Here is a 110,572-nt window from a genome sequence, read left to right as displayed (position 1 = left end):
CGCAGTTGGGGTTCTTGCGACTGTAGGCATCGGCGGCGTCGAAGCCACCGGCGATAGTGGCGACGGCCTGGGCGTCGGCCACGGTCAGCGCAAACACCGAAATGCAGTCGAGCGTGCGGCACGCCGGCACAAGCCCGGTGTTGGGCAGCCAGCCCTTGGTCGGCTTGAGTCCGACGATGTTGTTGAAACCGGCCGGCACGCGCCCGGAGCCCGCCGTGTCGGTGCCCAGCGAAAACGCCACCAGCCCGCGCGCCACCGTGCTGGCCGAGCCGGAGCTGGAGCCGCCGCTGACGTAGTCCGGATTGAAACTGTTGGGCACCGCACCGTAGGGTGAGCGGGTGCCGACCAGGCCGGTCGCGAACTGGTCGAGGTTGGTCTTGCCGATCAGGATCGCACCGGCCGCCCGCAGGCGGGTGACGACGGTCGCGTCGGCCTCGGCGACATAGGCGAATTCGGGGCACGCGGCGGTGGTGGTCCAGCCCGCGGCGTTGATGTTGTCCTTGATGGCGAAGGGCACGCCATATAACGGCAATGCGTCGAGATTGCCGTTTGCGTTGTCGACAAGGATTTGAAGGTGTGCGAGTTGTGCGTCGAGTTGCTCAGGCGTGGCGAGGCTGATCCAGGCCGGATCATCGCTACTCAAACTGTCCAATACCGCGTGCAGCAGCTCCTGCGGTTTCGCGTTGTCGCGATAGGCGTGTTTCCAGTCATCCAGGGTGAAGGCCGACGGTGTCTCGAACATGCTGTGCATCCCATCTTGTATCCAAGTTGGAAAGATGGATCGCAAGATGAATGCCAGCTTGTTAAATATCTTTTAAAACAAAAGGTTGCGTTGTTTTTGTCAAGTGCATGCCGGGTTTTTCAACCAGATCCCTGCACTGTTTGCGTTCGCCGTGTCTGGTTGTGGTGCGTGCGCCCAGGCCCATCGAGCCGCCGTCGGTCACCTGTTGCCGTGCTTTTCGCCCCGGGGTCCAAACTTTACCTGCGACTCTACACAGGAGGCGTACGTAATGAGCACGACCTTAATGAGCGCCCTGAGCGCATTGCTGCTGACCGCAGCCTGCCTGACAGCGCTTGCAGACCCACCTAAAAAGCCAAACAGGATCAGCACCGAGGCCGAACCCAGCGTTTTGCAAGTCTCGACAACCCCGGCTCCAGCCACGCCAGCCAGCAGCGCGGCAGACGATGGATTCATCCGGGCGAGCGGTAGAACCAGTTCACATTCGATGCATCCCAACGCGCCTGCGGCAATCGAGCAATTCGCTGACGATGACGTCAACGCGCCACAGCCCGCTGAAAATCAATAGCCGTATGCTTCTCGGCCTATCCGAGACCACCGTATGAGTGCTTGAAGTCCGCAGCCGTCAACGGCCATTGCTGGTTTGACCATCACCCAGCATGGCACCCAACCTCCGGCCTTGGCGGGCTTCGATCACTCGCAGTCGAACTTGTTTGAAGTAGACGCACAATCCCAGCGTTGTCGGTGATCAGGCGCACCGCTTGAGAAGCACCTTGATCGGGTTGCGCACTCGACGTTTGGACACTTCCTTGGCCTTGATCCAGCGACAGGCGTCAATCTCGTTGCACGGACGAGGTTTGGACGTCGTCGTTGTCGCTTCGAACAGGTAATGGATGACCTTGTCCTCACGAAACTCGGTGATGTAGCGCAGTTCATCGCACGACAGGCCGGTTTCCTCGGCCATTTCCCGGCGAGCCGCCTGCAAGGGTGTCTCGTTGCGCTCTACCGTGCCGCCGGGGAGGTTCCACTTGGCGTTGCGCTTTCGCACGAACAGAACCTCGCCATCCTTACGGTAAATCACCGTGGCGCGTAGTTTGATTCCCTTTCTCTTTGCCGTAGCAGTGTCCATTGCCTTCATGCGCATTCCCGGATCGGTTGGCTGGACGGAGCTTCCCTGTGACGGCTCCTGACGCAAGCGTAGGGATTGAATATGTCGATTGGATGACCGTGGCGCGCCGTTAATCGCCTCATTGCTTGTCCGAAAAATCGCACATCAGGCCGTTTGCCATGCCTTTGTCATAAACCTTTAACAATTAACGTTCAGAGTGCCGTAGCCCCGTAAAACACATGGAGTTCCTTTGATGAAGAGTTTGTTTAAGTCTGCTGCGCTGGCCGTTACGGTTTCTCTGTGCGCCACCTCAGTGTCTTTCGCTGCGGAAAGCGTACGCCTGACTGGTTCCGGTGCCAGCTTCCCGGCTCCGATCTACCTGACCTGGTTCAAGGACTTCAGCAAGAAAACCGAAGGCGTCACCGTGGACTACCAGTCCAAGGGGAGCGGGGCAGGTGTACAGGACTTCCTGAACAAGACGGTCGATTTCGCCGCCAGTGATTCGGCCATGAAGGACGAAGACATCGCCAAGGTTGCCGAGGGCGCTCAATTGCTGCCAATGACAGCAGGCGAGATCGTGCTGGCGTACAACCTGCCAGGCAGCCCTAAAGGCGTGAAGCTGCCGCGCGAGGTTTACTCGAACATCTTCCTGGGCAAGATCAGAAACTGGAACGACAAGCAGATCGCTGCTGCCAACCCGGACCTGAAACTGCCTGACATGCCGATCACCGTTGTCGTGCGCGCAGACTCCAGCGGCACTACTGCTGTGTTCACCAAGCACTTGGCTGCCATCAACCCTACGTTCAACAAGGACCTGGGTGAAGGCAACACCGTCAACTGGCCAGCCAGTGACAAATTCATCAAATCGCCGAAAAACGATGGCGTGACCGCCACCGTACGCCAGACCCCGGGCGCCATCGGCTACATCGAGTACGGCTTTGCCAAACTGGCCAAGGTCGACTTCGCCGTACTGCAGAACAAGGCCGGCCAATACGTCGTGCCAAACGCCGAAAGCGGTGCCGAAGCACTGGCGGCAGTGAAGATGCCGGAATCCCTGGTGGCCTGGTTGCCTGATCCGGATGGCGCCAAGTCCTACCCGATCACTTCCTACACCTGGATGATCTTCCGCAAGAAAAACGAAAGCCCTGAAAAAGCCAAGGCCATGCGTGAGATGGTCGAGTACGGCCTGACCGAAGGTCAGAAAATCGCCGACTCGATGGGCTACATCCCGCTGCCGCCATCGGTTGTCGATCAGGTTCGCAAGGCTTCCGCCAACATCCAGTAACACCTGCGTGGCTTCTTCCGGCGTGGGCTGTCAGCCCCGTCGGAGGAGTTTCCCTCACTGTTCCGGAATCACTCCATGAACAAGCCTTTTGTCGTACCGGTCAATTCGGACTCTGCCTGCAAACCGCCTTCCGCGAAGGATTTTCTGGTTGACCGGACCTTCCGTGCGCTCGCGCGTATCGGCGTGGTGTTGATCCTGGCCGTGGTGTTTGCTCTGGTCTATGAAGTCGGCGTCAAGGCGCTTCCTGGTATGGAAAAGCACGGACTGGATGTCCTGTTTGGCAGTGTCTGGGACGTTAACCAAGGCAAGTACGGCATTCTGCCGGCCATTTGGGGCACGCTCTACAGCGCCCTGATTGCGCTGGTCATTGCAGGCTTTTTCGGCGTTAGCATGGCGATTTTCCTGACTCAGGATTTCCTGCCCGCCCAGCTTGCAGCCGTTTTTCGCACCATCGTCGAATTGCTCGCAGCCATCCCCAGCGTCGTCTACGGTCTTTGGGGAATTTACGTGGTCATCCCGGCTATTCGGCCGTTGACGACGTGGTTGCACACTGAGCTTGGCTGGATCCCCTTTTTCGGCACGTCCCTGAGCGGTCCGGGTTTGTTACCCGCCGCCCTGGTACTGGCCATCATGATTCTGCCGACGATCGCGGCGGTATCGCAGGACGCGCTGACGGCCGTCCCGATGAAAACCAAACAGGCCGCCTACGGCATGGGTACGACCCACTGGGAAGCGATTCTCAAGGTAATGGTGCCATCCGCCGCCACCGGCATCTTCGGTTCCCTGGTGCTGGGCCTTGGCCGCGCACTGGGTGAAACCATGGCGCTGGCGATGCTGGTGGGTAACGCCAACAACATTTCCCTGTCGCTGTTCGCCCCGGCCAATACCCTGGCGGCCTTGCTGGCGCTGAACTTCCCGGAAGCGGGGCCGAACGAGATCGAGGTGTTGATGTACGCCGCACTGGTGCTGATGTTCATCACCCTGGTGGTCAACGTCATCGGCTCCATGATCATGATGTACGCCCAGCGGGGTAGTAAATGATGACCAGCCTGACCACTCCTCTTGAAGCGCTGCCCAGCCTGCAACGCAAATTTGAAGGCCGTGCGCTGCGCAGTCTGGTCCTGACGACACTCGTATGGTTTGGCGCGCTGCTGGCCAGCGTACCACTGCTGTCAGTGCTGTACATGCTGATCACCAAGGGTGGGGCTCGCCTGAGCCTGGAAGTCTTCACCGAACTGCCGCCCACCGGTTTCGAGACCGGTGGTGGTTTCGGTAACGCCATGGCCGGTACCTTCGTCATGGTCGGCATCGCCGCCGCCATCGCGGTGCCGGTTGGCATCATGGCCGCCGTGTTCCTGGCCGAGCTGGGCCCGGAAAGCAAGCTGGCCAACGCCGCGCGTTTCGCCGCCAAGATGCTCACCGGCCTGCCGTCGATCCTGGCGGGTGTGTTCGCCTACGCCATCGTGGTGATGACGACCGGTACCTACTCGGCGCCTGCCGGTGGGATAGCGCTGGCGGTGCTGATGTTGCCCATCGTCGTGCTGACCGCTGAAGAGTCGATGAAGATGGTGCCCAAGATCATGAAGGACGCTGCCTACGGCATGGGCTGCACCCGCTCACAAGTGATCTGGAAAATCATCCTTCCGACCGGTATGCCGGCGATCCTCACCGGTGTGATGCTGGCCGTGGCACGTGCCGCTGGCGAGACCGCACCGCTGTTGTTCACCGCGCTGTTCAGCAACTACTGGATCATTCATGACGGCAGCCTTGCGGTGATGAACCCGACCGCATCGCTGGCCGTGCTGATTTACAACTTCTCCGGCATGCCGTTTGACAACCAGCTCGAACTCGCCTGGGCGGCTTCGCTGGTGCTGGTAATGATCGTTCTGGTCGTGAACGTCGTCAGCCGTATCTTCGGCAAGCCAAAGTATTGAGAATCGGAGCAACTGAATTATGACCGTATTATCCGCGCCAAAAGCTGCTCCGTTCGAAACCCAGGCCCCCGTGGTCATGGACTGCAAGCTCGACAAGATTTTCTACGGTAACTTCATGGCCGTGCGCGACAGCCATGTGCCGATCGAAAAAAACAAGATCACCGGTTTCATCGGTCCTTCGGGCTGTGGCAAAAGTACCGTGCTGCGCAGCCTCAACCGCATGAACGACCTGGTGCGAGGCTTCCGTTTCGAAGGCCACGTGCATTTCCTCGGCCAGGACGTCTACGGCAAGGGCGTTGACCCGGTGGTCGTGCGCCGTTACATCGGCATGGTATTCCAACAACCGAACCCGTTCTCGATGAGCATCTTCGACAACGTCGCCTTTGGCCTGCGCCTGAACCGCTACAAGGGCGACATCGGTGACCGCGTCAAGCACGCCCTGCAAGGCGCCGCGTTGTGGGATGAGGTTAAGGACAAGCTCAAGGTCAGCGGCCTGTCGCTGTCCGGCGGTCAGCAGCAACGTCTGTGCATCGCCCGCGCCATCGCCACCGAGCCGGAAGTGCTGTTGCTCGACGAGCCCTGCTCGGCACTCGACCCGATCGCTACCCGTCGCGTCGAAGAGCTGATGGTGGAGCTGAAGAAGGATTACACCATCGCCCTGGTGACCCACAACATGCAGCAGGCCATCCGTGTCGCCGACACCACGGCCTTCTTCTCGGTGGACATTTCCCAGGGCACGCGTACCGGTTATCTGGTGGAAATGGGCCCGACCACACAGATCTTCGACAACCCGCGCGAGCAAATGACCAGCGACTACATCAGCGGTAAATTCAGCTGATGTTTGCCAAACGTCGTCTTGATTTGCCCGCGATCGAGGCGGCCCTGCGTGAAGTGCAGGGCCGTTTTTCCGAGCTCAGCATGCAGTTTACCGAGCCGCGTGACCCGTTCACCGACGAAGTGCTGAACAACGTGCTGGCGGGTTATGCGTTGATCGACGACTACGTTGCCAATGATGTCGACCTGTTCCACCTGCAAAACCTGAACCTGATGCTGGAAATCAACGCGACCGTGCTGTGCGGCAAAGACCCGGATCGCCGGATCGAGTTTGCGCAGCACCTGGCGGCGACCGAGGCGCACTTCTTCAATAACGTCGAAGGCGGCATCAAGGACCTCTTCAACTGGTACTGCGCGTACCGCAGCGAATCGGTGTGGAAGCGAGCGGCCGGGGTGTACGTGCGGGTCCTGAGCAAGCCGCAACTGTTCATCGAAGGCAATCACCGCAGTGGCTCGCTGATCGTCAGTTACCTGTTGATGCGGGCGGGCCAGCCGCCGTTCGTACTCACGCTGGACAACGCCAAGGGTTATTTCAACCCGTCATCCGTCATCCGCAACTCAGCCAAACATGGCGTGAAATCCCTGTATGAGTTGCCCAAGATCAAGAAAAAATATGCCGCTTTCCTGGAAGATCAATCACCGGATCCACAGAAATTTTTCGTGTACGAGCGAAAACTGCCTGCCTACCAGGGGGGCGCGTGATGAATAGCGTTTCGACATTCGAGAAATGCCGGTTTGCCGTGAATCAGGCGTGGCAGATCACCCGCAGTTACGTGCCGATGGTCGAGTGCCGTCGTGTGCGCATTTCCTTCGATATCGACGACACCCTGGCGTGCCTGCCGCACCACAGCGAGGCGGAGCCGAACCTGTTGCCCCAATCCATTCACCGCTGGCTGGGCGAACCGTTGCGCCAGGGCACCCGCGAACTGATCCGTGAACTGCGTCGCCAGGATTGCAGTGTCTGGGTGTACACCTCGTCCGGGCGCACGCCGAGCTACATCCGCCGTTGGCTGATGCTCTACGGTATTCATGTCGACGGCGTGGTCAACAGCGTTCGCCACGACGAGGCGCTCAAATCCCACGGGCTTTCGATCACTCCATCGAAACTGCCGCGACTGTTCGATATCGATTTACACGTCGATGATTCCGAAGGCGTGAAGGTCGAAGGCCAGGACCACGGCTTCCGCGTGGTCGTGGTGCAACCCGATGACCCCCGTTGGGCGCAGCGCGTGCTGGACGCCGTTGCGGATGTGCAGGCGCAACTGGCCTGGCAGCAGCCGCATCGATTCAAGGCGCCGGTTGGGCAGGGCGCAGGCGTTTACTCCTCCTGACTTGTGGGCGCGAGCCTGCTCGCAATGCTGTCCCGGCCACTGCGGGGCATCAGATCTCCCGCGTCATCGTTGACCTCCATCGCGAATGAATTCGCTCCTACAGGGACGGCGCTGCCTCTGTAGGAGCGAGCACGCTCGCGATGGTCTCCCAAGCCCCACGGGGCATCAGGCTTCCCGCGTCATCGTTAACGCCCATCGCAAATGAATTTGCTCCTACAGGTTGGGTGATAACGCTGTGGGAGCGGGCTTGCCTTCGATGGTCTCCCGAACACCGCGTGACATCAGGCCTTACACATTCCTAATGATTCCAGTCTTCAATTTGATTGACATGAATCAATATCCGTTCGAGTATATCAATTAAGTGATATGCATAAATCGCACAGCGATACGGAGTGTAAATTGTACGATCCTCTTGTCAGTGCTACCCCAGGCGTCGGAATGCCGCATTCACCCTCTTATTGGGTTGATACAGCGGGTGCCGCTCCGGACGACGATGGCCCGCTTTCGGGGGCCGTCGATGTCGAGGTGGCCATCATCGGAGCTGGCTACACCGGCCTCAGTTGCGCGCTGCATCTGGCTCGAGAGCATGGGATCAGCGCGTTGGTGCTGGAGGCGAATCAGGTGGCCTGGGGTTGCAGCGGTCGCAACGGCAGCTTCGCGCGTATTTCCGGTGGGCGTGTGCCGCTGTCGCAACTGATCAAGCGCTACGGCGCGATCACGGCCAAGGCCTATTTCGATGAAATGTCCGCCGGGCTCAACACTGTTCGGGGGTTGATCCGCGATGGGGAGATCGACTGCGATCCGCAACCGGATGGCGTTTACAAGGTGGCAAGTAACGCGGCGCACGTCGATGCTCTCAGGCACGAGGTCAGCCTGTACAACGACGTGCTGAACTACCGCGCCAAGTTCGTCAGCGACAGCCAGGTGCAGGCCGTGCACAGCGGGGCCGAATCATTCGGCGCGTTGTACATGCCAGATGGCTTTTCCATGCATCCGCTCAAGCTGGCGTGGGGTCTGCACCGCATGGCCCGCAAAGCGGGGGCAAGGGTTCACACGTCTTCTCCAGTGGTGGAGTGGCACAGCGAGAACGGCGTTCATCGCCTGGTGACCCCCAATGGCGTAGTCACCGCTCGCAAGGTCGTGGTGGCCACCAATGGTTACACCTCGCCAGCGTTGAACAAGGCCACCGCCGGGCGCGTGTTGCCGGTGCATTCGCAGATCATCGTGACCCGGCCCCTGACTCTGGAAGAGAAACGGAGCAGCCTGCCGGGCAGCGAATGCATGTTCGATACCCGCAACCTGCTCTCGTATTACCGTCGCTTGCCGGATGATCGCATTCTGTTTGGCGGTCGCAGCGCCATCACCGGGCGTGAGGCCGAAAATCCACGTCACCGACAAAATCTGCATGACGCCCTGTGCCGCAAGTTCCCGGTGCTGGAAGGCATTCAAGTTGATTACAACTGGGGTGGCTGGGTCGCGGTCAGCGAGAACTCGCTGCCCTTCATTTGCAGGGTACCGGGGCTGGATAACGTGTATGCCGGTGGCGGTTACGCCGGCAGCGGCGTGTCGTTTTCGGTGCAGGCCGGCAAACGTCTGGCGCAAATGCTGACAGGTGCCAGGCAGCCCACCGAGATTGACTTCCTGCACCAGGTTCCCAAGCGTTTTCCGTTCCAGCCGTTTCTGCGGGTGGGGCAGCGTATGACCTACGCATGGTATCGCTTCAAGGATTCCAAATAAGTCATTGGCATCGAGTTGTAAAGCAGTGTTGCGGTAGAGGCTGGAACAAGAGGGGCAGCGTGGTGCCTCCGTGATTATAAGAAGAGTGGTTCGGGCGAAGTCGCCCCGCGTTCGATTCAACTGTCTAATTAAAATAAACTCAGGAGTTGAAAATGCATTCAATCAAAAAGCGCACGGCCGGCGTCGCGCTGGCTCTCTCTCTGTGCACTGTGGCCCATGTGCAAGCCGCAGGTACCGTTACGTTCGCCGGCTGGGGAGGGGCGCTACAAGACGCCGAACGCAAGGCCTACCTCAAGCCCGCTGAAGCCGCCCTGGGTATCAAGATCCAGGAAGACAACATGGACGGCCTGGCAGCAGTGCGTGCCCAGGTGATGTCGGGTAAGCCGAAGTGGGATGTGGTCGAACTGGCTTCCAATGACTGCGTACTTGCCCAGGAGCAGGGCCTGACCGAGCCCCTTGATTATTCGGTGATCAGCACCGAGGGAGTGGCCGCAAATTTCTATGGCAAGAACTGGATCGCCAGCAATGCCTACTCCACCGTGCTGGCCTGGGCCAATGACGCCGGCAACAATACGCCGAAGACCTGGAAAGCATTTTTCGACCCCGAGGTAAAAGCGTCCCGCGCCATGTACCGCCAGCCTTACACAACGCTGGAACTGGCGCTTATCGCCGACGGCGTGTCGCCCAAAGCCCTTTACCCACTTGATATCGACCGCGCTTTCAAAGTGCTGGAGCGCATCAAACCACAGGTGGTCAATTGGTGGCGCAGCGGCACGGATTCCGCGCAATTGTTGCGTAGTCGAGAGGTGGACGCCCTGGCCATCTGGGCTTCGCGTGTTGATGAGCTGAAAAAATCCGGTGAAGCCGTCGACTACACCTACGACCATGCACTGCTCGACTATGACTGCGTGGTTGTGCCCAAGGGCGCGCCCAACAAGGAACTGGCGATGAAGCTGGTGGCGCACATCATGAAACCGGAAAGCCAAGCGACCCTGGTGACCCTGATTCCAAACCCGCCGATCAACGTCAAGGCTTACGACACCAACATCATTCCGGCCGCCATGGCCGCCACCTTGCCCACCGCACCGGCCAACATCGACAAAGTGGTGTTCTTTGATCCTGTCTGGTGGCTGGCACACCAGGCCGAAGTTCAACGTCGCTTTGACTTGTTCATCCAGAATTGACGGAGGCGATGGGTATGTTCGGTTTCAACAAGAAATTGCTCAACACGGCGGTCGTTGCATCACTGGCTATGGTGGGAAGCTGTGCGGCGCTGGCCGATAGCCTGACATTTTCGGGCTGGGGTGGGGCATTGCAGGACGCAGAGCGCAAGGCTTACCTTGAACCCGCCGCCAAGGCACTGGGCGTGACGATCAAGGAAGACAACATGGATGGCCTGGCGGCGGTGCGTGCCCAGGTCATGTCGGGCCGGCCGAAGTGGGATGTGGTGGAACTGGGCAGCACCGAGTGCGCCCAGGCCCAGCAGGAAGGCCTGGTGGAACCGCTGGATTACTCCGTCATCGATGCAACGCATGTCGACAAGAGTGTGGTCAGCAGTCACTGGATCGCCAGTCACGCCTACGCCACCGTCGTGGCGTGGGCCGATGACACGGGTGCACCGGTGGCGAAGAACTGGCAGCAGTTTTTCGATCCTCAGGTGAAGGGTGCCCGAGCGTTGTACCGTCAGCCCTGGCTGACCATGGAAGCGGCGTTGCTCGGGGACGGCGTTGCACCGAAAGACCTGTATCCATTGGATGTGGAACGTGCGATCAAGGTGCTTGATCGCATCAAGCCTCAAGTGGTCAATTGGTGGGGGGCAGGGGCGGATTCGGCGCAGTTGTTGCGAAGCCGTGAGGTCGATTTTCTGGCGATCTGGAATGGCCGGGTCAACGATGTAAAAAACAGTGGCGAAAAAGTCGATTACAGTTTTGATGGTGCGTTGTTGAGCCACGACTGCCTGATCGTTCCCAAGGGCGCCGCGAACAAGGATCTGGCAATGAAGCTGATAGCCCAGATCATGAAGCCCGAGAGCCAAGCGATGCTGGCGACGTTGATTCCTTATTCTCCGGTCAATGCCAAGGCGTACGAACAGGCCGCGATCACTGCGGAACTGGCGGCGCGTTTGCCCACCTCACCGCAGAACATCAACAAGGTGGTGTCGGTGTCACCCGAGTGGTGGGTGAAGAACCAGGAAGCGGTGCGTCAGCGGTTCGCGCTGTTTCTGGCCCACTGACCGTTGCTGCCAACCGAACAGTGAGGAGGGGCGCCCCGGGCGCTTCTCCCTCTATAAAAAGGGCTCGAGTCGCCCGTTTGTGCCGAGTGTGAGTATGTCCGAAGACCTTAAACTTTCGATGTCCATCGACATCGAGAACCTGACCAAGACCTACGACAGTTTTGCTGCGTTGGATGATGTATCGCTCTCGATCAAGAGTGGCGAGTTCCTGTCTCTGCTCGGCTCCTCGGGTTCGGGCAAGACCACGCTGTTGATGGCGCTCGCCGGTTTCGTTCGTCCTGATGCCGGCAGCATCCGCTTTGGTGGTCGGGAAATGATCTTCGAGCCGCCGCACAAGCGCGATGTCGGCATGATGTTCCAGAGTTACGCGCTGTTTCCCCATATGAACGTCTTTCAGAACGTCGCATACCCGTTGAAGCTGCGGGGTTACGGGCGGGCTGAAATCCGCCAGCGAGTGGAACAGGCGCTGGCCACGGTGGAACTCGATCACCTGATTGAGCGCAATATCAACGAAATGTCGGGCGGTCAGCGCCAGCGTATTGCCCTGGCCCGGGCCATTGTGTTCGAGCCTAAGATTCTGTTGATGGACGAGCCCCTCTCGGCCCTCGACAAACGCCTGCGCGAAACCATGCAACTGGAATTGCGCCGCCTGCATGAGCGCCTGGGTATGACAGTGGTCTACGTGACACACGACCAGCGCGAAGCCTTGACCATGTCCGACCGCATCGCGGTGATGAGTAAGGGCAAGATTCGTCAGATCGATACGCCGGTGAACCTTTATGAGCGTCCTGCCAACCGGTTCATCGCCGAGTTCGTCGGTGAGTCGTCCTGCCTGCCGGTGACACAGCACGCGGGGCTGCTCCAGTTCCAGGGGCGCACACTCAAAACCGGCAGCGCGGTGGAGGGGCTGAAAAATCCGAGCCTGGTGGTCCGTCCGGAAAAACTGCAATTCGTCGCGGCCGAGGCTGGTGAGTACAATCACTTGCACGGCCACGTTACCGATGTGATTTTCCAGGGCGAAAGCCAGTTGGTGCAGATTGACCTGGGCGAAGGCATGGCCGTTGCCATTCGCCGCCCGACCCGCAGCTCCGAAAGCAATCGCCTGCCAGCTCGTGGCGAGGCCGTGGTGCTTGGCCTGCACCCGCACGACACCCTGGTGGTGGGGAACGAGCCATGAGTGTCGTCGAACTGCACGCATTGAATGCCCGTGAGCTGCAACGCGCAGAGCGGCGTCATCGCTGGTATCTGTTCGGCTCAGGGTTGCCTGCGTTGTTACTGGTGCTGCTGACGTTCGTGTTGCCGATCGGCTGGTTGTTCTGGTTGTCGTTGTTCGACGCCAACGGTCAGTTGACGATCGAGAACTACACGCGCCTGCTCGAGCCGATCTACGTGCTGACGTTCGTGCAGACCTTCAAGATCAGCATCATCGTCACCATCGCCTGTGTGCTGATCGGTTACCCCTATGCCTATTTCATGATCAAGGGCGCGCGCTGGCTCGCCAACCTGGCCATGGGGCTGCTTTTGGTGTCGCTGTGGACATCACTGCTGGTGCGTACCTACGCGTGGCTGATCATCCTGCAGCGTCGCGGTATCGCCAACGACTTGCTGATGAGCCTGGGCCTGACCGACGCGCCGCTGGCCCTGGTGCATAACCTGACCGGCACGGTGATCGGCATGGTGCACATCATGTTGCCGTTCATGATCCTGCCGTTGTACGCCGCCATGAAAAGCATCGATCCGATCTACAACCAGGCGGCTGCCGCCTTCGGTGCGTCGCCGTCCCGAGCCTTTCGCGACGTGTTCCTGCCGTTGTCGCTGCCGGGGCTGGCGGCCGGCGCCACGCTGGTGTTCGTGATCACCCTGGGCTTCTACGTCACGCCTGCGTTGTTGGGCGGTGGCAAGGTGCAGATGATCTCCATGCGGATCGAGAGCGACGTGTCCATGTACGCCAACTGGGGTGCCGCTTCTTCGTTGGGCGTGGTGCTGTTGCTGACCACCTTGCTTATGTTGTTCATCGTCAAGAAGGGCGCGGGCCTCGGCCGGCGCAGCGAGTGAAATCATGATCCGACTCAAACAATCCCTGATGGATGCCGTGCGCGCATCCTGGCTGTACGTCCTGGTGTTGGCGACCATGCTGTTTTTGGTGCTGCCGACGCTGATCGTGATTCCCATGTCGCTGTCCGATGCGCGCTACCTGAGCTTTCCGCCCAAGTCGCTGAGCTTCGAGCCGTTCTTCAGCTACTTCGCCTCCCTGGAGTGGCGCAGCGCGACGGCGGTGTCGCTGATCACCGCAACCCTGACCATGGTGCTGGCCACCACACTGGGCACGGCAGCGGCGTATTCGTTGCACGTCACCCAGTCGCGGTTGTCCGGCGTCCTGCGCGGCCTGTTGATGGCACCGATGATCGTGCCCACGATCTTCATCGCCATCGGCCTGTTTTTTGTCTATGCCCGCATGGACATGAACAACACCATCCCGGGGCTGGTGCTGGCGCACACGCTGCTGGCGCTACCCTATGTCGTGATCAACGTCAGCGCCGGCCTGCGCAGCTATGACATGACCCAGGAACAAGCCGCATGCATTCTCGGCGCGACCCGGCTGCGGGCCTTCTTTGACGTGACGCTGCCGCAGATCCGCTTCTCGGTGATCGCCGCCGCCATGTTCGCCTTTGCCATTTCCCTGGATGAGGCCGTGATCTCGCTGTTCATCAGTGGTGGCGACAGCTCCACCCTGACCAAACGGATGTTCAGCTCGCTGCGCTCGGAAATCGATCCGCTCATCGCAGTGGTGGCGACGTTGATGACGCTGCTGTCGATTACCATGCTGTGCATCAGCATCATGGCCCAGCGCAAAGCGAAGAGGGCGGCGGCATGAGTCGCATCAACCTGCGGCTCGGGCATGCCAGCAGCGAAGTGATCGAGTTCTTCTGGAACGGTCGCCCGGTGCAAGGGCGTCAAGGCGAAAGCCTGGCTACGGCGTTGCTGGCCAACGGCATCAAGGTGTTGGCCTGGACGCGAAAATCCCACCGTCCGTTGGGCTACTCGGGCAATTACGTGAGCGGGGTGCTTGCGCGGGTGGACGGGGTGCCTAACGTACGCCTGGATCTGTTCCCGGTGGCGGCCGGGGTGCGGGTCGAGATGCAGAACTGCTGGCCGAGTCCGGCGTTCGATGTGTTGCGCCTGTCGCGGTTGATTCCGTCGAGCTGGATTCAGGGCGGTTTCGAACACACCAACCTGGTGCCCAGCGGCACGGCGTTGTTTCAGCGCTGGGAAGCGATACTGGCGTTTCTTGCAGGGTCGGCCAAGCCGGCCACCTCTACCGGGGAGGTGGCGGTACCGCCAGCGCGCCGTTTGAGTGCCGACCGCCTGGTGATCGGTGGCGGGCCTGCCGGGTGTGCGGCGGCCAACGAGGCGGCAGCGCAAGGGCTGGATGTGGTGCTGGTCACCCGTGGCCATGGCCTGGCGCGTTACACCCACGCAGCCGGCCAGGCACGGCCAGCCTTGGATGAGCGGGTGACGCTGGTCACGGGCGTCGAGGTGTTTGGTGCCTACCGCGAAGGCGAATTGCTGTTAGGCGCGCCCCACGACCCGCGCCAGGGTGCCTTGGCGCTGGAGGCCGAGACAATTGTCCTGGCCACCGGACGCCGTCCATGCCCGCTGGTGATCCCCGGTATGTGGCTGCCGGGGGTGATAGAGGCGCGCACCGCGCTGATCATGGCCAGCGAGCAGGCGGTGGCACCGGGCGAGCGGGTGGTCGTGGTCGGCAATGGCGACCAGGAGGCATTGGCCAGCCGCCTGCGCCAGTTGGGCGTGAATGTGGTCGCGGCGCGGCCGGTAGGCGATTTGCGCCGGGTGGCGGGGCGCAGCCGGGTCAACGCGGCGTACTTCGCCGAGCGTATTGCCTGCGACGCGCTGGTGCATTCCGGGCCGTGGCTGGCAGAAGCCAGCCTGACCTTCCAGAGCCGCGCCGAAGGCTTGCTGCAGTTACGCGAACAACGCCCTTGCCGTTGGCAGGTGGTGGGGTCTGCCAGCGAGCACGATCAGCCCTTGCCGGTGGCGACGCCCTCGTCTCATCACGCCTTGTTGTGCCCCTGCTTCGACGTGTCCAGCCATGAAGTGCAGGCGTTGATCGAGCAGGGCATCACCGACCTGGAAGTGATCAAACGCCTGACCTCCTGCGGCATGGGCCCTTGTCAGGGGCAACCCTGCTGGGATTCACTGCGCGCACTGGTCAGTGCCCGAAGCGGCATCGCCCTGGAGCTGTTAGCCAGGCCGACGCTGCGCCCGCCACGCCGAGCCCTGAGCGTTGCTCAGGCCGCCGGCCTGGCCGATGTCGTTGAGCCTTTGCAATGAATGCACTTAAACCTTTGCCTGCCAAGGCATCGATCATTATTGTCGGCGCGGGGATTCAGGGCCTGTCGCTGGCGTTCAATCTGTCGGAGCTGGGTATGCGCGACATTCTCGTGCTAGACGCCGGTTACTGGCAGGGCGGTGCCTCGGGGCGCAACGGCACGCTGATTCGTGGCGCGTTCAGCTCGCCTGAATGGACGCGTTTCTTCGCTCATTCCTGCGAATTGTGGCAGGGCTTGTCCAAACGCCTGGGCCAAAACGTCATGTATTCGCGCCGGGGCTACACCATGGTGGGCGAGCGCAGCGCCACGGCCGAACTGCTCGACCGCACGCTGGCCGTGCACAAGGAATGCGGTATCCACTCCAGCCTGCTGACACCCGGTCAGTTGCGCGAGGTGCTGCCGGCCCTGGCTCATGGGCGGGTGAGCGCGGCGCTGCACCTGCCCGACAGTGGCGTGGCGCCGCACCACGCGGCCATGCATGCCTATCGCCAGGCGTGCGAGGCGAGGGGGGTGAGCATTCACTACCGCACGCCCGTCACCGCCATTGATCAGAGCGCCGGGCGCATTGGCGGGGTACGCGTCGGCGACCAGCGCATTGCCAGCGACACCCTGGTGCTGGCCGGGGGCGCCGAGAGCAATGCCCTGGCGCAGATGGCCGGGGTGCCGCTGGATGGCTATCCGATGCGCCTGGAAGCCATGGCGCTGGAACCCACGCGGCCCTTGATCGGACCCGCCGTGGCGTTGCTGGATCGGCTTTGCTACATGCACCAGACTGCTCGTGGAGAAGTGGTGGGTGGCGCCGAAGTGGCTGAGCGCCCGCAACACACCCTCAATGCCGACGTGCCGGTGATGGCTGCCACCGCTCGGGCGTACCTGGAGATGTTCCCGCAGTTGGGGCATGCGCGGATCTTGCGTCAGTGGGCGGGTTTGGTGCATATCTCCAAGGATTTCGGGCCGCTGTTGGGGGCCCATCATGCGTTGCCGGGTTTGTTCGTCAGTGCGGGCTGGTGTTATGGCCACGCGGGCGCCCCGGCTGCCGGCGAACTGTTGGCCAAGGCCATTGTCAGCGGGCAGGTGGACGAGCGTATGCGCCCGTTCGCCGTGGACCGATTCGAGCGAAACCAGCCAGTCGTAGAGCCTGGCATCGTGTTGAGTCATTTCGAATGACTTGCAAAAAAACGGGTACCATACGGACCCTTGAACCAGCACAACCCCAAACGCACCGTGATGCGTATGCCGATGCGGCAGAATAAGGAAAAATCCATGAGCTCCCTGGAAGACTCACCACTTTTCATCACTGCTTTGTCGAAGGGGCTCGCCATCCTGACGGCGTTCCGAGCCGGGCGGCCGAGCATGAGCCTGGTCGAGCTGGCCGAGCACACGGGGCTGAACAAAAGCACTGTGCAGCGTTCTGCCTTCACCCTTGAGGCGCTGGGCTATCTCTACAAGGAGCCGGTGACCAAGCGTTTTCGCCTGGCGCCCAAGTCGCTGGATCTGGGCACCGGTTATCTGCAGACCAGCGAGCTGATCGAGCGCGCAAATCCGTACCTGCATGAACTCAACCGCAATGTCGAGGAAAGCTGCAACCTGCTTGAGCCCTGCGGACTGGACATGCTCTATGTGGCTCGCTTTCCCAGCCACAAACAGATCGCCATTCACATGCCGCTGGGCCGGCATCTGCCGATGTACTGCACCTCGGCCGGGCGTGCGTACCTGGCCGCGCTGCCCGAAGCCGAGTCGGACGCGATCCTGGTGGCCTCCGAGCGCCAGGGCTACACCGCCAGCACCGTCACCGAGCTGGACCAACTGCGCGCGCTGGTCGCCGAAGCCCGCAACGCCGGTTACGCCTACGCCCAGGAAGAATACTTTGCGGGTGACATCAGTGTTGCCGCTGCCGTGGTCAATGCCGATGGCTACCCACTGGGTGCCGTGAACATTTCCGTACCGTTCAGCCGCTGGAGCCTTGAAGAGGCGCGCAGCCAACTGGCGCCCAAAGTGATCAACACCGCACGGACCATTTCCAGCGCAACGCGCAGTTTACGCCCCGTGGGCTAAAACCCCGGGGTAACCCTTTAACCCGCACACCCTGCTGCCGGCCCTGGCCTGCGGTATAGGTGCGCGATTGCCCGAAATCCGGGCGCACGTTTAAGGAGAGAGTGATGAGTGAGACCATGAAAGCTGCTGTCCTGCACGCGGTAGGTGAACCGCTGCGGATCGAGCAGGTGCCGATCCCGCAGCCGGGGCCCGGTGAAATCCTGATTCGTATCGCGGCCTGTGGCGTGTGCCACAGCGACCTGCATGCCGTTGACGGCGACTGGTCTGCATTGCCCACTTTGCCTCTAATTCCCGGCCATGAAATCACCGGGCATGTGGTTGCCCACGGCCAGGACGTCAGTGAACCGCCACTCGGCGCGGCCGTTGGCATGCCGTGGATGTACAGCGCGTGTGGCACCTGCGAGTTCTGCCTGGGTGGCATGGAAACCATCTGCGCGCGCCGCGAATCCACGGGTTACAGCAAGCAGGGCGGGTATGCCGAATACATGGTCGCGCCGGCCGCCTTTGTCGCCACCCTCGAACCGGGCGTCGATCTGTACGCCCTGGCGCCGATCCTGTGCGCCGGCGTCACCACGTACCGAGGCCTGACGCGCTCCCGTGCCCGACCAGGGCAGTGGGTGGCGGTCATGGGTATCGGCGGTCTGGGCCATGTGGCGGTGCAGTACGCCATCGCCATGGGGCTGCGGGTGGCGGCCATCGATGTGTCCGCCGACAAGCTGGAACTGGCGCGCAGCTATGGCGCCGAGTGCTTGGTGAACGCCCTCGACAATCCGGTGGAAACCCTCAAGCAGCAGATCCTGGGTGGCGTCCATGCCGTGCTGGTCACGGCCACTGCCAATGCGGCCTTCGAACAGTCAGTGAAGATGCTGCGCCCCGGCGGCACGGCGGTCTTCATCGGCTTGCCCGGTGGCGATGCCGATACCGTGCGCGCCTCGATTTCCAGCATCAGCGGCTGGGAGCTGTCGATCACCGGTTCCAACATCGGCACGCGCCAGGACCTGAACGACGCGGTGGCCTTCGCCGCCCGTGGCCAGGTCAAGGCGCAGGTCAACCTCGAGCGCCTGGAAGACATCAACGACATCTTTGCACGCATGCGCCAGGGCCAGTTGGTCGGCCGCACCGTGCTGAAAATTGCCTGACCCCTTCACTTTCCCAATAGGAATTACGTATGACCATCACTCGCCTTCAACCCAACCCAGGTCTGCTCAGCCACGCGCTGGTGCACAACGGTATCGTCTACATCACCGGCCAGGTGCCCGCTGACCGTACCCAGGATATCGCCGGGCAGACTGCCCAGGTGCTGGCGCGGATCGATGCGCTGCTGGCCGAGGCAGGCTCCGACAAATCGCACATCCTGTTCACGCAGATCTGGCTCAAGCATGCCGTGCAGGATTTTGCCGCCATGAACGCCGTATGGCGTGAGTGGATCCCGCAGGACGCATTGCCAGCCCGGGCTACCGTTGAAGCCAACATGGCGGCGGACAACATCCTCGTGGAAATCGCCCTGCAGGCAGCGGTCAAGGCCTGATCGGCCGGTTGAACAGCCGACTTTCGGCATCGGAGAATATGTATGAGCAGTATCGTTCCTCATCTCATCAACGGCGTGCGGGTCCAGGGCACCGGGCGCACCGCGGATGTCTACAACCCGTCCACGGGCGCGGTGATCAAGCAAGTAGCGCTGGCCGATGCGGCCACTTTGCAGCAAGCCATCGATGCCGCGAAAGCCGCGTTCCCGGCGTGGCGCAACACGCCGCCGGCCAAACGCGCGCAGGTCATGTACCGCTTCAAGCAATTGCTGGAGCAAAACGAAGCTGTCATTGCCGCGATGATCAGCGAAGAGCACGGCAAGACCCTGGAAGACGCGGCCGGCGAACTCAAGCGCGGCATCGAAAACGTGGAGTTCGCCTGTGGCGCACCGGAGCTGCTCAAGGGTGACTACAGCCGCAATGTCGGCCCGCACATCGACGCCTGGACCGACCTGCAACCGGTGGGGGTGGTAGCCGGCATCACGCCGTTCAACTTCCCCGCCATGGTGCCGCTGTGGATGTATCCGCTGGCCATCGTCTGCGGCAACTGTTTCATCCTCAAGCCTTCCGAGCGCGACCCCAGTTCCACCCTGCGCATCGCTGAACTGCTGATCGAAGCCGGCCTGCCGGCCGGGGTCATGAGCGTGGTGCATGGCGACAAGGAAGCGGTCGATGGCCTGATTGAATCGCCGCACGTCAAGGCACTGAGCTTTGTCGGCTCCACACCCATCGCCGAATACATCTACAGTGAAGGCACCAAGCGCGGCAAGCGCGTGCAGGCCCTCGGCGGGGCGAAAAACCACGCGGTGCTGATGCCCGACGCCGACCTCGATAATGCCGTCGGTGCGCTGATGGGGGCGGCCTATGGCTCGTGCGGTGAGCGCTGCATGGCGTTGTCCGTGGCGGTCTGCGTAGGCGATGCGATTGCCGATGCCTTGGTGGCAAAACTGGTGCCGCAGGTGAGGGGCTTGAAGATCGGGGCGGGCACATCGTGCGGCCTGGACATGGGACCGCTGGTGACCGGCGCTGCGCGGGACAAGGTCAAGGGCTACATCGACGCCGGTGTGGCCCAGGGCGCCACGCTGCTGGTGGACGGTCGCGACCTGGTGGTTACCGGCCATGAAAACGGCTTTTTCGTCGGGGGCACGCTGTTCGACCGGGTGACCGCGCAGATGAGCATCTACACCGACGAGATTTTCGGCCCGGTGTTGTGCATCGTCCGCGTGCCGAGCCTGGAAGCGGCGATGAAGTTGATCAACGACCACGAATACGGCAACGGCACCTGCATCTTCACCCGCGACGGTGAGGCGGCGCGCTTGTTCTGCGACGAGATTGAAGTGGGCATGGTCGGCGTCAACGTACCGTTGCCGGTGCCGGTCAGCTACCACAGCTTTGGTGGCTGGAAGCGTTCGCTGTTCGGGGACCTGCATGCCTACGGCCCCGACGGCGTGCGTTTTTATACCCGCAAGAAAGCCATTACCCAGCGCTGGCCACGCCGTGCCAGCCATGAAGCCGCGCAGTTCGCCTTCCCCAGCAACGCTTAAGTGGCGCCTGCCGCGTGGGGCTCTCACGCGGCTTTCGACTTATCGTGGAGACAAACATGAACAATGCACTGAAGTTTTACATCGACGGCCAGTGGGTAGCTGCCGAGTCCGGCAATACCCTGGATGTGATCGATCCTTCCACCGAACAGGCCTTTATCAAAATCGCCGTGGGTGATAGCCGGGATGTCGACAAGGCGGTAGTGGCTGCCGCCCGGGCCTTCCCGGCGTTCTCGGGTAAATCGGTTGCCGAACGCCTGGCCTTGCTCAAGGAAATCCTGCGGGTGTACAACCTGCGCTACGAGGATCTGGTCAAGGCCGTCAGCCAGGAAATGGGCGCACCGCTGCATTTCGCCCGTGATGCGCAGATCTGGAGTGGCCGCGCGCACCTCGAGTCAACCATTAGCGCCCTGGAAAACTTCCCGTTCAGCGAACAGCACGGCACCACCCATGTCGTGCGCGAAGCCATTGGCGTGTGCGCCCTGATCACGCCGTGGAACTGGCCGCTGAACCAGATCGTCTGCAAGGTGGCCCCGGCCATTGCCGCCGGCTGCACCGTGGTGCTAAAACCCAGCGAAATCGCGCCGCTGACCGGCATCATCTTTGCCGAGATCCTCCATGAAGCAGGCGTGCCGGCAGGCGTATTCAACCTGCTCAACGGCACCGGACCCGATGTGGGCCAGCACATGGCGAGCCACCCGAACGTGGACATGGTGTCTTTCACCGGCTCGACCCGCGCCGGCATCATCGTCGCCAAGACTGCGGCGGATACCGTCAAGCGCGTGGCCCAGGAGCTGGGCGGCAAGTCAGCCAACATCCTGCTTGAGGACGCCGACCTCGACGTGGCGGTGGCCAAGGGCGTGCAGGGCTGTTTCTCCAACTCGGGGCAATCCTGCGACGCACCGACCCGCATGCTGGTACCGGCCGCGCTGCATGCCCGCGCGCTGGAGATCGCCAAAGAGACCGCCGAGCAACTGGTCACCGGCAGCCCGCTGGACGAAAAAACCAACCTGGGTCCGGTGATCAGCGAAGCACAGTTCAACAAGATCCAGGGGCTGATCGCCACCGGGATCGAAGAGGGCGCCACGCTGGTGGCCGGCGGCCTGGAACGACCTGCGGGGTTGGACAAGGGCTACTACGTGCGGCCGACCGTGTTTGGCCACGTCACGCCGCAGATGACCATCGCTCGCGAAGAAATCTTCGGCCCCGTGCTGTCGATCATGCCCTATGAAACGCTGGAACAGGCCATCGAAATCGCCAACGACACGGTCTACGGCCTGGCGGCCTACGTGCAGTCCCGGGACCTCGAAAAAGCCCGCGCCGTTGCCGGGCGCATGCGGGCGGGTTCGGTGTACCTGAACTATCCGAGCTGGGACACCTTTGCCCCGTTTGGTGGTTATAAGCAGTCGGGTAATGGCCGTGAGTATGCGGGCTGGGGGATCCACGACTTCCTGGAAATCAAGGGCGTAGTGGGTTGGGGGAATTGATTGGGCGGGGGTGACAGGCTTCCCGTGTGATCGTTGACCCCCATCGCGAATGAATTCGCTCCTACAGGCCTGGTGGTGTCCCTGCTCGCGATGGTCTCCCGGCCATCGCGCGGCATCAGACGGCCCGCGTCATCGTTGACCTCCATCGCGAATAAATTCGCTCCTACAGGTCCTGTGGTGCCCCTGTAGGAGCGAGCATGCTCGCGATGGATTCACAACCACTGCGGGGTATCAGGCAGCCCGGCCGATAATTGTCGGATTTCCTGACATGCGCGAATAAATGACGTGGGGGAAGGGCCATGGTGTGAGTCGTACTGATGGAAGGGGTATTACGGTATCGTATGACGACGACCTTGGGTTCTCTGACCAGCCATTTAATCGCCACCGACAGGACGTCACCATGCGCAAGGATTACCTGGCATTTTTTACTTCACTGTTCCTGTCGAGGCTGGCCGACCAGATCCTGCTGTTCATCGTGCCGCTGGTGGTGTTCCAGACCACGCAAAGCGCGTCCTGGGCAGGGCTGGCGTTTTTTGCCGAGTCGCTTCCGCGCTTTCTTGCGTTCCCGGTCTGCGGGGCATTGTGCGACAAATTCGCGCCCACCCGGATTCTGTACATCAGCCAGGTCTATCGCGCTTTGCTGTGTGCGGTGGCAGTGGTCTTGTACCTGGTATTTGGCGGCATCGCCTGGCTGGTGGTCCTGTCGGCACTGTGCGGGGTACTGACGACCCAGGGCATCATGGCCCGTGAAGTGTTGATGCCGCATATCTTCCAGCACTACAGCTACACCAAGACCTTGTCCTACTCACAGATCGCCGACCAGACCGGGCTGGTGCTCGGGCCGCTGCTGGCGGCGCTGTTGCTGGAACTCTGGGCGTGGCACTGGGTGGTGGCGTGGGTCGCCGTGTTGTTCCTGTTGGCCGACCTGGGCATGCGGGTTTGGCAACGATTCAGCGGTATCACGCTGGAGGTGTTCGAGCAGCATCAGGACATCTGGGTGCAACCGCTGCGTATCGCCTTTGGGCATATTGGCGAGCGCAAGGAACTGAAAAAGATCATTACCCTGGCCGTCGGCGTCAACCTGATCATCGGGGGCACCCTGGCCACCTCGGCCGCCATGGTGATCGGCCAGTTCAGCGCGGGCAAGGACGGCTACGCCGGACTCCAGGCGGCCGGCGCCGGGGTGACCATCGTCATTCTGTTCTTTCTCGCCCGAGTGGCGCTGCCCCTGAGGCTCATGGGCAGCGTCGGGTACTTGATGATCGCCGCAGGCGGCTTGATCTGTGCGCTGAGTCCGAGCCTTGGCTTATATATGGCGGGCTTCCTGCTGATCGTTGGCTTCGACAAGATGTTCAACGTCTATATGCGCACGATTCGTCAGCGCGTGATTCCTACACAGGATTTCGGCAAGACGGTTGGGGTGATTACGTTGCTCAATAACCTTTCGCAGCCGTTGGCCGGTTTGCTGGTGGCGTTGTTGGCGACGACGCTGGGGGTGCAGGGGGTGGTGTTGTTTCTGACGCTGCTGGCGGTGGTGTTGGGGGGGGCGGTGCTGGTTTGGGCGACGAGGGTTGGCGGTGAGAGGGAGACGGCGCAGTGTCTGGTTTCCAGTGTTATCGTTGACGACCATCGCGAATAAATTCGCTCCTACAGATGTCCGCATTCCCCTGTAGGAGCGAGCACGCTCGCGATGGACTGAAGAACACCGCGGGGTGTCAGGCTTCCCGCGTTATCGTTGACGACCATCGCGAATAAATTCGCTCCTACAGATGTCCGCATTCCCCTGTAGGAGCGAGCACGCTCGCGATGGACTGAAGAACACCGCGGGGTGTCAGGTTTCCCGCGTTATCGTTGACGACCATCGCGAATAGATTCGCTCCTACAGATGTCCGCATACACCTGCAGGGGTAGGTGATGGAGTTTTATTCCACCGCCTCGACCACCCCCTGATCCTCACCCAGGAATCCGCCGCTCTGGTGCTGCCACAGGCGTGCATAGGTGCCGTTTTTCGCCAGCAGTTCAGCGTGGGTGCCTTGTTCGATGATGCGCCCGTCGTCCATGACAATCAGCCGATCCATGGCCGCGATGGTCGAGAGCCGGTGGGCGATGGCGATCACGGTCTTGCCTTGCATCATCTCGTCGAGGCTTTCCTGGATGGCCACTTCGACTTCCGAGTCCAGGGCACTGGTGGCTTCGTCCAGTAGCAGGATCGGCGCATTCTTGAGCATCACCCGGGCGATCGCCACGCGCTGACGCTGGCCGCCCGACAACTTGATGCCGCGCTCGCCCACCAGGGTGTCATAGCCGCTGTGGCCCTGTGGGTCCGTCAACTGGTTGATGAACCCGTCGGCCTGGGCGTTGATGGCGGCACGGCGGATCTGTTCGTCGGTGGCGTCGGGTCGACCATAGGCGATGTTGTCACGAATGGAGCGGTGCAGCAGGGACGTGTCCTGCGTGACCATGCCGATGGTGCTGCGCAGGCTGTCTTGCGTTACGTGGGCGATGTCCTGTCCATCAATGCTGATCTTGCCTTCGTCCACGTCGTAAAAACGCAGCAGCAGGTTGATCAGCGTGGATTTACCGGCACCGGAGCGGCCCACCAAACCGATTTTCTCGCCCGGGCGGATGTGCAGGCTCAAACCATCGAGCACCTGGCGTTCGCCGTTGTAGTTGAAGCTCACATTGTCGAAGCTTACCGCGCCGCCAGAGGGCACCAGCGCCTTGGCGTCCGGTGCATCCTGCACCTTGGGACCCTGGGTCAAGGTGGCCATGCCGTCCTGTACGGTGCCGATACTTTCGAACAGCGAGGTCATCTGCCACATGATCCAGTGAGACATGCCATTGATCCGCAGTGCCATGGCCGTGATCGCCGCCACGGCCCCCGCGCCGACTTCGCCTTGGTGCCACAGCCACAGGGCATAGCCGCCAGCACCGAGGATCAGGCCCACTACCAGCGCCTGGTTAACAATTTCGAACTGGCTGACCAGGCGCATCTGGCGAAAACCGGTCTGCTTGAAATCTTCCATCGCCGCACGCGCAAAATGCGCTTCGCGCCTGGAGTGCGAGAACAGTTTCACGGTGGTGATGTTGGTGTAGGCGTCCGAGATGCGCCCGGTCATAGAAGACCGGGCGTTGGCCTGCTCCTGGCCGACCTGGCCCAGGCGCGGTACGAAATACAACATCGCCAGTGAGAACAGCGCGATCCAGCCAATGAACGGCAACATCAGTTTCAGGGCGAAGCCGCCCGCCAGGGCGATGATCGCGATGAAATAGACACCGATGCCCGGCAGGATCTCGATGAGGGTGAACAGCACTTCGCGAACGGCCAGCGCGGTCTGCATCACCTTGGTGGTGACCCGACCCGAAAACTCATCGGAAAAAAATGAAAGGCTTTGCCGCAGCATCAGGCGGTGGAAGTCCCAGCGCAGGCGCAGTGGCAGGTTGATCGCCAGAATCTGGTGCTGGACCATGGTGCGCAGCGCCACCAGCCCGATGCTGGTGACCAGCACGATCCCGATGCCCCACAACACGCGGCTTTCCTGCATGTTGACTTCGCCGCCTGCCTTCCAGCTCGATAAGAGGTCCACGACCTGTCCGAGGAAGGAAAACAGCCAGGCTTCGTAAATCGAGACGGCCGCGCTCAGCAGCGCAAACGCGAGGACGTAGCCGCGAGCACCTCGGGTACAGGCCCATAAAAAACGAGCCAGGCCGACCGGTGGCGGTGGAAGCTCGTCGGGTGGGAAAGGGTCGAGTCTTCGTTCAAACACACGAAGCATTGAGGTTCTCCTGAATGATCAATTGAGGATTTTGCCATTTAACGCGGGCTTTGAGGGTTCGAGAGTCCAGTGCGCCGCCGCGTTCAACCGCAAACATGAGAAGCTGTTTTTTCACGTCATTCGCCGATGGCATCATCAGGGTGTCCCGGGCTTTTCGGCGCCCAGCGCCTGGATTCGGTGATGCTCCACCAGGAAGTCCACAAATACGCGTACCCGGGCGGGCATGGCCGCACCCCCCACGAACACCGCATGAATCGGTTCCCGATCACCAGGGTTCCAGTCTTCTAGAAGGGCCACCAGCTCACCGCGTTGCAGGTCCTCGGCGACCGTGAACGCGCCGATACGTGCGATACCGGCACCTAATCGAGCCAGTTGTGCGAGCGCCTCGCCACTGCTGCATTCGATGTTGCCGTTGATCTTCAGGGAGAACTCATGGCCGTCCCGGGCGAACGGCCAGTCGGGCTGGGCGCGGCGAAAGTTGAACCGCAGGCAGTTGTGGTGCAACAGGTCTGGCGGTTCCTGCGGCGTGCCATGGCGCTGCAGGTATTGCGGCGAAGCTACCACGACCTGGCCGGTTTCGCCGATCCGGCGTGCCGTCAGGGGGCTGTCTGGAAGAACGCCAAAGCGCACCGCCACGTCGGCCTGGCCGGCGAGAATGTCGACCACCTCATCGCCCAGGGTCAGATCAACAACGATGTTCGGATATCGGGAGCTGAACGCGGCCACCAGGGGCACGATGGCCATCCTGCCGTGGCCGAGGGCGGCACTCACGCGCAGCCGTCCCTGGGGGACACCTTGATCAGCGATGGCTTCTTCGACTTCGGCCATGTCCGCCAGAATTCTCCGAGCGCCTCGTAAGTAGGCCTCGCCCTCGGCAGTGAAGGTGATCGCCCGGGTTGTGCGAAGCAACAGGCGAGTGCCAAGTCGCTGCTCGGTGCGCGCGATGACGCGGCTGACCGCCGAGGGTGTCAGCCCCAGGGCGCGCGCCGCCGCTGACAAGCTGCCTTCCTCTGCAACGGTGACGTACACCGCCATTTCACCCGACCGGCCGTTGATATCCATTTGTGCCTCGTGCGCAAAGGTGTTTGCCAGAAAGGCCATCTTCTGGCCTGGAAAAACACATTGTAACCTTTGCGGCATAAATGAGGACCTTGCCATGCGTATAAACCTACCCCTTGTAGCTCTTGCCACGGGTGCCTTCGGCATCGGTGTGACTGAATTCGCCCCCATGGGCATGTTGCCCGGTATCGCTGCCGACCTGGGCGTCTCCATTCCTGCCGCAGGCCTGCTGGTCAGCGCCTATGCCGTGGGGGTGTTGCTTGGCGCGCCTCTGATGACGCTGACCACCGGGAAGATTCCCCGGCGCCATCTGTTGATCGGGCTGATGGCCATTTTTACCCTGGGTAACCTGATGTCAGCGATGGCGACCGATTACTACAGCCTGCTGATTGCCCGCGTCGTGACTTCGCTCAACCACGGCGCGTTCTTTGGCGTAGGCTCCATTGTCGCCGCCAGCGTAGTTGCGCCGGACAAGCGCGCCGGAGCAGTTGCCGCGATGTTCATGGGGCTGACGCTGGCCACCATCGGCGGTGTACCGCTGGCGACCTGGTTGGGTGAACAGCTCGGCTGGCGGACCGCGTTCTGGGGCATCGCCGGTTTGGGTGTGGTGACCATGGCCGCGTTGTGGTTCGCTTTGCCCAACCTGCCGCTACCCAAAGGTGGTGGCGTGCTCGCCGAAATCCGCGTCTTGCGCCGGGGCCCGGTCCTGGCGGCGCTGGCATTGACCGTCGTGGGTTCGGGCGCCATGTTTACCGTCTTCACGTATATCGCGCCCATCCTCAGTAGCGAGACCCACGCCTCCAGCCCATTCATCACCGCCATGCTGGTGCTGTTCGGAGTGGGTTTGACCCTGGGGAACATCTGGGGCGGCAAGGCGGCAGATCGCTCCATCGACCGCACCCTGATCATCTCGCTGAGCGCGCTGATCATTGTTTTGCTGGCGTTCACTGTCCTGATGCGCTGGCCGCTGACGGCTGCCATCAGCATCGTTATCTGGGGCATTGCCAGCTTCGCCTTGGTGCCGCCGCTGCAGATGCGCGTGATGGAAGCCGCCAAGGACGCCCCCAACCTGGCCTCGGCCGTGAACATCGGGGCGTTCAACCTCGGTAATGCGATCGGTGCCGCGCTCGGCGGGGCCGTGATCAATGCAGGCCTGGGTTATCCGGCGATCTCCCTGGCGGGTGCTGGGATGGCTGGCTTGGGGTTGCTGATGGTGCTGGTCCTCGCCAGCCGTGCCACAACACAGGATCCTGCGGCAACCACCTTGGAATCAGCCAATACGCCCTCATAACATGGCTACCATCCACGTTGCCGAGAGGAACGAAAGATCATGACCAGTCAAACCGAAACCGCCATTCTCGCTGGTGGCTGCTTTTGGGGCATGCAGGACCTGCTGCGGCGCTATCCCGGTGTGTTGCAAACCCGCGTTGGCTACACCGGCGGTGACGTGCCCAATGCCACTTATCGCAATCACGGCAATCACGCTGAAGCCATCGAGATCGTTTTCGACCCCGCAGTGATCAGCTATCGGCAGATCCTGGAGTTCTTCTTCCAGATACACGACCCGAGTACACCCAACCGTCAGGGCAATGACTTGGGCCCCAGTTATCGTTCGGCCATTTACTACCTTAACGAACAGCAGCGTGATATCGCCGAAGACACCGCAGCCGATGTCGATGCTTCGAAGCTGTGGCCGGGCAGGGTGGTGACCGAAATCGAACCTGCGGGACCCTTCTGGGAAGCGGAACCTGAACACCAGGATTATCTTGAGCGGATCCCGAACGGTTACACCTGCCATTTCATCCGTCCGAACTGGAAGTTGCCCAAGCGCGGTTGAGTGTCGGTACGCTGAAAGACCCGCGACGGCCGGTGATCCCAACATCGGCTGCTCGCGGGTTTGTGCCATAAAAACGGGCGACTCACTGGACGCCACGAATTTAACGTCAAAAAACAGGTATTTAACGTGGTCTTCGCGGCTGGATTTTTTTCCGGGCGCGAAGTGTTTTGCGCATAAAGTGTCCTAGACTACAGCTGCAGATGCGATGTGCGGGAGCGGCACCTGATGCATGCTGCTGATTAAGACACCCTTCAACGTGCGAAAATAATATGAATAATAATTCCGGAGCAGGCGCTCGGTTAAACGTACTTGATGGGTGGCGTGGCATGAGCATTCTGCTCGTACTGGCGTGTCACCTGTTACCACTTGGCCCAAAGAGTTTGCAGTTGAATGCCGCTGCAGGCGTCATGGGCATGGCTATTTTTTTACTCTTTCGGGCTTCCTGATCACCAGCTTTCTGCTCAATCACAGTAGCGTTACCGACTTTCTCATCCGCAGGTTCTTTCGGATCGTTCCCCTGGCCTGGTTGTATATGGCAGTCGCGTTATACGTCATGAACAGCTCGCCGGATTTCTACGTCGCCAACTTCCTGTTCGTTGCCAACTGGCCCCCGATGGCCCTTGGAAGTGTGAATGGCCATCTGTGGAGTTTGTGCATGGAGGCGCAGTTCTATGTTGCCATTGCGCTGCTGGTCGTTCTCTTCAGAAACAAGTGGGTCGTGATGATTCCTTGTCTGTGCATCGCCGTTACCCTTTACCGTGTGATAAATGATGTCCACGTAGCGATCAATACCTATTACCGAATCGATGAGATATTGACGGGTTGCATACTTGCAATGATTTATCACAAGGGGCTGGGCGGCGCACTTGTAAAAGAACCGAGAAAGATTGGGGCCGCGCAAGTACTGTTACTTCTCCTGTTCCTGGTGTCCTGTCACCCGGAGGGCGGTTTCATGAATTACTTGCGCCCTTATTTTGCCGCCGCGTTGGTGGGGAGTACATTGCTCAATAGTTCAGCTCGCATTAACCAGCTCTTGAATCATCGCATTCTCTTTTACATTGCCACGATCTCCTACGCACTTTATGTCGTTCATCCGCTGCTGGCGGACACCTGGCTGGGTAGCGGGGATACGGTCATTAAATACCTGAAGCGTCCTTTGTTGTTTGGTGCCATTTTCCTCGTGGCGCATATCTCGACCTTTTATTATGAAAAATGGTGGATTGCGTTCGGGAAGACCTTGTCGAGGAAAGTGGCGAGTCAATCTGTCGCAACGTGAACGCCAATTAGCTGCCCGTGCCGTTTTCGGGATCATTCATCCGCACGCTGGCGAACGTCGATTCGTTGCGCGCGTGGTAGGCAGCCCGCGTTATCGTTGACGACCATCGCGAGCAAGCTCGCTCCCACAGACAACCGCATTCCCCTGTAGAAGCGAGCTTGCTCGCGATGGAGGCCCATACACCGCTGTGTGCCAGGCAGCCCGCGTTATCGTTAACGACCATCGCGAGCAAGCCCGCTCCCGCAGACAACCGCATTCCCCTGTAGGAGCGAGCATGCTCGCGATGGAGGCCCAGGCACCGCTGTGTGCCAGGCAATCCGCGTTATCGTTCACGACCATCGCGAGCAAGCTCGCTCCCACAGACAACTGCATTCCCCTGTAGGAGCGAGCTTGCTCGCGATGGAGGCCCAGGCACCGCTGTGTGTCAGGCAGCCCGCGTTATCGTTGACGACCATCGCGAGCAAGCTCGCTCCTACAGATGAGCCGTAGGGCTCTGCGGGGATGTCGGGCAGATGTGATTTATGCATTGGTGATATCAGCGCTATACGATTGGCACTGTTTATCTATCAATTTGCGAAGGGTAGTTTTCCCTCCGATCATTCGAATCGAAAGGATACCCTTCATGAAAAACACCCTGATCGGTCTCGCGGTGTGCGCCGCAGCCCCTTTTGCCGACGCTGCCGGCTCAGACAACGCAAATGACCCACGCCGGCCCGAGCAGCAGATCTCCCGCGCCGGCTCCCAGGCATCGGTCGCAGGGCCTGAGCATTGGTTCACCGGGCGGGTGCGCGTCGAGCCGTTGTTTCCCACCAGTGATGCAATCAATGCTTCCGGCGCCTACGTCAATTTTGAACCGGGTGCGCGTTCCGCCTGGCATACCCACCCAGCGGGACAACGCTTGGTCGTGACGTCCGGTGTAGGGTTGATCCAGGAATGGGGCAAGCCGGAACAAGAGATCCACCCCGGCGACGTGATCGTCTGCCCGCCGGGCGTCAAGCACTGGCACGGCGCTGCGCCGTCGAGCGGTATGACGCACCTGGCCATCACCGGCACGGTGGACGGCAAAAATGCCGAATGGATGGAGAAGGTCACCGATGAGCAATACAACGCTCGCGACACACAAGCGCCTGTCGTCGCACCAGCGGTTTTGCAAACACTGTCGGCCAAACAACAAAGCATCCCGTTGATCGCAGCAGCCATGGCCACCAGCAACATGCCGGCGCTCAACACGGCGTTGAACAAAGGGTTGGATGCAGGCCTGAGCGTCAGCGAGGCGAAAGAAATTCTGGTGCAGCTCTACGCCTACAGCGGGTTCCCGCGCAGCCTCAATGCCCTCGGCGAGTTGATGACAGTGGTCGAGGCGCGCAAACAACGTGGTGTCCAGGATGAGCCGGGGCGTGAGCCCGGTCGAGTCATTCCCACGGGCAGCGAGTTGCTGGCGGCCGGTAAGGCCAACCAGTCGCGCATCGCTGGCGGGACGGTTCAAGGGCCGTTATTCGACTTCGTTCCGGTGATCAATCAATACCTGCAGACGCACCTCTTTGGCGATATCTTCGAGCGCGACAACCTCGACTGGCAAAGCCGTGAGCTGGCGACCGTCGCTGCGCTCGCCGTCACACCTGGGGTGGAATCACAACTGCGTTCGCACATGGCGGCCAGCTTGCGGGTCGGCCTGACCCCTGTGCAGTTGCGCCAGTTGATCCAGTTGCTGGCTGGGCAGGGCGATGAGGCCGCCGCCAAACGGGCTGGTGAAGCATTGGACACGGTTCAGGCGAATCAACCGTCGTAACGCAGGGTTTCACGCAAGAGGTTGAAGGCTGGAGAACTCTGGCGCCGGCTCGGATAGTAGAGGTGGTAGCCAGAGAACGGTTCGCACCAGTCCTCGAGCACGCGGATCAACCGGCCCTGCGCCACGTGTTCCTGCACCAGGTCCTCGGGCATGTAAGCCAGGCCCAGGCCCTGGAGCGCCGCCTCCAGGCGCATGGCAATGTTGTTGAACACCAATTGGCCTTCGATGCGCACGTTCAGCTCCTGCCCGTTTTTCTCGAATTCCCAGACGTAGAGTCCGCCGTGGGTGGGCATGCGCAGGGTGATGCAGTTGTGGGTCGTGAGGTCATTGGGAATGATGGGCTGCGGGTAGCGGGAGAAATAGGCGGGCGAGCCCACCACCGCCATGCGCATATCGGGACCGATGCGCATCGCGATCATGTCCTTGGCCACCTGTGGTCCCAACCGTACGCCTGCATCGAAGCCCTGGGCGACGATGTCGGTGAAACCGTAGTCGACGATGATTTCGATGTGCAGGTCGGGGTGGTCGGGCAACAGTTTCGAGAGCACCGGATGCAAGACCTTGATTGCCGAATGCTCGCCTGCGGTGATGCGCAATTTGCCGGCGGGCCGATCTCGAAATTCGCTGAGCAAGGCCAGCTCGGTGTCGATCTCTTCAAACCGGGGCGCAATTACTTTCAGCAGATGTTCGCCTGCTTCGGTGGGGGAGACGCTGCGGGTGGTGCGCGCCAACAACCTGACCCCCAGCCGTTCCTCCAACTGACGCATGGCCCGACTCAACGCCGGTTGCGACATGCCTAGCCGGGCGGCGGCGCGTGTGAAGCTGCGCTCCTGGGCCACCGCCGCAAAAATCGCCAATTGGTCATAGCTTTCGAGGGACATTCATGCGCACCTGTTATGAACCAAGGGCGATTATGCCATTTATGCGGAGTAGGGGACCTGTCTTAAAAATGCAATAAAACCGTCGCGTAGAAATATTACTGAAATGTTTCATTCCTATGATGTAGGAGTTTTCTTTCAGGGAAGTATTGTCATGCGTCGAGTGGTGTTCAATCAGAAAGGTGGGGTGGGCAAGTCCAGCATTGCCTGCAATCTTGCGGCGGTCAGTGCGACCGAAGGCTACAGGACGCTCTTGGTGGACCTCGATCCCCAGGCTAATTCCACCCATTACCTGACCGGGTTGACCGGTGATGAAATCCCCATGGGCATCGCCGACTTCTTCAAGCAAAGCCTGTCCAGCGGACCGGCCAGCAAGAAGAATCACGTGGCGATCACCGAAACGCGCTACGACAATCTGCACCTGGTCACGGCCAGCCTTGAACTGGCCGATCTGCAAACCAAGCTCGAGTCTCGCTTCAAGATCAACAAACTGCGCCGTTTGCTGGTGGCACTGTCCGAAGATTACGAACGCATTTACATCGACACGCCGCCCTCGTTGAATTTCTACACCATCAGCGCATTGATCGCCGCCAACCGCGTGTTGATTCCCTTCGATTGCGACACCTTTTCTCGCCAGGCGCTCTACAACGTCATCGCCCAGGTGGCGGAGTTGCGTGCCGACCATAACGAGTCGCTGGTGGTGGAAGGGGTGGTCGTCAACCAGTTCGAGGCGCGTGCCCGTTTGCATCAGGCCTTGATCGACGAACTGGTAGCCGAAGGCTTACCGGTGTTGCCGGATTATCTGAGCAGTACGATCAAGATGCGTGAGTCCCATGAAGCGTCGGTGCCAATGATTCACCTGGCGCCACGGCATAAATTGTCGAGGGAATTCGTTAACCTGTTTTCGGCCCTCGAGCGCGCGAGCTGACCACAAGGGGGTGGGCGTTGCATTCCTTTTTGGAACTTTGACGACGGAAAAATCCAGCGTGCCGATGAATTGCGGCTGCGGATCAATCCGCACGACTGGCAGTTACTCAAGGATGCGGCCGACCAGGCCTATGACTTGACCACGCAGATGCTCGCGCGCGATCAACGCGATTGCCTGAACGTGAAATCCATGCGTTTACCTGCAGGAGAGCAGCCATGACGGACGAGAAGAGAGATGAGCCTGAAGACGATGTGCCGATTCACTCCACGGAACAGGAGCGCGAGCGTTTGAAGGATTACAATAAGGACGGCATTCCGCCTGGTTCCTGTTGATTGCGAAGGTCTTCGGCGAGGGGCGTTGGCTTTCGAACCTGTCCAAGTCAACGAGCGCGTCGTCCAGGGACGGGCCTTGCCACCGTGACAATCAGAGCGCATCATGGCGCCCATCATAGGGTAGGGGGTATGCTATGGCGCACACCAAGGCAGGAAAAGATGACTTGCTCAAGCGCGTGCGGCGCATCGCGGGCCAGGTACAAGCCATTGAACGCGCGCTGGAAGGCGAGGCGGACTGCGGGAAGACGTTGCACCTGGTGGCGGCCACCCGTGGCGCCATAAACGGCCTGCTCGACGAAATCATCGAGGACCACGCCCGCGAACACGTGGCCAAGCCTGGCCTCAGTGATGAGGAGCGGGCGCAAGGTGTCGAAGAGCTGCTCGAAGCCATTCGCCGTTATTCCAAGTGAGGACAGCATGAGTACCGTTGATTACACACACAATCATGACTTCCTCGGCGCCAGCCACGACGACAACGCCAAACGCACGCTCTGGGTGGTGATCCTGACCGTGGTGATGATGGTCGGTGAAATTGCCGCGGGTTACCTGACCGGTTCCATGGCGCTGCTGGCCGATGGTTTCCATATGGCCACCCACGCCGGGGCGTTGGGCATTGCCGCCGCCGCATACGCCTTTGCGCGCAAGCATTCGGACAACGGCGCCTACAGTTTTGGCACCGGAAAGGTCGGCGACCTGGGTGGTTTCGCCTCGGCGTTGATTCTTGGCCTGATCTCGCTGGGCATTGGCGTCGAATCGGTGATGCGCCTGTTCGAGCCGACCCGGGTGCAGTTCGGCACCGCCATCTGGATCGCCGTGCTCGGCCTCGCCGTCAACATCGTCAGCGCGCTGCTGCTGGCCGGCGCCGCCGGTCATCATCACGGGCATGACCATGGCCATGCACACCACCATCATCACGATCACGCCCACGGCGAAGACAACAATCTGAGATCGGCCTACGTTCACGTGCTGGCCGATGCCGTCACATCGGTGCTGGCCATCCTGGCCTTGCTGGCCGGCAAGTTCCTCGGCTGGGTGTGGCTCGACCCGGCCATGGGCATCGTCGGTGCGGTGGTCATTGCCCGTTGGGCCTGGCTGCTGATGAAGGACACCGCCTCAGTGTTGCTGGACAGGACCGATGAGCACGTGGCCGACGAGATCCGCGAACTGCTCGCGCAGTCGCAAGCCTTGCGCATCGTCGACCTGCATGTCTGGCGCGTGGGCCCCCAGGCGCGGGCGGCGATCGTCAGTGTGCAGGGTCCGGCACAATCCTCGGCCGACGATGTGCGCAAGGCGTTGCAGCCTGTCCACGAAGTCACGCACCTGACCGTTGAGTACCGCACGGCCTGAGCCGTCCCGTCACGCTGGTAAAGAACACTGATATGGCGTCATTGAAACGAAAATACAGCGCCATGGAGCGCGAGCTGGCGCGTGCGTTGACCATCGCCTGCGAGGCGGCAAAAAGCGAGATCGTCGGGTTTGAATGGCTGACCCATCGGGTGGATTACACGCGTTTTCCAGAGAGCCTGATCGTCACCTGGGTATTCGATAGCGATGTCCACCACGACCAGGCCATCTCCGGGCAGGCTAAAGCAAGGATGCAGGCACTCACCCTGGCCGCGTTTGAAGAGATCGGCATCAGCGTGAAAGACATTGCACGCCATGTCGAATTCGACTCGCAGGAGCGTTGCGAAGCCCTGCACGGTGGTGATTGGGCGGCGCGCATCGACTCACGCCAACGCAAGGGGAGTCGGCATGGCCAAGGACATTGAAAACCCTTGCGTCTCGCTGTGCCAGTTGAACAGCGAGCTGTGCGTGAGCTGTGGCCGCACCCGCGAAGAGATCCGAAAATGGCGTGGCATGAAGCGTCCGGAAAAAATGGCGGCCGTGCAAAAGGCCACGGCGCGCCTGAAAGCGATCAACAAAAAGAAGAGCAAGGCCCAGGCTTAGGGAATTCCCACCCTTTTGCTTGCCTTCGACCACGTAGATCCGATGTTTTTCCCTGCTCACGAAATCCACGATCATGAGCAATGCTATCGCGTTGCCTGATAATCGCTGACGATCGCATCCAGGAAACCAAACAGCTTCTGATTCATCTGCGTGTAATCATTCGCTCGCAGGACCTCAGGCTGCTGGACAAAGCGCCGGTCAATCATTGCGTCCAGATCGCCTCCGGACGCTCCAATCAGCAACTCGATGACTTCACGCGTGAATTCCATATGGCACTGGAATCCGTACACCAGCCGGCCGTATTGGATGATCTGCCGGGGGCAACCCTCACTGAATGCGAGCACTTGCGCATCCGCGGTCAGGCCCGGCATGTCGTTATGCCAATGGCCAACCTCAAGCGTTGGCCCAAAGTGCGCGACGTGGGCATTTGCCTTGCCGGCGTCGGTCAAGGTGATCGGATAGTTGCCGATTTCCGCTTCCGGACTGTGGTCACATTTCGCGCCCAACGCTTCACCCATCAGTTGAGCGCCCAGGCACACGCCGACCACTGCCTTGTTGGCCGACACGGCCTTGGCGATCAATGCGCATTCGGCCGCTGCGTCGAAGTGCGGGCATTCTTCCCGCGTGGTCGAGGGGCTTTGCGGACCACCGAGGACGACCAGAAGATCGATGTCGTCCAGCCTCTGCGGTAGTGCCTCGCCCAGATAAACGCGGGAGTAGCGGGTCTTATAACCGCGATTTTTGACCCAGGTTTCATACGCGCCAGGTGATTCAAAGGCTTCGTGGACCACAAAATGTACGTTCATCGTTTTTCCTCCAGTGATCAAAGGCAGGCTTTCAGGTCGCGAGCGAAGGCCCTGGCCTGATGGGGCCTGAGGTGCGAGACGGTCACGCGCAGGGCTTGCGAATGTCCATCGACATCGAAGGCGGTGCCCAGGCGAACCAACCAGCCTTTCTTGGCCAGTTCATAGGCCACGTCCTTCGCGTCCCTGGGCAGTGGAATCCAGACGTTGAACCCGCCGTCAGGTTTGGTGATGTCGATTCCGGCCTGGGCAAGTTCCGCACACAGTTCATCGCGCAGTCGCGCGTAGCCGGCCCGGGCTTCATCCATTCGGGCGAGCGATTCCCCGGATTTAAGGCCCGTGATCACGGCCGCCTGAAGAATGTGGCTGACCCAACTCATGCCCGATGCGAGTCGGGTGCGCAGGCGTGCGGCAGTCAGTCCATCGCAACCGACAAATGCCACACGCAGGTCCGGGCCGAGCCCTTTGGAGACCGAGCGCACGAGCGCCCAACGTGCAGTGCCGGGCGGGATGACTGAGTAGTAGGGCGTTTCATTGAGCAGGCCGAAATGATCGTCGACGATCACGGCCACCTCGGGAAACTTGCCCAGGACCTTCTTCAGTTGCTGCGCGCGCTGGCTGGACAGGCTGCAGCCTGACGGATTGTGGGCGCGAGGGGTGATCAGTACCGCCCGTGCGCCTTTGGCCAGGGCTGCGTCAAGCGAAGCCGGGGTCATGCCGTATTGATCGATCTCAACCCCGAGGGTGCGCATGCCGCCAAGGCGCAGCGCATTGATCGTGCCGAGAAAGCCGGGATCCTCGATGGCCACCCCGTCGCCCGTAACCAGCAGCGCGGCAGCCAGACGCTCGATGGCATCGACCGCGCCATGGGTCAATTCAAGGCTCAAATGGGCAGGGCAATCAGGCGCCAGCCATTGCTCGCCCATCTCCTCGTAACTCCGGGAGGAGGGTGTCGTCACCGTACAAGTACGGTCGGGTAAGCGGCTCGGCGAGAAGCGAGGCGACCGAGGGCAGCCACGCAGGGTTCGGGTTGCCATCGGCCAGGTCGACCAGGGCTGTGCCGCTGCTCAAGCCTTCCTGCTCGCCGGCTTGGGGGGCTGGCAAATGCTCGTGCCATGGCGGCCCTGAGCCAAGGCGATGCCGGCGGTCACCAGACGCTGGTACGCCGCGGCGACCGTATTGCGATTGACATTGATCTCTTCTGCCAGTTCTCGCACCGGTGGCAACGACGCACCGGGTGCGAGCTGCCCGTTCTGCACCAGGGCGCGGATGCAGTCAGCGATCTCCTGGGCGGATTTGCCTTTGATTTTAGTCATTGTCCTATGCCAATATTTATTTAGACACAGACAAAGTGTATCGGAGTTCAAAGCGCTTGGGTATGTGCAAGCGGCTGACGCTCCCTGTGAATGAGGAGAGGCTGACATGAACGAACGCAGTGCTGATTCACCCACTCAGACCCGCCATGACCAACATGGCTTGTGGCCTGTCGCCGAGACCGTCGACGACTTTCGGCGCAACCTGGCAACGGTCAATGCCCGTATCGAGGCCGCCTGCGCCCGGGTCGGGCGTGACAAGAGCAGCGTCCGCCTCTTGCCGGTGAGCAAGACGGTGGACGAAGCGCGCATCCGTCTCGCCCACCAAGCGGGTTGCCTGATGCTTGGCGAGAACAAGGTCCAGGAAGCCAGCCGGAAGTGGGAGGCGATGCGTGACCTGCCGGCGCTGCGCTGGTCGGTGATTGGCCACCTGCAAACCAACAAGGCCAAGGTCGTCGCCCAGTTTGCCAGCGAGTTCCAGGCACTCGACAGTCTTCGCCTGGCGGTTGTGCTGGATCGTCACTTGCAGGAAGCGAGCAGGTCGCTCGATGTGTTTGTCCAGGTCAATACCTCCGGCGAAGACAGCAAGTACGGACTGCGTCCTGAGGATGTCGCGGGATTTCTTCGAGAGATGCTGGCGTTTCCTTCGCTGCGCGTGCGAGGGCTGATGACCCTGGCCGTGTTGTCAGCGGAGCCTGCGCGCGTGCGCACCTGTTTCGCACTGCTGCGCAACCTGCGCGACCAACTGCGTCAGGATCTTCCCCCCGAGATCGAGCTTGATGAGCTGTCGATGGGGATGTCCGGCGACTACGAGATTGCCATTGAGGAAGGCGCCACGGTGGTGCGGGTAGGGCAAGCGATCTTCGGTGCACGCAATACGCCTGACTCCCATTACTGGCCTACGGCTTCAACAGCAGATTGAGCTCGATTCACTTATTGAAGGAACGCACCCGATGCACACTCACAGGCTGATTATTCGCCGGCACGACAAGTTACTTGGCCATTTTGATTCCAGTACACCCGATGCTCGGGACGCGATTCGCGAGATCGCCTCGCGTTTTCCCGAATCCGAAGGCTTTGAGGTGCAACTGTTCGTTGCACAGCAGGAGAGGCGCTTGCTGGAGAGCGGCCCCGAAGGCATTCGTCTGATCGGCATTGAGCCCGTTTTCACAAGCGCGGCGCTCGAAGGCTGAGCCACATCGGGCAACTTTTTTAAACTTTGCAGCCATCTTCGAGCAACTGCTGACGTTGCGCCATAGTGTCGACCAGTTGCGGGCGATGGAAGAGGCCAGGGTCCGGTCGCTGCGGGGTCACCAGACTATGGTGCCGGGGGAGGCAGTTCACTTGTCTTTCCTGAAATTGCAGGAGGGGATCGCCGGGCTCGAGGAAGTGCTGGCGACCCTCGCCGAAGCTACCGGTGACGTACCCAAACTTTAACCTCTCCAGGCTGAAGGGATGCACTCACGCGCTGTTCGCTCTGGCGCTATCGGTGGACATCCCCTCAGCCCACAGACGTCTTAGCGCAGCCTGCGCGGTGTCCGGCCGATTCTTCGATCCAGGGCCAGCAGCACACCACCGATCAAGAGCGCTGCGCCGGCGACCATCAAAGGCGACTTGGGCGCCGGAGAGCGCCATCCGCCTTCCACGCTACGCTGCTGATCAGAGAGACCAAACAGGTTGCCTGAAGTCGTGTCGCACTGCGGGCTACGATTCAAAGCGGTGCGCGTCAACCAACCGGAGAGTTGTGGGAAGCGCGGTAGCAGAAAGTGGGCGATGCGAGCCAGGGTTGCTGCGCTTCCCACGGTCGTGCTGTTTCTAGGCGCAATGGCGCACGTGACCATGGCCCTGGCAACCCGATGGGGATCATAGACGGGCGGTGGCGGTTTGAGCGCATGACCGGTGAAGTTGCCACCGTCGCGAAAACCTGGCGTATCCATCACCGCAGGGTAGATGTCGCAGACTTTGATGCCGGGGAATGAATGCAGCTCGCCGCGCAGCGCTTCGCTCAATCCACGCAATCCGTATTTGCTGGCCGAGTAGGCCGCAGCATAGGGTTGCGCGACCCAACTGCCGAGCGACAGGGTATTGATCAATATGCCGCGCCGCTGCGCCTTGAAGTATGGCCAGGCGACATAAGCGCCGCGCAGGTAGCCCAACAAGTCGGTTTGGAGCACCTGTTCATGTGCTTCCAGGGGCGTTGTCTCGAAGTTGCCAACCGCGCCAACCCCTGCATTGTTGATCCAGATGTCGATCCGGCCATTGCCGAAGGAGGCGGCTTGCTCGGCCAGGTTGCGCATGTGGTCGTTGTTGGTGACATCGGTGGGCACCGCCACGGCCGAAGCGCCTCGTTCGGCGCATTCCTGAACAACTTCATCAAGCGTATTTTCATCGCGCGCGGCCAACACCAGGCGAGCACCCTCGGCGGCGAAGGCGTGAGCCGCAGCGCGGCCGATGCCGCTGGAGGCGCCGGTGATAACGACCACTTTGTCATTCAATCTGCCCGCTGTCAGACCCACCCCGGATTCGGGGCGGGCTGGAAAGGTGATGGGATCCGAGGGAGCTGTAAATGGCTGCTCGTGCAGTGGCAGTCGCGCACCGTCGGCCAGGATCAAGGTGAGGCCCTCGATGGTGCCAACGAGCCGGTTTGGGAACACGGGCTCACCGGTGGGATCGAGCTCATCCAGGTAAAACTGGCGGCCCTCCATCCAACCGACGGCAGTCATCAACTCCGGACCCAAGTAATATTTGCCGTCCAGGAAAAAACCGGAGAAAGGTCGTGCGCGCTCGAGTTGTTCTACGACGTAGCGCTCTCCGACCTTCATGCCTGTTGATGGATCGATCATGGTGACGCCCTCCGATTCGCTAGTGTTGCGATAGAGGCTCACGCATTACGCAACGTTCAATCGAAGTGACTCAATGGTGCTCCCGGTGCCGCTTCCCGGATGGAGGTTCACACCCTGGCTGCTTGAACATCTTGAGTCTGGAGGGGGCAATACCGCGGGTAATCGGTAAAGCCTTGTTCTCCACCGCCATACATCCCGGCGGTATTCAGCGCATTCAACGGCCAGCCATTAGCGATACGCTGGGGCAGGTCGGGGTTGGCGATAAAGGGCCGGCCAAACGCAATCAGGTCGGCCAGGCCGGCGTTGATCAGGCGGGTCGCGCGCTCTGCGGTGTAAAGCCCGGCGTAGATAATCCGCCCTGAGAACGTGCTTCTAACGTCACGACGAAAGTCTTCGGGCAGGTCAGGGGCATTGGCCCAGTCCGCTTCGGCAATGGAAAGGTAAGCAATGCCTTCCTGTTCGAGCACCTTGATGGCTTCGATGTAGGTGTGGTGCGGGTCATCTTCCACGAAACCAATGTAGACGCGGTCCTCTTGAGTGCTGGTGAACAGTGGGGTGAAGCGTACGCCCACACGGTCGGGTCCGACGACGGCGCTGACGGCTTGTACCACTTCACGTAAAAAACGCAGGCGGTTTTGCAGCGAGCCGCCGTATTCATCGGTGCGCTGGTTGGCGTGGGCGGAGATGAACTGGTTGACCAGATAACCGTTGGCGGAGTGAATCTCGACGCCATCGAACCCGGCACTCAAGGCATTGCGCGCCGCCTGGGCGTAGAGTTCGATCAGTTCCTTGATTTCGGCGATACTCAGCTCGCGCGGCATAGAGGGCTCGACCAGCGTGCCGGTGCCCGGTCCGGTTTCGATAAAGGCTTTGACCTTCTGCGCCTGGATGGCGGACGGTGCGACAGGGGGCGCGTTGTCCGGTTGCAGGGCGCTATGGGACACGCGCCCGACATGCCACAGTTGCGCAAAAATAACCCCGCCTTCGGCGTGTACGGCGTCGGTCACGGTACGCCAACCCTCGATCTGCGCCTGGCTGTAGATGCCCGGTGTCCAGGCATAGCCCTGGCCACGGGGTTCGATCTGTGTGCCTTCGCTGACGATCAAGCCGGCGGTGGCCCGTTGCTGGTAGTAGCGGGCCATCACTTGCGTGGGTACGTCACCGGGCTGGCCGCTGCGTTGGCGGGTCAGGGGCGGCATGACGATCCGGTTTTTCAGCGTCAGCGGGCCCAGCGAAGTGGGTTCAAACAATGAGCGATGCTGCATCGGATATTTCCTTTCGGTTTGAGCGTGGCGGGCTTGGGCATCAGCCACCGCCACGGCCCGGGTCATTGCGGCGCGGGGACGTCGAAACGCCTCCTGAAGCATGGGATTAGCGGTTGTTCAACAGGTCGATCAGGACCTTCGCCGTTTCGCTCGACGACCCCGGGTTCTGGCCGGTGATCAACAGACCGTCGCGAACCACGTAGGAAGCCCAATCTGCGCCTTTGGAATACAGGCCGCCGTTAGCCTTGAGCATGTCTTCAACCAGGAAGGGCACCACGTCGGTCAGACCGACCGCGTCCTCTTCGGAATTGGTGAACCCGGCCACGTTCTTGCCTTGAACCAGTGGAGTGCCGTCGGGATTTTTCACATGACGCAGGACGCCCGGCGCATGGCAGACCAGGGCCACAGGTTTGCCGTCGGCCTGGAAGGATTCGATCAGTTGGATGGAAATCGGATCTTCAGCCAGATCCCACAGCGGGCCGTGGCCACCCGGGTAGAAAACCGCATCAAAATCGGCCGGCGAAACGCTGTCCAAGCGTACGGTGCTGGCGAGCAATGCGATGGCCGCCGCATCGGCTTCGAAGCGGCGAGTCAGGTCAGTCTGGAAGTCTGGCTCGTTACTCTTCGGGTCGAGCGGTGGCTGACCACCGTTTGGCGACGCCAGGACGATGTCAGCGTCGGCTTCCAGGAAGGCGTAGTAGGGCGCCGCCAGCTCTTCGAGCCAGAAGCCGGTTTTACGGCCAGTGTTGCCGAGGGTGTCGTGCGAAGTCAGAACCATGAGAACTTTCATTTTGATGTTCCTTTTTTGGATTGAGTGTACGTGGATCTAATTAGACCGGTCGTCTAGTCGATGGGGTTACCTTAAATGCGATTAGACCAGTCGTCTAGTAAAATTCGATTATTTTTTTGCGAACGCCTTCCAGAGCGAGAAAAAAGGGGGAACAGAGAGCAAGAAAGCCGGCGCGAGCGTTGGAGGGCTCGCTCGTTGCGCCAGTACCGTCAAATGTGGAGGACCGTTACCGATCCTTATAGGTCAGGACAGATCGAGCAGCTTGCGAGTTGTCGCCAGCGCCGTTTCGAAGGGCTGGACACTCTTGCTGATCTTGACCATTACGCTGGCACCGACCCACAGCTGATACAGGCTTTGGGCGACCGCATGAGGTGGGTCATCCGACTTCAGGGAACCTTCAGCGATCCCGATTTCAATCGCGCTCGCAATTCGGTCAATGATCCCGGAGGTGCCTCGCTTGAGCACCGCTCGCATCGTTTCCGAGAGATCGGCCACCTCGACACCCAGCTTCACCGCCAGGCACTTGCCCTGGCAGTCCTCGAAAGATTGGGTTTGTTGCCAGACGTCCCAGTACTTCATCAGGCGCTGGGCCATGGTCAGGCCCGGCAGCGCCAGGACGTCATCGAGTTCGGCGAGATAGACCGAGAAGTAGCTTTCCAGCAAGGCTTCGCCAAAAGCGTCCTTGGAGCCGAAGTAATGATAAAACGACCCTTTGGGCACACCCGCAGTGGTCAGGATTTCATTGAGGCCCACGCCGGAATACCCCTTGGCGGCCATGATTCGCTGGCCGACATCTAGGATTTCCTGGCGCACATCAGAGGTTTCGCGAGTCTTTGGACTGTTCATGGTCGGCATGTTATTCCGTACTAGACGATCAGTCTACTCGTGGTGGATTGCCGGCTCATCAGCGCTCGCCAAAGCCCCGCGTATCAACGACGCGAATGTGTCTATCGTCTCATCTCCCTGATGGCGACCCCGAACCATTGCACCCGCAAGGGCTTCCCCAGCGCCAACGAGTCCCGTGCAGCGTCGCTGCAACTCCGCTGCGGATAAAGGCGTGTGGGGCTCAAGGACCGCGACGAACATTTGTACGCAGTTATCCAGCAGTTCCTGAAAAACCAACGCTTTCTCGGTGCTGCCTGCCAACGCCGCGCCCACGGCGTGAAATTCATCGGTGTTGTCTGCCGCGCATTGGATATAGGCGCTGGCCAGCACCTGGGCGGTCTCTTCCAGGCTGCGAGGGTGGCTGGACATGGCGTTGCGAAAGGCGCTGACCCGCTCGGTATCGATCCATTTATAAAGCTCGATCAGCAGTCCAGATCGAGTGCCGAAATGGTCGTAGACCACCGGTTTGGAAACACCTGCGCGGACTGCGAGATGCCCCAAGGTCAATCGGTCTGCATCTTCTTCACGCACGATCACTAATGCGGTGGCGAGTAACTGGCGATGGCGGTCGGCGTGCGAAAGCCTTCGCGACGCTGGAGCAGGGGTGGAGCGATTGACGTCTTCTTGCACGGTATTAACCCCAGGGAAAATAAAACCTACCAACGGTAGGTTACGAGTCTCGGCGACTCGTGTTAGCGTTCCTACCAATAGTAGGTTGTTACCCAAAACACAAGGAGAACACTATGTCCATGCATCCAATTTTGTTGATGGGCGGCTCTGGCGCCATTGGCCATCATACTGCCCAGGCGTTGCGCGCCGCTTATCCGGACGTGCCGCTGCTGATCGGCGGCCGAGACCTCGCCAAGACTCAGCACGCTGCCGAGCAGATGGGAGGGGCGCAGGGAGTGGTGATTGATCCCTCGGCCGAAGACCTTGGCCTGGGGGATCGCCCCGTCAGTGGCGTCGTGGTTTTCTACATGGATCACACGCTGGCTGGGCTGCATTTTGCCCAGAAACGCGGCGTACCGCACTTGAGCATCTCATCGGGCGTTTTTGAAATCGCGCCGCAAATTGCCATTTACATGCACACCCCAGACGCCGCTCCCATCGTCCTCGGTTATGAGTGGATGGTCGGCGCGACGACCGTGTCGACACTGAGTATCGCCCAGGCATTCGGCAAGGTGCATGACATCCGCATCCACGCGCTGGTGGATGAGCAGGACACCGGGGGGCCGACCGTCGCAGCCGATTTCGAACACCTGAACAAAATGTTGCCCGCCGCGTTGACGCGTCGTGAAGGTGCGTACATTTGGCGTGAAGCGCAGGACGCCAAGGTCGACTTCTGCGCCGTCGATGGCACGCCAATGGAAGCCACGGGCTTCTCGTCCATCGATGTCGTTGGCCTGGCCGCCGCGACGGGGGCACCCAATGTCCAGTTCAACCTGGCCAGTGGCGTGAGTTCAACCCGACGCCAGGGCGGATCAATGTCCACCGAGATCATCATTGAGCTTGCCGGTGTGAATCGCCAGGGTCACCCCCTGCGCACCCAACACGCCTTGATTCATCCGGCGGGCGCTGCACCGCTGACAGGCCTCTGCGTGGCGATGAACCTGGAGCGATTGCTTGGGTTGGACGGTCAGGCACCGACGCCTCCAGGCTTGTACTTCCCCTATCAGTTGCTCGATGCGGCTGAATTCCTAAAACGCCTGGAAGATGAAGGAGGGGAGCTGCGTGAACTGCCGGAGCAGTGAAACTGCTCCGTCGCCTCAGCGCAGCAAAACGAGGCGCACTGAGATAAGGGGGCAGGCCTTGAACAGGCGCGATGGATCATTGCGTCCATCGTCCTGTTGGGGTCAGGTTCTCACCGTCGATCACAGCCTTGTTTTCCAATTCCTTGGGTAACACCTTGCGCTGATTTTCTGCGCTTCCCTCAATTTCTGTTGTTTCTTTTCGCCCCATACCACGGCATTCAAATGTTCTGTGCGCCAGGACGGCGCCCGGAATCTCATTTGGTGAAGGATTGCCTGCGCGAAATGGCCGAAAATGGGCGAAAAAGTCCCTCTGATTACTCTTCAAGTCTCGGTTGTCAGTAGTTGGCACGAAAATAGGTTAATAGGGATTAATCGATTGTTGAACAATCGTGGTCACCCTATTTCCAACTACCGAGAGTTCCCAACATGCAAAACGGTCAGCAGGGAAAGGCCGAGCAGGTGGCGATTCAACTGCGCGAAGACATTATCGGTGGTCGCCTGCTGCCGGGCATGGCGCTGGTTGAAAGCGAGCTGGTCAATGCCTACTGCGCCTCGCGCAATACTGTGCGTGAAGCGTTGCATCATCTGGGTCGGGAAGGGCTGGCCAGTTATGCGCGTAACAAGGGTGTGATCGTTCGCCGTCTGGGACCGGATGATGTTCGCGACATATTCAAGGTGCGTCGCACCCTGGAGTTGCAGGCGATTGCCCAGAGCAAGCCGCTTCGCGAATACCAGTCGGATTTGATGCTCGATGCCATCGAAGCCGCCCAAGTGGCTCAGGATCGCGAGAATTGGCAGGCCTTCGGCACACACAGCCTGAGGTTTCACCAACACATTGTCGGCTTGATGCGCAGCCCGTTGTTCAACGAGTTCTTCACCCAAGTGATGGCGCAGATGCGCCTTGTGTTTTCCCTCGCCCCCAATGAAGAGCGCTTCCAGAAGCCCTGGCTTGAGCGCGACCGCTACATCCATGACTTGCTGGTCGAAGGCGACAAAAAGGGCGCAGAAGAAGCGCTCGGCAGTTACCTCAATGATTCCGAACGACTGCTCCTGGACATCTTGGGCAGCCATCCAAAACACTAACGAGGACACATCATGTACAAGGATTATCCAGCGGCTTATCAGGTCAGCAAGGGTGCCGCATTGCAGGTCGACAAAGGCTTTTACGACCGCATTCGCGAAGCGAAGGATGGCCGTACCCTGGTTGAGCAATTCGAAGTGCCGATCCGTACCGGTCGTGCCTGGAAAGTCCCCGCGGGTCATGTGTTTCGTGTGACCACACCCGTTGGCCCCCAGGTGGGCGACTTTAACGTCTGGAACGCCAACGATCCCCGTGAACGCATGTGGGCGGCGCGCACGCGGCAACTGCAAGGCGCGCATGTCACCACTTATGACCGCCTGTGGTCGAACCTGCCGTTCCTGCGTCCGATGGTCACCATCACTGACGATAGCCTGGCCCATTACGGCATCGACGAACATGGCGGTCGCCTGCACGACTTGTTGGGCACCCGCTGCGACCCGTATGTGAACAAGATGCTGACCGGCGAGGATTTCCACCACCACTGCCACTCCAACCTGACGCGCGCGGTACTGCCGCACGGCCTGACCGAGTTTGACGTGCACGACGTGCTGAACATTTTCCAGTGCACGGGCCTCAATCATGACGACATGTACTTCATGAAAGCCTGCCCGGCCCAACAAGGTGATTACCTGGAGTTCTTTGCCGAGATCGATCTGCTGTGCGCGCTCTCGACGTGCCCGGGTGGTGACTTGTCGCTGCCGATGTGGGGCCCGGATGCGCAAGACCCGCTGACGGTCTGCCGGCCGTTGGGCGTGGAAATCTACCGGTTGGATGAAGACCTTCTAGGCGATTGGCAACAACCGGCGCGCGCCAGCTACAACGGCAATCACGGGTTGCTGATCCCAAAGGCCGCCTGGGAAAAGTAAGGGCAGGGTAGCCTTGGCCTGAGGTGATCGCTCACCTCAGGCTTGCCCCTCGGCAGGCTACGCCGAAACCTTCTCGTCCTCAGTCGCCTGCACCGCCTGCGCAAGATCCTCGGTCATGCGCAGCTCGACGCCTGTCGCCGAATACTGTGCCGCCGCAGCGAATGGCGCAGAGGCTACCGGCACCGGGTGCTCACGACGACGCCAGACGAAGAACGCCACCATCGCCAGATTGATCACCGCAAACGCCCAGAACAGACCTGAAGGTCCGGCCCAGGTCATGACCGGCGAGATGGTCATGGGGCTGACGGCGGAACCGAGTGAGTTGATCAGCAACAGGCCCTGGATCATCCGCACCAGCGCGCCATCCGGCGCGCTGTCGGCGGCGTGACTGACCGCCACCGGATAGACCGCGAACACCCCGCCACCGAGCAGGAACATGACCAGCAGCATCGGCCAACCAGACGGTGGCAACAGCACCGCCGCGACCGACAGCGCAGCACAGGCGGCGGCCAGAATGATCAGCACGCTTTGGCGGTCCTTGCGGTCCGACCAGCGCCCGACCGGGTATTGCAGGACCATGGCGCCGAAAATAACCGCTGCCATCATGTGCCCGACCTCGGTGACATTCAGTCCGACCTTCTGCAGGTACAGCGGCAGCAGGGTATACACCGCCGCAATGGCCACCCCGGAGCCAAAACAGCCCATGACGCCGGTCGGCGTGATTTTCAGCAACTTGGCCGGATGCAACGGCTCTGCGCGCTCCACCAGCGGCGTAACTTTGGGAAGCATCACGATCGGCACCAATGACAGCGATGCCAGCATGGCGGCAATGGTGAACGGCACCGCGTCGCCCGCGCCCATCACCGTGCCCAGGCTCAACTGCCCCAGCAGGCCTGCGCTGTAGAGCGCGATCATGTACAGCGCCAGCAGGCGCCCACGAATTTTCGGTTCGGCCACCAACAGCAGCCAGCTCTCCACCACCAGGTAAACACCGACAATGGCCCAGCCGTTGATCAGGCGCAGCGCCGACCAGATCCATGGATCGCTGCACAGGCCTTGCAGGGAAATGGTCACCGCGATCAATGCAGCGAAGCAGCTATAGGCCCGAATGTGACCGATGCGGGAAATCAGCCGCTCGTTGAAGATCGACCCCAACGTCAGTCCGATGAAGTACGCCGACGACACCACGCCCACCATCGTCGCAGAGAAACCCATGGCATCCAGGCGCAGCGTCGTCAGCGACGACATCAACGCGCTGCTGATGCTCATGATGAATAAACCCAATAGCGGAGCCAGCGCCATGGACAGCAATTGCACAGACATAACGACCTCAGTGGACAAACAGACAGGTAGCGTTGCTGGCGGTGGCTTTATTGGAATTGTGCAGCGGGCAACTCAGGGCGCGCATCTTAGCGGGCGGCAAGGCGCTGTTGAAGAGCGTGGTCGGAAGATTTTCGGCGAATGTTCACGCAAGCCGATATTTGGCATCTTGTCGAGTTTGCTGGCACTGAACCTTGGCAACGTTGAGGGTGCCTTCAAACGCCTCAAGCGCCGCGTGAACCTTTTGCAGCCCGAGGATCTGCGTCATCAACTCGCGCTTTTTGTCGGTGATCGCCTTGTGTACCGAGTCCCAGGGCAGCGCCTCGCCTTGGTGATCCTTGAGGATCAGCTGCATTTCCTTGAGCTTGAAACCCAGTTGCTGGGCGCATTTGATGAAGGTCAGCAGCTCCACGCTTTGCTGGCTGTAAATCCGATACCTGCCCTCGCGCCGGGGCGGCGCCAGCAAGCCGATGGCTTCGTAGTGACGGATGGCTTTAACCGTGGTACCTGACAACTGGGCGGCTTTGCCGATGTACATGAAACGTCCTTTTTTCACACGAGAGGGGCGCACAAGCGCAACGCCGCATCTTTACACAGCCATGCCCGTTTGCAAGGTCATGCGGCAAGGCCGTGCATCAACGGCGGGCCAGATCCCGGGCCTGCTTGCGCCAGGCTTCGCGCTGTTGAGGGGTGGAATCGAGGATCGGCCCGAACGTCAGGGTTTTCAGCGGCTTTATGCCGCAGAACGCCAGGGTGGTCTTGCGCATCTGGTGCAGGCCGGGCATGCGGTAGACCCACTTGTAGTACCACGGTGGCGTGTCCATGGTGACCAGCAGGTGAGCGGTCCTGCCGTGGAGTAGCTTGGCGGGAAAGGCCTTGCCTTCGCGGTACTTGAAGGCAAAACCGGGCAGAAACGTCCGGTCGAGAAAGCCTTTCATCAAGGCAGGTATGCCACCCCACCAGATCGGAAAGACCAACGTCAGGTGCTCGGCCCAGGTGATATCGGCCTGCGCCCTGAGCAGATCGGGTTCCAGAGGCTGGATCTGTTGGTAGCCGTCGTGCAGGATCGGGTCGAAGCTCAAGTCACCCAGGCGGAGCACCCGCACATCGTGCCCGGCACGCCTGGCTGTTTCGACATAACACTCGGCCAGTGCACCGCAGAAACTGTTCGTTGAAGGGTGACCCAGAATCACCAGTACCCGTTTGCTCATGATCACTTCATCCTGAAAATTGGGTAGTGAGCATAGGGTGTGCCCTTAGGGGGAGAGTCAACGGATGGCACCCGCAGCGGTTATTGCTGGTGGAGATCGGCAGGTTGCGCGCTGAAAGCGCAGCAGACGACACTCGCTTGGGTGTCCAATCACTGGGTGGTCGCCTTTTGATTCGGCTGGATTCGCTCTAGAATCAGCCCCGCAGTCAACGTGACTGCGCTCGTGAATCAGCAAGGAAGTCGATATGCAATTTGGAAAAGCTATGGCGTTTGCCCTGGCATTGAGTCTTGGTGGATGCGCAAGCTTCACCAAGGATGAAGTGGCGCGGGTGGATCTGCCCTCGATGGCCAGCTACGCGAACAAGCCCAACGTCTATGTGGATTTCGATTTCTATCAGGGCGACCCTGGCAATGCTCAGGCCAACGAGGTTCCGCAGGCACGGGAGATGCTCAAGCCCGACCTCAAGCGTGCATTCAATGAGTCCGGTCTGTTTGGTCGTGTCAGCTTTGACGAGTTTGAAAAGCAGCCAGGTGACTACAGTCTTCGATTGAAGGTGTACAACCACGCACCGGGCGGCGGGCAGATGGCGCTGGCGTTCATCAGTGGCCTGACCTTCACGATCATCCCGGCGCTGGCGACCGACCAATACACCATGAGTCTGGAAACCCTGGACGACCGTGGTCAGTCATTGGGCAAAACCAGTAACCACGATGCGGTGAATACCTGGATGGGCATCTGGTTCCTGCCGCTCGCGGGCAATACGCCCAAAGCGGCTGTCACCGATACCTTCAGTCGTCAGGTCAATGCGCTGCTGAAGAATTGGGTCGACAGCAACCGCCTGAAGTATTCCGCTGTCGATGCCCGCATTCCTCGCGGCTGACATCGAGCAGACAAGAGCCGCTATCGCGGCTCTTTCTTTTTGCTCACTTGAGTGCCTGAACGAACTGCGGGTCGCTGTATAGGCTCTTGAGCAACGCCTGCACCATCGGATTGTAATTGTTCGCCGCCGCAGGAATGGCGATCGGTCCGAAGAAGCTGCTGTCCCAATCACGCTGCACGTCTTTGGTGGTTTCATACAGCACCTGGTCACCCTTGCGCAGGGTGAAACGTGCAGCCAGTTCGCCGTGGCCAGTGATCACGCCGGTGTTGAGTTGGCTCTTGACCAGTTGGATCTGCAGCTGCCGTTCGGCGCTAGGGTCAAGCAAGCCGGCGTGACGGAGCTCATCGCTGATCGCGGCCTGAATGTGCAACGGCACACTGCCTTCGGGCGAGGAAATCGGATTCAGGCGAACCATCAGAGAACCCTGTCCAGAATCAGCATTCACCTGCGCATCGCGTACCGGTTGCAACGGCGCGTTTTGCTTGAGCTGCTGGACATTCTGAAAGTCGGGTTCGTAGCGGGTCATGGTCACACCGCAGCCTTGCAACAGCAATGCGCAGACGGGGAGGGCGAGGTAGAGCTTTTTCACTGCATATCCTTGCGTGAGAGGAGGGAAAGCGATTATCAATTGATCGCGTTGGGGCCATCAAGTGAGCATACCGGTGTAAACCAGGGCGTGGGGCGATCAGTCGAGCTACAGCACGACCCGGTAGTAGTCGTTCCGATCTTCATGGGTCTCTTCCAGCACCGTCCAGCGTACAACACTCGGTGTGTCGTTTAGCGCGGCTTCGCCCGCATCCACGTCAGCCAACAGCAGGCTGATGATCGTGCAGATCTGCTTGCGAACCTCTTCCGGCTTGTCTATTTGCGCAAGGCGCAAGCTGAAGGTCCAGTGGTCTGCTGCGCCGTTTTCCGCTTCCCACCGAAACAGGCGCGCGGTGCCGTCTCGCAGTTGGGTCATGGTGGAGGGAGACAACCCATACATTTTGAAGCCCATGTAGTCCTCAGACTTCACGTTGGTCGGTACACCCCACAGGTTAATGTGAAGCAGAGGCTCCGGGCTCAGGCCTCCCTCGACGTTATCGCAGAGAAAACTCATCTGGAACGCGAGGTGCGCGGTCGGCTCGTGTTTGCGGCTCGGCGTGAGCGGCAACGTCCAGGCGACATCGCTGTAAATCCAGCCACTGGCGTCGGTTCTGTAGCTGCTGCACCACTGGCCTGGTGTGTAGGTGGTGTCCAGCGGGCTTTGGCGGAACAAGTCGCTGACCTCTTGCTTGATTAGGTTCGCCAGTGCTTCGCATTCCCTGGCCACTTGGGACACGAAAGCGATGGAGGCGGTGATGGCTTGACCGGTTTCACTCATTGGCAATGCACTCTCAAGATTGGGGCGGCTGGGGGTGAGCGAAAAACACATGATCGGATACGTTGGGAAGCTGTGGCTTTGTCAGGTTTGTTCCGAAGCCATTGAAGGGCTTCACGGCCAGCAGCTCCAGGCACTCGCCGACTTGCTTGATCCAGCGTTGCAGTTCAAGTCCGCGACCCATGGGGATAGCGGCGACGGCCGTGAGGATGTCAAACCACGAGCGCATGATCAGCTTGCCTTCCCAGCAATCACGGTGATTCAGGGCATTGCTGGCTGCGCTGGTATCCAGGCCGATAAACAGATGAAGGGCATGTTGCCGCTGGTGCTCGTCGAGATATTTTTCCCATTGAATGTGTAACTGCTCGTCACCGCTCAAGGGCGCTCGCCATTTGAATTCCACCAGCAAAATCCGCGTTTGCGCGCCCCAGGTCAGTGTCACCAGAAGGTCTGGCTCGATGCGTCCGTTATGTGGCCAGAACTCCATTTCGGCATGGGTGGGTGCGCCGGTAGGGAAGGCATGCTCGGGATTGCGATGGCGCACCACCGCGCCCCAGAAAGTGGCGATCGCCGCCGGAGACAGAAAGGCCAGCGGGCCGATCAGCGTCGAGGTGATCTCATCTTCCTCGGCCACCCGTTGTTCGGTGGTTTCATCCCTATGGCCCAGATAGCGGCGATAGAGCCTGGATTTCTTGTGGCTGAATGCGTGCAGCATCAGGCGTCCTTTCTGCGATGGCCCAAGTCGGGGCATCCGCTGTATCGGCCGGATCCGAGCCGATTTGAATTTTACCGTCCACGAATCGCCTGTAGGAGCGAGAGCTCCTGTCCTCTGGAATCATTGGTGGCTGGGTTGCTGGCTCTCGCTGCGAAACCATTCCAGGAGGCTGCGGATCTCCGGCGTGTGCTCCTTGCCCGGTGCGCAGAGGAAGTGATACCCGGTGCCGCAGTCCGTTTCTTCGTCGACCAGTTTTTGCAGGACCCCGGTTTGCAGCTCGTCGGAGATGTGCGACGTGCGCGCCATGGCCACGCCCAGGCCGCGTATGGCGGCCAGCACGGCCATGCTGGAATGGGGGACGGTGAGCGCGCAGTCGAACGGCAACGAAGTGAGTTCGTTCTTCTCCAGCCAGTAATCCCACGACGGCGTGGAGACCATCTCGCCACTGAGCAGGCTGCGCCAGCGCAGGATGATCGGATACCTGAGCACGTCCGCCGCGCTGTCGGGCAACCCCAGGCGGGCGACCAGCGCAGGGCTGCACACCGGGAAAATCTTCTCCGGCAGGATGAACTCCGAGAAGAATCCCGGCCAGGCAGCGTGGTCTTCACCCAGGCGGATGGCGGCTTGCCCGCTGGGGTGGTCGAACCGGGAAAATTCGTGGGTGTTGAGCTGTATGCGAATGTCCGGATGGGCCGCATGAAAACCCGGCAGGCGCGGAATCAACCAGGTGTTGGCGAAGGAGTCATGCACGAACAGTTCGACCATCGACTGGCCCTGGGCATCGCGTTCGAAACGGCCGGCGAGGGCGTTGATGTCCTTGAGAAAACTGCGCACCGTGGGCAGCAGTTCGGCACCGGCCTTGGTCAGTGTCATCGCCCCGGCACTGCGATCGAAAAACTGCGCGCCCATGACTTCTTCCAGTTGCTTGATCTGATGGCTGATCGCACTTTGGGTGATGTGCAACTCCAGCGCCGCCTGGGAAAAATTCAGGTGCCGCGCACAGGCTTCGAAGCCGCGCAACGCGGTCATCGACGGGAATTTCCTAATGGCCATGGCCTGGCCTTGCAAACAATCTCATGGGGCATCAATTCCTTTCATTAACGGCAAGATGTTACATGCGGACACAATGTACCTTCACTCTTGCGCGACATGAACCCATGGCCTCCACCGTTCCTGCCTCCAGCGTTGCCGATACGCAACGTACCACCAAGAAAAACACCCTGGTCGCCGCCTGTACCGCCCATGCCGCTCACGATGGCCTGAGCGATCTGGTGTACGTGTTCCTTCCGGTCTGGCAGGACATGTTCGCCCTGAGCTATGTGTGGCTGAGTGTGCTCAGAAGCGCCTATGCCTTGACCCTCGCGACTTTGCAGATCCCGGCGACCACCTTGTCGGCGAAGATCCGCCCGGCGCACCTGCTGGTGATCTCCACGCTGGTGACCGCGCTCGGCTGGTTTCTCGCGGGGCTCGCCGGTAGTGCGGTGGCCCTGGGGGGCGCGCTTGTCATTGCCGGCATCGGCGCCAGCGTGCAACATCCCATCGCCTCGGCCATGGTCGCTCGCGCCTATGGCAGCGCCGCCAAAAGACCTCTTGGGCTGTACAATTTTGCCGGCGATATCGGCAAGTCGGTATTGCCGGCCTCGGCGGCTGCGCTGCTGACCTACGGCACGTACCACAGCGTGGTCATGGCTTACGCCGGTGTCGGCGTGTTGGCCGCGCTGCTGATCTGGACGCTGGTGAGGAATGTCGTGACGCCGCATCCGTCCAAAGTGGCCAAGGTCGCCAAGACGCCCGTGCAGGACAACGCGAAGACCAAGGCCTTTGGGCGCGGCTTCCCGGCCCTGTTGTCGACGGCGGTGCTGGACAGCGCGGTGCGCATGGGCTTTCTCACCTTCCTGCCCTTCATCATCAAGGCCCAGGGTGGCTCACTTGCCCAGACGGGGTTCGCCCTGACGCTGGTGTTCATCGGCGGGGCAGTCGGCAAGTTCTGTTGCGGCTGGTTCGCCGATGTACTGGGCAGCGCCAGAACTATTGTGCTCACCGAACTGCTGACGGCGGCATTGATCGCCGTGGTGCTGATGACGTCCCTGGACTGGGCCATGGTGGCCTTGCCGTTCCTCGGGGTCGTGCTCAACGGCACCTCGTCGGTGTTGTACGGCGCAGTCACCGATGTGGTGGACTCAGCCACCCTGGAGAAAAGCTACTCGGTGTTCTACACCGGCACCATCGGCGCCGGGGCCCTGGCGCCGGTTTTGTACGGGTTTGCGGGTGACCACCTGGGCGTGACGGCGGCGGTGTTGATCATCGCGGGAACGGCGGCGGTTTCGTTCTTGCCGGTGACGATCGTCAGCCTGCGGCACCCGCGTATTTTCGATCAGTAACGTTCATTTTTGGCTAAACCGCGCCGCATTCCCGCTGGCGCGAAATTCCTCGACGATGTAATCGACAAACACCCGCACCTTGGCCGGCAGCAGTTTGCGGCTGGTGTAGTAGATCGACAACGGCGCCGGTTCGGCGTACCACTCGGGCAGCACACGCACCAGCTCACCGCGCTCCAGAAACGGCAGGGCATGGGGCATCGGCAGCAAGGCGATGCCCATGCCGGTGGCCGCCGCGCGGGCGATGGCTTCAGGGTCGTCCAGTACCATCACCGGCCGTACGCCGGCCACCACTTGTTCACCGGCGGCGTTTTTCAAACTCCAGGGCAACAGGCGTCCGGTGCTCAGCGAGCGGCGCAGCAAGCCGCGATGGCGTGTCAGTTCCTGTGGATGCGTGGGCGTGGGATGGTCTTTCAGGTACGAAGGCGAGGCCGCCAACACGATGCGCAGGCGCGCCAATTCCCGAGCGATCAATGCATCGGTGAGCTCGATGCCGCCACCGATCGCCACATCAAAACCCTCGTTGATCAGGTCGACCTGTCGGTTATCGAAATGCAGGTCGGGCACCACGTCTGGATAACGGCGCACGAACTCGTTCATCAGCGGCACGAAGTATTCGCGGCCCACGGTGTAGGCCAGCGAGACCTTGAGCGTGCCCGCCGGCTTGCCCGCGCCTTGACGCAGGTCGGTGAGGGCGTCGCCGATCTCGCCCCAGGGCAGGCGTACCTGGCCATACAGGCGTTCACCTTCGGAGGTCAGTGCGAGGCTGCGGGTGCTGCGCTGGAACAGGCGCACGCCCAGCCGCGCTTCCAGTTGGCCCACGCTTTTGCTGACGGCGGCCGGGGTCAGCCCCATGCGCCGCGCGGCGGCCGAGAAGCTGCCTTCGTCGGCGGCGCAGATGAAGGCGTCGAGGTAACTGCTGAGTTCTGTGTTCATGCCCGCACTTTATACCGTTGGTTGAAACTGAACACGCATTTTTGCGACTACCGCGACCAGGTGCCGGCGACCATCATGTGTTCACACCAACCCACTCCCAGAAGGAAAACATCATGCACACTCCACTCAACGGTCAAGTCGCTTTCATCAACGGCGGTTCCCGCGGCATTGGCGCCGCCACCGCCCGCCGCCTGGCCCGTGAAGGTGCCACGGTCGCCATCGGTTACTTCGCCTCGGCCATCGCGGCTGAAGCACTGGTCGAGGAAATCACCGCCAATGGCGGCCACGCCATCGCCCTCAAGGCGGACGCAGCCGACCCGGTCAACCTCACCAACGCCATCGACAGCGTAGCCGAGCAGTTCGGTCGCCTGGACATTCTGGTCAACAGCGCCGGCGTGCTGATCACCGGCTCCGTGGAAGATTTCTCCCTGGAAGACTTCGACCGCACCCTGGCCGTCAACGTAAGGGCCGTGTTCGTCGCCTCCAAGGCAGCGGCCAAACACATGAAGGACGGCGGTCGTATCATCAACATCGGTAGCACCAACGGCCAACGCATGCCATTCGCCGGCGGCGCAACTTACGCCATGAGCAAATCGGCGCTGATCGGCCTGGTCAAGGGCATGGCACGGGACCTGGGACCGCGTGGCATCACGGTCAACAACGTCGCGCCCGGCCCGGTGGACACCGACATGAACCCGGAGAACGCAGAATTCGGCGCTTCCCTGCACGACCTCATGGCCATCCGTCGTCACGGCAAGGCGGATGAAATTGCGGCGATGGTGGCTTACCTGGCCGGTCCCGAAGCGTCGTACGTGACCGGTGGGGATCTGTTGATCGATGGTGGTTTTGCGGCTTGAAGCGAAGGGGGCCTCACCGATCCCCTGTAGGAGCGAGCTTGCTCGCGATGGTCGTCAACGATGACGCGGGAAACCTGATGCCCCGCGGCGCGCTTCAGTCCATCGCGAGCATGCTCGCTCCTACAGGGGTTGTGTGTGTCCGGTCTTTTAGTTGATGACGAAACCGGCACCCACCGGATCATCACGGTCGATCACCCAACGCGCTGTACCCAGGATGCTCGCCGTGCCTTTCACCGTTGGCCTTACGGCGCGGGTGCCGTTGAGGTCCACTTCACCCAGCAGGCACCCCTCGAACGTGCCACTGCCCAACAACCCTTCCGACAGGATCGGCTGGTTCAATCCCATTTTCCCGCGTGCCTCGAACATGGCCATCATTGCGCTGGTGCCCGTGCCGCCAGGGGAGCGGTCCAGCTGCCCGGCGCTGAACACGTGGACATTTTTGTAGAACGCGCCCTCGATGGTCGCTGGATGCCAGAAGGTGATGAAGTTGAGGTCATTGATGTGCGCCTCGGTCGGGTGCTGGATCTTCAACTGCTTGTTGATCTGGTCCCGAGCAATCAAACCCATACGCGACAGTTCGCTGCCGTTGTCCGGGCTGATACGCAGGTCGCTGCTGCTCAGGTCGACGATGCCAAAGTAGTTGCCGCCCCAGACCAGATCGGCCTTGAGGTCGCCGTAGCCAGGCAACTGGATCGGGATGTCCTGTGCAGCCACGTAGGCCGGTACGTTTTCAAAGCGGGTCCACAGCACCTTGTCGCCTTCGGACTTCACTTCGGCTACCACCAGGCCGGCGGTGGTTTCAAAGCGGATCTTGGTGAGGCCGTCCTTGCCGCGTGGCACCAGGCCCAAGGCGACCATGGCCATGCTCACGGCGATGGTGCCGTGGCCACACATGTGCGAGTAGACGCTGCCGTCCATGTAGATCAGGCCCGCGTCGTATTCGGGGCTGGACGGCGGGGTGAGGAACACGCCGAACATGTCCTTGTGCCCGCGCGGTTCCTGCATCAGGGCTTTACGCAGCCAGTCGTAGTTCTGCTCGAGAAAGGCCCGTTTGGCCAGGATGCTGGAGCCTGCCGGGTAAGGAATACCGCTGTGGACGATGCACAGGGGTTCGCCTTCGGTATGGGTGTAGATGACATCGAACGTATCTTGCATGCGCATGAGTGCACTCCTGGCTTTTCGGGACGTATGAGGGGTTGGGTCGTTTGGGGTGTTGCTTGAGTTATTTTCGTTCTGACAAAAGGTCGAGGCCGATGCACAGGTCCAGAATGATCACGGCCACCACCACGACCAGGATGGTCGCGCCTGACGCGGCGGCGATGGTCGGGTCGACGGTGTATTGCACGTAGTTGAAGAGCTTCACCGGGATGGTGTTCAGGTCCGGCGTGGTATTGAAGATCGACAGCTCCACGTTGATCCACGACGAGATGAACGCGAAGATCGACCCGGTCACCAGCCCCGGCCTGATCTGCGGCAGGGTCACCAGGAAAAACGTCGTCCAGGGTGATCCGCCCAGGTCGCTCGAAGCTTCTTCAAGGGCCCTTTGGTCTGGCGTCAGCATCGACAGCACCGAACGCAGAACGAAGGGTGAAATGATGATGGTGTGGCCGATCAGCAAGGCGAGGAAGCTGCGCGTCAGGCCCAGGTAACCGCCGAACTGCAACAGCGCCGCACCGAGCACGATGTGCGGAAACACCAGCGGAGAGGTGAGCGCTGCGAGGATCGTGGCCTTGCCGCGAAACTCATAGCGGGCCATGGCCAGCGCCGCTGGCACGCTGAGCAGCACCGACACGAAGGTCGCCGCCAGTGCCAGGATCGTACTGGTGGCGAAGGACGCCACGTAGCTGGGGTCGCTGAGCATCTTGCTGTACCAGTCCAGCGTCCAGCCCTGGGGTGGAAAGGCCAGGAACGAAGTGGCGGTGACCGAGACGCCGAGGATGACCACCAGCGGCAGCAGCATGTAGCCGAGCACGGACCAGGCTACCAGCCTGACCAGGATTTGCGTGATCATGAGTGGCTCCCCCGAATGCTGCCCACGCGTCCGGCGATCCCGACCATGACCAGAGTAAAGATCAGCAGCACCACGCTCAGCGCTCCGCCGTAGTTGAAATCGAACACCGAACTGTATTGCTGGAAAATCAGCATCGACAGCACCGAGATGCGCCCACCGGACAACAGCGCCGGGGTGACGTAGGCGCTTGCCGCCAGGGTGAAGACCATGATGGAACCGGAAATGATGCCGGGCATGGTCAGCGGCAACACCACATGGAAAAACGTCGCCCGGGGGCTGGCGCCAAGATCGTCAGACGCCTGTTCATAGGCAGGGTCCACCTGTGCCAACGCATTGCCGGCGGCCAGTACAATAAACGGCAGCAGGATGTAGACCATGCCGATCAGAATGCCCAGTTCCGTACCGAGGAAGCGTATCGGCGAGTCGATCAGGCCGACGTTCATCAGGCTCTCGTTCACCAGTCCCTTGCGCCCCAGCAGCACCATCCACCCGAACGAGCGCACGATGTTGCTGGTGAACATGGGCACCACCAGCAGGATCACACAGGCACGGCGCCAGGCCCGCCACTTCACGACGCGCACCAGGTACCAGGCCAGCGGGTAGCCGAGCAGCAGCGAGATCAGCGTGGTCAGCGCGGCGATGCGGAATGTCACCAGAATCACGTCCCAGTGGTACTGATCGCCCAGCACCTTGACGTAATGTGACAGGGTGAAGGTCTGGTCGGGGCTGTTGGTCAGGCTGGCAAAGATCACCACCGCAAACGGCGCCAGGAAGAATGCGGTGAAGAACGCCAGGGCGCCAAACAGCATCAACGACGGCGCGAGAGCTGTGCGTTTCATACCGCTTCCCCGATCAGGTGCAGGTGTGCCGGGTCGAAGCCCAGGCGCACCGCGCTGCCGGCCCGCAGGTCGGCACGTGGCAGGCCCATGGTGCGTGCCACCACCGGTTGGCCGTCGATCATCGAATGGACCATGGTGTGGCTGCCCACACTGATCACATCGGTCACTGTGCCGTGCATTTCACATTGGCCGGGGCTGGTCAGGCTCGACGCGTCCAGCACCTGCAAATGCTCGGGACGCAGTACTGCGGTGCCCCGGGGCAAAAGGTTTTTCGCCATGTACAGGAAGGGCGTATGCTCAACGGCCAGGCGGATTTCACCACTGTCACGGGCTTCGTAACCGATCAGGTTGGCCTCGCCGATGAAGTCGGCGACGAAACGTGAAGCCGGGGCGCTGTAGATTTCGCTACTGCTGCCCACCTGTTCGATGCGACCGGCGTTCATCACCACGATGCGGTCGGCGATGGTCATCGCTTCTTCCTGGTCGTGGGTGACAAAGATGAAAGCGATCCCCAGTTTGGCTTGCAGGTGCTTGAGTTCAAGCTGCATGCGCTTGCGCAGCTTCATGTCCAGTGCCGACAGGGGTTCATCGAGCAGCAACAGTTTCGGCTGGTTGACGATGGCGCGGGCCAGGGCCACACGCTGCTGTTGTCCACCGGACATGCCACGCGGGAAACGGTCTTCCAGCGCTTCCAGGCCGACCATCGCCAACGCTTGCCGTGCCTTGAGCTTTGCTTCGTTTCGCCCTATGCCCTGGCGACGGGGCCCGTAGGCGATGTTCTCAAGCACCGTCATGTGTGGAAACAGCGCATAGTTCTGGAACACCGTGTTCAGCGGTCGACGGTAAGGCGGCAGGCGACTGACATCCTGGCCGTCGATGGCGATCGTGCCTGAATCCGGTTGCATGAACCCGGCGATCGAACGCAGTAGCGTGGTCTTGCCACAGCCGCTGGGGCCGAGCAGGACGATGAATTCGCCTTGCTGGATGTCCAGCTGGATGTTGTCCAGCGCCTGGAAGGAACCGAAGTGCTTACAGACGCGGTCGATGCTCAACAATACTGACATTGCAGACCCCATCGGTTACTTGGCGGTGACCTTGCGGTTCCAGTCGTTGGTGACGCTGGCGCGTTCGGCGTTGATCTGGCTCCAGTCGAACAGGCGCAAATCGTTGATCGAACCGTTCACACCCCAGGGCAGCTTGCGCGCCACGTCTTGCGCCACTTCGACATCTTTCACCGCCGGGCCCAGGTACAGCTTGGCGGCCAGGCAGGAGGCCGCTTCTTTGGTCAGTGCGGTGTTGATGAACTGCTCGCCCGCCTTGCTGTTTTTCGCACCCTTGATCAGGTGCAGGCGCGCATCGGTGGCCCACACGCCTTCCTTGGGAATGGTGAATCCGATAGGGGCACCTTTGTCGATCAAGTCCCAGGCGCCAACGTTGAAGTGCGCACCGATGATTGCTTCGCCGCTCTGGAAGGCGTTGGTGGCGGCACCCGAGCTGTCAAAAAACAACGCGGTGTCCAGTGCGCCGAGCTTGGTGTAGACCTGCTCCAGATTGGTCCGGTCGATACCCCACACATCGGCCATGAAAAATACGAACGGCACGCCGGACGAATTGGCGGGCGAGGGCAGGGCAATGGCGCCGGCGTACTCCGGATTCCACAGGTCCTTCCAACTGGTGGGCGCTTGCTTGACGTCCTTGGTGTTGTAAGTGAGGCCCAGGGAGTAGTAGCCGCTGCTGACGGCGAAGGTGTGCCCGGCGTTGGTGTAAATCCCCTTGTCCTGGATGTTTTTCAGGTTGGGTATGGCGGCGGAGTCAAGGTCGGCAACCACGCCGGCGTCATAGGCCATTTCGCTGATGCCGCCGTCCATCCAGGCCACGTCGATGGTCGGACTGTTTTTCTGCTGCTGGAGCTTGGCCAGGGTGACGGTCGACGTCCCTACCTCAGAGGCCACTGCGATGCCCGTGGCCTTCGTGAAAGGTTCTGCAACACATTTGAGGAACGCGTCACCCCAGTTGCCGCCGTACAGCGCGACGGTGATTTTTTGCGGGTCGGCCAAGGCGGCCGGTGCGGCGATGCAGCCTGTAACCAATAGAGCGGCGCTGAATTTCTGACCTGTCTTCAGTTTCATCGTATGTCCCCTAGGGTTGTTGTTGGACTGTTCCCCTTGTCTGCATCTTGCTCGTATCACCGATTCGAGCGCTTGCACTGCGGGGTCTTAAAGTTGAATAGTTAGGTCATGCAAAAATTGACGCAGGTTAATCCCGACGACCAACCAACCGCTGCTTCCAATGGTGGTGTGGGCGCTCGTGCGCAGTTGTCCGTGGGTTTTGTTCTGCTGGATCAATTCACCCTGGCGGCGTTTTCCGGTTTTATCGATGTCTTGCGCCTGGCCGGCGACCTGGGCGGCGGCAGTCGGCAGATTCACACCATGTGGCAGGTGATGAGTGTCGACGGCTTGCCGCGAACTTCAAGCGCCGGCATCGCGTTGGAAGTGTCGGGTGGCCTCGCGCAGGATCCGCAAGCGTTCGACTACATTGCCATTTGCGGCGGCAACGACTACCTCAATACCCACATGCCAAGCCATCTGCGCGACTGGTTGCAGCGCGTGGCGAAAAGCAGGACGCGATTGCTGGGCATCTGCACCGGCACCTTCGCGCTGGCGCAGGCCGGCGTGGTGGGCAGTCGTTCGGTGTGTGTGCACTGGAACGTGCTGGATGCGTTTCGTACACGGTTTCCCAAGACCCCCGCAGCCGTCGATCACCTGTTCATCGACGAGGGCGACCTGATCACCTGCGCCGGCTCTACCGCCGCTATCGACTTGGCTTTGCACCTGGTGGCGCGCCATTGCGGGCGGGAGAAAGCCCAACAGGCCGTGCGGCACATGATGTTGCAGGGGATTCGCCAAGGGCGGCAGCCCCAGGCGCATTTTTACGCCAACCTCGAGGACATCAAGGATGAGCGCGTGCGCCAGGCCGCGCACTACATCGAGCAGCGCATGGACAGTCTGCCAGCGCTCGACGCCATCGCCCGATATGTCGGGCTGGGCCGGCGCCAGTTGACGCGTGCCTTCCAACAGTCGCTGGGACTGTCGCCCATGGAATTCCAGCGCTCCCTGCGCATTGAGTATGGCGCGTGGCTGCTGGTGAACAGCCAAAGCAGCATCACCCAGATCGCCATGGATTGTGGCTTCTCAGACGGCGCGCATTTTTCTCGCGAGTTTCGGGCGCGGTTCAACATGTGCCCGCGCCAGTATCAAAACGAGGCGCGGGCGTAAGAGCGTCACGAAGGCGCAGCCATTGCGTCAATCTTTCGCTTGGCCCTGTTTAACCATGGCGCGCCAGGTCTGCACACTGGGGCGCTCCTGCATCCTGGCATGCCACTGACGCAAGGCGACACAGTCATCCGGTACCGCCAGTTTGACCAGCGACGCGAAGATCATGCCTCCCAGCACCGCAATGTCGGCCATCGAAAACGTCTGTCCGGCGACAAAGGGCTGAACCTTCAGAAGACTGTCGAAGTAGCGCATGCCCCTGACTGCCTTTTCGCCCATCCTGATGCCCCACTCGACGTTCTGGTACAGCTCCACCTGTGGGCCGAGCCCAGGTGTGGCGTGGTGAAAATAGACACTCACCGCATCGAGAAACTCGATTTCTGCGCGTTTGGTCATCATGTGGATCAGCCCTTGCTCAAGCGCCGTTTCGCCCGTGAGTGTGGGGTTGCCGCTCAGCCGGTCCAGATACTGCGTGATGGCCGTGCATTCGGCGATGAGGGTTCCGTCTTCGAGCTCCAGCACAGGCAACGTGCCCGAGTAATTGATCGCCAGAAATTCGGGTTTCTTGTGCTCTCCCGTCCAGAGGTTGACCGACAAGAATTCAACGTTGGGCAGCAGGCCTTTTTCCGCCAGCGCGATGCGTACCCGCGCCGGGTAGGGGCCATCGAACCAATCATGAATTTTCATCGAAGGGAGGGAAGGGACGTGGCTGTGCAATTGTGAGTCAGTCATTCGAAGTTACCTGCCTGTCAGTTGGTAGGTAAAGACTGAGCCTGGATTTTCTGGTTGTCAAGCCCCTACCTTCCAGTTGGCAGGTAAACGCAATCAGGATAAAGTCGTGGCATGTCGATAGATCAACTATGCGTACGAGGGTTACCCACGTGAGTGAAAATGCGCGAGAGGCCATTCTGGCGGCGGCCAAATCGGCTGCGCAGTTGCACGGTTACAGCGGCATCAATTTCCGCAGTATCGGGGAGGAGGTGGGTATCCGCAATGCAAGCATCTACTACCACTTTCCGAGCAAGGCGGACCTGGGCGCTGAAGTGGCCCGGCGTTACTGGCAGGACACGCAGGCGGCCCTGGATGCCATTCGGGCGTCCAACAGTGACCCGGCTCGTTGCCTGCAATTGTATTCGTCGATTTTTCGCAAGTCCCTGGAGGACGGCAACCGGCTATGCCTGTCCAGTTTCATGGCGGCCGAATATGAAGATCTTCCGGATCAGGTTTCACGGGAGGTCAAGGCATTTGCAGACGTCAATGTCACGTGGCTTGCGCACGTTCTGGCCGACGCTGGCTGGGATAATGCGCAGGAAATCGAACATCGGGCCCGCGCCATCCACGCCGCCGTTGCGGGCGCGCAACTGATCGCGCGCACGCGCGGGGACATCCGGCATTTCGACGAGCTGGTAATGACTTATCAGCAGGCAGGCTTGATTTCGGTCCAGCGTACGAACACTTCGGCGGCTTGAGCCATCGGTCAGTGCCCCGGGAGCCGGGGCCTGGCCTGTTGCATCACTCGTCAATCGAGGGTGACGTTTTGAACGCTCCTGTCACGCCAGCGCTGCGGATTCGTTTTGCGGGTGTGAAACGGGGCGGATTTTGAACCAGATGGAGTACATCGCGGGCAGGAACACCAGCGTCATGATGGTGCCAACGAACGTGCCTCCGATCAGCGTGTACGCCAGCGTCCCCCAGAACACCGAGTGAGTCAGCGGGATGAACGCCAGGATGGCCGCCAGCGCGGTCAGCAACACTGGGCGCGCCCGCTGTACAGTGGCCTCGATCACTGCGTCGAAAGGATCTCGTCCTTCGCGTGTGTTCTGGTGGATTTGCCCGATCAAAATGAGCGTGTTGCGCATCAGAATCCCGGAAAGTGCAATCAGGCCGACCAAGGCGTTGATGCCAAAAGGTTGCTGGAAAAGGAGCAGTGTGGGCACCACGCCAATCAACCCAAGGGGTGCGGTGAGAAACACCATGATCATCGCCGAGATCGAGCGCACCTGCACGATGATGATCAGGAGCGTGAGGGCAATCATGATGGGCAGCAGCGGCAGTATCGCCTGTCCAGCCTTGCCCGATTCCTCGATGGCTCCCGACTGCTCGATCCGATAGCCCTCAGGCAGCTTGTCGATCACCGGCGCCAGTGCCTTGCTGATGACGCTCGAGACGTCCGGCGGCTGCAAGCCTTCGGCAATGTCGCCGCGTACGGTGATGGTCGGTGTGCGGTCACGGCGCCTGATGATCGGATCTTCCATGCGCACCTCGACTTCGCCGACCTGGGACAGCGCAATTCGCTGGCCGGCCGCACCCACCAGCGTCAGGCCTTCGATTTTTGCAGGGTCGAGCCTGATATCACCCTTGGCGCGTCCCACCACCTGGACCGAACGAATGTCCTCCCGGACGGCCGTAATGGGCACACCCGTCAGCAGGAACTGCAACTGCTGCGCAACAGCGCTGGAGGTCAGTCCCAGCGCCTGCAACCGGTCCTGGTCCAGATTGAAATGCAGCGTTGGCACGAGCGGCCCCCAGTCAGTGTTGACGGTTCGCATCATCGGGCTCGCCAGCATCACGGCCTGTACCTGGCTGGCGATTTCGCGCAACGTCGACGGGTCGGGCCCCATGACCCGGTAAGCGACAGGAAACGGCGAGTAGGGTCCGAAAACCAGCTGCGTGACCCGGATACGCGCTTGCGGGGCCAGCCCCTGTGCAACGGCTTGGCGAAGACGGAACTTGAGGGCTTCGCGTGCCTCCTGACTGTCAGTCAATACCACGATCTTTGCAAACGACGCGTCCGGCAACTCGGGGGCCATCGCCAGGTAGAAGCGCGGCGCGCCTTGCCCCACATAAGCCGTGACGATTTTTGCGTCATCCTGCTTCTGTAACCAGGCCTCTACAGTCGCCGTGGTCGCACTGGTTTGTTCAATGGAAGTGCCATAGGGCATTTGTATTTCGATCAGCACTTCGGGGCGATCCGAGGTGGGAAAGAACTGTTTCTTGACCAGGCCCATCCCCACGATTGCCACGATAAAGGTCGTGATGACCGTGCCGGCCACCCACCACTTGCGGGCGATGACGCGTGTCAGAATCCTGCGAAAACGATTGTAGTTCGGGGTGTCGTAGATCGCCGCGTGGCCGCCTTCGACCGCCTTGATATCAGGCAGCATTTTCACGCCCAGGTAGGGGGTGAAAACGACCGCCACTACCCAGGAAGCAATCAGGGCAATGCCAACGATCCAGAACATGTTGCTGGTGTATTCGCCTGCCGTCGACTGGGCGAAACCGTTGGGCAGAAAGCCGATTGCCGTCACCAGTGTGCCGCTGAGCATCGGTGCGGCCGTATGGCTCCAGGCATACGCGGATGCCTTGATGCGGTCGTAGCCTTCCTCCATCTTCACCACCATCATTTCGATGGCGATGATGGCGTCATCCACCAGCAGTCCAAGCGCAAGAATCAGCGATCCCAGGGTGATCCGGTCGAAGTTTTTCCCGGTGGCCGCCATCACCGTGAACACCACGGCCAGCGTCAGTGGCACCGCTGCGGCTACCACGATACCGACGTGCCAGCCCATGCTGAGGAAGCACACGAGCATCACGACCAGCAGGGCGACAAAGAACTTGATCATGAATTCGTCGACGGCCGAGCTGATGTTCGCTGACTGATCACTGACTTTTGTCAGCGTCATGCCCAGCGGCATTGCGGCATTGATTTTGTCCGTTTCAAGGTCCAGGGCCTTGCCCAGGTCAAGGCCGTTCCAGCCCTCGCGCATCACCAATCCCAGTAACAGGGCTTCCTCACCGTTGTTGCGCACCAGGAAGGTGGCCGGGTCTTCATACCCGCGCTCGACCGTTGCAATGTCCGAAAGCTTCAATGTACGACCCTTGACCACAATGGCGGTGTCTCGGATCTTTTGCAGTTTATCCAGGGCGCCATCCAGACGAAGCACAACCTGTGGCCCGCTGGTTTCAATCGAGCCGGCGGGAGTGAGCGCGTTCTGATTGTTCAGCGCGGCAAAAATGTCCTGAGGCGCAACGCCCAACGTGGCCAATCGGTCATGTGAAAAGGAGACGAAAATGCGCTCGGCTTGCTCGCCAATGATGTTCACCTTCTTCACGCCGGGCACATGAAGCAGGCGCTGGCGCAGCGATTCTGCATCCCGCACCAGCAGCCGCTGCGGTTCACCCTTGGCCTTCAAGGCAAACAGGGCAAATGTCACGTCGGAAAACTCGTCGTTGACCATGGGCCCGATCACGCCGGCAGGGAGTTTGATGGCTTCGTCGTCGAGTTTTTTACGCGCCTGGTAGAACTCCTCCTGCACCTGTGAAGGCGGTGTGCGATCGAGTAGCGTCACCATGGTGAAGGCAAGTCCCGGACGGGTGTAGGTTTCCGTGCGGTCGTACCATTTGAGTTCCTGAAGGCGTTTTTCCAATGGCTCGGCAACCTGATCCTGCATCTCTTGTGCCGTAGCGCCGGGCCACGCAGTGATGACAGTCAGTTGCTTGACTGTGAACGGTGGATCTTCGGCGCGGCCCAGTTTGAAGAAGGACAGGGTGCCTGCCACGGCGATCAACAGGATCAGGAACACTGTGATCGAACGCTCGCGAACGGCGATCGCCGATAAATTGAAGCGGCCCTGACTCATGGGCGACCCCCGGCGACAGGGATGTCACCTTCGTCAGCCAATCTCACTTCTTCACCTTCGCGCAGCAGATGCGCCCCTGATGCGACAACCTGCTCACCTGCCTGGATTGCGCCCGTCACCCTCGCGATGTCGTCGCTCAGGCCCACCACCCGCACGGGACGCCAGCTCACTTTCGCCGGTTGCCCGGCGATGACCCACAGGCCACTCCCATTGCCAGGATCAAAAATCGCAGCGATGGGCACTTGCTTGAGTTGTTTATCCGGTGCGCCCTGGGCGATCCGCACGGTGACGGTCGAGCCGAGTGGCGAGTTGGCCAGCGCGCCGTCGAGCACATAACGCGCCTCGAATGTGCGTGTGGCCGGGTCGGAGGCGTCTGACAGCAACCTCAGTGTTGCCGGAACGCTGCCTGTGGTATTGCCGTACAACGATGCTTGTGCGATGGACCCGGCAGCAGGGCGCAGCGTTTCGGGCAGGTACACGATGGCCTCGCGCTGTCCGGCCCGGGCGAGGCGTACCACGGGCTGTCCCGCAGGAACGACTTGACCGGGTTCGGCCAGCGTTTCCACCACCACGGCATCGGAGTCTGCCTGCAACACCGCATAGCCAGAGGCGTTGCGGGCCACGTCAGCTTGCGCCTCGGCAGCGCTGAGCTGTGCCTTTGCAGTATCAGCGGCGGCCTTGATCTGGTCGTAGGTCGAAGCCGAAACAGCACCCGCGGAAACCAGCTCGCGGTATCGAGCCTCGTCATCCGCCGTCTGTTTGGCTCGGGCGCGGGCGGCCGTCACCGATTCCTGCTGTGCTCGCGCCTGCAACCCCAGGTCTATGGGGTCGAGGCGCATGAGCGCTTGACCTCGCTTGACCGTCTGTCCTGTGTCGACCAGCCGTTCGAGCACCTTCCCCGATACCCGAAAGCCCAGGTCCGCCTGAACGCGCGCCGCGACGACTCCGGTAAACGAGCGAGAGACCTCGCCGGCGTCCTGAACCGCAAAGGAGCGCACCAGGGGGGCATGCGTGCGCGGGTCGTCAGGGGGAGAGGCGTCACCGCAGGCCGTCAGGACCAAGGGCAACAAACAGGCAGCAAAGGGGGCGGGTCGAAGCCGGCGCATAGGTATGCATACTCAATCGATAGGAAACATACCTTATCTTCAGTTAAGTGACCAAAACAGTCAATCGTCACTTATTCGGATTTCTTCCTCCTCTGGGATGTGTTGGGTATCGACTTTCAACCTATATATAATGAATTTAATGGGTGTCGGCGTGGATTGACAGTTGGTGACCATAACGTAATATGGTCACAAATTCTCATTTCACAAGGTGTCTTGATGCCCCCCTTTCGCGCCGTAGCCCTTTTATTGAGTGTCCACCTGATGGCAGGCTGCGCGGTCGGTCCGGACTATCAGCGTCCGCACGCAGTTTTTCCACAGCGCTACATGGATCAGTCTGCTGTCGAGCAGAGGGGCGCCGCCATGCCTGCCAGTTTCGTGACCTGGTGGGAAGGTTTCGGTGATCCGGTATTGACCGACTTCGTTTCCAGGGCGCTGGAGCAGAACCTTGATCTCGCGCAGGCGTCGGCACGCATCACGCAGGCGCGGGCGGGACTGGGGGCGGCGAATGCAGCCCTGGTGCCCTCGGCGAACATCAGTGGACAGGCTGCGCGCTCCTACCAATCGGTCGAAACTCCGCTCGGCCAGGTGTTGAACTCGACACCTGGGTATGATCGCTATGGGACTTCCTACGAAGTTGATCTGGGCGCGAGCTGGGAGGTTGATGTCTTTGGCGGGCTGCGACGCGCACGCGAAGCCGCGTTCGCTGAGTATCAGGCCTCCGAGGCGGATGGAGTCGCCACTCGGCTCGCCATTGCCGCGCAGACTGCAGACGCGTACATCACGATCCGCGGCTTGCAGGCGCGTCTGGACATTGCCAATCGACAAGTGGAAACCCAGCAGGGGCTGCTGGAAAAAGTCCGCTTGCTCAACGCCAAGGGTCTTGCTGCCGATTATCAGGTTCAGCAGACCGAGGGGGCATTGGCGCAAGTTCAAGCGAGCGTGCCGGTCTTGCAGGTGGGCCTTGACGCTGCGATGAATGCGCTGGACGTGTTACTCGCCACACCGCCTGGCGCCCATCGCGAGCAACTGGCGAAGGCGCAGAGTATTCCCGTTGCGCCGCAAATAACGCAGACGGGGTCTCCGGCGGATCTGCTGCGCCGCCGGCCGGATCTGATCGTTGCCGAGCGGCGACTGGCGGCCTCCAACGCCCGTATCGGGGCGGCGATGGCTGAGTATTACCCCAAATTTTCCCTCGACGCATTGCTCGGCAGCGCCACGGCGGTCTCCGGTGGCAACCTTTTCACTGGCGGTGCCAGTCAGTCGGCGGGCGTGCTTGGGTTGCGCTGGAGACTCTTCGACTTTGGCCGGATCAACGCTCAGATCGATCTGGCCAAAGGGCAGGAAGCCCAGGCGCTGGCCGTCTATCGCCAGTCAGTCTTACGGGCCACCGAAGATGTCGAAAACGCGTTCTCGTCTCTGGTGAATCGAGACATTCAGGCCAGCACGCTGGCGAAGGGCGAGACATCGTTGACACAGGCTCGCCAATCGACGTTCGTTGCCTACCAGAAGGGCACGGCGAGCCTGATAGACGTCCTGCACGCCGATGAAACCCTGCTGCAGACCGCCGACGCCCGGGCACAGGCGCGAACGGAAGCGGCGAGGGCGGCAGTGGCAGCGTTCAGGGCGCTGGGCGGTGGGTGGCAGCCGACTCAGCCGCAAGGCGTCGCGACAGCAGCGCGATAATCGAAGCCCGGAACGGTCGCGAGCGTTCGCCGTTCAGGGCATGAGGCTGCGCAGGATGAGGTTGCAGGTGAGTGACCGCGCGTCCTCGATAAAGTCGAGGTTGTATTGCAGCAGGAGAGGATTGACGAAAGGCCGCAGAGTCAGGTGGATCGCTTCTACCGTTTCGTCCAGAGGCGTCTTGCGTTCAAACTCACCTGCCTCTCGCCCGTCACGCACGATCTGCAGAATGAACTGCTTGATCTGTGCTTCATAAACCAGCGAACTCGGCCAGCGCTCCGAAGCGGAAAACGCGGCGATGTCGTAGAGCTTGCGGTCATTGAAGAACAGGTCCACAGCCGTCGCGATCACCGTTTTGACCAAGCGTCGAAACCGCTCCGTTGCGCTGAGAGTTTCCCCGTTGATGGACAGCTCTACGGCGGCGACGATCTGCGTCAAACAATGTGTGCAGATGGCCTCGCCGATCGCCTGCTTGGAATCGAAAAATTTGTAGATATAGGCTTTCGAGAATCCAATGGCCTTGGCCAGGTCCGAGACCGTGGTTTTAGCGTAACCGTACTGACTGAAGTGCTCATTGGCCGCCGCGACAATCTGGTTGCGAATGTCATGATCGGCGGGGCCGCGGGCGGTGGACGATACTATCGATGGCTGATTCATCCACGCAGCTTACCCACCCGCCAGCAGGCTGACAACTTGCGAACGACAAGCTGAGCGGTCCCATTTACAGCGGTGAGTCAGCGGCGCCGCGCTCATTCAGCTCATCTCGCTGGCTCGGGGCCTGGCTCGATGTTCGTAACCGCTACCTGCGCCCTCGAAGCTGCTGGGCCAATGTCAGAGGGCTTGTGTCCGGTTCCACCCGTTAACCTCAAACTCATCCTTCAACGCTCCGAGCCTCTGCGCCGCAGCCTCCGAAAATGGCCTCACCCTGCGCGTCCCGAGATCCACATGCAGCGCCGTCTGCAGCATGCTCGCGCTCAGGTAATTGAGCTCATGATGGTAAAGGTCCACCTGGGTCACCAGGCGTTTGTCGTCAAAACGCACCGGAGTCAGTTCGACCCGCAACGGGTCGCCGGCGCGGACTTCCTTGATGTACTTGACGTTGGCTTCCACGGTGAACAATCCGCAGTTGTGTTCCCGTGTGTAACCTTCGCCCAGGCCAAAGCGGTCGAGGATGCGGTGGCCCAGGTCATCGAGCAACTGCACGTAATACGCCATGTTCATGTGGCCGTAGAGGTCTATCCACTGGTCTTGGACGACGGACAGTTCATGGGGTTTTGTTTTTGACGGTGGCATGTTCAACGTGGGGTCTCCATTGATTGCAACATGAGCTTCAATGCGGTGCCATATCGCCGGGCGAGCGCTCTACTGGTGCGTTTTTGTCGCCTTTTTCCAGCTCCCCCGGAAAGACCGAGTGTAGCCAGTTGCGCAATCGGACGATGGCCGGATCGTTCCATTTTCGGGTCGGCGCAATGAAGTAATAGCCGCCCAGACGGATCGTCATGGGCAGCACTTCCACCAGCTCGCCAGCGGCGATTTTTTCGTCCGCCAGCAGCTCGCTGACCAGGGCGATGCCCTGGCCCATGCAGGCGGCTTCGAGGGTCAAGTGTCCATGCCACAAGCGCGGGCCGCGAAGCCTGGGTAGATTGGTGACACCGGCGATGCTCAGCCATTGTGACCAGCGCTGGGTATTGCGTTCGTGAATCAAGGGCAGGCCCAGTATGTCCTCGGCACACAGCACCTCGGGGTAACGATTGCAGAAGGCCGGACTGGCCACCGCGCGGATCAGCGGACGGGCGAACAGTTCGGCGCACAGCTCATCGCCCAGGTTCAGTTCTTCCAGGTAGACGATCTCGGCATCAGCTTCGTTGCGGTTGAAGTCGGGCCGCGTGCTGGTGGGCTCCAGCGTCAGCTCGCGGCCGTTCAGCGCCTCTTCCAGTTCGCCGAGCCGCCCCAGCAGGCGCCGTGACGCCAGCCCTGCCATGCAGCAGACGTGCAGGGCGTCTTCGCCCTGGCGCAGGTCGCTGCTGGCGTCGGCAATGATGTCCAGCGCCCGGCGCAGTTGCGCGGCATAGCGCTGGCCTTCGCGCGTCATCTCCAGCCCGCGTCCGGATTTCCTCACCAATTTGGTGCCCACGGCACTCTCCAGGTTCTGGATGTGGCGGGAGATCACCGTGTGCGACACCGCCAGTTCCTCGGCGCATTGACGCACACTGCCCCAGCGGCTGAATCCTTCGAAAGCACGCACGGCGAGCAAGGGGGGAAGGCGGCGATTCATGGTTGTTTCCTGGGTACTCGGACCCTTTGGCTACAGCAAGGCTCATGCCAGCTATCGGTGCGTTTAATGCACCAATAGCGCCTGTTCTAACTGCTTGTTGGAGGGCGTTCGGATAATGGAACTTGATGCCACGGTTCTCGAACTCAGGAGCACAGGTTGAACATTTCAGGACGCGCCGCCATCGTCGGCGCCTATGAATCACCGCGAAGAGACGCCCAGGGCGTGCATCCGTTTGCCATCCAGGTGGAGTGCATTCACGCCGCGCTGACCCAGGCCGGGTTGGCCCTCAATGACGTTGATGGCCTGTGTGTCGCGTCTGGCGACTGGGCTGAAGGTGGTGGCGTCAACAGCGTGACCGAGATGGCCGAATATCTGGGCATCGAACCGCGCTGGTTCGACAGCACCGATGTCGGCGGTTGTTCGTATCTGGTTCATGCCGCCCATGCGGCCACTGCAATCGCGGCAGGACTGGTGGATGTGGTAGTGATCAGTTACGCGGCGTCGCCGCGTTGGTGGCCGTTGAACACGCCATCCTTCGATCCCTTCGTGCTGCCCGCCGGGCCCGGACAATTCGAGCTGCCGTTTGCGCCGACGCTGATTTCCACCTACGCCATGTTTGCCCAGCGCCACATGCACCTGTATGGCACTACCCCGGAACAATTGGCCGAGGTGGCCGTGACCTTCCGCCAGCACGCGGCCGGCAACCCGGATGCCTTTCTTGGTCGCAAGCCGATCACCGTCGACGACGTTTTGAGTTCCTCGATGATCGCATCGCCCCTGCATCGCCTGGACTGCTGCGTGGTCACTGACGGCGGTGGTGCCATTGTCATGACAAGCCGCGAGCGGGCACAGGATTGCCGGCAGAAACCGGTGTACCTCGGCGGCTTCGGCATGGCCACCCAGCGCACGCAAATCAGCCAGATGCCCCGTGACCTGATCACGCCAGCGGCGCGCACCGGGCCTCGGGCTTTCGAGATGGCGGGGCTGACGCATGCGGACGTGGACGTCGCGCAACTGTACGACGCCTTTACCATCACGCCGATGCTGGCGCTGGAAGACCTGGGCTTTTGCCCGCGTGGCGAGAGTGGTCGATTTGTCGCCGATGGCCACCTGAAAATCGGCGGGTCCTTGCCGTGCAATACCGATGGCGGCGGGCTGGCGTCGAATCACCCCGGCAAGCGTGGGCTGCTCGCCCTGATCGAAGGGGTTCGCCAATTGCGCAACGAAGGCCCGGGCGTGCAAGTCGAGGACGCCGAGGTTGCACTTGTACATGGCCTGGGCGGCACGTTCTGCGCTGCCGCCACCCTGATACTGACCGTTTGAGGATCTGCGCATGGCCACTTTCAGCCCCGTGACTCGCGACAACCTGTCTGCCACCTGGTGGGAGGCCAACCAGGAACAACGCCTGCTGATCCAGCGCAACCCGGTGTCCGGCGCCTGGCAGTGGTACCCCAGGGCTCATTGCGTCGACGACCTGGGCGTTGTGCCCGACTGGGTGCAGGTGTCCGGGCGCGGCACGGTCTTCACCTTTACGGTGATTCATCGCGGTCACACGCGCCTGGATGCCCCTTACGTCTGCGCCGTTATCGAGCTCGAAGAGGGGCCGCTGATGTTGTCGCAACTGCGCGATGTTGCCCTCGAGGACATTTCGATCGGCATGCCGGTGAGGGTTGCGTTCACCGCCCTGGATTCTTCCACCTCATTGCCTGTGTTCCAGGCCCGGAGTCACTCATGAGTTCAACGCTGTATTTCGAGGACCTGGCAGCAGACCAGAGCGTCACGTCGTCGCGCATCACACTGACGGAAACCCACATCGTCCTGTTCGCCGGGCTGACCGGGGATTTCAACCCGCTGCACATGGATGAACAGACCGCGCAGCAGAATATGTATGGCCGGCGCATCGCCCACGGCATGCTGGCTCACTCGATGAGCACCGGCCTGCGCTCGAGCATTGATGACTGGGCGATCCTGGCTTTCATGGAGACCCGCCGCCGTTTCGCGGGCCCGGTCTTCGCAGGGGACACGCTGCACTACGTGGCCCTGGTGCAGGAGCTGCGCCGCAGCCAGTCCAATCCGTCCCGGGGCATTGCCAGGGTTTCGATGCGCCTGCTCAACCAGAACGAAGAGCTGGTACAGGAAGGCGAAGATGTGTTCGCCGTGGCATGCCGGGGAGGGCAGCCGTCATGACCGGGCGTTTGCAGGGCCATGTAGCGCTGGTCACGGGCGGTGCCGGCGGCATCGGCTCCGCCATATGCCAGCGCTTGGCCGATGAAGGCGCCAGGGTCGTGATTGCCGATCTGGGGCCGGGTGCGCAAACGCTGGCCAATGCCTTGGTTGCGCAAGGGCGCCAGGCCTGCGCCGTCACCCTCGACGTATCGAGTCGTGCCAGTTGGCAGGCCGCCGTGGCGGAGCTTCCGGAAGCCTTCGAAGCGCTGGACATTGTGGTTAATGTGGCCGGGATCGTTCGCGATCGTTCGCTAGTCAAGATGAGTGACGAAGAGTGGCAGTCGGTAATCGACGTCAACCTGCGCGGCTCGTGGCTGGGTTGCCAGTTTGGTTTGGCGGCCATGATGGGGAGAGGATGGGGGCGGATTATCAATATCGCTTCCACGGCCATTTTCGGTACGTTCGGGCAAGCGAACTATTCGAGTGCCAAGGCCGGTGTAGTGGGATTGACCCATACCGTGGCGCTGGAGGCGGCGCGTCATGGTGTACTGGTCAACGCGATTGCGCCGGGTATTGTTGAAACACCGATTCTGGCCAGTGTGCCGGAGGACATAAGAGAGAAATGGATTTCCAGAATGCCCTTGGGACGACCGGCACAACCTTCGGAAATTGCTGCAGTCGTGGCTTTCCTGGCGTCCAACGATGCCAGTTACATGACCGGGCAAGTGCTGATCGTCGATGGCGGCGCGACCACGGGCGACTACTGATCCTGCCGATTCCAGATAACCAAAAAATATCGCAGTCACTGAACGCGAAGGAGTCTCGAGATGGTCGAATTTACACGGCGCAAATTTTTGCAGGCCAGCGGTATCGCCGGCGCGGGCTTGATGGCGGGAGGATTGATCCGGCCTTCATTTGCCGCTGACGAATCGCTGTACGAAGCCGCCCGCAAGGAGGGCGCGCTCAACCTGTATTGGGGCTCATACGAGCAGAAGACCATCGAAGCCATTCGCGACGCCTTCATCAAGCGGTATCCGGGCATCAAGGTCAACTTGCTGCGCCAGGCCTCGCAGACCGTCTACACGCGCTTGCGCCTTGAGCTGCAGAACAATGCTCCCAACTGCGACTCGCTGGGCAGCACCAACATTCTGCATTACCTGGAATTGAAGAAAATCGGCGCGCTGTTGCCCTACAAGCCGGCCGGCACCGAGTTCTTGCCAAGCGAATTCCAGGGCCTGGACAAGGACGAAATGTATCAGGTCGGCGCCATCAGCCTGACCTGCCTCAACTACCAGTCGGACAAGGTCAGTTCGGCCCCGGCCACCTGGGAGGCGGCACTCGACAGCCAGTGGGCCAACAAGCTGACCGTGGGCAGCCCGGCGTTTTCCGGTGACGTGGCCTCCTGGCTCGTCGCCATGCGCAAGAAGTACGGCGACCACTACCTCAAGGAACTGAGCAAGCTCAACCCGAAGGTCGGCCAGTCAAACGTCGATACCGTCACTGACATTCTCTCCGGCGAGCGTCTGGTCGGTCTGGGCGCACCGTTCAGTTTCTCGCTGACGCAAAGGGCGGCGGGCAACCCTATCAATGTGCAGCCACCGACCGACGGGAGCATCCTCAACTTGGGGCTCAACGCCATTCCGCTCAAGGCACCCCATCCGAATGCGGCCAAGCTGTTCTCCGATTTCCTTTACGACCTGGAAGTCTCGCAGATCCTGGCCGCCAACTTCTGGCCGACCCTGCGCACCGATGTGCCCTGGGCTGAGGGTCGCAGCCTGGATCAGATCAAGTGGTACCGCAACCCACCGCAGGACCTGGCGGCGGAAGTGGCCGAGGGGATCGCCAAATGGAAAGAAATCATGGGTTGAACCCTTGCAGGCTTCGGCCTGCAGAGTGACCGTCGTCTGATTCAGGAGTGACCCTTCATGGGCGTTTTTGCAATAGATTCATCACCGGCTGCCTCCAAGGCCGGCATCCGGCGACACCGACCGTGGGTGCGCTGGACCGTGGTCTCAGCCGTGCTGTTGTGCCTGTTTGCACTGGTCGCGCAACCGGTGGGCTGGATTGTCTACAACAGTCTGCACGATGACGCGACACAGCAATGGACACTGAACAACTACGTGCGCCTGATGACTGCCAAGGGCATGTTGGCGCCGCTGGGCAACTCGATCATCCTGGCGTTTTCCACGGCGCTGTTCTCGACGGTGCTCGGTGTGCCGCTGGCCTGGCTGGTGGCCCGCACCAACATGCCAGGGCGTGGGCTGATCCGGATGTTGACCCTCGGTGCGTTCGTCACGCCGTCGTTCATCGGTGCGCTGGGCTGGATCCTGCTGGCCGCACCGAATGCCGGTTGGCTCAACTCACTGTATCGCTACCTGTTCGACAGCACGCAGCCGTTGCTCAACATCTACTCGATGGGCGGTGCGATCTTCGTCTGTGCGATCTACACCGTGCCGTACACCTTCACCATCGTCGCCAGTGCGCTGGATGACATGGCGGTGGAGCTCGAGGACGCGGCGACTACCCTCGGCGCGGGGGTGTTGCGCACGATGTTCAGCGTGACCATCCCGATGGTAATGCCTGCGGTAATCGTCGGCTTCATTCTGTCGTTCATCCAGGGCATGACACTGTTCGGTGTGCCGGCCTTCCTGCTGACGCCTTCGGGCACAGCGGTGGTGACCACCAAACTGGCCGAGTTCTATCAGTTGTTCCCGCCTGAGCTGTACATGGCGGCGGCCTATTGCATGCCGTTGTTGCTGTTGACCGGTGGCTTGTTCTGGGGGCGCAGGAAGATTCTGGGACGCAAGCGCTTCGTCATGATTGGCGGCAAGAGCCGTGCCGGCCGGCGCATTGACCTCAAGGGCTGGCGCTGGGGCGGGTTGGCGTTCGCCTTGATCGTGCCGGTGACGGCGGTGTTGCTGCCGTACTTTGCGCTGATCGTGGTGTCGCTCTCCAAGGCCTGGGGCCAGGGGCCGTCGCTTGGCAACCTGACGTTCCACTGGTATCGCTGGGCGATCCTGGAAAATGGCGAAACCCAGGCGGCGATCTTCAACTCGCTGTCCTATGCTGCTGGCGCCGCGACCATCTGTGTGCTGCTCGGCGCGGTGATCGCCTACATCGTCGAGCGGCGGCTCGTGGCGGGCACGACCCTGATCGCCGGCCTGACCAACCTGCCGATCATCATTCCGGGGATCGTCCTGTCGGTGGGTTTCTTCGCCGCCTACACGCAGCCTCCGCTGAGCCTGTATGGCACCTCGGCGATCATCGTCGCGGCGTTTGTTGCCACGTTCCTGCCGATTGCCTATTCCCATGGCGGGGCGATTCTCAAAGGCATCAGCCCTGACCTTGAGCGGGTGGCCCGCATCCTGGGCGCCAGCGAAGCGAAAACCTTCACCAGCATTACCGCACCGTTGATGCGCTCCGGGCTGATCTCCGGCTGGCTGCTGGTGTTCATCCCGGTGATGCGCGAGCTGTCGGTGGCGGTGTTCCTGATCACCCCGAGCACCAACGTCATGACCACGCTGATTTACAACTACAAGGACGGTGGCAACTACGAAGCCGTGGCGGCGGCCAGCGTGTTGCTGCTGGTGGTTACCATGCTGGTGGTGGCGCTCGCGCAATTGCTCAACGTCAAGCTGGCCCGACACAAACGCCCAAGTGCCGGGCTCACTCGTACAGAACCAGGAGCCGCCCAATGAGCCAGATCCACATTCGCAACCTGCAAAAGAGCTTCGGTCAGTTCCAGGCGCTCAAGGGCATAGACCTGACGGTCGAAGACGGGACACTGCTGGCCTTGCTCGGCCCCTCGGGCTGCGGCAAGTCGACCACGTTGCAGTTGCTGGCGGGTTTCGAAACCCCCAGCGGTGGTGAGATCCGTGTCAATGACCGGGTGATCTCCAGTCCCCAGGGTGTGGTGCCACCGGAGCACCGGGACATTTCCCTGGTGTTCCAGAACTACGCGGTGTGGCCGCACAAGACAGTGGCCGAGAACGTTGCGTTCGGTTTGCAAATCCGCAAGGTGCCTCGCGCTGAACTGGAACAGAAACTGAAGAAAGCCCTGAAGACCGTGCACCTCGATCATCTGGCCGACCGTTATCCGTCCGAGTTGTCCGGCGGCCAGCAACAGCGTGTGGCCCTGGCGCGGGCGCTGATCGTCGAGCCTAGCATCCTGTTGCTGGACGAGCCGCTGTCCAACCTCGATGCCCACCTGCGTGAAGAAATGCGCTTCGAGATTCGCCGCGTGCACGACCTGCTCGGCTTGACCACGGTGTACGTGACCCACGACCAGGGCGAGGCGCTGGTCACGGCCAACCAGGTGGCTGTCATGAACGGTGGCAGTGTCCAGCAACTGGGCTCGCCCCGGGAAATCTTCGAACGACCATCGAATGCCTTCGTGGCGGCCTTCATCGGCAGCAACAACGTTATTCCCGCTCGGGTGAAAGCCGCCGGCATCGCGCAGTTCGGCGAGCAGGCACTGAAGGGCGTTGACCGAAGCGGAGGGAAACCCGGCGAGGAAGTCACCCTGTGCATCCGTCCTTCGAGAGTCCGGGTGGTAGGGCCCGAGCAGGGCGCGGACAACGTCTTGCCCGGCACTGTGCTGCGCACGGCGTATCTGGGCGAGTACTGCGACGTGCTGGTGGACATCGGCCTGGGTGCCACAGTACGGGCGTTCACACCGCCGACTATCGATTATCAAGTGGGGCAGGTGGTGTTGTTGCAACTGCCGGAAGGCGATTGCCACCTGCTGCAACCGGGTAGCCGCGTCACCAGTTGATGGCTCTGTGTCGCCGCGCAACGACATTCAAATTTCGGTTGAAGAACAAGGTGCAGTGATGAAAGTGAGTGAAAGTACAGAGATCGTTCGACAACGCCGGGGCAGCGTCGAATGGGTGATTTTCAATCGTCCTGATGCGCTGAATGCGATGTCGCCGGCCATGGAAGAAACACTGACCGGGATCTTTCTCGAACTGGCCGTTGACGACTCGGTCAAGGCTCTGGTCCTGACCGGCGCCACTGGCAAGCGTCCTTCGTTCATGGCGGGCGCTGATTTCGGCGCGCTGGAAGATGCCAAAACCGAAGCCGAGTTCCTGGAGTTGGAAGGCCACAGTGAAACCCTGATTGCCGCCCTGGAAGCGCTGAAGTTTCCCACGGTGGCGGCGATTGCCGGCCCCTGTGTCGGCGGCGGTGCCTTGATCGCCGCGGCCTGCGACGTGCGCCTGATCAGCCCATCGGCGCGCTTCGGTTTCCCCATTGCGAGAACGGTAGGCAACTGTCTGAGTGCGTTGAATTATCAGCGCCTGATCGACCTGTTCGGCCCGGCAATGACCAAGGAAATGGTGTTCAGCGCGCGGCTGGTGGAGGCGCCTGGCTTGATCGCCAGCGGCGCCTTTCGCGAGATGGTCGAGGAGGACCAGCTGGAGGCCGCCGCCGAGCGCGTCTCCGAGCAGTTGACGCAATTGGCGCCCCTGACGCTGTGGGCGACCAAAACCGTGTTACGCCGCCTTCGCGATGCCCAGGTGGCCAATGTCCGGGACGAAGACGTGTTGTTGCGCTGCTACCAGTCCTGGGATTTTCGTGAGGGCGTTTCGGCCTTCCAGCAAAAACGTTCGCCTGCCTGGCAAGGGTGCTAGGGCGTTCGGTTTGATGGATTCATAACAGCAGAGAACCCGGTTCTCTACCGCAAATACCTAATGTGACCAGGCGATCCTGATAGCCTGGCGGGGTGAACTCATGTCCACGAAAACGCAAAACTCCAATAAAGGTCCACTCAATGGCATACGCGTGATCGATGCCACGCATATGCTGGCCGGTCCGTATGCAACCTGGTTGCTGGCCAGTCTCGGCGCTGAAGTGATCAAGGTCGAACGCCCAAACGGCGGGGACTACACCCGAGGTGTGGCACCGTTCAAGGATGACGGCAGCGTCTATTTCAACAGCGTCAATCGCAACAAGCGCAGCTTGACGCTCAACTTGAAAGATGAAGAGGGCAAGGCGGTGCTGCGCCAACTGTTGTCAACGGCCGATGTGTTCGTGGAAAACAACCGCGCCGGCGCCATGGAACGCCTGGGCTTCGGTTACGAGACGGTACGCGAATACAACCCGGGCCTGGTGTATGCGTCGATCTCCGGGTTTGGCCAGGACGGTCCGTACAAACATCTGCCGTCGTTCGACGTGGTTGCCCAGGCCATGTCCGGCATGATGAGCATCACCGGTGAAGAGTTCGGGCCGCCGGCGCGGGTCGGGATTTCCCTGGGCGACATCGGCTCGGGCCTGTTCACCACGGTGGGCATACTGGCGGCATTGGTCGACAAGGAGCGCAACGGCGGCACTGGCGCGTTCATTGACATCTCGATGCTCGACTGCCAACTGGCGATGATGGAAAACGCGGTTGCGCGGTATCTGCAGGTCGGTGACGTGCCCAAGCGCCTCGGCAGTCGCCACGCCTTGATCGCACCGTTCCAGGCCTTCCCGACGGCGGACGAGCCGATTGCCATCTGCGTGGACACCGAAGAGCAGTGGCAACGCATGTGCCTGGCGATGGATCGTGCGGCGTGGATCGACGATCCGCTGCTGCGTGACGGTCCGCTGCGTGCACAGAATCATGCCCACCTTGAACCCCTCATGAAGACCCGCCTGACCGAGTATGGTCGGGAGCATTGGCTCAAGACCCTGCAGGCGGCGGACGTGCCCTGCAGCCCGATCAACACCGTGGCCGAAGCCATTGCCGACCCGCAGGTGCAGCACCGTGGAATGATCGTCGAAGTGCCAGCGCAGTCGGGTAATTGCTACGTGAAACATCCGTTGCACATGCCCTACACACAGATGGTCGACGAACAACCTTCGCCAGGTCTGGGCCAGCACAGTGCCAGTGTGCTGAAGGAGTTGGGTTATAGCGACGATCAGATTGTTTCGTACAAGGCGCGCGGGGTGATCTGAGGCGAAAGGTTCTGAACATTCCCCCCTGTAAGCGGGCTTGCTCGCGAAGGCGGTCGACCTGATACATCGATGTCGACTGACACTCCGCCTTCGCGAGCAAGCCCGCTCCCACAGGTTAAATGCATGGCGGTCGACCCATTACCCGCGTCGATAGTCACCATCATTCCAATGAAGTTCTCATAAAAATTGTGCGGCGTAACATCAGCTCCATACCAAACAACTACACCCCCTGGAGCACACGATCATGAAACGCCAAACTCTTCTCAGCATCGCTTTCTCGGTTTTTGCAGTTAACGCTTTTGCCGCTACCGCCGCTCAACCTGTTGTTGCTGAAGGTGGTTCGGATCGGCTGATCGAGCGCCGCGTAGCCGAAGGTGGTTCGGATCGCTTGATCGAGCGCCGCGTAGCCGAAGGTGGCTCGGATCGTTTGATTGAACGCCGCGTAGCCGAAGGTGGCTCTGATCGCCTGATCGAACGCCGTGTAGCCGAAGGTGGTTCTGATCGTTTGATTGAACGTCGTGTCGCCGAAGGTGGTTCTGATCGCTTGATCGAACGCCGCGTCGCCGAAGGTGGCTCCGACCGCCTGATCGAACGCCGTGCCGTATGAAGCATGGCTCCCGCGCAACACCCAACAAGAAGCCCGGCCTAATCAGCCGGGCTTTTTCGTTAACGCAGATCCCTGTAGGAGCGAGCATGCTCGCGATGGTCGTCAACGATGACGCTGGCAGCCTGAGGCCCCACGGTGCCCGGGCCACCATCGTCGGAACGCCGCCCGGAGCATGCTCGCTCCTACAGGGGGCGGTCGATCAGAAGCTGTACTTGGCCGTCAGCATCAGGTTACGGGGAGCGCCGTAGCTGTCGCCGCCGTACTGGGTAGAGGTGCTGATCGACTGGTAGTAGTCACGATCGAAGATGTTGTTGGCGTTGAGTTGCAGGTCCAGATTGCGGTTGACCTCGTAGCCGGCCATCAGATCCGTGGTTGCGTAGCTACCTTGCTTGAGTCGGTATTCGCTCCCATCGTCCAACGCGATGTCGTTGTACATGCGGCTCTGCCAGTAGACGCTGCCACCGACGCGCAGTTTTTCCAGCGGACCCTGGAAACGGTAGCTGGTGGTCAACTTGAACAGGTGCTCCGGAGTGTCAGTGTCGAAGCGCTGGTTGACGTTCTGCGGGTTGGCATCGTCCTTGAGCGTGTGCACGCGGGCGTAGGTGTAGCCGCCGCCGAGCTGCCAGTTCTCGGTCAGCGCGCCTTGCAGTTCGAAGTCGATGCCCTGGCTGCGAATCTCACCGGAAGGCTGATAGCAGGCGTTCTGAGGGCAGTTCGGCACGAACACTTGTACGGCACGGTTTTCCTGGTCGACGCGAAACACCGCCAAGCTGGCGTTCAGCGCACCGTTGAAGTACTCGCCCTTGACGCCGACCTCGTAGTTTTTGCCGACGATAGGCTTGAGCGGGGTGGCTGAGGTGTCCTTTTCGCTTTGCGGTGTGAAGATATCGCTGTAGCTGGCGTATACCGAATGGTGCTCATCCAGGTCGTAGATCACACCGGCGTAACGAGTGACGTTGCGAGTGACCTTGTAATCACCCTCCGCATCGCGGTTGTCGTAGTCGTACCAGTCCAGGCGTCCGCCGAGAATAAGCTTCAAGGGATCGGCAAGGCTCAGGCGGGTTGTCGCGTAGACGCTGTCCTGGGTCGTGACTTCGCGCACGCTATCGGTACGCGTGAAGTTCGGTTTGCCGGCGGTGATTGGCCAATCCATGGCGTAAGGGGCGTAGTTCTGGGTGGTCATGTCGTAGATGCGCTTGCCCGCGCCGACGACCAATTCATGGGTGCGCCCGAATGCCTGGAAGGGGCCACTGAGGAAGCTGTCCAACCCGGTCTGATTCTCGTCATAGGAAGCCTGCCAAACGGTGCGCTCCAGCGCGGGACCGTTCCAGCGCGACTGATATGAGCCACTGAACAAGCCGTTCTGCTCGGCATAGTTGGCGTTGACCTGCAGCTTCCAGTCGTTGGCCAGGTTGTGGCGGAACTCGGCGAACACCGTGTTGACGTCCTGGTCCTTGTTCTCCCAGGACGTGCCCGGGTTGTAGGAACGAGGCAGGTTCAGGTGATGGCCGTCGAGCCCAAGCATGGACGCGCCCCAGAAGTAGTTGGTCTTGTCCTTCTGGTGCGAGAAACCGAGAGTCAGGGTGGTGTCTTCGCTGAGGTCGGCTTCGGTGATTGCATAGAACAGGCCGTGGTTTTCGTCTACATCATCGATGAAGCTGTTGGAATCACGCCACGACGTCACGACACGACCCCGCAAGGTGCCGCTGTCGTTGAGCGGGCTGGAAGCGTCGATTTCGCCACGGTAGTCGTCCCAACTGCCGGCGGTGCCGGTCAGGGTGACCTTCTGCTCGGCGAGCGGGCGTTTGCGCACCAGGTTGATAGCCGCCGACGGGTTGCCAGCGCCAGTCACGAGACCGGTCGCACCACGGACGATCTCGACCCGATCGAACATCGCCAGGTTCGGCTGCACGCCCACCGACCAGCCTTGATAACCGCTGGGGATGCCGTCATACATCAGGTTGTCGATGTCAAAACCGCGCGCCGAGTATTTCTGCCGGCCAGGGCCATCGGACGTGGAGAGGAACAGTCCGGGGGTGTTCTTGACCACGTCGTTGATGCTGGTCATCCCCTGGTCGTCCATGCGCTGGCGGGTGATCACGGTTACGGCCTGGGGCGTTTCGCGCATGGTCAGTGGCAGCTTGGTGGCGGTGGACATGGCGCCGGTGGTGTAGGAAGTGGTGCCTTCGGTGGTGCTGCCCAATTGAGTGCTGGTGATTTCGGTCGCGCCCAGCTCGAGGGTGGCCGGATTCGAATTCTCCAGCGCTGCGCTGTTGTCATCGGCCATCGCCGGGGTCAGAGTTGCCATGCAAACGGCCATGGCCAGCAGATCACGTGATGATTTGAAATGGCGCAGTGAGGTGGAGCGCGACATGGTGGGTTTCCTGAGCAGGTTTTAGATAATCTAAGCGATTATGAGAATCGTTAGCATTAGTTCTGTCAGGATTTTAACGAACGCAAAAGCTTGGGAGGCGAAAAAACCTATGGCACCCATGCATTTGTCCTATTCAAAACGGGCAAAATACTTCACCCGTCCAAGCAGGATTACCCATGCTCAAGTCCCTGATACTCAATGGAACGCCTTGGCCGACGGAGCATGCACAAGTTGCCGTGCCTTGGTGGAGCTTCACTAAAACAGTGCTGTCTGCTGCGGCGTTGTGTCTCGTGCGTGACGGGGTTGTCAGGCTTGACGAGCCAGTCGCGGAGGGGCCGTTCACACTCCGTCAATTGCTAAAGCACCAGGCAGGGTTGGCAGACTATTCGGAACTCAAGGCGTACCATTCAGCCGTTGCCGAAAACCAGGCACCCTGGCCAGCCCATGAAATGCTGCAACGCCTCGACGCCAATCGGTTGCGTTACGAGCCAGGGACGGCATGGCGCTATTCCAACGTCGGCTACATGTGGGTGGCCAGGTTGATCGAGCGGCTGAGCGGGCAACCACTTGAAGAAGCGTTGATCCAGCAAGTTTTTTCGCCCCTCGGTTTAACCCGGGTTCGACTCGTGCGAACGCAAGAGGACTTGAGCGATGTGCATCCGCCAACGATGGCGACCTATCACCCCCGCTGGGTCTATCACGGCTTGTTGATGGGCCCGCTTGACGAAGCCGCTCAACTGCTCGATGGCTTGCTGGCCGGTCGGTTGCTGCCCCCCTCCTTGCTAGAGGCAATGCAGGACGCAATCGTGCTCGGCGGTCCCATACCCGGAAGGCCGTGGGCCACGCCCGGCTATGGCCTGGGCTTGATGATCGGTGAAACGAACAGCGGGCACAGGCTGGTTGGCCATACGGGCGGTGGGCCGGGCAGCGTCATCGCGGTATATCAGTGTGTCCATGGCGATCAGGTCGCCACCTGCGCGGTGTTCAGTGAAGGGCATGACGAGGGGGCGGTGGAATCCGCTGCCCTGATGCAGCTGACTTCGCATTCCTGATAGGAATGCTATTTATAAAATCAATGAATTTCTCTTATTTCGAAACGTGACGTAGGTTGGTTCAAGGTCATGGAGAATCGCCTTGAAGACAACCCCCGACACCTCAGCTGAAAAGTTCGATCATTCACGAGCCAGTGAATACGCACGGCAAAGTCGTATTGCCCTGGCCGGTTATGATGCCTGCCAGGACCTGGTGGCCTGCATGCTGGCGGCCAGCATTGGCTGCCTGCAACCGGCAAAAATTCTGGTGGTCGGCGCAGGAGGCACGGCTTCCGAGATCATTGCCATGGCCAAGCTCGAGCCGCACTGGCACTTCACAGCCGTTGACCCTTCGCCGCCGATGCTGGAAACCGCCAGGCAGCATCTGGAGTCCAATGGCCTGCTGGACAGGACGACCCTGCACCAGGGCTATGTGGAGGACCTGAAAGCGGACAGCTCGTTTGACGCAGCCACACTGGTCGGTGTGCTGCATCACCTCGACGGGGACGAGCCTAAACGCAGGATCCTGCAAACCATCCATTCTCATTTGAAGCCCGGAGCGCCGTTGGTGGTTGCGGGCAATCAGTACGCCTACGCCAGTCAGCCCTTGCTGCTCGCCGCCTGGGGACAGCGCTGGCGGCAGCATGGCGCTTCGGCGGATGAAGTGAAGGCCAAGCTCGGGAAGATCCTGCAAGGCGCCGACCCTCCACACTCCGAGGCCGCCGTACAAAAACTGCTGTACGACGCCGGCTTCGGCGATGCGACGCGGTTCTTCAGCAGCTTGTTCTGGGGGGCGTGGTTGACGCAAAAGCAGGTCTGAGACAACCAGAAAAAGGCGGCGTCCGTGAGAACGCCGCCTTTTTTTGGTGATGAACCCGCCGTGTCAGATCTGGGCCTGACCACCGTCGACGAACAGCTCGATGCCGTTGACGAAGCTCGCGTCGCTGGAAGCGAGAAAGAGCGCCGCGTTGGCGATCTCTTCAGGTTCACCGACACGCCCCATCGGAATCTGTGAGGCCAGGTAATCCAGCAGGCCTTGCTGCTGCGCCGCGTCGGGCCCTGCCAGGTCAACCAGGCCAGGCGTGCGGGTGGCGCCGGGGCTGATGGTATTGATACGCACGTTGCGGTCCTTCAGGTCCAGTATCCAGTTACGGGCAAACGATCGCACGGCGGCTTTGGACGCGGAATACACACTGAACGCCGGAGTGCCTGAACTGCCCGCCGTGGAGCCGGTCAGTATCACCGAAGCGTGATTGGCCAAGAGGGGCAGCGCCTTCTGCACGGTGAACAGGACGCCCTTGACGTTGCGGTCAAAGGTGTCGTCGTAATGCTGCTCGGTGATGTCGCCCATTGGCAGCATCGAGCCGCCGCCGGCGTTGGCGAACAACACGTCGATGTGTCCATGACTGGCGCGGATTTTTGCGTAGAGATCGTCGAGTTGATCAAGCTGGGTCGAGTCCACTTGCACACCGGTGGCGTTGCCGACCAGCGCGACGGCTGCATCCAGCCCCGCCTGGCGACGGCCGGTGATGTAGACATGCGCGCCTTCCTCGGCGAAGCGTTTGGCGGTGGCCAGGCCGATGCCGCTGGTGCCGCCGGTGACGAGTGCGATTTTGCCGTTGAGTTTGCCGTTCATTTGAGGTTCTCCAGAGGGTAGGTCGTTGTGATGGGAGAATCGTATCGACGATAGGTATGTTTCAAAATAGAATTGTCAGAAAGTCATCGTTGCAGAAATGAAATGAGCAAATTACCGGATTTCGAAGGGCTGGCGATGTTCGCCAAGGTGGCGGAAGAGGGCTCGTTCGCGGCTGCCGCGCGGCTGATGGGGGTCTCGGTGCCCACTGTGTCGCGGGCGGTGGCAAGGCTGGAGGAGCGACTGGGCGGGCGCTTGTTCAATCGAACGTCACGTCAGCTGTCACTCACGGAGTTTGGCCTGAGCATGGCGGCCAGGGCCGGGGACATCTATCGGCAGGCCGAAGAGGTGGAAAGCGAGGCCCAGGAACTGTCCGTGCAACCCCGTGGCCAGGTGCGCCTGGCGGTGCCGATGTCGTTTGGCCTGCGTTGGGTGGCCCCATTGATGCCCAAACTGATGCGCTTGTACCCGGAGCTCTCCATCGACCTGCATTTGTCCGACGCCTCGGTGGACCTGATCGCCGACGGTTTCGACGCGGCGCTGCGGATTGCGGCCCTGCCAGACTCATCGCTGGTCGCCCGGCGAATCTGCGCGGTCAGCCAGTTGCTTGTGGCATCACCGGGCTACCTCCAAGCGCACGGCCGGCCGGGCCATCCGCGTGACCTGGCCCATCGCCAATGCCTGAGCTACGCCTACCGTGCACGCACCCAGGTGTGGCGGTTCACCCACCACAGTGGCGCCGAGGAGGACGTGGCACCCAACGGGCCACTTCGGGTAACCAACTCGGATGCGATGATCCCTGTGCTGCTTGAAGGGCTGGCCATTTCTGAACTGCCGGAGTTCATGGCCAGTGAGTACCTGGCGGACGGGCGCCTGGAACAGGTCCTTCCCGAGTGGAGCATGACGCGCGGTGGCCTGTACTTCGTCACGCCGTCGGCGCGTACCCGCCCGGTGAAGATCAGGGTGCTGTCGGATTTTTTTGCCGAGCATCTGGCCGATCCGGTATGGCGCTGGCCGCGTTAACCCTGACTGCCGGGGGCAGGGGCGAGGAGTCGATGCGCGTTCATCTCACGCGATGGAATGTTTGCCCAACGCGCAGGTCAACCGAGCAACAAACCTGTGAGTCCTGCACATGCCCATTGCTGACGACACCATCGCGTATCTGCGCAATCACTCTCTCCTGCTGACCACGGCAGAATCCTGTACTGCCGGCGCGATCGTGATGTTGCTGTCGGAAGTCGAGGGCAGCGGCGAGGTGATCGAGTGCGGCTACGTGGTCTATTCGCCTCAGGCCAAGCAGCGCCTGTTGCACGTCAACCCGCACACCATCGAGACCTTCAACCTGACCAGCGTTGAGGTCGCCAGCGAGATGGCTGCGGGCGCGCTTCGCGACAGCACGGCGAATGTGGCAGTGGCCACCACAGGCATTCTCGGCCCCGACGATATGGACGGCATCCCGGCCGGCACCGTGTGTTTTGCATGGGCATTTCAACTGGCGGGCGAGCAATGCCTGTTCAACCGCAGGCATCGTTTCTTTGGCACGCGCTGCGAGGTGCTCGAACAGGCCACGGAATATGCGTTGCAGTGGCTACCGCATTTCCATGGCCGAGCGCTCAAGGGTGAGCGAGGGTAGTGACTGATGAACGACGAAACTCGACACCCGGACCTGGAAAGCCGCAAATACCCTGTGCGTGAAGACATGGCGTATCAGATCAAGGTCTGGCGCTTCGAACGCTTCGGTTGGTACATGCTGGTTTTGCTGATGATCCTGGGGCTGGCGGGGCTGTTCTCGCGTGGTTTGCTCAGCTCGCGTGACGTGCTCAGCGACGACGGCCGGGTCCGCGTCGAGTATGAGATGTTCCACCGCAATGGCTCTACCAACGCGATGAAGATCAGCTTGAGCGGCGAACCGGAGTCGACGTTGGAGTTGGAAGTGGCCGGCGAATTGCTCGATGGTTTCAGCATCGAAACGCTGCAACCCGAGCCGGTGCGCTCCCGTAGCTCCGCGCAGGGCATGCGCCTGTGGATTCAGGCCGATACCAAAGGCCAGGCCAGCGTATTCATGACCTTGCGCGGCGATGGGCTGGGGCTGTTTCGCAGCAGCATCATTCTGCCAGGCACCAGCGGCGTGAAACTCACCCAGTTCATTTTCCCTTAGGTGACCTATGGATTCGGTATTGCGTGCCGCGGCCATGTATCTGGCCCTTATGGTGCTGTTCAAGATCGCCGGAAGACGCTCGTTGGCAGAGCTGACCACTTTCGATTTCGTCTTGTTGATGATCATCGGTGAGGCGACCCAGCAGGCGCTGTTGGGCGACGACTTTTCGTTGACCAATTCGATGCTGGTGATCGTCACGCTGATCGCCGTGGATGTCGGTCTTTCCCTGCTCAAGCAGCGGTCGCGCTGGATGTCTCGGCTGATTGACGGGGAGCCGACCATCATCGTCGAGAACGGCAAGCTGCTGCGTGAACGCTTGCGTCATGCCCGCCTGGTGGAGGCCGACGTCATGGAGGCTGCCCGTTCCAGCCAGGGCATCGAGACCCTGGAAGAGATCAAGTTCGCGATCATCGAGCGCAATGGCAAGATCTCGATCATTGCTCGCGATAGTTGACCGGCAATTGCTTTGAACACCTGCGCGTTGGTGGCACCTAATCCTTTACAGTCTCTGGAGGATAGAAAAATGACCGAAGCAACCAGCTACTTCTCGATCGCCCTTGCGGTGATCATTCTGCTCGTCGATCTGTGGGCCATCGTCAGCGTGTTTCGCAGCGACAAGACCGTGGGTGTCAAGGCCGCATGGGCCATCGGCCTGATCGTCTTCCCCGTACTGGGCCTGATCGTATGGGGCGTCGCCGGACCTCGCGGTATCAAGGAAGGGCCCACCTCACCGGAACACAGCAAAGGCTAAGCCTGAGGACGTCCGTTTGCCGAGAATACTCACGTCAGAGGTGAGCGAAACCGAACTCTCTGCACGCGATGCACAAATGTTCGGTTCACCCAAACAGCGGCTGGATTTTTATCGTCGGGAGATCCAGTACGAGACCAGCATTTTGTCCAATCGGACCAATGCCTACCTGACGGCGCAATCCTTCCTGGTGATCGCTTTTGCCTCCTGCATGGCCAACGTCAACCCCGAATGGGGGAAGTTGTTCACGCTGGTGGTGCCACCGTTTCTGGCGCTGCTCGGCGTGCTCAGCTCGCTCAATGCCTGGCCGGGTATTCGTGCGTCCTATGACATCATCGATCACTGGTACTACAAGCAGAGCGAGCTCTTGCGCGCTGAGCCCGTGATGGGGCTGGCTTACGATGACTCACCCTTGTTCAGCGAGCGCGAATCCAGCCACAAGGGTTATCGCAAGGCGTTGCTGTTTTCCGTCCGAACCCCGTGGCTGTTCGCCGGGTTCTGGGTGCTGCTCACGGCTTGGTCGTTGTTCATTCAGGTCACCAATCCGGGCGCGTAGGCGTCAGGCGCCTTTGCCGAATCCAGGCTCGGCGCGAACGGGGCCGGCGCTGAGCCTCACCGGCACGGATTTCGCCGCCGGCACCTTGCTGCGCTCGGCATGGTGCCAGAGCGGCACCAGTGGATTGCATTCAGGGTAGTAAGCGCCCGCGCACCCCTCGGGAATGTCATAGGCGATGATCTCCAGAGGTCCGACCTGGCGAATGACACCCGACTCGACTGCCGTGGTGACCCACACCCGGTCACCGGTTTCGAACCCCAGCCGCACGATGTCGTTGTGATGCATGAAGATCACTTCGCGGGTATCGCTGATGCCGCGAAAGCGATCCTCGTAGCCGTAGATGGTGGTATTGAACTGGTCGTTGCTGCGCAGCGTCATCAACTGCAACACGTCTCGCGGGCTGTCGGAGGGCGTGACGTCATCGTCTTCGTCCAGCGTTCCGGGGGTGATGAACTGCGCCTTGCCACTTTCGGTCAGCCATTCGCGTTGCGCGGCGGCGATGGGCCGGTGGAAACCACCTGGCTCCTGCATCCGTGATTCCATGTCGTGGAAGATTTTTGGATAGATCAGCGCGATGGCCTTTCTGACGGATGCGTAGTCTTCACTCCAGCCTTGCCAGTCGATGGCATTCGAGGCGTCGAGGGTCGCCATCGCCAGGCCGGCGACGATGCTCGCCTCGGCACGGACGTTTGGCCCGACGGGCTGCGCACTGCCATGCCAACCGTGGATGCAGCCCGTGCTGTCTTCGGTGGTGTAGGTCTGCTCGACGCCGTTCTGCCGGTCGATTTCTATTCTGCCCAGGCAGGGCAGCAGCCACAGGTTCTTCACCGGCAACAGATGGGTGCGGTTGAGCTTGGTGGCGACCTGTACGTTCAAATCCAGCGTTTGCCAGGCCGGCTCCATGCGGGTGGTGTCGGGGATGGCCCGCAGAAAGTTACCACCCAACCCGATGAAGCCGCGAACGCTACCGGCAATCATTCCTTCACAGGCATCCACGGTGCACAGCCCCATCTGCTCGGGCACCTTGAAGCCCAAGTGCTGTTCGATCAGCTGAACCGGCACTTTTTTCGGATCTTCAGTGATGCCCACCGTGCGCTGGCCCTGCACATTCGAATGTCCGCGAACCGGACACACCCCCGCGCCGGGTTTGCCGATGTTGCCGCGCATCAGCAGCAGGTTGACCAGCATCTGTACGTTTTCCACGCCGTGTCGGTGCTGCGTCAGGCCCATGCCGTAAATCATCATCACTCGTTGGCTGTGGGCGTAGGTGGTGGCAGCGGCCTCCATGGCACCCCGGCTCAGGCAGGATTTGCGTTCAAGCTGCTGCCAGTGATGCCCGCGTACGGAGGTCGCGAATGCCTCGAAACCGTGGGTGTGCGTGGCGATGAACTCATCATCGACTACAGCAGGTTGGCCATTGCTGCGTGCATGGTCGTCCATTTCCAGCAGTGCCTTGGCGATGCCGATCATTGCAGCGGTGTCGCCGCCAATTGCCACCTGGTGATATTGGGTGCTGATCAGTGTCGATTCAGGCGTGAGCATTTCGGTGGGCGACTGCGGGTTGACGAATCGCTCGAGCCCGCGCTCCCGCAGGGGGTTGAAGGTGATGATCGGCACGTTGCGTTTACGCACGTCCTGGAGCTCGTGGAGCATTCTCGGGGCGTTGCTACCCACGTTCTGGCCGAAGAAAAACAGGCAGTCAGTGTGGTTGAAATCATCCAGGGTCACCGTGCCGACCGGTACGCCGATGCTTTCCTGCAAACCGACCGAGGTGCTTTCGTGGCACATGTTGGAACTGTCGGGCAGGTTGTTGGTGCCATAGGCCCTGGCAAACAACTGGTACATGAACGAGGTTTCCAACGAGGCACGGCCAGAGGCATAGAACACCACGCTGTCAGGCACCATCGTTTTGAGTTGCGCGCCGATCTCGTGATAGGCCTCGTCCCAAGTGGTTTCCCGGTAACGATCGCTCGCCGGGTCGTAGCGCATCGGATGGGTGAGGCGGCCCTGTTGTTCGAGGTCGTAATCGGGCCATTGCTGCAGTTCGGTCAAGGTGTGCCGGGCGAAGAACGCGGGGTCCGCCTTGTTCGAGGTCAGTTCCCACGCCGTGGCTTTGGCGCCGTTCTCGCAGAATTCCAGCACCCGAGGGTGGCCAGGCTTGGCCCAGGCGCAGCTGACGCAGGCGAAGCCGTCAGGCTTGTTCTGTTTGGCCAATGCAGTCACAGCCTTGGTGAAGACCTGCTCGCGCCAGAGGATTCTCATCACTGCGTTCGCCGATCCCCAGCCACCGCTTGCATGGGTGTAGGGCTTGAAGTGAGCCTTGGGATGAATGAGCATCAGGAACTCCAGAAACCGGGGCAGGGCATACGGTTATGACGAATGCGGCCCCTGAAAGGTTCGAAAGGATCCGTGCAGGCAAAAAAAGGACGAGATACCCCGTGCGTGATATCCCGTCCTGTAAAGGGAACAGATCTAGGTGTTCAGGACTAGCGTGCCGTCGCTTTCCGGCAGGGGAATCTGGCCACCGCCTGGCGTCAGGATGACCTTGCGGCATTCCTCCTCCTTCTTGTCGAAGATCCTGTAGCCTTCGGCTGCCTGCTCCAGGGCCATGCGATGGCTGATGATGACCTCAGGGGCGAGTCGTCCGGTTTCAATGTGTTCGAGCAACTCAGGCAGATAGCGCTGAACATGGGTCTGGCCCATCTTGAATGTCAGGCCTTTATCGAATGCATCGCCAAACAGGAAGCCGTGGATGAACCCTGCATACACACCGGGCACACTGACGACGCCACCTCGCCGGACGGCAGCGATGCATTGGCGCAGTGCCTTGCCGCTGCTGCCTTCGAGCTTGAGTGTGGCGAGTACGGTCTCGGTGGTACTGCCCTTGGCCTCGAAGCCCACCGCATCCACCACACCATCGACACCACGCATGCCTTTGGTCTGCTGGATGATGGTGTCCGCCGGGTCGTCATCCTCATCGAAATTGATGGGGATCACGCCGTAGGTTTTTTGCGCATAGGCAAGGCGGTAAGGGTGGTGGTCGACCATGAAAATCTGCTCGACCCCGAGCATCCTGGCGCAGGCCGCGCTCAACAGCCCGACCGGGCCGGCGCCATAGATCGCGAGGCTTGAGCCCTTGCCGACTGCCGCATTGGTCACCGCCTGAAACGCGGTAGGCAAGATGTCGGAGAGAAACAGCACCTTCTCGTCCGAGAGCGTGCCAGGCACTTTGAAAGGCCCGGTATTGGCCTTGGGAACCCTTACATATTCCGCCTGCCCGCCTGGAATGCCGCCATACAGATGGCTGAAACCGAACAGGGCAGCCCCTGGCGGAATGGACTTCTTGTTGAGGATCGCACCGCGCCCGGTGTTGGTGGTTTCACAGGCGGCGAACAGATCCATCTGGCAAAAGAAGCAACTGCCGCAGGCGATCACGAAAGGAATCACCACCCGGTCGCCGGGGTGCACGGCGGTCACGCCCGAGCCCGCTTCCTCGACGATGCCCATGAATTCGTGCCCAAAGATATCGCCGTGCTCGGTTTTCGGAATCTTGCCTCGATACAGATGCAGGTCAGAACCACAGATCGCTGTGGCGGTGACCCTAAGGATGATGTCGTCGTCGTTCTCGATGACGGGATCGGGAACGTTATCGACCTTGACGCTGTGGGCGCCGTGGTAGGTGAGTGCTCGCATGGCCTGTCTCTCTCATTGATAGGGTGGTAAGTGGGAGAGACGGGTTGGCGCGGTGAAGTTCAGAGGGATGTTGAAGAGATGTGACTGGTGGTCATGAACGCGCCATCGTCCGAAGGTTATCGCGATCAGGCTCGCACAGGTGAAACAGTTTTGTCTTAACCTGTGGAGGCGAGCCTGATCGCGATAGAGGTAAACGATAACGCGCAGGGTCAGGCAGCGATATCAGGGCGCGCCAGCGACTTTTTGTACTGTGCTTTCATTTCTTCCATCTGCGCACCCAGCTCATTGAGCTTGGCCTTGCCCAGCAGCTTGTTGGCCTGAGGGAACATCTCTTTCTCTTCTTCCTCGATGTGATGCTCCAGCAGTTCTTTGACCACTTTTACCCGGCCGGCAAATTCCGGTGTGCTCGGATCGGTGGCTTTCAGGTCTGGCAGCACCAGGGCGTCGACGGTGCGATGTTCTTCCTTGGCTTCGTAATACATTTCTGCTTCGTCCTTGCCGCCTGCTTCCTTGAACGCGGGGTACAGGATTTCTTCTTCCAGTTGAGTATGGATTGTGATTTCCATCTCCAGTTTGGCCAGCAAGTCCGTGCGTTTTTTGATGCCGCGATCAGTCGATTCACTCAACTGAGTGAGGATGGTTTTTACACGCTCGTGGTCTGCTTTCAAAAGTTCGATGGCGTTCATGTCAGGCTCCTTCATTCATCACGGTCAAAGGCGCGTCGATCAATACGTCAACGCTGCACAGCCTTGAAAATTGCATCAGGCGTGCCAGATCTCTAGATGTACAAATATGGTTATAAAATCAATTGGTTAGTTGGCAAAATCGCATGATCATGTCGGGCGTTCTGCATGATTGACCGCTCATCAACTTGCAGATTGCAGAAGGAAAACGGACGCACGTGTCAACGGCTCCAGAGAGCCGTTTGAATCATCGCCCCAGGTTGAGGGTCCACCGACCATCACCTTGGAACCGGACGTCTTCATGCCATACCTCCCCCGTAGCAAAGGCTGCCGTGGTGCTCCATCGGGAATGCAACATGGAAGTTGTTGATTCGGCCTTGATGGCCGCTCGCGCGCAGTTTGCGATCACCATCAGTTTTCATATCGTCCTGGCATCGCTGACGATAGGACTCGCCAACTTCCTGATGGTGCTCGAAGCGCTCTGGCTGTGGCGGCGTCAACGCGTTTATATGGACCCCTACCGTTACTGGCTGAAAATATTTGCCCTCAATGTCGCGGTGGGCACAGCCTCCGGGCTGATTCTGGAGTACCAGTTCGGGCTCAACTGGTCGCGCCTGTCGACCCAGGCCGGAGATATCCTGGGACCGTTGATGTTCTACGAAGTGCTGGCGGCTTTCTTCCTGGAGGCCGGGTTCCTCGGAATCATGGTATTCGGCTTGAAAAAGGTCGGCCCGCGTCTGCATTTCTTCGCGACTTGCGCGGTTGCCGTAGGGTCGCTGATCAGCGCCTTCTGGATACTGTCGGCCAACTCCTGGATGCAGACGCCGGCCGGCTACGCCATCGCTGCCGATGGCCGCTTCATTGCGCAGGACTGGTGGGCAATCATTTTCAACCTGTCATTCCCTTATCGGTTCGTGCACATGACCCTGGCCACGCTGCTGGCGACTGCCACCTTGCTGGCCGGCGTCAGCGCCTGGCAACTCTTGCGTGCCCCCGCCAATCCACGGGCCAGGCTGACTTACTCCATGGCGTTGTGGGTGATTGCGTTGCTCATGCCGTTGCAAATTTTGGTGGGGGATCTGCACGGCAGGCACAGCCTGGAATTCCAACCCCAGAAGATAGCGGCCATCGAAGGTTCCTGGACGCGCCCGCCTGAGGGGGCTGGCGAACCTTTGCGCCTGTTCGCCATTCCCGATATGGCAGAGCGACGCAATCATTGGGAGGTGGCCATTCCGCGCATCGCCTCCCTGTACTTGCGCCATGACTTGAGCAGCACCATACCGGCGCTCGATGAGTTCCCTGTGAAGGACATCCCGCCTGTGCCAGCGGTGTTCTTCGCCTTTCGCGCCATGGTCGGGCTGGGCCTGCTGATGCTGGCGCAGGGCGTGATCAGTCTGGTGTTGCGCCGGCGGCAGCGGTTGTGTACGGCGCGCTGGATGCTGCATGGCAGTGTGTGGATGGCGCCAGCGGGCATGCTGGCGATGCTCAGTGGCTGGGTGGTCACGGAAATGGGGCGGCAACCCTTCACCGTGTATGGATTGCTGCGCACGGCCGACAGTCTGTCCTCGGTGTCGCGCGAGCAGGTGCTCAGTGCCACGTGGACCCTCCTTGTGTTCTACCTGCTCACCTTCGGCATCGGCCTGTGGGTGTTGCTGCGCTTGTTGCGCCGTCCGCCAGGCGAGCACGAAGACGGGCCACAACCTGCCCTGGCGAAGGAGACGGGTCAGTCATGAGGGTACAGGCGCATGTTCGACACTGACTGGCTGACGCTGCTGTGCGCTGCGGCGCTGGGGTTTTCCGTACTCAATTATGTGTTGCTGGACGGCACGGACCTGGGTGTAGGCGCAATGATGGGCATGACCCGTTGCGCCAAACAGCGTCGGGCCATGGCGGTGAGTATCTTGCCCATCTGGGATGCAAACGAAACCTGGCTGGTGCTGGGCGGTGGCGGGTTGCTCGCGTTGTTCCCACGGGCCTATGCCATCCTCCTGCCCGCGCTTTACCTGCCGTTCATCCTGATGTTCCTGGCGTTGATTCTGCGCGCCATGGCGCTGGAGTTCCGTGACCATGCGCCCAATGAGCGAATCAAGCGCCTGGTGGACGGCTTATTGATGGTGGGGTCGGTCGTTGCGGGAGGATGCCAGGGCATTGTGTTGGGCACTTTGGTACAGGGCGTCCCACATGAGGGAGGGCAGTACAGCGGCACCGGATGGGAGTGGTCGAACGCGTTCCCGCTCTTCTGCGGCGCCGTGCTGGTGGTCGGCTACACATGGCTCGGTGGTTGCTGGCTGTATTGGCGCACCGAAGGCGAACTTCAGCAGCGAGCGCGCCGGCTTTCGAGTGGGCTGGCGTTCCTGACGGTGGGGTTGCTCACGGTGCTGGTGATCTGGACGACGACTCTGCACGTGCAATATGCCCGTCGCCTGGAAAATCCGCTGGTCTGGCTGCCCGCCACGGCGATGGTCATTACGCTGCTGGCAGCTTTCCTGATGGCGTTTCGATCCAGACGTGATTTTTTGCCCTTGTTCGCGGCGCTGGGCGTGTTCATTCTCGCCTTCGCATTGATGCTCATCGCCCTGGTGCCGCTGATCATCCCACCGCAGATGACCTTGCAGGCTGCCACTTCCGGCCCCGCCACCCAGATGTTCATGCTGATCGGTTTCGCGGTGTTGATACCCGTGACGCTGGCCTATAACACCTTCGGTTTCCGGGTGTTCAGCGGCAAGATTCATCCGATTGAAGATTGAGGGAGCCGGTATTGAGATATCGCCCCCGAATCGTCCTGGGACGCCGTCCCGTCAGCCGGGGCCGGATCACCGTGCAATCGTATCTCACCCAACATCCATACGAACTTCGCCAATCGCCGGACTGTCCAGACCTATACGTGCACCGGCAAGCATCACAGCCGCAGGCTCAATGTATCAGTGAGAGGCGAAAGCGACATGACAACGACTGTAGGAGATTTTCTGGTTGAAAGGCTCAGCCAGTGGGGCGTGACACGCATCTTTGGTTACCCGGGAGATGGCATCAATGGTGTCTTCGGCGCGCTGGCCAGGGCACAGGGCAAGATCGAGTTCGTCCAGGCGCGCCACGAAGAGATGGCCGCCTTCATGGCCTCGGCGCACGCCAAGTTCACCGGTGAGTTGGGCGTGTGCATCGCCACTTCCGGCCCCGGCGCCTCGCACCTGATTACCGGCCTCTATGATGCCCGGATGGACCACATGCCAGTCCTGGCAATCGTCGGCCAGCAGGCCCGTGCCGCGCTGGGTGGGCACTATCAGCAGGAACTGGATTTGCTGTCGATGTTCAAGGACGTGGCCGGCGCCTTTGTGCAGCAGGCATCGGCACCGGCCCAGGTTCGCCACCTGATCGACAGGGCCGTGCGCACGGCCATCGGCGAGCGTCGAGTGACGGCGATCATCCTGCCCAATGACTTGCAGGACCTTGAATACGAGCCGCCGGGCAGAGAGCACGGTACGGTGCATTCCGGGGTGGGCTACACCAAGCCGAAGGTTGTGCCTTATGAAGCGGATCTGCAACGCGCCGCCGACGTTCTGAACGCGGGTGAAAAGGTCGCAATCCTGGTGGGGGCGGGCGCGTTGCAGGCGACCGACCAAGTGATTGCCGTGGCGGAAAAACTCGGTGCCGGTGTCGCCAAGGCGTTGCTTGGTAAAGCGGCGCTGCCGGACGAGTTGCCGTGGGTCACCGGCAGCATCGGGCTGCTCGGCACCGAGCCCAGCTACAAGCTGATGACTGAATGCGACACCTTGCTGATGATCGGCTCGGGGTTCCCGTACTCCGAGTTTCTGCCCAAGGAAGGGCAGGCACGCGGGGTGCAGATTGATTTGCAGCCCGACATGCTCAGCCTGCGTTATCCCATGGAGATGAACCTGGTTGGGGATGCCGGCGAAACGCTCTCGGCGTTGTTGCCATTGCTGGAGCACAAGACCTCGCGCCGGTGGCGCAAAAAGGTCGAAGGCTGGCGCAGCAGCTGGGAGAAAACCCTGGAAAAGCGCGCCATGGTCAAGGCGGACCCGATCAACCCGCAGCGGGTGGTGTTCGAGCTGTCGCCGCGTCTGCCGGAGCTTTCGATCATCACCAGCGATTCCGGCTCCTGCGCCAACTGGTTCGCCCGTGACCTCAAGGTGCGGCGCGGCATGAAGTGTTCGTTGTCCGGTGGTCTGGCTTCGATGGGCGCCGCCGTGCCCTACGCGATTGCCGCCAAGTTCGCCTTCCCGCAACGCCCGGTGATTGCTCTGGTGGGGGATGGCGCGATGCAAATGAGCAACATGGCCGAATTGATCACCGTGGCCAAGTATTGGCAGCAATGGGACAACCCCAAGTGGATCTGCGCGGTGTTCAATAACGAGGATCTCAATCAGGTCACCTGGGAACAACGGGTGATGGAAGGGGACCCCAAGTTCGAAGCCTCGCAGTCCATTCCTGACGTGCCTTATCACCTGTTCGCCATTTCCATTGGCTTGAAGGGCATCTTTGTCGAGCGCGAAGAGGACGTGGCTGCTGCGTGGGATGAAGCGTTGGCCTCGGACGTGCCGGTGCTGATCGAATTCAAGACCGACCCGAATGTGCCGCCGCTACCGCCGCACATCAAGCTCGAGCAGGCGAAGAAATTTGCCACCACCTTGCTCAAGGGTGATCCGGACCAGGCCGGCATTGTGGTACAGACCGCCAAGCAGGTGTTGGGTGCGGTGCTGCCACGCAAGAAATAGGCGCAGCCAGGATTAGCCCCATGACCAAAGTCATCAGCGCGCAGGACCTGCGGATTGATCTCACAGATGCCAACGAACAGGGGCTGTTCAAGTGGTTGATTGCCAGCTTCCTGATGGGCAAACGCATTCAGTCCGAGATCGCCGCCGAGGCTTATCGGGTGATTGTCGACCGGCATCATTGTGATAGCCCGCGAAAGCTCGCGGCCTGTTCGCATCGTGAATTGGTGAGGATGCTCGGCGAGGGCCGTTATGTGCGATACGACGAATCCACGGCGTCTCGGCTATTGAGTCTCGCGCACACACTCAACGAGGAATACGCAGGCAAGGTGCTGAACGTGCGAGAAGCGAGTGACGATATTCGCGAATTTGAGAAGCGCTTGTCTGCCTTCGAGGGAATCGGTCCGAAGACCATCGAGATTTTCATGAGAGAAGCGGGCAGGGTGCTGTTTTGAACAAACCGCGTATTTACGTAGGTTGCGCAGGGTGGAGCATAGGGCGCGATGTTGCCGATGGATTTTCCAGCGAAGGCACGCATTTGCAGCGCTACGCTGGCAGGCTCACAGGCGTTGAAATCAACAGCTCTTTCTACCGCCCTCATCGCCGGGCGACCTATGAGCGCTGGGCGCAATCGGTGCCTGAGGACTTTCGTTTCAGCGTTAAAATGCCGAAAGTCATCACGCACCAATTACGGTTGGCAGGTTGCGAGACGGAACTCGAAACGTTCCTTGATCAATGCGCTGGGCTCGGAGACCGTCTGGGCTGCCTTTTGGTGCAGCTTCCTCCGTCGCTGGCCTATGACGAAGCCGTAGCACAGCGCTTTTTCATGGCGCTCAGAGAGCAATGTGTCACTCCCGTTGTGCTGGAACCACGGCATGAATCTTGGTGCAGCGCGCAGCCGTTGTTGATTAGCCACCAGGTCAGTCAAGCCGCCGTCGATCCTTCACGTATCAGCACCGATAGGACGCCCGCCGGCACGCCGAGGTACTGGCGGCTGCACGGCTCTCCGCGCATTTATCACAGCCCTTACGATTTACCTTATCTGGAGAGTCTTGCGGTCCAATTGACAACGCAGCAGGCCGAGAGCACGTGGTGCATTTTCGACAACACCGCCAGCGGCGCAGCCATGGCCAATGCACTGACCCTCTTATCACTGCTTGATACCCATCTGTAGGAGCGAGCATGTCGAGGCGTCGAACCGTCGCGAAGCGATAGGCCAAACGACATCCAGATTGCCTGATACACCGCTATCGCGGGCGAGCCCGCTCCCACAGGGTCTGTGCAGAACTCCGCGCAAGTTTCCCTGTCGATTGAGTTGCCGGCAATCGCTTGTCGACTACAACAATAAAAAAGGTGATCGCGATGAACTGTCTTATTTGTGTAGGTGCGGCCGAGCGCATCCTCTGTTCGGGGCCCTGGGAAGAGCGGGACTGTCCGGAATGCGGACGCTATCGCGTTTCGGACGAGCTCATCCTGGCCTTGATCGACCAAGGCCAGATCTTTGATGTGAGCAAGACCAGGCGCTGGCTCGATGACCAGCGCACGGCAGGTCGCACCCCGTCGATCCAGGTGCATGAAGCTTTATTGGCAAAAAGATAAGTCCGTCGACTTCAACAGGTCATGCGCGGTAATGCCCTTGGACAAGGCGGCAGCCGCCTTGCCAACCGCCGTGACGACACAGGCCCCCTCAAACCCGAGCCCGGAAAGCAATGGCGTTGCAACCTTGCGGCTGATCGAAGGGTAGATAATCAGGGTTTGGCGCAGGTCACTGCTGCATGGGGCGCAGCCATGTCAGGTTAGAAGGTCGCCGGCGTATTGACCCACAGGATGCGCACGATCTGCTGGGTCGAATTGCGATAGCCGTGCGGCACGTTGCTCGGAAAGTGAAACGAATCACCGGCGTGCAGCGTATAGGTGGTGTCGCCCAGTGTCAGATCGAGGCTGCCTTCGATCACGTAGCCCATTTCCTCGCCGGCGTGTTCGATCATCTCACTGACCATGCCGGGGGCGACAATGTGGATGTCGGCCTGCAACAGTCCGCCCTTTTGCGGGTGGGTGATGCGCTCCAGGTCGATATAGCCTTTTTTCGCCCCCTCGGCGAACCGGCTGATCTGCCGGGCACCGGCGCGCAGGACCGGCTCTTCAGACACCCAGTCCTCGGACGTCAGCTCGGACACGTTGCTGCCCAGCGCCAACGCCAGGCGGTGCAGCATCGCCAGGGACGGCGAGGCGGCGTCGTTCTCCAGTTTGGAGATCAGGCTTTCCGAACAGCCCGCAGCCTGGGCAACCTGCTTGAGCGTCAGCCCAGCCACCTTGCGTGCATGGCGCAGGCGCATGCTCAGGCTTGGCAGTCCCTCGGAATGGAGGGATTTGGTTGTAGGCGTATGACTTGCTTTGGACATACATCCCTCGGTTAAAAAGACATTAAATCGGCGACAGGCATCCTAGGGGCAGCGACGCCTATCGTCTACCGGCTAAATGACGGTCAGGCGTGAACCGAGAAGGTCACTTCCACCGGGTTCAGGTCATTGATCGGTATGATGTCCTGAGGGCAGGCCGACATCACCACGACCACGTCCATCGCGGCGCGAATCTCCACGTAGTCGCCGGCCTTGGATACCGGTGGCAGCCACTCGACGGTGTAGTCAGGCTTGACCGGGATGTTCATCCACAAGTTGAACGGCTGCGGCACTTCGTGGGAGCGCAGGCCGATGGCTTGCAGGGCCAAACGCATGTTGTCGGCGCAACTGTCGTGGTAGCCCTCGACGCCCAGGTTGGTGTAACGGTGCAGGTCGCAGGCGGCCATCAGGGTGTCGTGGATGCCCGGGGAGGTGTCGGTCAGCAAGGTACCGATGGTGCGCCGGCGGTTGCTGAACAGGTCATCGCCGACCTTGGGGATGATGCTGTTGCAATGGGCTCGGGCGTGTTCCATCGAGAGGAATTCGCTCATGTCTTCGCTGTTGAACAACCAGGTATCGCACACTTGGGTGCCGTGGGTGTTGACGATCTTGATGGTCTGGCCGGCCTTGAGGCGCACGGCGCGGCCACAGCGAGCCGGCACGGTGTAGATCTCGCCCGGTACCGGGGTGCCATCGAGCGAGATCGGCTCCTTGAGCGTGGCGTTGATGCCCAGCGAACTGCCGTTGTCCGGCTGGCAGCAGGCAGGAAAGTCGTGGCTATGGGTGATGTGGGTCATGTCGATTCCTTGGTCTCAGGGTTGTTCGGCAAGTGCAACCAGGCTCCAGGCCAGTGCCTGGGCGCCCGCGTGCAGTTGCGCGGGTTCTGTGAATTCCAGCGGGTTGTGGCTGATGCCATCGCGGCTGGGGACAAACAGCATGGCGGTCGGGCAATGCCCGGCCAGGTACATGGCGTCATGGAACGCGCCCGAGCGGATCGACTGCCAGCCAAGGCCGGTAGCCGCGCAGGCTTGTTTGAGCACGTCGAGCACCGGTTGGGCGAAGACGGTCGGCGCGTGGCTGAACAGGCTCGACAGCTCGGCGTCGACTGGCAGGCAGGCGGGCAGTTGCTGATCGAAAGCGGCGAGCACGGCAGGGGCGGCGTGACGGAAGTCGATGCTGAAGGTGACTTCGCCGGCAATCGTGTTGATCGAGTTGGGGTGCACGTTCCAGCGGCCAAAGGTCAGGCGCTTGTCGGCGCCGGCCAGTTGTTCGGCCAGCGCGTCGATGCGGGCAAGTGCTGTCATCGCCATCAGCATGGCGTCGCGGCGCATGTCGGTCGGCGTCGTCCCGGCGTGGGCGGAGGCGCCCTTGCAGCGGACCTGGTACCAGCGCACACCCTGGATGCCGCTCACCACACCCAGCGGCACATTGGCCTGCTCCAGCACCGGCCCTTGTTCGATGTGCAATTCGACAAAGGCGTGGGTGGTGATCTTTTTTCGCAGGGGCAGCAGGGGAAAGCGCCGGGCGTGGGCGTCCAGGGCTTCACCCACGGAAACGCCGTCAGCGTCTCGGTTGGCGCGGTAGGCGGGCAGGCGGCTGGGGTCGACATAGGCGCTGGATCCCATGGCGCCGGGGCTGAAACGGCTGCCTTCCTCGTTGGTCCAGACCACCACTTCGATCGGGCGACGAGTCTGCACATTGGCGTCGGCCAGGGCGTGCAGGCATTCCAGGCCGGCCATGACCCCGTAGCAGCCGTCCAGCTTGCCGCCGGTGGGTTGAGTGTCGATGTGGCTGCCGGTCATCACCGGTGACAGTTCCTCACGGCCCTCGCGCCGGATGAAGAGGTTGGCGCAGGCGTCGGTCCATACGGTGCAGCCGAGCGTTTGTGCCTGGTTGATGATCCACGCGCGTGCGTCGAAGTCTTCTGGCGACAACGCCTGTCGGTTCATGCCGCCTGACTTGCCCGGGCCGAAAGTAGCCAGGGTTTCCAGCAAGCCGTCAAGCCTGGTTGGGGAAACGGCATGCATGACATTGTCGGTATTCATGCACTCACCTGCGGACGTGGGGTCAGGCTGCGGTTGAACCAGGGGCGCAGGAACTGTTGCAAACGCTCGGTTTTGGGGGCATGGAACAGCGACGACGGGGCCCCGGTCTCGACGATGGTGCCGGCTTCCATGAACACCACCTGGCTGGAGATCTGCGCGGCGAAACTCATTTCATGGGTGACCATGACCATCGTCATGCCGTCGTCGGCGAGGCTACGGATGACCTGCAGGACTTCCTCGACCAACTCCGGGTCCAGTGCCGAAGTCGGTTCATCGAGCAGCATCAGGCGCGGCTTGACCGCCAGCGCCCGGGCGATGCCTACGCGCTGCTGCTGGCCGCCGGAAAGGCGCGCGGGGTAAGCGTCCGCCTTGCCACTCAGGCCCACTCGGGCCAGAGCCTGGTCGGCCAGGGTGCGGGCCTTGGCCTTGTCGATCTGCTTGCCCAGGACCAGCGGCGCCATGACGTTTTCCCGTACGGTCATGTGCGGCCACAGGTTGAACTGCTGGAACACCATGGACAGCGGCCTGCGCACTTCATCGATCTGGGCCTCGCTGTCGCGGTCGTTTTCCAGTCGGCCACTGCCGCTGTACCCCAGCAGTTGCCCGTCGATCCAGATTTCGCCCTCGTCGTAGCGTTCGAGGAAGTTCATGCAGCGCAGCGCGGTGGTCTTGCCCGATCCGGAGGGACCGATCAGCGAGACGATCTCGCCCGCTTGCACGTGCAGGTCAAAGCCGCGCAGCACGCGATGGGTGCCGTAGGACTTGCCGACACCGCGCAGTTCAAGAAGCGGTAGGTTACTCATCTGCTCAGCCTCGCAGGTGGCGTGTCATGCGCAGGCCCAGGGCGCGGGCGACGGCGGCGACCGTGGAGGTCAGCAGCCAGTAGCTCAGCACCAGCAAGGCGTAGGGCATGACGTAGGAAAATGTGGTGGAGACGATGCGCCCGGCGGTCATGGTCAGCTCCGGGACGGTGATGATTGAGGTCACGGCGCTTTCCTTGAAGGTCAGGATCACCTGATTGCCCAACAGTGGCAGGGCGAATGCCAGCGCCTGCGGCGCCTGTACATGCCAGAACGCCTGGCGGCGCGACAGACCGTGAACCCTGGCCGCTTCCAGCTGGCCATGGGGGACGCTGGCCCAGGCCGAGCGGAACAGTTCGGCGAAATAGGCGCCGCTGTACAAAGCCAGCGACAGGATGCTGGCTTCAACGGCTTCCAGGCTCAGGCCGATCACAGGCAGGCCGAAGTAGATCACCGCCAGTTGCGCGAGAAACGGTGTGCCACGGATCAGCCAGACGTACAGGCCGTAAACCGGGGCGAAGCCCGGCACCGCGATGCGCGCGGCATTGAGGCCGAAGCCGAGTGCCAGGCCGATCAGAGCTGCGGCCAGGCTGATACCCAGGGTGACCAGAAGCGCGTTGGCGAAATCCGGGAGGTAAGTGGTCAAGTCGTGCATTAGGTGCGCTCCTGCCAGTGGCGTTCCAGACGGTTGCCCAGCACACTCAGGAGGCTGGTCAGGACGAGGTAGAACAGGCCCGCTACCAGGTACACCTCAAGGGGGCGATAGGTCTGCGACACCAGTTGCTGGCTGACGCGCATCAGGTCCGTGATGGAGATGACGGACACCACGGCCGAGACCTTGATCACGTCGATCAACTCGCTGATCAGCGCCGGCGACGTGATGCGCAGCACCTGGGGCAACTGGATGTGCACCAGCGCCTGGTACTTGTCAATGGCGAAGACCGATGCCGCTTCCATCTGGCCCTTGGGGATGGCGGCAAAACCGCTGCTGAGGATCTGCGACTGATAGGCCGCCGTGTTGAGAGCCAGGGCTGCCGCAGCTGCTGCGAACGGAGGAATGTCCAGGCCCAGCGCCGACGGCAGGTAGAACAGCAGCAACAGTTGGGCGAGCATCGGCGTGCCACGGAAAAAGCTCACGTACACCCGGGTGAATGCAACGCCCACGCGGCTGCGGCCGTTGGCCAGGAGGTGGATCAGCACCCCCAGGACAAAACCGAGCAGCATGCCGATGGCGCACAACCACAATGTAGTCCATGCGCCTTCGAGCAAGGCAGGCCAATACAACGCCAGACGGCTGCTGAAATCGTTCATCGGCTTAGATGCTCGGGACCGGCATGGCGTCGGTTGGCAGCTCCATGGCGAACCCGAACCACTTGTCCTGCAGCTTTTTCAGCGTGCCGTCGTGCGCCGCACGGGCAATGCCGTCACTGAACAGTTTCACCAGGCTTTCGCTGTCGGCGTCCTTGCGGCCGACCCAGCCGAAGTAGGTCACCGGCCCGACCATTTCCGGCAGCGTGGTGAACACGCCAGGGCGTGCTTTCATCAGCGGGCCCAGGTTGGACAGCGACTGGGCGACGCCATCGAGTCGGCCATTGGCGAGGTCGGCATAGGCCTCGTCAAAGCTCACGTATTCCTTGATGCGCTTGAGCCCTGGTTGACCCTCGGCCTTGAGCTTGCTGTCCAGCGCCTGCAAGACCGCCAACTGCCCCGAGCCTGCCTGCGAACCGATCACCCGACCGTTGAGATCGGCGATGGCCTTGATATCGGCATCGTCAGCGCGCTTGAGCAGCGCCACGGTGGATTCGGCAATCGGAACGGTGAAGGCGAACTGATCGTAACGCGCCTTGTTGACCGTGACCGAGGTGACGACGAAGTCGAACTTGTTGGTGTCCAGGCCCGGCAGAATGCCCTGGAACGGCAGGTCGAGTTGGCGAACCTTGACTCCCGGCAGGTCGGCGTCGAGCACGTAATGCATGAGGTCGACACCGTAGCCGACGATCTTGCCGTTCTCTACCGATTCGAAAGGCGCAAAACGCGCCTCGGTGGCGACCACGATTTCCTGTTTCTGCTTGATGCGTTGCAACAGGTCATCGGCGTGTGCCAGGGAAACGCTGCACAACGTAACCAGCGATAAGGACAATGCTTTGAGCGTGAAACCAGTCATCGGTAACCCCCTTGAATTTTCTCTGTTCGCATTCAAGTAACTTGAATAATGATACAGAGGCATGAAGTGTGCCAACACTTCGGACCCGCAAATTCAGGAGGGTTGCGCCCTATCCGGCGCTGGCGCTGCACCGATTGCGCGCGGCAGGAGGGCGTTTGCCTTGGTGTGGTGCGCCGGCAGCCACTGGCTAACCGGCGATCACAATCGACTTGGCTTCGAGGAAGGCTTCCAGCCCATACAGGCCATTCTCCCGGCCAACACCGGATTGCTTGAAGCCGCCAAACGGCGCAAGCGGGTCGATGGTGCTGCGGTTGATCAACACGCCACCGGCGTGAAGTTGCAGGGCGATCTTTTGCGCACGAGCGACGTCCGTCGAGAACACATAGGCCTGCAATCCGTAGACCGAGTCGTTGGCCATCGCCACGGCCTCGACGTCCGTTTCGTAGGTGAGGATCGACAGCACAGGGCCGAAGATTTCTTCCCGGGCGATGTCCATGTCGTTGCGCACCTGGGCGAACACGGTCGGCCTGACGTAGTAACCGCGCTCGATGCCCTCGGGGCGCCCCTCGCCACCGGTAATCAAGGTTGCGCCTTGTTCGAGACCCAGGCGGATGTAGCGCTGAATGCGTTCGTATTGGTCGTGGCTGGCCAGCGGGCCGATGGCGGTGGCAGGGTCACGGGGATCGCCCACCTGCAACGTGGCCACGTAAGCGCGCACCCGTAGCAGCACTTCCTCCAGGCGCTGGCGTGGGACCAGCAAGCGGGTGCCGGCGATGCACGCCTGGCCGTTGTTCATGAAGGCGGCGGCCGCGGCCTGCGGGATGACCGTGGCGAGGTCGGCATCGTCGAGCACAATGGTTGCCGATTTACCCGTGAGGCCCAGGCTTACACGCTTCATCGTGTCCACTGCTGTGCGGGCGATCCGCTTGCCGGTCTGGGTCGAGCCGGTGAAGGAGATCTTCGCCACGTCGGCGCTGGTGCTCAGTTCATCACCGACGTCTTCGCCACGCCCCAGCAGGATGTTGAAGTAGCCGTCTGGCAAGCCGGCGGCGTGCAGCGCCTGGGCAGTTACTTCGGTTTGCAATGGGCTGAGTTCGCTCGGCTTGATCACCGAGGCGCAACCGGCGCCCAGCGCCGAAGCCAGTTTGTTGCAGATGGTGCCGGCGACGCTGTTCCACGGCACGATCAGGGCCGAGACGCCGACTGGCACCTTGTGCACCACGCCGTCACCCAGGCGCTGGGTAAAGTCGTAGATAGCGAGGATATCGGCGGTGCGGGCGAAACACTGCGAGGCGTACTGGCTGACCCACTGCGCACGGGAAACCGGGCCGCCATATTCCTCGATGGTCACGTCACGAATGTCATCGGCGCGGGCGAGCAGGGCGGCTTGCAGTGACCTGAGGATGTCGATGCGCTCGGCTTTACCGGTCTGTTCGAGCGATGGTTGTGCACGGTTGGCCGCTGCAATGGCTGCCTTGGCATCGTCGCGGTTGGCCAATGTGGTCGCACCGATGACCTCCTCGGTCGCCGGGTTGATGCTGTGTATCACCGTTTCGCCGTGCACAGGTACGAAACGGCCATTGATGTAGGCCTGGTTGAACTGGCGCATGCCATGCTCCTCAAGAGGGTTGAGCGCCAGTTTAGGGCTGAGCTATTGTCTGGACTACGCAGGCAAAGACGCTTGAGCTATCTGGAAAATCAGGACAATGCACAAGAGCGGACTTATCGAATTGCATGTGGTGCTGGCCGTGGCCCGTCGCCAGAGTTTTCGCGCCGCCGCCGTAGAGCTGGAAATGTCCACCTCGGCGGTGAGCAGCGCCGTGGCGGGGCTGGAAGCGCGCCTGGGCTCCCGGTTGTTTCATCGCACCACCCGCAGCGTGGCGTTGACCGATGCTGGCCGCGAGTTCGTCGAGCAGATCGCCCCGGCGGTCAAGCAGATCGAAGAGGCCATGATCACCGTCAGCGACCAGCGTCTGATACCGTCGGGCAGCCTGCGAATCAACAGTTCTCTTGGGGCGGCGTTGATGAGCTGGCAGCCATTCATGGCCGAGTTTTCCAGGCGCTACCCGCAAGTGACGCTGGACGTCGTCACTGAAGGGGAGTTGGTGGACATCATCGCCGAAGGCTTCGATGCCGGACTGCGACCCAGCCATCTGGTGCCCAAAGACATGATCCGTGTGCCGATCACCGAGGCGGTGCCGATGGTCATCGTGGGTTCGGCAGACTATTTTGCCGAGCATGGCAAGCCCAAGCGTATCAGCGACCTGGCCAACCACGCTTGCATCCGCGCCCGCCTGCCCAATGGCACGCCTTCACCGTGGCAGTTGCCGACCAGGGGCAAGGCGGTGGCGGTGGATGTGCCGGGCATGCTGGTGCTGGATGCGCCGCTGATGATGCGCCAGGCGGCGCTGTCTTCGATGGGGTTGGCGCAACTGGCGCGTTGGTATGTAGCGGATGATCTCGACAGCGGGGCGTTGGTAGCGGTGCTCGAGGATTGCGCAATGCAAACGCCGGGGCTTTGCCTGTATTACTCAGGCCACCGCCACGTACCGGCGGCGTTGCGGGCGTTCATTGAGTTGATACAGGAAGTGCGCGGGTAAATGATCTGTAGGAACACGTTCCCACAGGGATTGCGGCATGCCGAGATTTTGCGGTGCACACAAAACCCCGTAGGAGCGAGTTCACTCGCGATGGTCGTCAACGATGACGCGAGCTGCCTGGATGCCCGCGGTGTCCGGTAGAGCAATCAATGATGGGCCATCGCGGCCCAATGTCCCTCGGCCAACTGATT

113 protein-coding genes (2 of these 113 running past the window's edge) are annotated in these 110,572 nt (G+C 60.8%); 65 read left to right on the top strand and 48 right to left on the bottom strand.

Going from position 1 to position 110,572, the window contains the following annotated elements; all coding sequences use genetic code 11:
* Together atzF and AB4N33_RS09950 are read right to left on the bottom strand one after the other, a co-directional pair.
* A protein-coding gene (gene atzF, locus AB4N33_RS09955; protein ID WP_476457169.1) for an allophanate hydrolase crosses the window boundary here: on the bottom strand, window positions 1-742 show its 5' portion. Its footprint begins 1,058 nt before the window's first position; the window shows 742 of its 1,800 coding nt (coding positions 1-742); it begins with the start codon at window positions 740-742; its stop codon lies beyond the left edge, outside the window.
* A 745-nt stretch (window positions 743-1,487) separates the two neighbouring features.
* Window positions 1,488-1,868, bottom strand: coding sequence for an NUDIX hydrolase (locus tag AB4N33_RS09950; RefSeq protein WP_476458804.1), 381 nt, complete (start codon window positions 1,866-1,868; stop codon window positions 1,488-1,490).
* Between the two features lie 232 nt (window positions 1,869-2,100).
* On the opposite strand from AB4N33_RS09950, the gene pstS reads away from it, so the two are divergent.
* The 20 genes from pstS (at window position 2,101) to AB4N33_RS09850 (ending at window position 23,801) form a co-directional block, all read left to right on the top strand.
* Complete coding sequence (gene pstS, locus AB4N33_RS09945; protein ID WP_476457168.1) at window positions 2,101-3,132, top strand: phosphate ABC transporter substrate-binding protein PstS; 1,032 nt, start codon at window positions 2,101-2,103, stop codon at window positions 3,130-3,132.
* Window positions 3,133-3,207: 75 nt separating this feature from the next.
* Window positions 3,208-4,173 (top strand): phosphate ABC transporter permease subunit PstC, encoded by a 966-nt coding sequence (gene pstC, locus AB4N33_RS09940; RefSeq protein WP_460142051.1) that lies wholly within the window; start codon window positions 3,208-3,210, stop codon window positions 4,171-4,173.
* Window positions 4,173-5,066 carry a phosphate ABC transporter permease PstA gene (gene pstA, locus AB4N33_RS09935; RefSeq protein ID WP_460126736.1) on the top strand — a complete coding sequence of 298 codons (894 nt, stop codon included), beginning with the start codon at window positions 4,173-4,175 and terminating at the stop codon, window positions 5,064-5,066. The genes pstC and pstA overlap by 1 nt, the downstream gene beginning before the upstream one ends.
* Before the next feature lie 76 nt (window positions 5,067-5,142).
* Window positions 5,143-5,904, top strand: a complete 762-nt coding sequence (gene pstB / locus AB4N33_RS09930) for a phosphate ABC transporter ATP-binding protein PstB (protein WP_368554561.1) — start codon at window positions 5,143-5,145, stop codon at window positions 5,902-5,904.
* Window positions 5,904-6,602, top strand: a complete 699-nt coding sequence (locus AB4N33_RS09925) for a hypothetical protein (protein ID WP_476457167.1) — start codon at window positions 5,904-5,906, stop codon at window positions 6,600-6,602. The genes pstB and AB4N33_RS09925 overlap by 1 nt, the downstream gene beginning before the upstream one ends.
* Window positions 6,603-6,679: 77 nt before the next feature.
* Window positions 6,680-7,231, top strand: coding sequence for a hypothetical protein (locus AB4N33_RS09920; protein ID WP_460126734.1), 552 nt, complete (start codon window positions 6,680-6,682; stop codon window positions 7,229-7,231).
* Window positions 7,232-7,669: 438 nt separating this feature from the next.
* A complete protein-coding gene (locus AB4N33_RS09915; protein ID WP_476457166.1) occupies window positions 7,670-8,968 on the top strand; it encodes an NAD(P)/FAD-dependent oxidoreductase in 1,299 nt (432 codons plus the stop codon).
* A gap of 152 nt (window positions 8,969-9,120) precedes the next feature.
* On the top strand, window positions 9,121-10,152 hold the full coding sequence (locus tag AB4N33_RS09910) for an ABC transporter substrate-binding protein (protein ID WP_460126129.1): 1,032 nt from the start codon (window positions 9,121-9,123) through the stop codon (window positions 10,150-10,152).
* 14 nt (window positions 10,153-10,166) lie between these two features.
* Window positions 10,167-11,201: an ABC transporter substrate-binding protein gene (locus tag AB4N33_RS09905; RefSeq protein ID WP_460126127.1), complete on the top strand. Its 1,035-nt coding sequence runs from the start codon at window positions 10,167-10,169 to the stop codon at window positions 11,199-11,201.
* A 94-nt stretch (window positions 11,202-11,295) separates the two neighbouring features.
* Complete coding sequence (locus AB4N33_RS09900; RefSeq protein ID WP_460126125.1) at window positions 11,296-12,378, top strand: ABC transporter ATP-binding protein; 1,083 nt, start codon at window positions 11,296-11,298, stop codon at window positions 12,376-12,378.
* A complete protein-coding gene (locus AB4N33_RS09895) occupies window positions 12,375-13,256 on the top strand; it encodes an ABC transporter permease (protein WP_460126123.1) in 882 nt (293 codons plus the stop codon). The genes AB4N33_RS09900 and AB4N33_RS09895 overlap by 4 nt, the downstream gene beginning before the upstream one ends.
* Window positions 13,257-13,260: 4 nt before the next feature.
* Window positions 13,261-14,076 carry an ABC transporter permease gene (locus AB4N33_RS09890; protein WP_476457165.1) on the top strand — a complete coding sequence of 272 codons (816 nt, stop codon included), beginning with the start codon at window positions 13,261-13,263 and terminating at the stop codon, window positions 14,074-14,076.
* A complete protein-coding gene (locus tag AB4N33_RS09885; RefSeq protein ID WP_476457164.1) occupies window positions 14,073-15,554 on the top strand; it encodes a 2Fe-2S iron-sulfur cluster-binding protein in 1,482 nt (493 codons plus the stop codon). Before AB4N33_RS09890 ends, AB4N33_RS09885 begins: the two co-directional genes overlap by 4 nt.
* Window positions 15,551-16,720 (top strand): NAD(P)/FAD-dependent oxidoreductase, encoded by a 1,170-nt coding sequence (locus tag AB4N33_RS09880; RefSeq protein WP_476457163.1) that lies wholly within the window; start codon window positions 15,551-15,553, stop codon window positions 16,718-16,720. Before AB4N33_RS09885 ends, AB4N33_RS09880 begins: the two co-directional genes overlap by 4 nt.
* Before the next feature lie 96 nt (window positions 16,721-16,816).
* Window positions 16,817-17,608: an IclR family transcriptional regulator gene (locus tag AB4N33_RS09875; protein WP_460126115.1), complete on the top strand. Its 792-nt coding sequence runs from the start codon at window positions 16,817-16,819 to the stop codon at window positions 17,606-17,608.
* A 104-nt stretch (window positions 17,609-17,712) separates the two neighbouring features.
* Entirely contained in the window at window positions 17,713-18,747 is a 1,035-nt protein-coding gene (locus tag AB4N33_RS09870) for a zinc-dependent alcohol dehydrogenase (RefSeq protein WP_476457162.1), read from the top strand.
* Between the two features lie 29 nt (window positions 18,748-18,776).
* Complete coding sequence (locus AB4N33_RS09865) at window positions 18,777-19,136, top strand: RidA family protein (protein WP_476457161.1); 360 nt, start codon at window positions 18,777-18,779, stop codon at window positions 19,134-19,136.
* A 42-nt stretch (window positions 19,137-19,178) separates the two neighbouring features.
* Complete coding sequence (locus tag AB4N33_RS09860) at window positions 19,179-20,678, top strand: CoA-acylating methylmalonate-semialdehyde dehydrogenase (RefSeq protein WP_476457160.1); 1,500 nt, start codon at window positions 19,179-19,181, stop codon at window positions 20,676-20,678.
* A gap of 56 nt (window positions 20,679-20,734) precedes the next feature.
* On the top strand, window positions 20,735-22,162 hold the full coding sequence (locus AB4N33_RS09855) for an aldehyde dehydrogenase family protein (RefSeq protein WP_476457159.1): 1,428 nt from the start codon (window positions 20,735-20,737) through the stop codon (window positions 22,160-22,162).
* Between the two features lie 400 nt (window positions 22,163-22,562).
* Window positions 22,563-23,801, top strand: coding sequence for an MFS transporter (locus AB4N33_RS09850; protein ID WP_476457158.1), 1,239 nt, complete (start codon window positions 22,563-22,565; stop codon window positions 23,799-23,801).
* Between the two features lie 283 nt (window positions 23,802-24,084).
* Here AB4N33_RS09850 and AB4N33_RS09845 read toward each other — a convergent pair whose 3' ends face one another.
* Together AB4N33_RS09845 and AB4N33_RS09840 are read right to left on the bottom strand one after the other, a co-directional pair.
* Window positions 24,085-25,938, bottom strand: a complete 1,854-nt coding sequence (locus tag AB4N33_RS09845; RefSeq protein ID WP_460126108.1) for an ABC transporter ATP-binding protein — start codon at window positions 25,936-25,938, stop codon at window positions 24,085-24,087.
* A 135-nt stretch (window positions 25,939-26,073) separates the two neighbouring features.
* Window positions 26,074-27,000 carry a LysR family transcriptional regulator gene (locus AB4N33_RS09840; protein ID WP_476457157.1) on the bottom strand — a complete coding sequence of 309 codons (927 nt, stop codon included), beginning with the start codon at window positions 26,998-27,000 and terminating at the stop codon, window positions 26,074-26,076.
* 94 nt (window positions 27,001-27,094) lie between these two features.
* On the opposite strand from AB4N33_RS09840, the gene AB4N33_RS09835 reads away from it, so the two are divergent.
* The 4 genes from AB4N33_RS09835 to AB4N33_RS09820 all read left to right on the top strand — a co-directional run bounded on the left by AB4N33_RS09835 (window position 27,095) and on the right by AB4N33_RS09820 (window position 31,899).
* Window positions 27,095-28,288 (top strand): MFS transporter, encoded by a 1,194-nt coding sequence (locus tag AB4N33_RS09835; protein ID WP_476457156.1) that lies wholly within the window; start codon window positions 27,095-27,097, stop codon window positions 28,286-28,288.
* 39 nt (window positions 28,289-28,327) lie between these two features.
* Window positions 28,328-28,834: a peptide-methionine (S)-S-oxide reductase MsrA gene (gene msrA, locus AB4N33_RS09830; RefSeq protein WP_476457155.1), complete on the top strand. Its 507-nt coding sequence runs from the start codon at window positions 28,328-28,330 to the stop codon at window positions 28,832-28,834.
* A gap of 349 nt (window positions 28,835-29,183) precedes the next feature.
* Window positions 29,184-30,110, top strand: a complete 927-nt coding sequence (locus AB4N33_RS09825) for an acyltransferase family protein (protein WP_476457154.1) — start codon at window positions 29,184-29,186, stop codon at window positions 30,108-30,110.
* Window positions 30,111-30,732: 622 nt separating this feature from the next.
* Window positions 30,733-31,899 carry a (R)-mandelonitrile lyase gene (locus AB4N33_RS09820; protein WP_476457153.1) on the top strand — a complete coding sequence of 389 codons (1,167 nt, stop codon included), beginning with the start codon at window positions 30,733-30,735 and terminating at the stop codon, window positions 31,897-31,899.
* Here AB4N33_RS09820 and AB4N33_RS09815 read toward each other — a convergent pair.
* The gene (locus AB4N33_RS09815) at window positions 31,887-32,780 is read right to left on the bottom strand and encodes a LysR family transcriptional regulator (RefSeq protein ID WP_460142040.1); all 894 of its coding nucleotides are present in this window, start codon (window positions 32,778-32,780) and stop codon (window positions 31,887-31,889) included. The two genes, AB4N33_RS09820 and AB4N33_RS09815, sit on opposite strands and share 13 nt — an antisense overlap.
* 151 nt (window positions 32,781-32,931) lie before the next feature.
* Between AB4N33_RS09815 and AB4N33_RS09810 the strand changes: the two genes are divergently transcribed.
* The 5 genes from AB4N33_RS09810 (at window position 32,932) to AB4N33_RS09790 (ending at window position 35,984) form a co-directional block, all read left to right on the top strand.
* Complete coding sequence (locus tag AB4N33_RS09810; protein WP_460126094.1) at window positions 32,932-33,705, top strand: ParA family protein; 774 nt, start codon at window positions 32,932-32,934, stop codon at window positions 33,703-33,705.
* Between the two features lie 466 nt (window positions 33,706-34,171).
* A complete protein-coding gene (locus AB4N33_RS09805; protein WP_460126092.1) occupies window positions 34,172-34,447 on the top strand; it encodes a metal/formaldehyde-sensitive transcriptional repressor in 276 nt (91 codons plus the stop codon).
* Window positions 34,448-34,454: 7 nt separating this feature from the next.
* Window positions 34,455-35,384, top strand: coding sequence for a CDF family Co(II)/Ni(II) efflux transporter DmeF (dmeF, locus tag AB4N33_RS09800; protein ID WP_476457152.1), 930 nt, complete (start codon window positions 34,455-34,457; stop codon window positions 35,382-35,384).
* A 32-nt stretch (window positions 35,385-35,416) separates the two neighbouring features.
* Window positions 35,417-35,806 carry a hypothetical protein gene (locus tag AB4N33_RS09795; protein ID WP_476457151.1) on the top strand — a complete coding sequence of 130 codons (390 nt, stop codon included), beginning with the start codon at window positions 35,417-35,419 and terminating at the stop codon, window positions 35,804-35,806.
* Window positions 35,790-35,984, top strand: coding sequence for a DUF1289 domain-containing protein (locus tag AB4N33_RS09790; protein WP_368554328.1), 195 nt, complete (start codon window positions 35,790-35,792; stop codon window positions 35,982-35,984). The genes AB4N33_RS09795 and AB4N33_RS09790 overlap by 17 nt, the downstream gene beginning before the upstream one ends.
* Window positions 35,985-36,067: 83 nt before the next feature.
* Here the strand turns inward: AB4N33_RS09790 and AB4N33_RS09785 are convergent, their stop codons facing one another.
* The 3 genes from AB4N33_RS09785 to AB4N33_RS09775 all read right to left on the bottom strand — a co-directional run bounded on the left by AB4N33_RS09785 (window position 36,068) and on the right by AB4N33_RS09775 (window position 38,103).
* A complete protein-coding gene (locus tag AB4N33_RS09785) occupies window positions 36,068-36,790 on the bottom strand; it encodes a type 1 glutamine amidotransferase (RefSeq protein WP_476457150.1) in 723 nt (240 codons plus the stop codon).
* Between the two features lie 17 nt (window positions 36,791-36,807).
* A complete protein-coding gene (locus AB4N33_RS09780) occupies window positions 36,808-37,713 on the bottom strand; it encodes an aminotransferase class I/II-fold pyridoxal phosphate-dependent enzyme (protein ID WP_476457149.1) in 906 nt (301 codons plus the stop codon).
* A 141-nt stretch (window positions 37,714-37,854) separates the two neighbouring features.
* Entirely contained in the window at window positions 37,855-38,103 is a 249-nt protein-coding gene (locus AB4N33_RS09775) for a GntR family transcriptional regulator (RefSeq protein ID WP_476457148.1), read from the bottom strand.
* Window positions 38,104-38,209: 106 nt separating this feature from the next.
* Between AB4N33_RS09775 and AB4N33_RS09770 the strand changes: the two genes are divergently transcribed.
* Both AB4N33_RS09770 and AB4N33_RS09765 read left to right on the top strand, forming a co-directional pair.
* Window positions 38,210-39,022 (top strand): YggS family pyridoxal phosphate-dependent enzyme, encoded by an 813-nt coding sequence (locus AB4N33_RS09770; RefSeq protein ID WP_476457147.1) that lies wholly within the window; start codon window positions 38,210-38,212, stop codon window positions 39,020-39,022.
* A gap of 31 nt (window positions 39,023-39,053) precedes the next feature.
* Complete coding sequence (locus AB4N33_RS09765) at window positions 39,054-39,293, top strand: cytoplasmic protein (RefSeq protein ID WP_476457146.1); 240 nt, start codon at window positions 39,054-39,056, stop codon at window positions 39,291-39,293.
* 19 nt (window positions 39,294-39,312) lie between these two features.
* Here the strand turns inward: AB4N33_RS09765 and AB4N33_RS09760 are convergent, their stop codons facing one another.
* The 6 genes from AB4N33_RS09760 to AB4N33_RS09735 form a co-directional block, all read right to left on the bottom strand.
* On the bottom strand, window positions 39,313-39,444 hold the full coding sequence (locus tag AB4N33_RS09760) for a hypothetical protein (RefSeq protein ID WP_460142032.1): 132 nt from the start codon (window positions 39,442-39,444) through the stop codon (window positions 39,313-39,315).
* A gap of 173 nt (window positions 39,445-39,617) precedes the next feature.
* The gene (locus AB4N33_RS09755; protein ID WP_476457145.1) at window positions 39,618-40,943 is read right to left on the bottom strand and encodes an SDR family oxidoreductase; all 1,326 of its coding nucleotides are present in this window, start codon (window positions 40,941-40,943) and stop codon (window positions 39,618-39,620) included.
* 107 nt (window positions 40,944-41,050) lie between these two features.
* Window positions 41,051-42,208 (bottom strand): alkene reductase, encoded by a 1,158-nt coding sequence (locus AB4N33_RS09750; RefSeq protein WP_476457144.1) that lies wholly within the window; start codon window positions 42,206-42,208, stop codon window positions 41,051-41,053.
* 106 nt (window positions 42,209-42,314) lie between these two features.
* On the bottom strand, window positions 42,315-42,998 hold the full coding sequence (locus AB4N33_RS09745) for a type 1 glutamine amidotransferase domain-containing protein (protein WP_460126072.1): 684 nt from the start codon (window positions 42,996-42,998) through the stop codon (window positions 42,315-42,317).
* 243 nt (window positions 42,999-43,241) lie between these two features.
* Window positions 43,242-43,844 carry a TetR/AcrR family transcriptional regulator gene (locus AB4N33_RS09740; protein WP_476457143.1) on the bottom strand — a complete coding sequence of 201 codons (603 nt, stop codon included), beginning with the start codon at window positions 43,842-43,844 and terminating at the stop codon, window positions 43,242-43,244.
* Window positions 43,845-43,877: 33 nt separating this feature from the next.
* On the bottom strand, window positions 43,878-44,513 hold the full coding sequence (locus AB4N33_RS09735; RefSeq protein WP_476457142.1) for a TetR/AcrR family transcriptional regulator: 636 nt from the start codon (window positions 44,511-44,513) through the stop codon (window positions 43,878-43,880).
* Between the two features lie 113 nt (window positions 44,514-44,626).
* Here AB4N33_RS09735 and AB4N33_RS09730 point away from each other — a divergent pair, with 113 nt between their 5' ends.
* Complete coding sequence (locus tag AB4N33_RS09730) at window positions 44,627-45,634, top strand: NAD(P)-dependent oxidoreductase (RefSeq protein WP_476457141.1); 1,008 nt, start codon at window positions 44,627-44,629, stop codon at window positions 45,632-45,634.
* A 76-nt stretch (window positions 45,635-45,710) separates the two neighbouring features.
* Here the strand turns inward: AB4N33_RS09730 and AB4N33_RS09725 are convergent, their stop codons facing one another.
* A complete protein-coding gene (locus AB4N33_RS09725; RefSeq protein ID WP_476457140.1) occupies window positions 45,711-45,959 on the bottom strand; it encodes a hypothetical protein in 249 nt (82 codons plus the stop codon).
* 101 nt (window positions 45,960-46,060) lie between these two features.
* Here AB4N33_RS09725 and AB4N33_RS09720 point away from each other — a divergent pair, with 101 nt between their 5' ends.
* Together AB4N33_RS09720 and AB4N33_RS09715 are read left to right on the top strand one after the other, a co-directional pair.
* The gene (locus AB4N33_RS09720) at window positions 46,061-46,717 is read left to right on the top strand and encodes a GntR family transcriptional regulator (RefSeq protein WP_476457139.1); all 657 of its coding nucleotides are present in this window, start codon (window positions 46,061-46,063) and stop codon (window positions 46,715-46,717) included.
* A 12-nt stretch (window positions 46,718-46,729) separates the two neighbouring features.
* The gene (locus AB4N33_RS09715; RefSeq protein ID WP_460126062.1) at window positions 46,730-47,581 is read left to right on the top strand and encodes an urea carboxylase-associated family protein; all 852 of its coding nucleotides are present in this window, start codon (window positions 46,730-46,732) and stop codon (window positions 47,579-47,581) included.
* A gap of 57 nt (window positions 47,582-47,638) precedes the next feature.
* Here the strand turns inward: AB4N33_RS09715 and AB4N33_RS09710 are convergent, their stop codons facing one another.
* From AB4N33_RS09710 to AB4N33_RS09700, 3 genes are all read right to left on the bottom strand, one after another.
* A complete protein-coding gene (locus tag AB4N33_RS09710; protein ID WP_460126060.1) occupies window positions 47,639-48,904 on the bottom strand; it encodes an MFS transporter in 1,266 nt (421 codons plus the stop codon).
* Between the two features lie 142 nt (window positions 48,905-49,046).
* On the bottom strand, window positions 49,047-49,439 hold the full coding sequence (locus AB4N33_RS09705; RefSeq protein WP_460126058.1) for a MerR family transcriptional regulator: 393 nt from the start codon (window positions 49,437-49,439) through the stop codon (window positions 49,047-49,049).
* 97 nt (window positions 49,440-49,536) lie between these two features.
* On the bottom strand, window positions 49,537-50,112 hold the full coding sequence (locus AB4N33_RS09700) for an NAD(P)H-dependent oxidoreductase (RefSeq protein ID WP_476457138.1): 576 nt from the start codon (window positions 50,110-50,112) through the stop codon (window positions 49,537-49,539).
* A gap of 244 nt (window positions 50,113-50,356) precedes the next feature.
* On the opposite strand from AB4N33_RS09700, the gene AB4N33_RS09695 reads away from it, so the two are divergent.
* Window positions 50,357-50,992, top strand: a complete 636-nt coding sequence (locus AB4N33_RS09695) for a hypothetical protein (protein WP_476457137.1) — start codon at window positions 50,357-50,359, stop codon at window positions 50,990-50,992.
* 43 nt (window positions 50,993-51,035) lie between these two features.
* Here the strand turns inward: AB4N33_RS09695 and AB4N33_RS09690 are convergent, their stop codons facing one another.
* The 4 genes from AB4N33_RS09690 to AB4N33_RS09675 all read right to left on the bottom strand — a co-directional run bounded on the left by AB4N33_RS09690 (window position 51,036) and on the right by AB4N33_RS09675 (window position 54,120).
* Window positions 51,036-51,581 carry a hypothetical protein gene (locus tag AB4N33_RS09690; protein ID WP_476457136.1) on the bottom strand — a complete coding sequence of 182 codons (546 nt, stop codon included), beginning with the start codon at window positions 51,579-51,581 and terminating at the stop codon, window positions 51,036-51,038.
* A 105-nt stretch (window positions 51,582-51,686) separates the two neighbouring features.
* Window positions 51,687-52,355, bottom strand: coding sequence for a hypothetical protein (locus AB4N33_RS09685; protein WP_476457135.1), 669 nt, complete (start codon window positions 52,353-52,355; stop codon window positions 51,687-51,689).
* A gap of 13 nt (window positions 52,356-52,368) precedes the next feature.
* Complete coding sequence (locus AB4N33_RS09680; RefSeq protein WP_476457134.1) at window positions 52,369-53,067, bottom strand: hypothetical protein; 699 nt, start codon at window positions 53,065-53,067, stop codon at window positions 52,369-52,371.
* 120 nt (window positions 53,068-53,187) lie between these two features.
* On the bottom strand, window positions 53,188-54,120 hold the full coding sequence (locus tag AB4N33_RS09675) for a LysR substrate-binding domain-containing protein (protein ID WP_476457133.1): 933 nt from the start codon (window positions 54,118-54,120) through the stop codon (window positions 53,188-53,190).
* A gap of 104 nt (window positions 54,121-54,224) precedes the next feature.
* Here AB4N33_RS09675 and AB4N33_RS09670 point away from each other — a divergent pair, with 104 nt between their 5' ends.
* Window positions 54,225-55,448: an MFS transporter gene (locus AB4N33_RS09670; protein WP_476457132.1), complete on the top strand. Its 1,224-nt coding sequence runs from the start codon at window positions 54,225-54,227 to the stop codon at window positions 55,446-55,448.
* A gap of 3 nt (window positions 55,449-55,451) precedes the next feature.
* Here the strand turns inward: AB4N33_RS09670 and AB4N33_RS09665 are convergent, their stop codons facing one another.
* A complete protein-coding gene (locus AB4N33_RS09665) occupies window positions 55,452-56,381 on the bottom strand; it encodes a LysR family transcriptional regulator (protein ID WP_476457131.1) in 930 nt (309 codons plus the stop codon).
* Between the two features lie 113 nt (window positions 56,382-56,494).
* On the opposite strand from AB4N33_RS09665, the gene AB4N33_RS09660 reads away from it, so the two are divergent.
* Entirely contained in the window at window positions 56,495-57,238 is a 744-nt protein-coding gene (locus AB4N33_RS09660) for an SDR family oxidoreductase (RefSeq protein WP_476457130.1), read from the top strand.
* Between the two features lie 147 nt (window positions 57,239-57,385).
* Here AB4N33_RS09660 and AB4N33_RS09655 read toward each other — a convergent pair whose 3' ends face one another.
* From AB4N33_RS09655 to AB4N33_RS09635, 5 genes are all read right to left on the bottom strand, one after another.
* Window positions 57,386-58,399, bottom strand: a complete 1,014-nt coding sequence (locus AB4N33_RS09655) for a proline racemase family protein (protein ID WP_476457129.1) — start codon at window positions 58,397-58,399, stop codon at window positions 57,386-57,388.
* Between the two features lie 61 nt (window positions 58,400-58,460).
* Window positions 58,461-59,249: an ABC transporter permease gene (locus AB4N33_RS09650; protein ID WP_476457128.1), complete on the bottom strand. Its 789-nt coding sequence runs from the start codon at window positions 59,247-59,249 to the stop codon at window positions 58,461-58,463.
* Window positions 59,246-60,088, bottom strand: coding sequence for an ABC transporter permease (locus AB4N33_RS09645; RefSeq protein ID WP_476457127.1), 843 nt, complete (start codon window positions 60,086-60,088; stop codon window positions 59,246-59,248). Before AB4N33_RS09645 ends, AB4N33_RS09650 begins: the two co-directional genes overlap by 4 nt.
* A complete protein-coding gene (locus AB4N33_RS09640; protein ID WP_476457126.1) occupies window positions 60,085-61,152 on the bottom strand; it encodes an ABC transporter ATP-binding protein in 1,068 nt (355 codons plus the stop codon). Before AB4N33_RS09640 ends, AB4N33_RS09645 begins: the two co-directional genes overlap by 4 nt.
* A 15-nt stretch (window positions 61,153-61,167) precedes the next feature.
* Window positions 61,168-62,217, bottom strand: coding sequence for an ABC transporter substrate-binding protein (locus tag AB4N33_RS09635; RefSeq protein ID WP_476457125.1), 1,050 nt, complete (start codon window positions 62,215-62,217; stop codon window positions 61,168-61,170).
* 108 nt (window positions 62,218-62,325) lie between these two features.
* On the opposite strand from AB4N33_RS09635, the gene AB4N33_RS09630 reads away from it, so the two are divergent.
* Complete coding sequence (locus AB4N33_RS09630) at window positions 62,326-63,363, top strand: GlxA family transcriptional regulator (protein WP_460142020.1); 1,038 nt, start codon at window positions 62,326-62,328, stop codon at window positions 63,361-63,363.
* Window positions 63,364-63,390: 27 nt separating this feature from the next.
* Here AB4N33_RS09630 and AB4N33_RS09625 read toward each other — a convergent pair whose 3' ends face one another.
* Window positions 63,391-64,047, bottom strand: a complete 657-nt coding sequence (locus tag AB4N33_RS09625; protein ID WP_476458803.1) for a glutathione S-transferase — start codon at window positions 64,045-64,047, stop codon at window positions 63,391-63,393.
* A gap of 194 nt (window positions 64,048-64,241) precedes the next feature.
* On the opposite strand from AB4N33_RS09625, the gene AB4N33_RS09620 reads away from it, so the two are divergent.
* Window positions 64,242-64,829, top strand: a complete 588-nt coding sequence (locus tag AB4N33_RS09620) for a TetR/AcrR family transcriptional regulator (protein ID WP_460142019.1) — start codon at window positions 64,242-64,244, stop codon at window positions 64,827-64,829.
* A gap of 81 nt (window positions 64,830-64,910) precedes the next feature.
* On the opposite strand, the gene AB4N33_RS09615 is transcribed toward AB4N33_RS09620, so the two are convergent.
* Together AB4N33_RS09615 and AB4N33_RS09610 are read right to left on the bottom strand one after the other, a co-directional pair.
* A complete protein-coding gene (locus AB4N33_RS09615) occupies window positions 64,911-68,000 on the bottom strand; it encodes an efflux RND transporter permease subunit (protein ID WP_476457124.1) in 3,090 nt (1,029 codons plus the stop codon).
* A complete protein-coding gene (locus AB4N33_RS09610) occupies window positions 67,997-69,106 on the bottom strand; it encodes an efflux RND transporter periplasmic adaptor subunit (protein WP_476457123.1) in 1,110 nt (369 codons plus the stop codon). Before AB4N33_RS09610 ends, AB4N33_RS09615 begins: the two co-directional genes overlap by 4 nt.
* A gap of 216 nt (window positions 69,107-69,322) precedes the next feature.
* Here AB4N33_RS09610 and AB4N33_RS09605 point away from each other — a divergent pair, with 216 nt between their 5' ends.
* A complete protein-coding gene (locus tag AB4N33_RS09605; protein ID WP_476457122.1) occupies window positions 69,323-70,789 on the top strand; it encodes an efflux transporter outer membrane subunit in 1,467 nt (488 codons plus the stop codon).
* 33 nt (window positions 70,790-70,822) lie between these two features.
* Here AB4N33_RS09605 and AB4N33_RS09600 read toward each other — a convergent pair whose 3' ends face one another.
* From AB4N33_RS09600 to AB4N33_RS09590, 3 genes are all read right to left on the bottom strand, one after another.
* Complete coding sequence (locus AB4N33_RS09600) at window positions 70,823-71,443, bottom strand: TetR/AcrR family transcriptional regulator (RefSeq protein WP_476457121.1); 621 nt, start codon at window positions 71,441-71,443, stop codon at window positions 70,823-70,825.
* Between the two features lie 174 nt (window positions 71,444-71,617).
* The gene (locus tag AB4N33_RS09595) at window positions 71,618-72,079 is read right to left on the bottom strand and encodes an acyl-CoA thioesterase (RefSeq protein ID WP_476457120.1); all 462 of its coding nucleotides are present in this window, start codon (window positions 72,077-72,079) and stop codon (window positions 71,618-71,620) included.
* A gap of 37 nt (window positions 72,080-72,116) precedes the next feature.
* Entirely contained in the window at window positions 72,117-73,061 is a 945-nt protein-coding gene (locus AB4N33_RS09590; protein WP_476457119.1) for a LysR substrate-binding domain-containing protein, read from the bottom strand.
* Between the two features lie 156 nt (window positions 73,062-73,217).
* Between AB4N33_RS09590 and AB4N33_RS09585 the strand changes: the two genes are divergently transcribed.
* From AB4N33_RS09585 to AB4N33_RS09540, 10 genes are all read left to right on the top strand, one after another.
* Window positions 73,218-74,384, top strand: a complete 1,167-nt coding sequence (locus AB4N33_RS09585; RefSeq protein WP_460142014.1) for an acetyl-CoA acetyltransferase — start codon at window positions 73,218-73,220, stop codon at window positions 74,382-74,384.
* Window positions 74,385-74,394: 10 nt separating this feature from the next.
* Complete coding sequence (locus AB4N33_RS09580; RefSeq protein ID WP_460126010.1) at window positions 74,395-74,796, top strand: Zn-ribbon domain-containing OB-fold protein; 402 nt, start codon at window positions 74,395-74,397, stop codon at window positions 74,794-74,796.
* Window positions 74,793-75,248, top strand: a complete 456-nt coding sequence (locus AB4N33_RS09575; RefSeq protein ID WP_476457118.1) for a MaoC family dehydratase — start codon at window positions 74,793-74,795, stop codon at window positions 75,246-75,248. The genes AB4N33_RS09580 and AB4N33_RS09575 overlap by 4 nt, the downstream gene beginning before the upstream one ends.
* Window positions 75,245-75,994, top strand: coding sequence for an SDR family oxidoreductase (locus AB4N33_RS09570; protein WP_476457117.1), 750 nt, complete (start codon window positions 75,245-75,247; stop codon window positions 75,992-75,994). Before AB4N33_RS09575 ends, AB4N33_RS09570 begins: the two co-directional genes overlap by 4 nt.
* 60 nt (window positions 75,995-76,054) lie before the next feature.
* Window positions 76,055-77,095: an ABC transporter substrate-binding protein gene (locus tag AB4N33_RS09565; protein ID WP_476457116.1), complete on the top strand. Its 1,041-nt coding sequence runs from the start codon at window positions 76,055-76,057 to the stop codon at window positions 77,093-77,095.
* A gap of 57 nt (window positions 77,096-77,152) precedes the next feature.
* Window positions 77,153-78,925: an ABC transporter permease gene (locus AB4N33_RS09560; RefSeq protein ID WP_476457115.1), complete on the top strand. Its 1,773-nt coding sequence runs from the start codon at window positions 77,153-77,155 to the stop codon at window positions 78,923-78,925.
* Window positions 78,922-80,001: an ABC transporter ATP-binding protein gene (locus AB4N33_RS09555; protein WP_476457114.1), complete on the top strand. Its 1,080-nt coding sequence runs from the start codon at window positions 78,922-78,924 to the stop codon at window positions 79,999-80,001. The genes AB4N33_RS09560 and AB4N33_RS09555 overlap by 4 nt, the downstream gene beginning before the upstream one ends.
* 58 nt (window positions 80,002-80,059) lie before the next feature.
* Window positions 80,060-80,857: an enoyl-CoA hydratase gene (locus AB4N33_RS09550; RefSeq protein WP_460142008.1), complete on the top strand. Its 798-nt coding sequence runs from the start codon at window positions 80,060-80,062 to the stop codon at window positions 80,855-80,857.
* 100 nt (window positions 80,858-80,957) lie between these two features.
* The gene (locus AB4N33_RS09545; protein ID WP_460125996.1) at window positions 80,958-82,163 is read left to right on the top strand and encodes a CaiB/BaiF CoA transferase family protein; all 1,206 of its coding nucleotides are present in this window, start codon (window positions 80,958-80,960) and stop codon (window positions 82,161-82,163) included.
* 244 nt (window positions 82,164-82,407) lie between these two features.
* The gene (locus AB4N33_RS09540) at window positions 82,408-82,770 is read left to right on the top strand and encodes a hypothetical protein (RefSeq protein ID WP_460125992.1); all 363 of its coding nucleotides are present in this window, start codon (window positions 82,408-82,410) and stop codon (window positions 82,768-82,770) included.
* A gap of 199 nt (window positions 82,771-82,969) precedes the next feature.
* On the opposite strand, the gene AB4N33_RS09535 is transcribed toward AB4N33_RS09540, so the two are convergent.
* Complete coding sequence (locus AB4N33_RS09535) at window positions 82,970-85,144, bottom strand: TonB-dependent siderophore receptor (RefSeq protein ID WP_476457113.1); 2,175 nt, start codon at window positions 85,142-85,144, stop codon at window positions 82,970-82,972.
* A 176-nt stretch (window positions 85,145-85,320) separates the two neighbouring features.
* On the opposite strand from AB4N33_RS09535, the gene AB4N33_RS09530 reads away from it, so the two are divergent.
* Window positions 85,321-86,196, top strand: coding sequence for a serine hydrolase domain-containing protein (locus tag AB4N33_RS09530; RefSeq protein WP_476457112.1), 876 nt, complete (start codon window positions 85,321-85,323; stop codon window positions 86,194-86,196).
* A gap of 82 nt (window positions 86,197-86,278) precedes the next feature.
* Window positions 86,279-86,995, top strand: coding sequence for a class I SAM-dependent methyltransferase (locus tag AB4N33_RS09525; RefSeq protein ID WP_476457111.1), 717 nt, complete (start codon window positions 86,279-86,281; stop codon window positions 86,993-86,995).
* A 63-nt stretch (window positions 86,996-87,058) separates the two neighbouring features.
* Here AB4N33_RS09525 and AB4N33_RS09520 read toward each other — a convergent pair whose 3' ends face one another.
* Window positions 87,059-87,811 (bottom strand): SDR family NAD(P)-dependent oxidoreductase, encoded by a 753-nt coding sequence (locus AB4N33_RS09520; RefSeq protein WP_476457110.1) that lies wholly within the window; start codon window positions 87,809-87,811, stop codon window positions 87,059-87,061.
* 102 nt (window positions 87,812-87,913) lie between these two features.
* Here AB4N33_RS09520 and AB4N33_RS09515 point away from each other — a divergent pair, with 102 nt between their 5' ends.
* From AB4N33_RS09515 to AB4N33_RS09490, 6 genes are all read left to right on the top strand, one after another.
* Window positions 87,914-88,831, top strand: coding sequence for a LysR family transcriptional regulator (locus AB4N33_RS09515; protein WP_460125982.1), 918 nt, complete (start codon window positions 87,914-87,916; stop codon window positions 88,829-88,831).
* A 109-nt stretch (window positions 88,832-88,940) separates the two neighbouring features.
* Window positions 88,941-89,441: a CinA family protein gene (locus AB4N33_RS09510; RefSeq protein WP_476457109.1), complete on the top strand. Its 501-nt coding sequence runs from the start codon at window positions 88,941-88,943 to the stop codon at window positions 89,439-89,441.
* A 6-nt stretch (window positions 89,442-89,447) separates the two neighbouring features.
* Window positions 89,448-89,966, top strand: coding sequence for a hypothetical protein (locus tag AB4N33_RS09505; RefSeq protein ID WP_476457108.1), 519 nt, complete (start codon window positions 89,448-89,450; stop codon window positions 89,964-89,966).
* 7 nt (window positions 89,967-89,973) lie between these two features.
* Entirely contained in the window at window positions 89,974-90,420 is a 447-nt protein-coding gene (locus AB4N33_RS09500) for a DUF421 domain-containing protein (RefSeq protein WP_460125976.1), read from the top strand.
* A gap of 69 nt (window positions 90,421-90,489) precedes the next feature.
* Window positions 90,490-90,717, top strand: coding sequence for a PLD nuclease N-terminal domain-containing protein (locus AB4N33_RS09495; RefSeq protein WP_460125974.1), 228 nt, complete (start codon window positions 90,490-90,492; stop codon window positions 90,715-90,717).
* Window positions 90,718-90,733: 16 nt separating this feature from the next.
* Window positions 90,734-91,270 carry a hypothetical protein gene (locus AB4N33_RS09490; RefSeq protein WP_460125972.1) on the top strand — a complete coding sequence of 179 codons (537 nt, stop codon included), beginning with the start codon at window positions 90,734-90,736 and terminating at the stop codon, window positions 91,268-91,270.
* A gap of 3 nt (window positions 91,271-91,273) precedes the next feature.
* Here the strand turns inward: AB4N33_RS09490 and AB4N33_RS09485 are convergent, their stop codons facing one another.
* From AB4N33_RS09485 to AB4N33_RS09475, 3 genes are all read right to left on the bottom strand, one after another.
* A complete protein-coding gene (locus AB4N33_RS09485) occupies window positions 91,274-93,607 on the bottom strand; it encodes an FdhF/YdeP family oxidoreductase (RefSeq protein WP_476457107.1) in 2,334 nt (777 codons plus the stop codon).
* Window positions 93,608-93,742: 135 nt separating this feature from the next.
* On the bottom strand, window positions 93,743-94,963 hold the full coding sequence (locus AB4N33_RS09480; protein WP_476457106.1) for a zinc-dependent alcohol dehydrogenase: 1,221 nt from the start codon (window positions 94,961-94,963) through the stop codon (window positions 93,743-93,745).
* A gap of 209 nt (window positions 94,964-95,172) precedes the next feature.
* Entirely contained in the window at window positions 95,173-95,649 is a 477-nt protein-coding gene (locus AB4N33_RS09475; protein ID WP_460125966.1) for a hemerythrin domain-containing protein, read from the bottom strand.
* 353 nt (window positions 95,650-96,002) lie between these two features.
* On the opposite strand from AB4N33_RS09475, the gene AB4N33_RS09470 reads away from it, so the two are divergent.
* From AB4N33_RS09470 to AB4N33_RS09445, 6 genes are all read left to right on the top strand, one after another.
* On the top strand, window positions 96,003-97,379 hold the full coding sequence (locus AB4N33_RS09470) for a cytochrome ubiquinol oxidase subunit I (RefSeq protein ID WP_476457105.1): 1,377 nt from the start codon (window positions 96,003-96,005) through the stop codon (window positions 97,377-97,379).
* Window positions 97,380-97,391: 12 nt separating this feature from the next.
* Window positions 97,392-98,393, top strand: a complete 1,002-nt coding sequence (gene cydB, locus AB4N33_RS09465) for a cytochrome d ubiquinol oxidase subunit II (protein WP_476457104.1) — start codon at window positions 97,392-97,394, stop codon at window positions 98,391-98,393.
* Between the two features lie 195 nt (window positions 98,394-98,588).
* Window positions 98,589-100,376 (top strand): thiamine pyrophosphate-requiring protein, encoded by a 1,788-nt coding sequence (locus AB4N33_RS09460; RefSeq protein WP_460141995.1) that lies wholly within the window; start codon window positions 98,589-98,591, stop codon window positions 100,374-100,376.
* Between the two features lie 20 nt (window positions 100,377-100,396).
* Window positions 100,397-100,828, top strand: coding sequence for an HhH-GDP family DNA glycosylase (locus tag AB4N33_RS09455; protein WP_476457103.1), 432 nt, complete (start codon window positions 100,397-100,399; stop codon window positions 100,826-100,828).
* Window positions 100,825-101,547 carry a DUF72 domain-containing protein gene (locus AB4N33_RS09450; RefSeq protein ID WP_476457102.1) on the top strand — a complete coding sequence of 241 codons (723 nt, stop codon included), beginning with the start codon at window positions 100,825-100,827 and terminating at the stop codon, window positions 101,545-101,547. Before AB4N33_RS09455 ends, AB4N33_RS09450 begins: the two co-directional genes overlap by 4 nt.
* A 188-nt stretch (window positions 101,548-101,735) precedes the next feature.
* On the top strand, window positions 101,736-101,972 hold the full coding sequence (locus tag AB4N33_RS09445; protein ID WP_476457101.1) for a hypothetical protein: 237 nt from the start codon (window positions 101,736-101,738) through the stop codon (window positions 101,970-101,972).
* A gap of 197 nt (window positions 101,973-102,169) precedes the next feature.
* Here the strand turns inward: AB4N33_RS09445 and AB4N33_RS09440 are convergent, their stop codons facing one another.
* The 8 genes from AB4N33_RS09440 to AB4N33_RS09405 all read right to left on the bottom strand — a co-directional run bounded on the left by AB4N33_RS09440 (window position 102,170) and on the right by AB4N33_RS09405 (window position 109,390).
* Entirely contained in the window at window positions 102,170-102,775 is a 606-nt protein-coding gene (locus AB4N33_RS09440; protein ID WP_476457100.1) for a cupin domain-containing protein, read from the bottom strand.
* Window positions 102,776-102,858: 83 nt separating this feature from the next.
* Entirely contained in the window at window positions 102,859-103,569 is a 711-nt protein-coding gene (locus AB4N33_RS09435; RefSeq protein ID WP_476457099.1) for a DUF1989 domain-containing protein, read from the bottom strand.
* Window positions 103,570-103,584: 15 nt separating this feature from the next.
* On the bottom strand, window positions 103,585-104,817 hold the full coding sequence (locus tag AB4N33_RS09430) for a M20 family metallo-hydrolase (protein WP_476457098.1): 1,233 nt from the start codon (window positions 104,815-104,817) through the stop codon (window positions 103,585-103,587).
* Complete coding sequence (locus tag AB4N33_RS09425) at window positions 104,814-105,620, bottom strand: amino acid ABC transporter ATP-binding protein (RefSeq protein WP_476457097.1); 807 nt, start codon at window positions 105,618-105,620, stop codon at window positions 104,814-104,816. Before AB4N33_RS09425 ends, AB4N33_RS09430 begins: the two co-directional genes overlap by 4 nt.
* Before the next feature lie 4 nt (window positions 105,621-105,624).
* Window positions 105,625-106,272, bottom strand: coding sequence for an amino acid ABC transporter permease (locus AB4N33_RS09420; RefSeq protein WP_476457096.1), 648 nt, complete (start codon window positions 106,270-106,272; stop codon window positions 105,625-105,627).
* Window positions 106,272-106,928 carry an amino acid ABC transporter permease gene (locus tag AB4N33_RS09415; protein ID WP_476457095.1) on the bottom strand — a complete coding sequence of 219 codons (657 nt, stop codon included), beginning with the start codon at window positions 106,926-106,928 and terminating at the stop codon, window positions 106,272-106,274. Before AB4N33_RS09415 ends, AB4N33_RS09420 begins: the two co-directional genes overlap by 1 nt.
* Before the next feature lie 4 nt (window positions 106,929-106,932).
* Window positions 106,933-107,781, bottom strand: coding sequence for a transporter substrate-binding domain-containing protein (locus tag AB4N33_RS09410; protein ID WP_476457094.1), 849 nt, complete (start codon window positions 107,779-107,781; stop codon window positions 106,933-106,935).
* 187 nt (window positions 107,782-107,968) lie between these two features.
* Window positions 107,969-109,390: an aldehyde dehydrogenase family protein gene (locus AB4N33_RS09405; RefSeq protein ID WP_476457093.1), complete on the bottom strand. Its 1,422-nt coding sequence runs from the start codon at window positions 109,388-109,390 to the stop codon at window positions 107,969-107,971.
* Window positions 109,391-109,487: 97 nt separating this feature from the next.
* Here AB4N33_RS09405 and AB4N33_RS09400 point away from each other — a divergent pair, with 97 nt between their 5' ends.
* Complete coding sequence (locus AB4N33_RS09400) at window positions 109,488-110,381, top strand: LysR family transcriptional regulator (RefSeq protein WP_476457092.1); 894 nt, start codon at window positions 109,488-109,490, stop codon at window positions 110,379-110,381.
* A 146-nt stretch (window positions 110,382-110,527) separates the two neighbouring features.
* Here AB4N33_RS09400 and AB4N33_RS09395 read toward each other — a convergent pair whose 3' ends face one another.
* Window positions 110,528-110,572: the final stretch of a sensor domain-containing diguanylate cyclase gene (locus tag AB4N33_RS09395; protein ID WP_476457091.1), read on the bottom strand. 1,479 nt of this gene lie beyond the right edge of the window; only the last 45 of its 1,524 coding nucleotides appear in the window; the start codon falls outside the window, past its right edge; the stop codon is at window positions 110,528-110,530.

This window comes from Pseudomonas sp. S1_E05 (assembly GCF_056337105.1).
Note: the sequence above shows the minus strand (reverse complement) of the source record. Positions and strands in the feature narration are given on the sequence as shown.

Excerpts from the sequence above, each read along its gene's own strand:
- AB4N33_RS09660 (WP_476457130.1), top strand. The coding sequence starts at position 56,495 with ATGCACACTCCACTCAACGGTCAAGTCGCTTTCATCAACGGCGGTTCC.
- AB4N33_RS09470 (WP_476457105.1), top strand. The coding sequence starts at position 96,003 with ATGGAAGTTGTTGATTCGGCCTTGATGGCCGCTCGCGCGCAGTTTGCG.
- AB4N33_RS09860 (WP_476457160.1), top strand. The coding sequence starts at position 19,179 with ATGAGCAGTATCGTTCCTCATCTCATCAACGGCGTGCGGGTCCAGGGC.
- AB4N33_RS09680 (WP_476457134.1), bottom strand. The coding sequence starts at position 53,067 with ATGCTGCACGCATTCAGCCACAAGAAATCCAGGCTCTATCGCCGCTAT.
- AB4N33_RS09610 (WP_476457123.1), bottom strand. The coding sequence starts at position 69,106 with ATGCGCCGGCTTCGACCCGCCCCCTTTGCTGCCTGTTTGTTGCCCTTG.
- AB4N33_RS09785 (WP_476457150.1), bottom strand. The coding sequence starts at position 36,790 with ATGAACGTACATTTTGTGGTCCACGAAGCCTTTGAATCACCTGGCGCG.
- AB4N33_RS09430 (WP_476457098.1), bottom strand. The coding sequence starts at position 104,817 with ATGAATACCGACAATGTCATGCATGCCGTTTCCCCAACCAGGCTTGAC.
- AB4N33_RS09795 (WP_476457151.1), top strand. The coding sequence starts at position 35,417 with ATGGCGTCATTGAAACGAAAATACAGCGCCATGGAGCGCGAGCTGGCG.
- AB4N33_RS09640 (WP_476457126.1), bottom strand. The coding sequence starts at position 61,152 with ATGTCAGTATTGTTGAGCATCGACCGCGTCTGTAAGCACTTCGGTTCC.
- dmeF (WP_476457152.1), top strand. The coding sequence starts at position 34,455 with ATGAGTACCGTTGATTACACACACAATCATGACTTCCTCGGCGCCAGC.
- AB4N33_RS09740 (WP_476457143.1), bottom strand. The coding sequence starts at position 43,844 with ATGAACAGTCCAAAGACTCGCGAAACCTCTGATGTGCGCCAGGAAATC.
- AB4N33_RS09600 (WP_476457121.1), bottom strand. The coding sequence starts at position 71,443 with ATGAATCAGCCATCGATAGTATCGTCCACCGCCCGCGGCCCCGCCGAT.
- AB4N33_RS09560 (WP_476457115.1), top strand. The coding sequence starts at position 77,153 with ATGGGCGTTTTTGCAATAGATTCATCACCGGCTGCCTCCAAGGCCGGC.
- AB4N33_RS09895 (WP_460126123.1), top strand. The coding sequence starts at position 12,375 with ATGAGTGTCGTCGAACTGCACGCATTGAATGCCCGTGAGCTGCAACGC.
- AB4N33_RS09650 (WP_476457128.1), bottom strand. The coding sequence starts at position 59,249 with ATGATCACGCAAATCCTGGTCAGGCTGGTAGCCTGGTCCGTGCTCGGC.
- AB4N33_RS09865 (WP_476457161.1), top strand. The coding sequence starts at position 18,777 with ATGACCATCACTCGCCTTCAACCCAACCCAGGTCTGCTCAGCCACGCG.
- AB4N33_RS09790 (WP_368554328.1), top strand. The coding sequence starts at position 35,790 with ATGGCCAAGGACATTGAAAACCCTTGCGTCTCGCTGTGCCAGTTGAAC.
- AB4N33_RS09495 (WP_460125974.1), top strand. The coding sequence starts at position 90,490 with ATGACCGAAGCAACCAGCTACTTCTCGATCGCCCTTGCGGTGATCATT.
- AB4N33_RS09880 (WP_476457163.1), top strand. The coding sequence starts at position 15,551 with ATGAATGCACTTAAACCTTTGCCTGCCAAGGCATCGATCATTATTGTC.
- AB4N33_RS09840 (WP_476457157.1), bottom strand. The coding sequence starts at position 27,000 with ATGGATATCAACGGCCGGTCGGGTGAAATGGCGGTGTACGTCACCGTT.
- AB4N33_RS09950 (WP_476458804.1), bottom strand. The coding sequence starts at position 1,868 with ATGGACACTGCTACGGCAAAGAGAAAGGGAATCAAACTACGCGCCACG.
- AB4N33_RS09700 (WP_476457138.1), bottom strand. The coding sequence starts at position 50,112 with ATGAGCAAACGGGTACTGGTGATTCTGGGTCACCCTTCAACGAACAGT.
- AB4N33_RS09400 (WP_476457092.1), top strand. The coding sequence starts at position 109,488 with ATGCACAAGAGCGGACTTATCGAATTGCATGTGGTGCTGGCCGTGGCC.
- AB4N33_RS09675 (WP_476457133.1), bottom strand. The coding sequence starts at position 54,120 with ATGGCCATTAGGAAATTCCCGTCGATGACCGCGTTGCGCGGCTTCGAA.
- AB4N33_RS09635 (WP_476457125.1), bottom strand. The coding sequence starts at position 62,217 with ATGAAACTGAAGACAGGTCAGAAATTCAGCGCCGCTCTATTGGTTACA.
- AB4N33_RS09505 (WP_476457108.1), top strand. The coding sequence starts at position 89,448 with ATGAACGACGAAACTCGACACCCGGACCTGGAAAGCCGCAAATACCCT.
- AB4N33_RS09415 (WP_476457095.1), bottom strand. The coding sequence starts at position 106,928 with ATGAACGATTTCAGCAGCCGTCTGGCGTTGTATTGGCCTGCCTTGCTC.
- AB4N33_RS09515 (WP_460125982.1), top strand. The coding sequence starts at position 87,914 with ATGAGCAAATTACCGGATTTCGAAGGGCTGGCGATGTTCGCCAAGGTG.
- AB4N33_RS09420 (WP_476457096.1), bottom strand. The coding sequence starts at position 106,272 with ATGCACGACTTGACCACTTACCTCCCGGATTTCGCCAACGCGCTTCTG.
- cydB (WP_476457104.1), top strand. The coding sequence starts at position 97,392 with ATGTTCGACACTGACTGGCTGACGCTGCTGTGCGCTGCGGCGCTGGGG.
- AB4N33_RS09435 (WP_476457099.1), bottom strand. The coding sequence starts at position 103,569 with ATGACCCACATCACCCATAGCCACGACTTTCCTGCCTGCTGCCAGCCG.
- AB4N33_RS09535 (WP_476457113.1), bottom strand. The coding sequence starts at position 85,144 with ATGTCGCGCTCCACCTCACTGCGCCATTTCAAATCATCACGTGATCTG.
- AB4N33_RS09580 (WP_460126010.1), top strand. The coding sequence starts at position 74,395 with ATGGCCACTTTCAGCCCCGTGACTCGCGACAACCTGTCTGCCACCTGG.
- AB4N33_RS09460 (WP_460141995.1), top strand. The coding sequence starts at position 98,589 with ATGACAACGACTGTAGGAGATTTTCTGGTTGAAAGGCTCAGCCAGTGG.
- AB4N33_RS09850 (WP_476457158.1), top strand. The coding sequence starts at position 22,563 with ATGCGCAAGGATTACCTGGCATTTTTTACTTCACTGTTCCTGTCGAGG.
- AB4N33_RS09765 (WP_476457146.1), top strand. The coding sequence starts at position 39,054 with ATGCACACTCACAGGCTGATTATTCGCCGGCACGACAAGTTACTTGGC.
- AB4N33_RS09815 (WP_460142040.1), bottom strand. The coding sequence starts at position 32,780 with ATGTCCCTCGAAAGCTATGACCAATTGGCGATTTTTGCGGCGGTGGCC.
- AB4N33_RS09920 (WP_460126734.1), top strand. The coding sequence starts at position 6,680 with ATGGTCGAGTGCCGTCGTGTGCGCATTTCCTTCGATATCGACGACACC.
- AB4N33_RS09440 (WP_476457100.1), bottom strand. The coding sequence starts at position 102,775 with ATGTCCAAAGCAAGTCATACGCCTACAACCAAATCCCTCCATTCCGAG.
- pstB (WP_368554561.1), top strand. The coding sequence starts at position 5,143 with ATGGACTGCAAGCTCGACAAGATTTTCTACGGTAACTTCATGGCCGTG.
- AB4N33_RS09655 (WP_476457129.1), bottom strand. The coding sequence starts at position 58,399 with ATGCGCATGCAAGATACGTTCGATGTCATCTACACCCATACCGAAGGC.
- AB4N33_RS09710 (WP_460126060.1), bottom strand. The coding sequence starts at position 48,904 with ATGTCTGTGCAATTGCTGTCCATGGCGCTGGCTCCGCTATTGGGTTTA.
- AB4N33_RS09590 (WP_476457119.1), bottom strand. The coding sequence starts at position 73,061 with ATGAATCGCCGCCTTCCCCCCTTGCTCGCCGTGCGTGCTTTCGAAGGA.
- AB4N33_RS09555 (WP_476457114.1), top strand. The coding sequence starts at position 78,922 with ATGAGCCAGATCCACATTCGCAACCTGCAAAAGAGCTTCGGTCAGTTC.
- AB4N33_RS09480 (WP_476457106.1), bottom strand. The coding sequence starts at position 94,963 with ATGCGAGCACTCACCTACCACGGCGCCCACAGCGTCAAGGTCGATAAC.
- AB4N33_RS09720 (WP_476457139.1), top strand. The coding sequence starts at position 46,061 with ATGCAAAACGGTCAGCAGGGAAAGGCCGAGCAGGTGGCGATTCAACTG.
- AB4N33_RS09905 (WP_460126127.1), top strand. The coding sequence starts at position 10,167 with ATGTTCGGTTTCAACAAGAAATTGCTCAACACGGCGGTCGTTGCATCA.
- AB4N33_RS09570 (WP_476457117.1), top strand. The coding sequence starts at position 75,245 with ATGACCGGGCGTTTGCAGGGCCATGTAGCGCTGGTCACGGGCGGTGCC.
- AB4N33_RS09425 (WP_476457097.1), bottom strand. The coding sequence starts at position 105,620 with ATGAGTAACCTACCGCTTCTTGAACTGCGCGGTGTCGGCAAGTCCTAC.
- AB4N33_RS09575 (WP_476457118.1), top strand. The coding sequence starts at position 74,793 with ATGAGTTCAACGCTGTATTTCGAGGACCTGGCAGCAGACCAGAGCGTC.
- pstC (WP_460142051.1), top strand. The coding sequence starts at position 3,208 with ATGAACAAGCCTTTTGTCGTACCGGTCAATTCGGACTCTGCCTGCAAA.
- AB4N33_RS09410 (WP_476457094.1), bottom strand. The coding sequence starts at position 107,781 with ATGACTGGTTTCACGCTCAAAGCATTGTCCTTATCGCTGGTTACGTTG.
- AB4N33_RS09925 (WP_476457167.1), top strand. The coding sequence starts at position 5,904 with ATGTTTGCCAAACGTCGTCTTGATTTGCCCGCGATCGAGGCGGCCCTG.
- AB4N33_RS09565 (WP_476457116.1), top strand. The coding sequence starts at position 76,055 with ATGGTCGAATTTACACGGCGCAAATTTTTGCAGGCCAGCGGTATCGCC.
- AB4N33_RS09855 (WP_476457159.1), top strand. The coding sequence starts at position 20,735 with ATGAACAATGCACTGAAGTTTTACATCGACGGCCAGTGGGTAGCTGCC.
- pstA (WP_460126736.1), top strand. The coding sequence starts at position 4,173 with ATGACCAGCCTGACCACTCCTCTTGAAGCGCTGCCCAGCCTGCAACGC.
- AB4N33_RS09625 (WP_476458803.1), bottom strand. The coding sequence starts at position 64,047 with ATGAAAATTCATGATTGGTTCGATGGCCCCTACCCGGCGCGGGTACGC.
- AB4N33_RS09530 (WP_476457112.1), top strand. The coding sequence starts at position 85,321 with ATGCTCAAGTCCCTGATACTCAATGGAACGCCTTGGCCGACGGAGCAT.
- AB4N33_RS09520 (WP_476457110.1), bottom strand. The coding sequence starts at position 87,811 with ATGAACGGCAAACTCAACGGCAAAATCGCACTCGTCACCGGCGGCACC.
- AB4N33_RS09540 (WP_460125992.1), top strand. The coding sequence starts at position 82,408 with ATGAAACGCCAAACTCTTCTCAGCATCGCTTTCTCGGTTTTTGCAGTT.
- pstS (WP_476457168.1), top strand. The coding sequence starts at position 2,101 with ATGAAGAGTTTGTTTAAGTCTGCTGCGCTGGCCGTTACGGTTTCTCTG.
- AB4N33_RS09595 (WP_476457120.1), bottom strand. The coding sequence starts at position 72,079 with ATGCCACCGTCAAAAACAAAACCCCATGAACTGTCCGTCGTCCAAGAC.
- AB4N33_RS09685 (WP_476457135.1), bottom strand. The coding sequence starts at position 52,355 with ATGAGTGAAACCGGTCAAGCCATCACCGCCTCCATCGCTTTCGTGTCC.
- AB4N33_RS09900 (WP_460126125.1), top strand. The coding sequence starts at position 11,296 with ATGTCCGAAGACCTTAAACTTTCGATGTCCATCGACATCGAGAACCTG.
- AB4N33_RS09670 (WP_476457132.1), top strand. The coding sequence starts at position 54,225 with ATGGCCTCCACCGTTCCTGCCTCCAGCGTTGCCGATACGCAACGTACC.
- AB4N33_RS09875 (WP_460126115.1), top strand. The coding sequence starts at position 16,817 with ATGAGCTCCCTGGAAGACTCACCACTTTTCATCACTGCTTTGTCGAAG.
- AB4N33_RS09845 (WP_460126108.1), bottom strand. The coding sequence starts at position 25,938 with ATGCTTCGTGTGTTTGAACGAAGACTCGACCCTTTCCCACCCGACGAG.
- AB4N33_RS09695 (WP_476457137.1), top strand. The coding sequence starts at position 50,357 with ATGCAATTTGGAAAAGCTATGGCGTTTGCCCTGGCATTGAGTCTTGGT.
- AB4N33_RS09770 (WP_476457147.1), top strand. The coding sequence starts at position 38,210 with ATGAACGAACGCAGTGCTGATTCACCCACTCAGACCCGCCATGACCAA.
- AB4N33_RS09885 (WP_476457164.1), top strand. The coding sequence starts at position 14,073 with ATGAGTCGCATCAACCTGCGGCTCGGGCATGCCAGCAGCGAAGTGATC.
- AB4N33_RS09605 (WP_476457122.1), top strand. The coding sequence starts at position 69,323 with ATGCCCCCCTTTCGCGCCGTAGCCCTTTTATTGAGTGTCCACCTGATG.
- AB4N33_RS09510 (WP_476457109.1), top strand. The coding sequence starts at position 88,941 with ATGCCCATTGCTGACGACACCATCGCGTATCTGCGCAATCACTCTCTC.
- AB4N33_RS09455 (WP_476457103.1), top strand. The coding sequence starts at position 100,397 with ATGACCAAAGTCATCAGCGCGCAGGACCTGCGGATTGATCTCACAGAT.
- AB4N33_RS09445 (WP_476457101.1), top strand. The coding sequence starts at position 101,736 with ATGAACTGTCTTATTTGTGTAGGTGCGGCCGAGCGCATCCTCTGTTCG.
- AB4N33_RS09755 (WP_476457145.1), bottom strand. The coding sequence starts at position 40,943 with ATGATCGATCCATCAACAGGCATGAAGGTCGGAGAGCGCTACGTCGTA.
- AB4N33_RS09780 (WP_476457149.1), bottom strand. The coding sequence starts at position 37,713 with ATGGGCGAGCAATGGCTGGCGCCTGATTGCCCTGCCCATTTGAGCCTT.
- msrA (WP_476457155.1), top strand. The coding sequence starts at position 28,328 with ATGACCAGTCAAACCGAAACCGCCATTCTCGCTGGTGGCTGCTTTTGG.
- AB4N33_RS09645 (WP_476457127.1), bottom strand. The coding sequence starts at position 60,088 with ATGAAACGCACAGCTCTCGCGCCGTCGTTGATGCTGTTTGGCGCCCTG.
- AB4N33_RS09500 (WP_460125976.1), top strand. The coding sequence starts at position 89,974 with ATGGATTCGGTATTGCGTGCCGCGGCCATGTATCTGGCCCTTATGGTG.
- AB4N33_RS09835 (WP_476457156.1), top strand. The coding sequence starts at position 27,095 with ATGCGTATAAACCTACCCCTTGTAGCTCTTGCCACGGGTGCCTTCGGC.
- AB4N33_RS09705 (WP_460126058.1), bottom strand. The coding sequence starts at position 49,439 with ATGTACATCGGCAAAGCCGCCCAGTTGTCAGGTACCACGGTTAAAGCC.
- AB4N33_RS09545 (WP_460125996.1), top strand. The coding sequence starts at position 80,958 with ATGTCCACGAAAACGCAAAACTCCAATAAAGGTCCACTCAATGGCATA.
- AB4N33_RS09820 (WP_476457153.1), top strand. The coding sequence starts at position 30,733 with ATGAAAAACACCCTGATCGGTCTCGCGGTGTGCGCCGCAGCCCCTTTT.
- AB4N33_RS09890 (WP_476457165.1), top strand. The coding sequence starts at position 13,261 with ATGATCCGACTCAAACAATCCCTGATGGATGCCGTGCGCGCATCCTGG.
- AB4N33_RS09910 (WP_460126129.1), top strand. The coding sequence starts at position 9,121 with ATGCATTCAATCAAAAAGCGCACGGCCGGCGTCGCGCTGGCTCTCTCT.
- AB4N33_RS09730 (WP_476457141.1), top strand. The coding sequence starts at position 44,627 with ATGTCCATGCATCCAATTTTGTTGATGGGCGGCTCTGGCGCCATTGGC.
- AB4N33_RS09615 (WP_476457124.1), bottom strand. The coding sequence starts at position 68,000 with ATGAGTCAGGGCCGCTTCAATTTATCGGCGATCGCCGTTCGCGAGCGT.
- AB4N33_RS09405 (WP_476457093.1), bottom strand. The coding sequence starts at position 109,390 with ATGCGCCAGTTCAACCAGGCCTACATCAATGGCCGTTTCGTACCTGTG.
- AB4N33_RS09715 (WP_460126062.1), top strand. The coding sequence starts at position 46,730 with ATGTACAAGGATTATCCAGCGGCTTATCAGGTCAGCAAGGGTGCCGCA.
- AB4N33_RS09810 (WP_460126094.1), top strand. The coding sequence starts at position 32,932 with ATGCGTCGAGTGGTGTTCAATCAGAAAGGTGGGGTGGGCAAGTCCAGC.
- AB4N33_RS09805 (WP_460126092.1), top strand. The coding sequence starts at position 34,172 with ATGGCGCACACCAAGGCAGGAAAAGATGACTTGCTCAAGCGCGTGCGG.
- AB4N33_RS09475 (WP_460125966.1), bottom strand. The coding sequence starts at position 95,649 with ATGAACGCCATCGAACTTTTGAAAGCAGACCACGAGCGTGTAAAAACC.
- AB4N33_RS09745 (WP_460126072.1), bottom strand. The coding sequence starts at position 42,998 with ATGAAAGTTCTCATGGTTCTGACTTCGCACGACACCCTCGGCAACACT.
- AB4N33_RS09485 (WP_476457107.1), bottom strand. The coding sequence starts at position 93,607 with ATGCTCATTCATCCCAAGGCTCACTTCAAGCCCTACACCCATGCAAGC.
- AB4N33_RS09870 (WP_476457162.1), top strand. The coding sequence starts at position 17,713 with ATGAGTGAGACCATGAAAGCTGCTGTCCTGCACGCGGTAGGTGAACCG.
- AB4N33_RS09915 (WP_476457166.1), top strand. The coding sequence starts at position 7,670 with ATGCCGCATTCACCCTCTTATTGGGTTGATACAGCGGGTGCCGCTCCG.
- AB4N33_RS09750 (WP_476457144.1), bottom strand. The coding sequence starts at position 42,208 with ATGCAGCATCGCTCATTGTTTGAACCCACTTCGCTGGGCCCGCTGACG.
- AB4N33_RS09665 (WP_476457131.1), bottom strand. The coding sequence starts at position 56,381 with ATGAACACAGAACTCAGCAGTTACCTCGACGCCTTCATCTGCGCCGCC.
- AB4N33_RS09550 (WP_460142008.1), top strand. The coding sequence starts at position 80,060 with ATGAAAGTGAGTGAAAGTACAGAGATCGTTCGACAACGCCGGGGCAGC.
- AB4N33_RS09630 (WP_460142020.1), top strand. The coding sequence starts at position 62,326 with ATGCAAAAATTGACGCAGGTTAATCCCGACGACCAACCAACCGCTGCT.
- AB4N33_RS09775 (WP_476457148.1), bottom strand. The coding sequence starts at position 38,103 with ATGACTAAAATCAAAGGCAAATCCGCCCAGGAGATCGCTGACTGCATC.